The organism is Catenulispora yoronensis (assembly GCF_039531695.1).
Lineage (GTDB): Bacteria > Actinomycetota > Actinomycetes > Streptomycetales > Catenulisporaceae > Catenulispora > Catenulispora yoronensis.
This window is the reverse complement of the sequence record NZ_BAAAQN010000050.1, coordinates 1-97,290: the sequence shown is the minus strand read 5'-3', so window position 1 is coordinate 97,290 and position 97,290 is coordinate 1. Positions and strand designations below refer to the sequence as shown.

The 97,290-nt window shown below is 71.0% G+C and carries 88 protein-coding genes, 1 other RNA gene, 1 pseudogene and 1 riboswitch; of the genes and pseudogenes, 35 read left to right on the top strand and 55 right to left on the bottom strand.

Features of this window, described 5'->3' with window-relative positions:
• The first annotated feature begins 474 nt into the window (after positions 1–474).
• Positions 475–4,113: a PQQ-dependent sugar dehydrogenase gene (locus tag ABD481_RS33020; protein WP_344669746.1), complete on the top strand. Its 3,639-nt coding sequence runs from the start codon at positions 475–477 to the stop codon at positions 4,111–4,113.
• A 58-nt stretch (positions 4,114–4,171) separates the two neighbouring features.
• Here ABD481_RS33020 and ABD481_RS33015 read toward each other — a convergent pair whose 3' ends face one another.
• Positions 4,172–5,161 carry an NADP-dependent oxidoreductase gene (locus ABD481_RS33015; RefSeq protein ID WP_344669745.1) on the bottom strand — a complete coding sequence of 330 codons (990 nt, stop codon included), beginning with the start codon at positions 5,159–5,161 and terminating at the stop codon, positions 4,172–4,174.
• A 93-nt stretch (positions 5,162–5,254) separates the two neighbouring features.
• Between ABD481_RS33015 and ABD481_RS33010 the strand changes: the two genes are divergently transcribed.
• Positions 5,255–5,851, top strand: coding sequence for a TetR/AcrR family transcriptional regulator (locus tag ABD481_RS33010; RefSeq protein WP_344669744.1), 597 nt, complete (start codon positions 5,255–5,257; stop codon positions 5,849–5,851).
• Positions 5,852–5,943: 92 nt separating this feature from the next.
• Complete coding sequence (locus ABD481_RS33005) at positions 5,944–6,204, top strand: hypothetical protein (protein WP_344669743.1); 261 nt, start codon at positions 5,944–5,946, stop codon at positions 6,202–6,204.
• Between the two features lie 1,125 nt (positions 6,205–7,329).
• Here the strand turns inward: ABD481_RS33005 and ABD481_RS33000 are convergent.
• Both ABD481_RS33000 and ABD481_RS32995 read right to left on the bottom strand, forming a co-directional pair.
• Positions 7,330–8,931, bottom strand: coding sequence for a cell wall-binding repeat-containing protein (locus tag ABD481_RS33000; RefSeq protein WP_344669742.1), 1,602 nt, complete (start codon positions 8,929–8,931; stop codon positions 7,330–7,332).
• 98 nt (positions 8,932–9,029) lie between these two features.
• Complete coding sequence (locus ABD481_RS32995) at positions 9,030–9,785, bottom strand: hypothetical protein (RefSeq protein WP_344669741.1); 756 nt, start codon at positions 9,783–9,785, stop codon at positions 9,030–9,032.
• A gap of 127 nt (positions 9,786–9,912) precedes the next feature.
• On the opposite strand from ABD481_RS32995, the gene ABD481_RS32990 reads away from it, so the two are divergent.
• The gene (locus tag ABD481_RS32990; protein ID WP_344669740.1) at positions 9,913–12,339 is read left to right on the top strand and encodes an ATP-binding protein; all 2,427 of its coding nucleotides are present in this window, start codon (positions 9,913–9,915) and stop codon (positions 12,337–12,339) included.
• Positions 12,340–12,502: 163 nt separating this feature from the next.
• On the top strand, positions 12,503–13,840 hold the full coding sequence (locus ABD481_RS32985) for a YncE family protein (protein ID WP_344669739.1): 1,338 nt from the start codon (positions 12,503–12,505) through the stop codon (positions 13,838–13,840).
• Between the two features lie 128 nt (positions 13,841–13,968).
• Here ABD481_RS32985 and ABD481_RS32980 read toward each other — a convergent pair whose 3' ends face one another.
• Entirely contained in the window at positions 13,969–14,538 is a 570-nt protein-coding gene (locus tag ABD481_RS32980) for a beta-class carbonic anhydrase (protein WP_344669738.1), read from the bottom strand.
• A 97-nt stretch (positions 14,539–14,635) separates the two neighbouring features.
• On the opposite strand from ABD481_RS32980, the gene ABD481_RS32975 reads away from it, so the two are divergent.
• The 3 genes from ABD481_RS32975 (at position 14,636) to infA (ending at position 16,489) form a co-directional block, all read left to right on the top strand.
• A complete protein-coding gene (locus ABD481_RS32975; protein ID WP_344669752.1) occupies positions 14,636–15,289 on the top strand; it encodes a TetR/AcrR family transcriptional regulator in 654 nt (217 codons plus the stop codon).
• Positions 15,290–15,473: 184 nt separating this feature from the next.
• A complete protein-coding gene (locus tag ABD481_RS32970) occupies positions 15,474–16,271 on the top strand; it encodes a GNAT family N-acetyltransferase (RefSeq protein ID WP_344669737.1) in 798 nt (265 codons plus the stop codon).
• Positions 16,268–16,489, top strand: a complete 222-nt coding sequence (gene infA, locus ABD481_RS32965; RefSeq protein ID WP_344669736.1) for a translation initiation factor IF-1 — start codon at positions 16,268–16,270, stop codon at positions 16,487–16,489. The genes ABD481_RS32970 and infA overlap by 4 nt, the downstream gene beginning before the upstream one ends.
• Here the strand turns inward: infA and ABD481_RS32960 are convergent.
• From ABD481_RS32960 to ABD481_RS32950, 3 genes are read right to left on the bottom strand one after another with little or no spacing between them, the layout of a single operon-like run.
• Positions 16,455–17,696, bottom strand: coding sequence for a glycosyltransferase (locus tag ABD481_RS32960; protein WP_344669735.1), 1,242 nt, complete (start codon positions 17,694–17,696; stop codon positions 16,455–16,457). The two genes, infA and ABD481_RS32960, sit on opposite strands and share 35 nt — an antisense overlap.
• Complete coding sequence (locus ABD481_RS32955; protein WP_344669734.1) at positions 17,693–18,445, bottom strand: DUF2334 domain-containing protein; 753 nt, start codon at positions 18,443–18,445, stop codon at positions 17,693–17,695. The genes ABD481_RS32960 and ABD481_RS32955 overlap by 4 nt, the downstream gene beginning before the upstream one ends.
• Before the next feature lie 2 nt (positions 18,446–18,447).
• Positions 18,448–20,007 carry a glycosyltransferase family 4 protein gene (locus ABD481_RS32950; RefSeq protein ID WP_344669733.1) on the bottom strand — a complete coding sequence of 520 codons (1,560 nt, stop codon included), beginning with the start codon at positions 20,005–20,007 and terminating at the stop codon, positions 18,448–18,450.
• Between the two features lie 185 nt (positions 20,008–20,192).
• Here ABD481_RS32950 and ABD481_RS32945 point away from each other — a divergent pair, with 185 nt between their 5' ends.
• Positions 20,193–21,365 (top strand): endolytic transglycosylase MltG, encoded by a 1,173-nt coding sequence (locus ABD481_RS32945; protein ID WP_344669732.1) that lies wholly within the window; start codon positions 20,193–20,195, stop codon positions 21,363–21,365.
• Positions 21,366–21,393: 28 nt separating this feature from the next.
• On the opposite strand, the gene ABD481_RS32940 is transcribed toward ABD481_RS32945, so the two are convergent.
• Positions 21,394–21,813 (bottom strand): cupin domain-containing protein, encoded by a 420-nt coding sequence (locus ABD481_RS32940; RefSeq protein ID WP_344669731.1) that lies wholly within the window; start codon positions 21,811–21,813, stop codon positions 21,394–21,396.
• Positions 21,814–21,874: 61 nt separating this feature from the next.
• The gene (locus ABD481_RS32935; RefSeq protein WP_425559343.1) at positions 21,875–22,804 is read right to left on the bottom strand and encodes a class I SAM-dependent methyltransferase; all 930 of its coding nucleotides are present in this window, start codon (positions 22,802–22,804) and stop codon (positions 21,875–21,877) included.
• 47 nt (positions 22,805–22,851) lie between these two features.
• Between ABD481_RS32935 and ABD481_RS32930 the strand changes: the two are divergent.
• Positions 22,852–23,418, top strand: a pseudogene (locus tag ABD481_RS32930) (helix-turn-helix domain-containing protein); the annotation flags it as partial.
• Here ABD481_RS32930 and ABD481_RS32925 read toward each other — a convergent pair.
• From ABD481_RS32925 to ABD481_RS32900, 6 genes are all read right to left on the bottom strand, one after another.
• Positions 23,415–24,293: a MauE/DoxX family redox-associated membrane protein gene (locus ABD481_RS32925; protein WP_344669730.1), complete on the bottom strand. Its 879-nt coding sequence runs from the start codon at positions 24,291–24,293 to the stop codon at positions 23,415–23,417. The pseudogene ABD481_RS32930 and the gene ABD481_RS32925 overlap by 4 nt on opposite strands.
• Before the next feature lie 103 nt (positions 24,294–24,396).
• On the bottom strand, positions 24,397–24,999 hold the full coding sequence (locus tag ABD481_RS32920; protein ID WP_344669729.1) for a cell wall protein: 603 nt from the start codon (positions 24,997–24,999) through the stop codon (positions 24,397–24,399).
• Between the two features lie 13 nt (positions 25,000–25,012).
• Entirely contained in the window at positions 25,013–25,426 is a 414-nt protein-coding gene (locus ABD481_RS32915) for an RlpA-like double-psi beta-barrel domain-containing protein (RefSeq protein ID WP_344669728.1), read from the bottom strand.
• A gap of 292 nt (positions 25,427–25,718) precedes the next feature.
• Entirely contained in the window at positions 25,719–26,549 is an 831-nt protein-coding gene (locus tag ABD481_RS32910; RefSeq protein WP_344669727.1) for an SDR family oxidoreductase, read from the bottom strand.
• Positions 26,550–26,566: 17 nt separating this feature from the next.
• Positions 26,567–27,934, bottom strand: coding sequence for an MFS transporter (locus tag ABD481_RS32905; RefSeq protein WP_425559342.1), 1,368 nt, complete (start codon positions 27,932–27,934; stop codon positions 26,567–26,569).
• 144 nt (positions 27,935–28,078) lie between these two features.
• The gene (locus ABD481_RS32900; protein WP_344669726.1) at positions 28,079–29,116 is read right to left on the bottom strand and encodes a sigma-70 family RNA polymerase sigma factor; all 1,038 of its coding nucleotides are present in this window, start codon (positions 29,114–29,116) and stop codon (positions 28,079–28,081) included.
• Positions 29,117–29,386: 270 nt separating this feature from the next.
• Here ABD481_RS32900 and ABD481_RS32895 point away from each other — a divergent pair, with 270 nt between their 5' ends.
• The 3 genes from ABD481_RS32895 (at position 29,387) to ABD481_RS32885 (ending at position 34,389) form a co-directional block, all read left to right on the top strand.
• Positions 29,387–31,156, top strand: coding sequence for a penicillin-binding transpeptidase domain-containing protein (locus ABD481_RS32895; protein WP_344669725.1), 1,770 nt, complete (start codon positions 29,387–29,389; stop codon positions 31,154–31,156).
• A 173-nt stretch (positions 31,157–31,329) separates the two neighbouring features.
• Positions 31,330–32,649: a radical SAM protein gene (locus ABD481_RS32890; RefSeq protein WP_344669724.1), complete on the top strand. Its 1,320-nt coding sequence runs from the start codon at positions 31,330–31,332 to the stop codon at positions 32,647–32,649.
• A gap of 393 nt (positions 32,650–33,042) precedes the next feature.
• On the top strand, positions 33,043–34,389 hold the full coding sequence (locus ABD481_RS32885; RefSeq protein WP_344669723.1) for a ricin-type beta-trefoil lectin domain protein: 1,347 nt from the start codon (positions 33,043–33,045) through the stop codon (positions 34,387–34,389).
• Positions 34,390–34,522: 133 nt separating this feature from the next.
• On the opposite strand, the gene ABD481_RS32880 is transcribed toward ABD481_RS32885, so the two are convergent.
• Complete coding sequence (locus tag ABD481_RS32880; RefSeq protein WP_344669722.1) at positions 34,523–35,515, bottom strand: acetylxylan esterase; 993 nt, start codon at positions 35,513–35,515, stop codon at positions 34,523–34,525.
• Positions 35,516–35,889: 374 nt separating this feature from the next.
• Between ABD481_RS32880 and ABD481_RS32875 the strand changes: the two genes are divergently transcribed.
• Positions 35,890–37,791 (top strand): cell wall-binding repeat-containing protein, encoded by a 1,902-nt coding sequence (locus tag ABD481_RS32875; protein ID WP_344669721.1) that lies wholly within the window; start codon positions 35,890–35,892, stop codon positions 37,789–37,791.
• 150 nt (positions 37,792–37,941) lie between these two features.
• On the opposite strand, the gene ABD481_RS32870 is transcribed toward ABD481_RS32875, so the two are convergent.
• Positions 37,942–38,376, bottom strand: coding sequence for an RpiB/LacA/LacB family sugar-phosphate isomerase (locus ABD481_RS32870; RefSeq protein WP_344669720.1), 435 nt, complete (start codon positions 38,374–38,376; stop codon positions 37,942–37,944).
• Positions 38,377–38,512: 136 nt separating this feature from the next.
• Between ABD481_RS32870 and ABD481_RS32865 the strand changes: the two genes are divergently transcribed.
• Positions 38,513–38,938: a RidA family protein gene (locus ABD481_RS32865; protein WP_344669719.1), complete on the top strand. Its 426-nt coding sequence runs from the start codon at positions 38,513–38,515 to the stop codon at positions 38,936–38,938.
• Position 38,939: 1 nt separating this feature from the next.
• Here the strand turns inward: ABD481_RS32865 and ABD481_RS32860 are convergent, their stop codons facing one another.
• From ABD481_RS32860 to ABD481_RS32850, 3 genes are read right to left on the bottom strand one after another with little or no spacing between them, the layout of a single operon-like run.
• Entirely contained in the window at positions 38,940–39,680 is a 741-nt protein-coding gene (locus ABD481_RS32860) for a (2Fe-2S)-binding protein (RefSeq protein WP_344669718.1), read from the bottom strand.
• 10 nt (positions 39,681–39,690) lie between these two features.
• Positions 39,691–40,581, bottom strand: a complete 891-nt coding sequence (locus ABD481_RS32855; protein WP_344669717.1) for a CbtA family protein — start codon at positions 40,579–40,581, stop codon at positions 39,691–39,693.
• 21 nt (positions 40,582–40,602) lie between these two features.
• The gene (locus ABD481_RS32850; RefSeq protein WP_344669749.1) at positions 40,603–40,827 is read right to left on the bottom strand and encodes a CbtB domain-containing protein; all 225 of its coding nucleotides are present in this window, start codon (positions 40,825–40,827) and stop codon (positions 40,603–40,605) included.
• Between the two features lie 44 nt (positions 40,828–40,871).
• Positions 40,872–41,032: riboswitch (cobalamin riboswitch) on the bottom strand.
• A gap of 109 nt (positions 41,033–41,141) precedes the next feature.
• On the opposite strand from ABD481_RS32850, the gene ABD481_RS32845 reads away from it, so the two are divergent.
• Together ABD481_RS32845 and ABD481_RS32840 are read left to right on the top strand one after the other, a co-directional pair.
• Positions 41,142–42,680, top strand: coding sequence for an MFS transporter (locus ABD481_RS32845; RefSeq protein WP_344669716.1), 1,539 nt, complete (start codon positions 41,142–41,144; stop codon positions 42,678–42,680).
• Entirely contained in the window at positions 42,677–43,693 is a 1,017-nt protein-coding gene (locus ABD481_RS32840; RefSeq protein WP_344669715.1) for an RNA polymerase subunit sigma-70, read from the top strand. Before ABD481_RS32845 ends, ABD481_RS32840 begins: the two co-directional genes overlap by 4 nt.
• Here ABD481_RS32840 and ABD481_RS32835 read toward each other — a convergent pair whose 3' ends face one another.
• Positions 43,694–44,332, bottom strand: coding sequence for a hemerythrin domain-containing protein (locus tag ABD481_RS32835; RefSeq protein WP_344669714.1), 639 nt, complete (start codon positions 44,330–44,332; stop codon positions 43,694–43,696).
• Positions 44,333–44,507: 175 nt separating this feature from the next.
• Here ABD481_RS32835 and ABD481_RS32830 point away from each other — a divergent pair, with 175 nt between their 5' ends.
• Positions 44,508–45,131, top strand: coding sequence for a hypothetical protein (locus tag ABD481_RS32830; RefSeq protein ID WP_344669713.1), 624 nt, complete (start codon positions 44,508–44,510; stop codon positions 45,129–45,131).
• A gap of 132 nt (positions 45,132–45,263) precedes the next feature.
• Here the strand turns inward: ABD481_RS32830 and ABD481_RS47490 are convergent, their stop codons facing one another.
• Genes ABD481_RS47490 through ABD481_RS32820 form a run of 3 tightly spaced genes read right to left on the bottom strand, consistent with a single transcriptional unit; the run spans position 45,264 to position 48,077 of the window.
• Positions 45,264–45,338, bottom strand: coding sequence for a 50S ribosomal protein bL37 (locus tag ABD481_RS47490; RefSeq protein ID WP_420716411.1), 75 nt, complete (start codon positions 45,336–45,338; stop codon positions 45,264–45,266).
• A 46-nt stretch (positions 45,339–45,384) separates the two neighbouring features.
• A complete protein-coding gene (locus tag ABD481_RS32825) occupies positions 45,385–45,777 on the bottom strand; it encodes a hypothetical protein (protein WP_344669712.1) in 393 nt (130 codons plus the stop codon).
• Complete coding sequence (locus tag ABD481_RS32820; protein ID WP_344669711.1) at positions 45,774–48,077, bottom strand: ATP-binding cassette domain-containing protein; 2,304 nt, start codon at positions 48,075–48,077, stop codon at positions 45,774–45,776. Before ABD481_RS32820 ends, ABD481_RS32825 begins: the two co-directional genes overlap by 4 nt.
• Positions 48,078–48,196: 119 nt before the next feature.
• On the opposite strand from ABD481_RS32820, the gene ABD481_RS32815 reads away from it, so the two are divergent.
• On the top strand, positions 48,197–48,898 hold the full coding sequence (locus ABD481_RS32815; protein WP_344669710.1) for a MerR family transcriptional regulator: 702 nt from the start codon (positions 48,197–48,199) through the stop codon (positions 48,896–48,898).
• Here ABD481_RS32815 and ABD481_RS32810 read toward each other — a convergent pair.
• Positions 48,876–49,463 (bottom strand): TetR/AcrR family transcriptional regulator, encoded by a 588-nt coding sequence (locus ABD481_RS32810; protein WP_344669709.1) that lies wholly within the window; start codon positions 49,461–49,463, stop codon positions 48,876–48,878. The two genes, ABD481_RS32815 and ABD481_RS32810, sit on opposite strands and share 23 nt — an antisense overlap.
• 89 nt (positions 49,464–49,552) lie before the next feature.
• Here ABD481_RS32810 and ABD481_RS32805 point away from each other — a divergent pair, with 89 nt between their 5' ends.
• The 4 genes from ABD481_RS32805 to ABD481_RS32790 all read left to right on the top strand — a co-directional run bounded on the left by ABD481_RS32805 (position 49,553) and on the right by ABD481_RS32790 (position 54,953).
• Positions 49,553–50,131, top strand: a complete 579-nt coding sequence (locus ABD481_RS32805) for a class I SAM-dependent methyltransferase (RefSeq protein ID WP_344669708.1) — start codon at positions 49,553–49,555, stop codon at positions 50,129–50,131.
• A gap of 10 nt (positions 50,132–50,141) precedes the next feature.
• Positions 50,142–50,519, top strand: a complete 378-nt coding sequence (locus tag ABD481_RS32800) for a DUF2218 domain-containing protein (protein ID WP_344669707.1) — start codon at positions 50,142–50,144, stop codon at positions 50,517–50,519.
• Between the two features lie 190 nt (positions 50,520–50,709).
• A complete protein-coding gene (locus ABD481_RS32795) occupies positions 50,710–52,884 on the top strand; it encodes a penicillin acylase family protein (protein ID WP_344669706.1) in 2,175 nt (724 codons plus the stop codon).
• Positions 52,885–53,279: 395 nt separating this feature from the next.
• A complete protein-coding gene (locus ABD481_RS32790; protein WP_344669705.1) occupies positions 53,280–54,953 on the top strand; it encodes a condensation domain-containing protein in 1,674 nt (557 codons plus the stop codon).
• 84 nt (positions 54,954–55,037) lie between these two features.
• On the opposite strand, the gene ABD481_RS32785 is transcribed toward ABD481_RS32790, so the two are convergent.
• On the bottom strand, positions 55,038–56,117 hold the full coding sequence (locus ABD481_RS32785; protein WP_344669704.1) for a sodium:calcium antiporter: 1,080 nt from the start codon (positions 56,115–56,117) through the stop codon (positions 55,038–55,040).
• A 505-nt stretch (positions 56,118–56,622) separates the two neighbouring features.
• Here ABD481_RS32785 and ABD481_RS32780 point away from each other — a divergent pair.
• Positions 56,623–58,419: an alpha/beta hydrolase-fold protein gene (locus ABD481_RS32780; RefSeq protein ID WP_344669703.1), complete on the top strand. Its 1,797-nt coding sequence runs from the start codon at positions 56,623–56,625 to the stop codon at positions 58,417–58,419.
• Positions 58,420–58,512: 93 nt separating this feature from the next.
• On the opposite strand, the gene ABD481_RS32775 is transcribed toward ABD481_RS32780, so the two are convergent.
• Positions 58,513–60,189 carry an alpha/beta hydrolase gene (locus tag ABD481_RS32775; RefSeq protein ID WP_344669702.1) on the bottom strand — a complete coding sequence of 559 codons (1,677 nt, stop codon included), beginning with the start codon at positions 60,187–60,189 and terminating at the stop codon, positions 58,513–58,515.
• A gap of 540 nt (positions 60,190–60,729) precedes the next feature.
• Between ABD481_RS32775 and ABD481_RS32770 the strand changes: the two genes are divergently transcribed.
• Positions 60,730–61,401: a hypothetical protein gene (locus ABD481_RS32770; RefSeq protein WP_344669701.1), complete on the top strand. Its 672-nt coding sequence runs from the start codon at positions 60,730–60,732 to the stop codon at positions 61,399–61,401.
• Positions 61,402–61,531: 130 nt separating this feature from the next.
• Here the strand turns inward: ABD481_RS32770 and ABD481_RS32765 are convergent, their stop codons facing one another.
• The 3 genes from ABD481_RS32765 to ABD481_RS32755 form a co-directional block, all read right to left on the bottom strand.
• The gene (locus tag ABD481_RS32765) at positions 61,532–62,362 is read right to left on the bottom strand and encodes a M55 family metallopeptidase (protein ID WP_344669700.1); all 831 of its coding nucleotides are present in this window, start codon (positions 62,360–62,362) and stop codon (positions 61,532–61,534) included.
• 84 nt (positions 62,363–62,446) lie between these two features.
• Positions 62,447–62,641 (bottom strand): 4-oxalocrotonate tautomerase DmpI, encoded by a 195-nt coding sequence (gene dmpI, locus ABD481_RS32760; RefSeq protein ID WP_344669699.1) that lies wholly within the window; start codon positions 62,639–62,641, stop codon positions 62,447–62,449.
• Positions 62,642–62,790: 149 nt separating this feature from the next.
• A complete protein-coding gene (locus ABD481_RS32755; RefSeq protein ID WP_344669698.1) occupies positions 62,791–63,681 on the bottom strand; it encodes a LysR family transcriptional regulator in 891 nt (296 codons plus the stop codon).
• 123 nt (positions 63,682–63,804) lie between these two features.
• Between ABD481_RS32755 and ABD481_RS32750 the strand changes: the two genes are divergently transcribed.
• The gene (locus ABD481_RS32750) at positions 63,805–64,605 is read left to right on the top strand and encodes an alpha/beta fold hydrolase (protein WP_344669697.1); all 801 of its coding nucleotides are present in this window, start codon (positions 63,805–63,807) and stop codon (positions 64,603–64,605) included.
• A gap of 173 nt (positions 64,606–64,778) precedes the next feature.
• On the opposite strand, the gene ABD481_RS32745 is transcribed toward ABD481_RS32750, so the two are convergent.
• Together ABD481_RS32745 and ligD are read right to left on the bottom strand one after the other, a co-directional pair.
• On the bottom strand, positions 64,779–65,831 hold the full coding sequence (locus tag ABD481_RS32745; RefSeq protein WP_344669696.1) for an ATP-dependent DNA ligase: 1,053 nt from the start codon (positions 65,829–65,831) through the stop codon (positions 64,779–64,781).
• On the bottom strand, positions 65,831–66,916 hold the full coding sequence (ligD, locus tag ABD481_RS32740) for a non-homologous end-joining DNA ligase (RefSeq protein WP_344669695.1): 1,086 nt from the start codon (positions 66,914–66,916) through the stop codon (positions 65,831–65,833). The genes ABD481_RS32745 and ligD overlap by 1 nt, the downstream gene beginning before the upstream one ends.
• A 254-nt stretch (positions 66,917–67,170) precedes the next feature.
• Between ligD and ABD481_RS32735 the strand changes: the two genes are divergently transcribed.
• Positions 67,171–68,016, top strand: a complete 846-nt coding sequence (locus tag ABD481_RS32735; protein WP_344669694.1) for an alpha/beta fold hydrolase — start codon at positions 67,171–67,173, stop codon at positions 68,014–68,016.
• Between the two features lie 191 nt (positions 68,017–68,207).
• On the opposite strand, the gene ABD481_RS32730 is transcribed toward ABD481_RS32735, so the two are convergent.
• The 4 genes from ABD481_RS32730 to ABD481_RS32715 all read right to left on the bottom strand — a co-directional run bounded on the left by ABD481_RS32730 (position 68,208) and on the right by ABD481_RS32715 (position 71,732).
• A complete protein-coding gene (locus tag ABD481_RS32730) occupies positions 68,208–68,795 on the bottom strand; it encodes an O-methyltransferase (RefSeq protein WP_344669693.1) in 588 nt (195 codons plus the stop codon).
• Between the two features lie 42 nt (positions 68,796–68,837).
• Positions 68,838–70,043, bottom strand: coding sequence for a helix-turn-helix domain-containing protein (locus tag ABD481_RS32725; RefSeq protein ID WP_344669692.1), 1,206 nt, complete (start codon positions 70,041–70,043; stop codon positions 68,838–68,840).
• Positions 70,044–70,133: 90 nt separating this feature from the next.
• On the bottom strand, positions 70,134–70,922 hold the full coding sequence (gene trmB / locus ABD481_RS32720; protein WP_344669748.1) for a tRNA (guanosine(46)-N7)-methyltransferase TrmB: 789 nt from the start codon (positions 70,920–70,922) through the stop codon (positions 70,134–70,136).
• Positions 70,923–71,297: 375 nt separating this feature from the next.
• Positions 71,298–71,732, bottom strand: coding sequence for a nitroreductase family deazaflavin-dependent oxidoreductase (locus ABD481_RS32715; RefSeq protein ID WP_344669691.1), 435 nt, complete (start codon positions 71,730–71,732; stop codon positions 71,298–71,300).
• Positions 71,733–71,792: 60 nt separating this feature from the next.
• On the opposite strand from ABD481_RS32715, the gene ybiA reads away from it, so the two are divergent.
• Positions 71,793–72,308 carry a riboflavin biosynthesis intermediates N-glycosidase gene (gene ybiA, locus ABD481_RS32710; protein ID WP_344669690.1) on the top strand — a complete coding sequence of 172 codons (516 nt, stop codon included), beginning with the start codon at positions 71,793–71,795 and terminating at the stop codon, positions 72,306–72,308.
• A 36-nt stretch (positions 72,309–72,344) separates the two neighbouring features.
• On the opposite strand, the gene ABD481_RS32705 is transcribed toward ybiA, so the two are convergent.
• The 3 genes from ABD481_RS32705 to ABD481_RS32695 are packed head-to-tail and all read right to left on the bottom strand — an operon-like array spanning position 72,345 to position 75,723.
• Entirely contained in the window at positions 72,345–73,127 is a 783-nt protein-coding gene (locus ABD481_RS32705) for an ABC transporter permease (RefSeq protein ID WP_344669689.1), read from the bottom strand.
• Positions 73,124–74,770 carry a DUF1349 domain-containing protein gene (locus tag ABD481_RS32700; RefSeq protein WP_344669688.1) on the bottom strand — a complete coding sequence of 549 codons (1,647 nt, stop codon included), beginning with the start codon at positions 74,768–74,770 and terminating at the stop codon, positions 73,124–73,126. The genes ABD481_RS32705 and ABD481_RS32700 overlap by 4 nt, the downstream gene beginning before the upstream one ends.
• On the bottom strand, positions 74,770–75,723 hold the full coding sequence (locus ABD481_RS32695; protein ID WP_344669687.1) for an ABC transporter ATP-binding protein: 954 nt from the start codon (positions 75,721–75,723) through the stop codon (positions 74,770–74,772). The genes ABD481_RS32700 and ABD481_RS32695 overlap by 1 nt, the downstream gene beginning before the upstream one ends.
• Before the next feature lie 134 nt (positions 75,724–75,857).
• Here ABD481_RS32695 and ABD481_RS32690 point away from each other — a divergent pair, with 134 nt between their 5' ends.
• Positions 75,858–77,390, top strand: a complete 1,533-nt coding sequence (locus ABD481_RS32690) for a sensor histidine kinase (RefSeq protein WP_344669686.1) — start codon at positions 75,858–75,860, stop codon at positions 77,388–77,390.
• Positions 77,387–78,217 carry a response regulator gene (locus ABD481_RS32685; protein WP_344669685.1) on the top strand — a complete coding sequence of 277 codons (831 nt, stop codon included), beginning with the start codon at positions 77,387–77,389 and terminating at the stop codon, positions 78,215–78,217. The genes ABD481_RS32690 and ABD481_RS32685 overlap by 4 nt, the downstream gene beginning before the upstream one ends.
• A gap of 95 nt (positions 78,218–78,312) precedes the next feature.
• On the opposite strand, the gene ABD481_RS32680 is transcribed toward ABD481_RS32685, so the two are convergent.
• Positions 78,313–78,585 (bottom strand): hypothetical protein, encoded by a 273-nt coding sequence (locus tag ABD481_RS32680; RefSeq protein WP_344669684.1) that lies wholly within the window; start codon positions 78,583–78,585, stop codon positions 78,313–78,315.
• A gap of 163 nt (positions 78,586–78,748) precedes the next feature.
• Here ABD481_RS32680 and ABD481_RS32675 point away from each other — a divergent pair, with 163 nt between their 5' ends.
• On the top strand, positions 78,749–79,240 hold the full coding sequence (locus ABD481_RS32675; RefSeq protein WP_344669683.1) for a hypothetical protein: 492 nt from the start codon (positions 78,749–78,751) through the stop codon (positions 79,238–79,240).
• Between the two features lie 662 nt (positions 79,241–79,902).
• On the opposite strand, the gene rnpB is transcribed toward ABD481_RS32675, so the two are convergent.
• Positions 79,903–80,304, bottom strand: an RNA gene (rnpB, locus tag ABD481_RS32670) — RNase P RNA component class A.
• A 92-nt stretch (positions 80,305–80,396) separates the two neighbouring features.
• Between rnpB and ABD481_RS32665 the strand changes: the two genes are divergently transcribed.
• Entirely contained in the window at positions 80,397–80,789 is a 393-nt protein-coding gene (locus ABD481_RS32665) for a VOC family protein (RefSeq protein ID WP_344669682.1), read from the top strand.
• An 89-nt stretch (positions 80,790–80,878) separates the two neighbouring features.
• On the opposite strand, the gene ABD481_RS32660 is transcribed toward ABD481_RS32665, so the two are convergent.
• The 3 genes from ABD481_RS32660 to ABD481_RS32650 form a co-directional block, all read right to left on the bottom strand.
• A complete protein-coding gene (locus ABD481_RS32660) occupies positions 80,879–81,583 on the bottom strand; it encodes a VOC family protein (RefSeq protein ID WP_344669681.1) in 705 nt (234 codons plus the stop codon).
• Entirely contained in the window at positions 81,580–83,109 is a 1,530-nt protein-coding gene (locus tag ABD481_RS32655) for an RNB domain-containing ribonuclease (RefSeq protein ID WP_344669680.1), read from the bottom strand. Before ABD481_RS32655 ends, ABD481_RS32660 begins: the two co-directional genes overlap by 4 nt.
• A gap of 158 nt (positions 83,110–83,267) precedes the next feature.
• Positions 83,268–84,380: a PadR family transcriptional regulator gene (locus ABD481_RS32650; RefSeq protein WP_344669679.1), complete on the bottom strand. Its 1,113-nt coding sequence runs from the start codon at positions 84,378–84,380 to the stop codon at positions 83,268–83,270.
• A gap of 228 nt (positions 84,381–84,608) precedes the next feature.
• Here ABD481_RS32650 and yaaA point away from each other — a divergent pair, with 228 nt between their 5' ends.
• On the top strand, positions 84,609–85,418 hold the full coding sequence (gene yaaA / locus ABD481_RS32645) for a peroxide stress protein YaaA (RefSeq protein WP_344669747.1): 810 nt from the start codon (positions 84,609–84,611) through the stop codon (positions 85,416–85,418).
• 64 nt (positions 85,419–85,482) lie between these two features.
• On the opposite strand, the gene ABD481_RS32640 is transcribed toward yaaA, so the two are convergent.
• From ABD481_RS32640 to ABD481_RS32620, 5 genes are all read right to left on the bottom strand, one after another.
• Entirely contained in the window at positions 85,483–86,130 is a 648-nt protein-coding gene (locus tag ABD481_RS32640; RefSeq protein ID WP_344669678.1) for a hypothetical protein, read from the bottom strand.
• 76 nt (positions 86,131–86,206) lie between these two features.
• Complete coding sequence (locus tag ABD481_RS32635; RefSeq protein WP_344669677.1) at positions 86,207–87,316, bottom strand: multicopper oxidase domain-containing protein; 1,110 nt, start codon at positions 87,314–87,316, stop codon at positions 86,207–86,209.
• A gap of 73 nt (positions 87,317–87,389) precedes the next feature.
• On the bottom strand, positions 87,390–88,673 hold the full coding sequence (locus ABD481_RS32630) for a bifunctional RNase H/acid phosphatase (RefSeq protein WP_344669676.1): 1,284 nt from the start codon (positions 88,671–88,673) through the stop codon (positions 87,390–87,392).
• Positions 88,674–88,690: 17 nt separating this feature from the next.
• Positions 88,691–89,383, bottom strand: coding sequence for a zinc ribbon domain-containing protein (locus tag ABD481_RS32625; RefSeq protein ID WP_425559345.1), 693 nt, complete (start codon positions 89,381–89,383; stop codon positions 88,691–88,693).
• 96 nt (positions 89,384–89,479) lie between these two features.
• Positions 89,480–90,364: a Nif3-like dinuclear metal center hexameric protein gene (locus tag ABD481_RS32620; RefSeq protein ID WP_344669674.1), complete on the bottom strand. Its 885-nt coding sequence runs from the start codon at positions 90,362–90,364 to the stop codon at positions 89,480–89,482.
• A 125-nt stretch (positions 90,365–90,489) separates the two neighbouring features.
• On the opposite strand from ABD481_RS32620, the gene ABD481_RS32615 reads away from it, so the two are divergent.
• Positions 90,490–91,413, top strand: coding sequence for an NADP-dependent oxidoreductase (locus ABD481_RS32615; protein ID WP_344669673.1), 924 nt, complete (start codon positions 90,490–90,492; stop codon positions 91,411–91,413).
• Here the strand turns inward: ABD481_RS32615 and ABD481_RS32610 are convergent.
• From ABD481_RS32610 to ABD481_RS32585, 6 genes are all read right to left on the bottom strand, one after another.
• Complete coding sequence (locus ABD481_RS32610) at positions 91,403–91,918, bottom strand: DivIVA domain-containing protein (protein WP_344669672.1); 516 nt, start codon at positions 91,916–91,918, stop codon at positions 91,403–91,405. The two genes, ABD481_RS32615 and ABD481_RS32610, sit on opposite strands and share 11 nt — an antisense overlap.
• 98 nt (positions 91,919–92,016) lie before the next feature.
• Positions 92,017–92,559 (bottom strand): isochorismatase family protein, encoded by a 543-nt coding sequence (locus tag ABD481_RS32605; protein WP_344669671.1) that lies wholly within the window; start codon positions 92,557–92,559, stop codon positions 92,017–92,019.
• A gap of 24 nt (positions 92,560–92,583) precedes the next feature.
• On the bottom strand, positions 92,584–93,273 hold the full coding sequence (locus tag ABD481_RS32600; protein WP_344669670.1) for a double zinc ribbon domain-containing protein: 690 nt from the start codon (positions 93,271–93,273) through the stop codon (positions 92,584–92,586).
• Between the two features lie 18 nt (positions 93,274–93,291).
• On the bottom strand, positions 93,292–94,221 hold the full coding sequence (locus ABD481_RS32595; RefSeq protein WP_344669669.1) for a 3-oxoacyl-ACP reductase: 930 nt from the start codon (positions 94,219–94,221) through the stop codon (positions 93,292–93,294).
• A gap of 6 nt (positions 94,222–94,227) precedes the next feature.
• A complete protein-coding gene (locus ABD481_RS32590; RefSeq protein WP_344669668.1) occupies positions 94,228–95,307 on the bottom strand; it encodes a Zn-dependent alcohol dehydrogenase in 1,080 nt (359 codons plus the stop codon).
• 55 nt (positions 95,308–95,362) lie between these two features.
• Entirely contained in the window at positions 95,363–96,220 is an 858-nt protein-coding gene (locus ABD481_RS32585; RefSeq protein ID WP_344669667.1) for a MaoC/PaaZ C-terminal domain-containing protein, read from the bottom strand.
• A gap of 163 nt (positions 96,221–96,383) precedes the next feature.
• Between ABD481_RS32585 and ABD481_RS32580 the strand changes: the two genes are divergently transcribed.
• A complete protein-coding gene (locus ABD481_RS32580) occupies positions 96,384–97,130 on the top strand; it encodes a hotdog family protein (protein WP_344669666.1) in 747 nt (248 codons plus the stop codon).
• The last annotated feature ends 160 nt before the right edge of the window (positions 97,131–97,290 follow it).

The window sequence follows — 97,290 nt, the reverse complement described above, 5'->3', positions numbered from 1 at the left end:
ACTCGGCCGCTGGATGTACGACCACCAGGTCAGCGTCGACGCCCTCACCGACACCCTCATCGTCATGGCCATCGCCATGCTCCTGGGCCGCACCGGCGCCCTGGCCATCAAGCGCAACAACGCCACCGCCTCCCGGGTGCACGCGCTGGCCGCCTAAGCCCTGATCCACCCAAGCCTGCCAAGCCTGCCAAGCCTGCCAAGCCACCCAAGCCACCCGCCGCACAGCACCACCCAAGACGAGGACCATCGAGTGCCCCCCGCTCGATGGTCCTCGTCGCATTCGCATGTCCGCCTCGTCGCATTCGCATCTCCGCCTCGTGGCATCTCATATACGAGGCCCAACGCCACCTCACCCCCAAAACCTCGGATGAATGATCACCCACAGCCCTTTGTTACATCGATTTTCATGGATTCCCCCAAGAGTAAGGTTCCTTAACATTGCCCAAGGATCCGACCTTCGCTTGACTCAGGCCCGTGAGAAAGTATGCCTTCAGACGCCACGCCCTCCGCCTGGCGGTCGCCGTGGCCGCGCTCGCGCTGACGAGCGCCCAAAGCACAGCGCTCGCCGCGCCATCCCCCACCACCCCTCCAGGAGCCGCGTCCCCAGCGGCCGCCTCCCCAGGAGCCACCACCCCACCCACCTTCAACGTCAAGACCTACGGCGCCACCGGCAACGGCTCCACCAACGACTCCCCCGCCATCAACAAAGCCGTCACCGCCGCCAACGCCGCAGGCGGCGGCACCGTCGAGTTCCCCTCCGGCACCTACAAGTCAGCGAACACCATCCACCTCAAGAGCAACGTCACCATCCAGCTCGACACCGGCTCCAAGATCGTCGGCTCCAGCGCCAAGACCTACGACGCCGCCGAGTCCAACCCCTACTCCCAGTACCAGGACTACGGCCACAGCCACTTCCACGACGCCATGTTCTTCGGCGACAAGGTCTCCAACGTCTCCTTCACCGGCTCCGGCACCATCGACGGCGGCGGGAACCTCATCACCGGCAATCCCGGCGCCGGCCAGGCCGACAAGATCCTCTCGCTCACCCGCTGCACCAACCTCACGCTCAGCGGCATCACCCTGGCGCGCGGCGGGCACTTCGGCGCGCTGATCAACGGCTGCGACGGGGTGACCTCCGACCACCTCACGATCGCCACCTCCAACGACCGCGACGGCTGGAACATCATCTCCACCACCCACGTGGCGATCACCAACATCACCATCTCCTCCAACGACGACGCCCTGGTCTTCAAGAGCGACTACGCCCTCGGCGCCGCGCTGCCCAGCGGCCACGTCACGGTCACCCATGCCACTCTCACCGCCCGCTGCTGCAATGCCCTGATGTTCGGATCAGAGACCTGCGGCTCGTTCACCGACTACCAGTTCCAGGAAGTCGCGATCCTCGGCGCCGGCAAGTCCGGCCTGGGCATGGTGAGCATGGACGGCGCCGACATCTCCGACGTGCACTACAAGGACATCACCATGAGCGGCGTCCACTCGCCGATCATGCAGAAGATCGGCACCCGACTACGCTGCGGCGGCAGCCCGACCGTCGGCCATATCAGCAACGTGACCTACGAGAACATCACCGGCACCGGCGTCGCGAACACCGCCTACAGCCCGACGATCTGGGGCGCCGACAGCTCGCACCAGATCACCGACGAGACGTTCACCAACGTCGACCTCACCGTCCCCGGCGGCAACGGCACCATGTCCACCGGCGTTCCGAGCAACAGCGCCACCGACTACAACCCGAACAGCATCGGCACCCGGCCCGCCTACGGCTGGTATCTGCACAACGTCTCCGGCATCCACTTCACCGGCGCCTCACTCAAATCCGCCGCGACCGACGGCCGACCGGCCGTCATCGCCAACGCCGGCAGCGACATCACGTTCGACGGGCTGACCGCCCAGACCTCCACCACCAGCCCCTACGACATCGGCTTCCAGAACATCAACGGCTACTGCCTCAGCAACAGCCACACCACCTCCGGCGGCTCGCTCCACGTCTCAAAGAGCGGCTCCACTCAAGCCTGCTCCGCCGCCGCGTCCACGACCCCCACGACCACGACCACCACCTCCACAACCGCCACCCCCACCGCCACCGACCCCCTCCTCTCCCTCAACAAACCCGCCACCGCCTCCTCCTCCGGCGGCTGCTGCGCCCCCTCCAACGTCGACGACAACCTCTCCACCACCCGCTGGGCCAGCACCGCCGGCACCGACCCCCAGTGGATCTCCATCGACCTCGGCACCACCGCCCACATCAGCCGTGTCCGCCTGCAGTGGGACGCGTCCTGCGCCACCGCCTACGAAATCGACACCTCCGCCGACCGCACCACCTGGACCAAGATCTACTCCACCACCGCCGGCCAAGGGGGCGTCGAGGACCTGACAGCCCTCAACGGCACCGGCCGCTACGTCCGCATGTACGGCACCCACCGCTGCCGGAACGACTCCACGCACGGCTACTCGCTCCAAGAACTCGGCGTCTACGGCACCACCACCACCGACACCACGCCGCCAACCCCGCCAGGAACACCCACCCTGGTCTCCGACACCGCCAACAGCGTCACCGTCGCCTGGACCGCGTCCACCGACAACGTCGGCGTCACCGGCTACGACATCTACCACGACGGCCAGCTCTGCGCCCAGGTGGACGGCAGCACCCTGACAGCCACCTGCGGCTCGCTCAGCCCGAACGTCGCCTACGGCTTCTACATCAACGCCCGCGACGCCGCCGGCAACGTCAGCCAACCGTCCGGCACCCTGTCCGTCACCACACCCCCGTCCGGCGACACGACGCCGCCCACCGCGCCCACGTCGGTGCACACCACCGCGGTCACCAGCAGCAGCGTCACCCTCGCCTGGACCGCGTCGACCGACAACGTCGGCGTCGCCGGCTACCGCGTCTACAACGTGGTGAACGGCACCCGCACCAAGGTCGGCACGGCCGACGCCACCACCACCAGCACCCAGGTGGACGGCCTGACGCCGAGCACCGCCTACCACTTCCAAGTCACCGCCTACGACGCCAACGCCAACGAGAGCGCCGGCAGCACGCCGATCCTCGACGTCACCACCACCGCGGCCAGCACATGCTCCCCCTCACAGGGCGTGTGCACCGCGAAGCAGGTCGGCACCGACGACGACGTGGTGTGGGGCCTGGTCACGCTGCCCGACGGCACGATCCTGTTCACCGAGCGGGACGCCCACGACATCGTGCACCTGAACCCGAAAACCGGCGCCAAGAAGACCATCGGCACCGTCCCCAATGCGCAGAGCACCGACGGCGAGGGCGGTCTGACCGGGCTGGAGATCAACCCGGTGAGCTTCGGCACCGACCACTGGCTCTACATCATGCACACCTCGCCGACCGACAACCGCATCGTCCGGATCAAGTACGACCCCACCGCCGACACGCTCCAGACCAGCTCCGAGCAGATCCTGCTGACCGGCATCGATCGCAACAAGTACCACAACGGCGGCCGCCTGCGGTTCAGCCCGGACGGCAAGTACCTGTTCGCCGGCACCGGCGACGCCCAGAACGGCGCCAACGCCCAGAACACCAGCAGCCTCAACGGCAAGGTGCTCCGCATCAACCCCGACGGCAGCATCCCGGCCGACAACCCGTTCCACAACGCCGTCTGGAGCTACGGCCACCGCAACGTCCAGGGCCTGGCCTTCGACTCCCAGGGCCGACTGTGGGAGCAGGAGTTCGGCAACAGCATCATGGACGAGACCAACCTCATCGTGAAGGGCGGCAACTACGGCTGGCCCTCCTGCGAAGGCACTTCCGGCACGTGCGGCACCTCGGGATTCATCGCCCCGAAGCACACCTACCCGGTCGCCGAGGGCTCGTGCAGCGGCATCACCATCATCCGCGACTACCTCTACGTGGCCTGCCAGCGCGGCACCCGCCTCTACCGCGAGCAGATCAGCGGCAGCAGCCTGACAAACGTGCAGCAGTTCTTCGTCGGCACCTACGGCCGCCTGCGCACCGTCGAACCGGCCCCGGACGGCGGAATGTGGATGGCGACATCCAACAACGGCGACAAGGACAGCACGCCGCACAACAGCAACAATCAGATCTTCCACGTAACAGTGGCCTGACACCACACCGCGGCCGCCGTTCAGCCCACTGAACGGCGGCCGCGGCGCATTCACCAAGTCACCCCACCTCCACGACCAACTTCCCCGTCGTGTGCTCCCGCGCAAAGTCCACGCAAGCCCGCCCCGCCTCCTCCAACCGATACCGCCGCCCGATCGTCGCGCGCAGCTCGCCCCGCACCGCCGCCTCCGCGACCTCCCGCATCCCGCCCAACTCGGCATCCATGTCGAAGACCAGATGCAAAGCCACGTCATCCCGCCCGACCGTCTCCACCGTCGGCGCCGGGAACGTAATGCCGAGCAGCCGCCCGCCGGGCCGCAGCGTCGCGGCCACCGCCGCCAACTGATCCCCGGGCAGTACGGCGTTCACCGCCACATCCACATCCACCGGGTACCCAGACTCCTCGTACCCGATGACCTCCTGCGCCCCCAACTCCCGCACCACATCGGCGTCGACCGGCTTCACAGTCGCGATCACGTGCGCACCAGCCGCAGCGAGCAACGGCAGGAGCACAGTGCCCACCCCTCCCGTCGCCCCGACCACCAGCACCCGCTCCCCCGCCACGACCTGCGCCATCGCCATGATCGCCCGCGCCGTGAGCCCAGCAGTCGCCAACGCCGCGGCGTCCTGCACCGACAGCTCCTTCGGCCGATGCGCGATCATCGGCGTATCCGCCTCGATCACCGCGTATTCGGCGAACGCCCCGGTACTCAGCGACGGCCGCTTGCCCGCCATCGCCCGCAGCACCGGCGGCACCGCCAGACCGAACACTTCGTCGCCGACCGCATAGCCCTCGACCCCCTCGCCGACCTCGGTAACAGTGCCCGCGAAGTCGTTGCCAGGAATATGCGGAAACGTCAACCGCACCGCGTCGCCGAACTCCCCACTCGGCAGCCGAACATCCGCCGGATTCACCGCCGCGGCCGCGATCCGCACCTGGAGCTGACCGGCCCCGGGCCGAGGAACCGGCACCTCGGCAACAACAAACTCCTCCGGCGGCCCATAGCCGGTCGCCGTCACAGCACGCATCAAGCCCTGCTTGTCGCCCATCACCCCTCCAATAAACGGACCGAGCGGTCACCTTCCGCCCACCAGGAGGCTAGCCATAAGCGGACCGCCCGGTCAACTTGTTAGGCTGCGACCGTGACCCCCGACCGCCCCCTGCGCGCCGACGCCGCCCGGAACCGGGCGCTGCTGCTGGCCGCCGCGGCCGACGAGTTCGCCGAGAAGGGCCTGGAAGCCTCCGTCGCCGACATCGCACGCCGCGCCGGCGTGGGCAAAGGCACCGTCTTCCGCCACTTCCCCACCAAGGACGACCTGATCGCGGCCATCGTCCTGGACCGCGTCGAAGTCCTCGGCGCCCTCGGCACCCACCTCCTCGACGCCCCCGACCCCGGCACCGCCCTCCTGGAGTTCCTCACCGCCGCCGCCCAACAGCGCCAACAACAAGACCTGTCCTTCCTCCAGGAAGCAGGCGACTCCCTACCCGCGATCGTCGAATCGCGCACCAGGATGTACCAGACCATCCACAACCTGGTCGACCGCGCCCGCGACCACGGCGCCATCCGCGACGACATCACCGGCACCGACGTCATCCTCCTGATGTGCGCCCCCAACTACGTCACCGGCTACGTCCCCGACGCACCCCCCGACCTCTGGCGCCGCTACCTCGCCCTCATCTTCGACGGCCTCCGCCCCGAAGGCGCCCACCCCCTACCCCAACCACCCCCCACCCTCTGACAGCCCCACGCAATCAGACCACTGATAACAAAACGGCCTCAACTCCAAACCCCGACATTTATCCCAACTCCCCCCGGGAGATGGTATAGACCATGAGACGCATCGCCACCACCCTCGCCACCGCCGCCCTGGCCGCCACCCCCCTCATCCTCACCGCCACCCCCGCCGAAGCCCACGGCGCCGCCCCCGGCTACATCCTCTACCACAGCTACACCCACGGCGACGCCTGCGCCTCCTCCGGCTACGCCGGCCAACAAGCAGGCCAATGGGACTACTACTACTGCGACGAGGTCTACCCCGCGAGCTGGGACGGCCCAGGCCAGTACGACCTCTACGTGCACCTGACCCACTGAGGCCCAACGAACAAAAGAGGGTTCGCGCCGCAAATAGCGACCCGCAGCTGCACAAGCACCTAAGCACCGCCCGCCGCGATACTGAAAGCGGCAGCCTCAAACCAGGCCAAAAAGCACAGACTCCAGCCCCCAAACCGCCAGCCGCACGCACCACGCACCCACCCCGGCCGCCGTGATTGTCAGTCCCCTGCCTGGGTTTTTGGTTCGTTCCCCTCGGTCACGTCGGCAGGGCTTTGCCTACAGTGCCGCCGACCGGGTGTCCAGTCCATGCAAGCGCAACCGCCAGCCAACAGCGCATCAGCAACGGCATGGACTTGACACCTGGGCGGCGGCGCTGTACCCGTAGGGCTGCCGACGGGACCGAGGGGAACGAACCCCCACCTCACCAACCGCCAGCGCAGGGACTAGATGTACCGACCTATGGAGCCGGCGCCAGTTCCCCGAGGGATCCGAGGCCCCCGCTGGAGGCGCCTGCTTTTAGCTTTTCACCACAGACCAAAACCAGCCTTCACCCAAAAACCCAACCCAACACACCCCACTCCCGCCCTCACTCCAACTCCAACGCCCCACTCCCACCCTCACCCCAACTCCCACTACCGCTCGCACTCACACCCTCACTCCAACTCCCGCTCGTGCTCCCACCCTCACTCCAACTCGCGCTCCAACTCCAACTCGCGCTCCCACCCCACCCCCACCGACCCCCGTGGAATGCCTAAGCGCTACCCAGAACCCACCAACTCAGCCCCTGCCCGGCTCCACGCCACGCCCACCAGAACCACCCAAGCTCCCCCCACGCGACCGACTACCCACCTCAGTCGCATAAGCAATCCAAGCCCGCGCCGCATCCGCATCAGCCCGGATCATGTCATGCACATCACCGATCTTGCGATGCGAATCCTTCTCCATCTTCCCCAGCCACTGCGCGGCCTGCCACATCGCCTGTTCCCATGTAGGCGGAACAGAATCAGGACCAGTCATAGCGGATCATCTCCCCCGTCTTCAGACCACTGCTTCCCCCACGCACGGTACGCCACTACGACAGCCTCCACACCACACAGCAGGCCTCGACCCTCGCGAACCATCGCGCACCGACCCGAGGCCTGCCCTCCCCTCCCCTCCCCCGCCCTACACCCTCGTCCCAGTAATCTGCGCCTTATACTCCACAAACCCACACCCATACCCCACAACATCAATAGCCCCCGTCACCGACCCATCCGCATTAGTCCGCACCGCCATCCCCCCACTCCGCACGTAGTACGGACAAGCCGCCAACCCACCATACTGATTAAAAAGATTGTTGAACGTCGCCGAAATATTCGAATCCGTCTGATAGTAAACAGTAGTCCCCTGCACCGTAACAGTGCCCAGATCCAGCTGCGCAAGCGTCGCAGCCGGATGACACGCAGCGTTGCTCCCATTCCAAATCGCCCCCGGCTCCGGAACAGCGCTCGGATTCCCCGACACCAGGCACACATCAACCGGGTTCACACCATTCTCAGTCCCCGTCGTCGTAATAGTCGGCACGATCGCTAACCGCCCGACCCGCTGAAAACTGTTCGACCCGACCACTCCCGAAATCGTCACATCCCACACCCCAAACGCAGGCCCCCCACCCCCACTCGGCGGCGCCCCACCCCCAGCCGGCGCCCCGCCTGCCAACTGCGCCAACAACCCATCGCTGATCGCCCCTGGCCCGCCCGCCACATCCCCAGCCGTCAACCGCCCACCCGCCCCCGCGAGCCACGCCGCCGTCGACGACCCCGCCTGCGTCGGCGAATCAGTCAACAACAACGGCTCATGATGCACCCCGGCGAGAACCCCCAACGCCAACGCATCAACCCCACCACCAGCGTTGTCCCCCCGGGCGAAAGCCACGCGCGTCGGATCGAACCCGACCGTGTTGACCGCATACGACGCGATCGCCGCCGCCGTCGCCCCACGATCCCCACCAGCCAGCCGCTGGGTACTCACCCCCATCCCATGCAGCGCGTTCTCCACCCCCGGCGACACCGCCGCCGGACCACCCAGCACCAAAACCTGCGTAATCCCCAACCGCCGAATCGCCTCGGCCGCCTGCGGAGACAACGACCCCGGCTCACTCAGCAGAATCGGCAATCCAGCCCCCGACGCGACAGCCGACCCCGCAAGCGCATCCGGAAACGTCGCCCCCGAAGCAAGCAACGCAGTGCGCTGGCCATTGATCTGCCCGACCGCCGACGCCGGCGGAACACTGGCAATCGCCAGCGAAGTGTCATACCGGGAGGCCCCGGACTCACGCGTCACCTGCGCAACTCCCGGCACACCCTGCAACTGACGCAGCACATTGCCATCAGCCGCCGCCTCGCCACCAACCAAGTAGACGTGGCTGGCACCGAGCTTGCGCAGCGCCGTCGCCGTCTCACCGGGCAACGAATGGGCTTCGGTAAGGAGAATCGGAGCCTTGAGATACCCAGCGAGATAGCTCGCCGACAACGCATCCGGGAACGACTCACCACTAGCCACAACAACGTTGGCCGCACCATTCGGATACGCAGCCAAAGCAAGCGCCGCAGCCGTGCCATACCGATCGGCTCCCTGCCACCGGCTCAGCGCGATGCTCGGCGCCGCCGAAGCCGCGTGCGCAGCGGGATCGTCAGCGACGACGGCGACACCCGCAGCCGCCAAGGCCAACGACAGCAGGCGGACCAGACCCCGATGCCGGGATTCTGCTGAATCGAGCGTGTTCATCGTGCCCCCAAGGTGATGGTTTTCTTTGCTTCCAGATCTTCGGCCGTAGCCAGGGTCATGCGGTTAAGGGAAAGACCCGACATGATTTCACTTCAGAACTAGGGTTCGACAAGCCGAGCGGCAACAGTCTCAAAATGCGCCTGCAAGTACCGGGCATCGGTGTCCGCAGGATCAAGCAGGGACAGTTCGCGCCAAAGGGTGGCAGCCTGAGCGACCAAGCCAGCGCCAGCATCAAAATCGGCGCCAACACCGACATCAGCAGCACCAGCAGGACCAGCAGGACCAGCGCCAGCAGCACCAGCACCAGCCAAACCCACCGCCGCCGCCCGCAACCGATGAACATCCGAAGCGCTCAACAGATGCGGAAACAGAAGCATGGCCGCAGCATCAGCCGGAACATGCACCTCAGCCACATCAGCCAGACGCAACGCCAAATCCTGCGCAGTCATCGGCAAATCAGCACCATCCCCGCCAAGGCACTCAATCAGCGCCGCGGCGATCGCACCATGCCAATCCAAAAACACAATGCGACGTGGACAATCCGCCCGAAAAACCACCCGAGCGCCCCCAACCTCTCCAGCCTTCCCAACCTCCCCACCACCCATCCCCGAGCAGTAGAACCACATCCGCCCGGAATGATCCAGCGTCGGAACCGCACACAAGGCATCGAGAATTCCGTGGGTCGCGGCGTATGGGCCGGTCGAAAGAAAGATCCGGTCAGAGGCGAAACCCAGATCGCGGAAAACCTCGCACACCCCCACAGCCGCCGCCTCGAACGCCGGCACAGCGACAGCCAGCAGTACGTCACCGGCCGCCCGGCCGTTAGTATCGGTGGTCTCTTCGAAGCCCGGCACGCTTCGATCATCGGGCCCGCAACGTGGCGATCCCACACGGCACGACCCACGGATGACCCACGGATCCGCCGGGACCGGCTGCGGATCCACGACAGCACACCGACACCACTTGTCCTTGGGGGACTTCGTGGAGCACACCTTCGCCGCGCTGCTGCGCGAGGAACGCCTCGCAGCAGGGCTGACGCAGGAGGAACTGGCCAAGCGCTCGGGCATCGCCGTGCGGACGATCAGCGATCTGGAGCGGGGCAAGTTTCCTTCACCCCGCGCTCAAACCGTGCGGATGCTGGCTGACGGACTCGGCCTGGACGGTCCGCGGAGAGACCAACGGGAGCGGCTCGAGCGGGCGGCACGCGGAGTCCCGGTGGGAACAGCTCCCGCTGTCATGTTCAGCAGAGTTCGAATACCACCGACCCCGCTGATCGGCCGGGAAGACGACACCATCCGTGTCGCCGACCTGCTCAGCGCCAGGCTCAGCACCAGGCTCAGTCGCATCGTCACGCTCACCGGGCCCGGCGGCGTCGGCAAGACTCGGCTCGCCGCGGCCGCCGCCGCCAGAGCCTCGGCCGGATTCGCGGACGGGGTTCGCGACGTGGACCTCGTTCCGTTGCAGGACGGCGACGAGATGCTGCGGGAGATCGCGCACCGCCTCACGGCCACCACCAGCAACGGCACCGGCAACGGCACCGCCAACGCTGCCATCAGCAACGCCACCAGCGACGTCGCGGACGTCACAGATCTGGCCGCCCGAATCGGCCCCAGCCACCTGCTCCTCGTCCTGGACAACATGGAGCACCTGATCGAGCACGCTGATTTGATAGCGACGCTGGTCGCGGCCTGCCCCAACCTGTCAGTCCTGGTGACCAGCCGGATTCCACTGCGGGTGCGCGGCGAGCAGGAGTACCACGTGGCTCCCCTACCGGTCCCGGAGTCCGGCGAAGAATCAGAATCCGCATCAGTAGAACTGTTCACCCTCCACGCCGCCCGCCGCAGATACGGCTGGCGACCCACCGAACCCGACCTACGCCACGTCAGAGCGATCTGCCGCGCCCTCGACGGCCTACCGCTGGCCATCGAACTCGCCGCCGAACGCATCGGCTCACTGGATCCAGGTTCGATCGTGGACGCCCTGGCAACGGCATCCGGCGCACTGCACCTCCTGGCCGACGGCCCGCGCGACCTGCCGCACCGCCAGCGGAGCATGGCTGCGTCAGTGCAATGGAGCTACGAGCAGCTACCCGCCCCCGGCCAAGCACTCCTGCGTGCACTGTCAGTGTTCCCAGCGCGCTGGCGACTGGAAGCCATGGTCGCGGTCGGCGGAACACACGCAGCGCTATCCGTCGCAGAGCTCGTTGACTCGCATCTCGTACAGATCCAAGAAGGACCAAAAGGGCTGACCTACGGCCTTTCGCAACCAGTCCGAGAGTTCGCGGCAGAGGAACTCGAACAACACAGCGAAGCAGGCCCAGCAGCACGACGCATGACCGACTACGCAGTCAAGCTGGCCGATCAGGCCGAACCGCATCTGACAGGACCGGATCAGGCCACGTGGATGGACCGGCTGGAGGACGAGCACGACACCTTGCGCGCCGCTTTGAACCGACTCATCGCGGATGAAGACGGCGAGCAGGCCATTCGGCTCAGCGGAGCACTCTGGCGATTCTGGTACGCCCGGGGCCACATCCGCAGCGGCCGGGCGTGGCTACGTCGTGCGTTGGCAGTACTGGATGCAAGGGACGCAGGTCAGCTCGCAGACCCCAAAGAGCAGCCCGAAGCCGCAAGTCTCGCGCGAGCTCTCAACGGTCTGGCCTCCCTGGAGTCGTGCCTTGAGGAGACCGCGGCTGTCCCTGACTTGTATCGGCGCGCCATCACCCTGTGGGAGCGGATCGGCGATACCGCCGGCTCCTCGGCATCGCGGACAAACCTCGGGATGTACGAGCAGTTCTACGGCTCACCCGCCGCAGCACGGGAGCTCTACCACCGCGCAGCCGAGGACGCCCGAACCGGCGGCCACGACCGGGGCCTAGGCGCGGCGCTGGTGAACCTGGGACAGCTGCTAACCCGCGCCGGAGAGGACGCAGCAGCCGAATCAGCCCTGGATGAAGCATTGGAAGCGTTTCGACGATTCGGCGACGTGCGAGCCCAGGCGGACACCCTGGGCTGCCTCGCGGAGCTGGCGCTCGAACGGTCGCGGCCCCGCCAGGCAAGGAAGCACGCAGCCTCAGCACGGCGGTTGTTCGGGTCGTTGCAGGACGAGCTAGGCGTGAACCAGACGTGGGAAGTCACGGCGCGCTGTGAGGCAGCGGAAGGTGACTACGCCGGGGCGGGCGAGCGGCTGAGCAAGGTGGTCGCCCGCTACGAGGAGTTGGCATACCCGTGGGGCGCCGCGGAAGCGGTGACGGCCCGCGCGAAATTCGCTGCCGCCGGCGGGGATCCGGATCTCGCCTACGTTCTGGCGACGGACGCCGTCCGACGCTGGGACGCGATCGAGGACTCCGGCGACGCCGGGCAGGAAGCCAGGAAACTGTTGCGGGCCTTGGAGGACGACGAGGCGTAAGCAATCGAGCATCCACCGATCCGGCAACGCGACGGATCCGAGGCTACCGGCCGGTAAGAAGTCGGCGAACAGGCATGGACTCCTCAGCCGTTCGACCCTATCTTCTCAAAGCTCGAACACAAAGCCCGGATACACCCGTTTCGACCCGATCTTGGGAGCGCTCATGCCACGAAGACTCCACCGGATCACCTCCACCCGCCTCACCCCCGCCCGCCTCACCTCCACCCGCCTCACCCCCGCCCGCCTCACCTCGGCCCGCCCCACCTCCCCCCGCCCCACCGGCGGCGAACACGCCGACCGCGCGACCCAATCCGGTCGCGCCGCCCGCGTCCTCGCCGCCGGCACTCTGGTCGCTTCCGCGCTGGCCGTCGCGCCCGGCGCCGCCGCCGACTCCGGTATGCGGGACGTCCTCGTCGTCGGCAACAGCCAGGCCGGTACGGTCAGCTTCGTCGATGGGCGCACGTTCGCGAACCTGGGGTCGATCGATGTCGTCCCGGATCTCGCGCAGCGGATGTTCGAGATCGACATCAACCCGGTGTGGCTGGCCGGGTACCAGGCGGTGAAGGCCGTCGAGGGCGGCGATCGGTTTGTCGACGACGCGACCGTCTCCCCCGACGGGCACACGCTGTACGTGTCCCGAGGCAACCTCGACGACGTCGCAGCCTTCGATCTCGCGACGCACACCGAGCTGTGGCACACACGGCTGGCGGGCTTCCATGCCGACCACGCGGCCCTGTCGCCTGACGGCACCCGTTATGTGGTCTCGGCGACCACCGCGCAGGAGGCGCAGGTCGTCGACACCGCCAACGGCGCCGTTGTCGGTTCGTTCGCCACCGGCACGTACCCGCATCAAAACGACTACTCGGCCGACGGCGCCTATATCTACAACTCCAGCATCGGCATCACCTCTTTGCCGCAGTCCCTGGAATGGGCCAAGGGCAGTTTCCAACTCACCAAGGTAGACGCTCGCACGCTCCAGGTCGTTCAAACATGGGAGTTCCCCCATGGAATTCGCCCGAACGAGATCGCAGCTGACGGCCACACCTTCTACGCGGATCTGTCCTATCTGAACGGCTTCGTGAAGTACGACCTCAGCACTTCGAAGATCCTCAACACTGTGCAGATGCCTTATGCCAGTGGAGGTAACACGATGAAGCCGGACAACTACCCCAAGAATTCGGCGCATCACGGACTGGCGCTTTCCGGAGATGGGTCAAAGCTCTGCGATGTCGGCACGATCGACGACTACACCGCCATCGTCGCCACGGCGGGGCTGACGACCAGCGGCATGGTCGCCTACCCCGCCGGCGCCCTGCCGTACTGGGGCCAGACCAGTGTCGACGGCCGCTATTGCTTCGTCTCGCTGAGCAATCGCGGCGAGGTGTCAGTGGTCGACTACACCACCGCGACGGAGGTGGCGCGGGTCCCGGTCGGCGCCTTCCCGCAGCGGGAGCGGATCGCGAAGATCGCGTCGTCGGTCGTGGGCGACCTGAATCCCTAGGCCGGATGACGAGTGGTCCTGGCGCCGGCGAACCGGCGCCAGGACCGCCAGGACTACCAGAACCGTCAGGACTACCAGAACCGTCAGGACTGCCAGAACTGTCAGGCCAACCAGGACCGTCAGGACCGTCAGTCAGCAGTGGTGACCATCGCGACCAGCCCCGTCTCGACGTCATAGACGTGCCCTGACACCCCGACCCCGGACGGCAGGCGCGGCGAGGCCCGCAGCCGGTCGACGTCGGCGCGCACCGTCTCGTACGGATCAGCGACCTGCGACGCCGCGAGGTCCTCGGCCGGCACCCCGGTCGCGGCGGCAGCCTCCCGGCGGAAGTCCTCGTCGGCGAGGAATCCCGTCCCGCACTGCGTGTGGTGGATGATCGCGACCTCGAACAGCGGCCCTTCGAGCTGGAACACCCGCCGGGCCAGGAAGCCCAGGTAGGCGAGGTCGTCGACGACCGCCGGGGTGACCCGCCCGCCCGCGTTGCGGAGCACCGGGGCGTCCCCGAGGCGCAGACCCAGGACGACGGCCGGGTCGACCCGGTGGTCCAGGCAGGTGACCACGACCAGTTCGGCCGCCGGCGGGGCCAAGGGCCGCGGGCCGTGGTCGCGGGCGAAGGCTTGATTGCGGACGAGCAGCGGGGCCATGTGGGATGGCCGGGGGGTCAGAGTGCCAACACTGGCGTCACCGGAAGCGGTCATGGCGGATCTCCCCGTTCGAACCGAGGCGTTTGTGGACGCTGTCCACTCTAGCCGGGTTGGTGGACGGCGTCCACACGGTTATCCTGGGGCGGTGACCATGGCTGAGGCAGCGGAGTCGGAATCCCCGGGGCGGCGCCGACCCCGCGGGGCGGTGCGGGCCGGGCTCATCGCCGCCGGCCTTGAGCTGGCGCGCGCCGGCGGCCCGGACGCGGTGGTGCTGCGCGAGGCGACGCGGTTGGTGGGCGTCGTCCCGAACGCCGCCTACCGGCATTTCGCGGACCGCGACGAGCTGCTGGCCGCCGTGTGCACCGCGTCGATGGCCGAACTGGGCGACCGGATGGCGGCGGCGGTGGCCCAGGTCCCGGGCGACCGGGTCGATCCGGAAGCGGCGTTCACGCGCCTGGGGGCGATCGGCACCACGTATCTGCGGTTCGCGCGCGAGGAGCCGGGGTGGTTCGCGACCGCGTACGCGGTGCCGCAGCAGCATGCTTACATCACCCCGACCGAGGCCGGGCCGGACGCGGAGGAGGATCGCGGTCCTCTGGGTCAGTTGCGGATGGCGTTGGACAACCTGGTCGAGGCCGGGGTGTTGTCGGCCGAGACCCGCCCGGGGGTCGAGTTCCCGATCTGGTCCGGCGTCCACGGGCTGGCGGTGCTCACCGGGCAGGGGCCGTTGCGTGACGTCGGCGACGAGGAGCGGGCCCGGCTGGAGGAACTGCTGCTGCTGTTCATCGCCAAGGGCTTGGGGTAGGTAAATCCGTTGGCCGGCCCGGCGGTGCCTGATACCGTTCGGGCAGCCGTGACCGAACACTGAGGAGGTGGGACCCGTGACCGATATGACGATGCGGGTGCTCCCCCTTCGCATCACGGCGGGCGACTGACCCTGGTCTCGCCGGAGCGCCTGCCCTGCAAGGCACTCCGAGAGGGGACCAGAGATGAACACTCTGCATTCCGCTTCGGGCCCGGTGGACCGTACGGTCGTGGTCACCAGGGTCGCGGAGCATCAGTGGCACGCGCTTGAGGACGACCAGGTGGTCGGCCGGGGCGAAGCCGTCCGGCGGCCCGACGGCCGGCTGTTCGTCGGCGTCGATTCCTGGCACGAGCCCGTGTTCCGGAAGCTGGCGGCGGCGATGCTCGCCGAGCTGCCGCGTCCGTTGTTCACGGTGGTGGACGAGGGCGACGACGATCTGACGGCCGCGTGGCTGGTGGCCGGTTTCTCGATCGGGCGGCGCGAGCGCGGCTACGTGCTGCCGACCGATCCGCGAGTCAGTGGTCTGGCTTCGGTCGGGCCGCCGAGCGGCGTGCGGATCGTCCCGGCCGGGGCGGCCGACACGGACGCATTGCGCGCCCTGGACAGTGTGATCCGCGCGGAGATCGCGGCCACGGTCGGGTGGCAGACGATGCCCGTGGAGGTGCTGCACCGGCCGCACGGCATCCTCGCCGAGGATCTGCCGAAGTTCGTGGTGGCCGCTCAGGGCACTGAGTATGTCGGCCTGGTGCGGCTCGTGACGGCGACGCGCCAGCCGCGCATCGGGCTGCTCGCCGTCCGGGCGGACCATCGGCGCCGTGGCATCGCTCGGGCGCTGCTTGCCCACGTCCTCGGCGATCTGCACGTCCGCGGCACCGCGGCCGCCTGGGCCGAAATCAATGAAGCGAACACGGCGGCCGCCGCCCTTGTCGAAGGGGCCGCGGCGCGCCACACCTCGACCAATCTGGAGCTGGTACACCAATGAGCAAAACCAATGGCGGGATCGAAGTGGAGGGCACCGTGATCGAGTGCCTGCGCAGCGCCAACTTCACCGTGGAGCTGGGCAACGGCCACAAGATCCTCGCGCACATCAGCGGCAAGATCCGTAAGAATCACATCAAGATCCTGCCTTATGACCGCGTACTCGTGGAGATGAGCCCGTACGACCTCAGCCGGGGCCGGATCGTGTTCCGGTACCGGTAGCCAGCGGTCCCCGATCGCCGGGAAGGCGGTCGTGGAGCGCCAGCATCGAGGCGATCGTGCGCGACCAGGGGAACTCCTCGGCCCGGAGCCGGGCGGCCGCCCGCCGCTCGGCTTCGGGCCATTCCATGACCTGCGCGACGGCGCCGGCGAAGGCGGGGCCGTTCGAGGCCGCGGCCAGGCCGGCGTGCGGGGCGAGGAGCTCCCCGGCACCGCCGGTATCGGCGGTGATCACCGGCGTGCCGCAGGCCATCGCCTCCAGCACGCTGAGGCCGAAGGTCTCGGCCGGCCCGGGGGCCAGGACGACGTCGGCCTCGGCGATGCGCGCGGCGAGTTCGGCCCGGTCGGCGAGGTGTCCGTGGAAGGCGATCGGGAGGCCGGCGGCCGCGCGTTCGAGGTGGTGGCGCTGGCTGCCGGTGCCGTAGACGTCGAGGTGGACCGGGAGGCCAGCGGCAATCAGGGCTTTGACGGCGGCGACGGCGGCGATCGGGTTTTTCTCGACAGAGAGCCGACCGCTGTAGACGAGGTGAACACCCGCACGCTCACCGGCACCGGCACCAGTACCGACACTGGCACCGACACCGGCATCCGATCCGACATCCGGTCCAACATCCGACCCCGCGTCCGGCCCGGCCTCGCGCGCCGCCGGCCGGGGCCGGAACAGGTCGAGGTCCACCCCGAGCGGGATCTCGCACAGCGGTGCCGAGGTCCCGTCGAACTCCTGTCCGGCGAACGCCGAGGCGACCACGATCGCGTCGTAGCCCTCGGCCAGGTTCCGGCTGCGCCGGTGCAGGGCCGGGCGCAGGAGGCGGTTGCCGGTCCGCCAGGCGTGCGGGAAGCGGGCCGCGGTCACGGCGTCCAGGCGCTCGTGCGAGATCAGTACCGCGCCGACGCCGTTCTCCCGAGCCCACGGGCCGGCCGCGGCGAGCGTGGCCTTGTCGGAGACCTCGACGGTGTCCGGCTTCAGCTCCTCCAGCAGCTCCCGGACCGGTGCGAACCGCGGGATCACCCGGTATCCGCCGCTGACCGGGACGCCGGGGAACGTGACGACGAGCCCTGACTCCCCCTCCTCGCGGGTGTGGCGTTTGCCGGGGATCACCAGGACCCGATCGTGCCCGGCCGCGACGTAGCCGCGGCCGAGGGCGTCGACGACCGTGCGCAGGCCGCCGGAGGTGGGGCTGTAGGCGTTCGCGAGCTGGACGATCCTCACCGGGCCGCGACCGCCGCGCCGCGCATCACGAGCCCGGAGTAGGTGCCGGCCCGGTAGCCGGCGGCCAGCGTGTCGTCGATGACGGCGAGCGTGGTCTCGCGCAGGCCCGGGTGGTCCAGGTCGTCCGGGTGCAGGGCGACCCGGAACGAGCGGCCGGAGCGCGCCATCGCGGCGGCCGACCGGCGCATGAACGTGGCGCCGAAGGCCTCGCCGCGCCCGCCGGGGCGGTGGGACAGGGCCGGGAGGGTGTGGCGGCGCTCGGTGATCAGGTCGTGGACGAACAGGTGCGAGGACGAGTAGCGCAGGCCGACGCGGCGCAGCGCCTGGTAGGCGCCCGGCGAGGCGAGCCAGCCCGGCGGGTGGAAGCCGACCGGCTCGATGTCCAGGGCCGCCAGTTCGGCCAGGCCGGCGGCCAGCCGGCTGGTGGCCTCGGCGCGGTCCAGCGCCGCGAACTCGGCCGCGCCGCGCGCGATGAGCTGGGCGGCGGCCCGGCGCCAGGGCGCACCGCCGGGTCCGGCGCGGTGCGCCCAGCCGTGCAGCGCCAGCTCGTGGCCCCGGGCCCGGGCGGCGTGCAGCTCCGCGACCAGGTCGGGGCTCTGGCTCAGGCGGGCGCCGCGCCACGGGCCGGGGATGACCAGCAGGGTGGCCGGGACGTCGCGAGCGTCCAAGTCGGCCAGCCAGCGCCGGGTGGCGTCGGCGGAGGCCGGGGCGATGTCGTGGACGGAGACCAGCAGGTTCGGGCGGGGCATGCTCAGGCGGCCGTTTCGAGGTTGTTCGGGGGCGGGGGGACGGCGGCGGACACCGCGGACGGGGAGCCGGCGGCCCCGGAGGGGTTGGAAGTGTGGGAGGTGTGGGAGGCTTTCGCGTTCTTCGAACTCTTCGAGGCCCTGGAGACTCGGGGAACCAAGGAGATCTTGGAGCGGACGCCGGTGTCGCCGCCGGCAATTCGGCGACGGAGCCGGCGGCCGGCGGCTGCTTCGGCGGCTGCTTCGGCGGCTGCTTCGGCAGTCGCACTGGTGGCCGCACCGCTGGTCGCCCCGGCGGCGGCGTTGGCTTCCGCGGTGGTGGTGATCAGCCCGGCTTCCACCGGCTCCGGGGTCGCTTCGGCAGCCATGGCGGCCGTGAAGTGCCCTGCTTCCACCGCTTCGACCGCTTCGACCGCTTCCGCCGCGCTCACCGCACCAGCCGCAGCCGCGGCCACGGCCGCCGACCCGTGGCCCGCGATCACTGCCCGCAGGTGCCCCATGAGCTCCTCGCCGACCGCGCTCCACGTCCGGTTCTCCACCTCGGCGCGGGAGTTGAGCCCGTACAGGCTCCGCAGCTCCCGGTTCGCGCTCAGCCGCATCACGGCGGCCCGCAGCTCGTAGACCGAGTCCGGGTCGTACAGCAGTCCGGTGCGGCCCGGCGTCACCAGGTCCAGCGGGCCCCCGGCGGCCGGCGCCACCACCGGCACGCCGCTGGCCATCGCCTCCTGCACCGACTGGCAGAACGTCTCGTCGGCGCCGGTGTGGACGAACACGTCGAGGCTGGCGTAGGCGCGGGACAGCTCCAGGCCGTCCAGGAAGCCGGTGAACGTCGCCTCCGGCAGGGTGGTGCGCAGCCGGTCCTCGGCCGGACCGTCGCCGACCACCAGCAGCCGGACCCCCGGCAGGCCGCTGAGATGGGCCAGCAGGTCCACGCGCTTCTCCGGGGCGAGCCGGCCGACGTACCCGACGACGGTCTCCCGCCGGGGCGCGACCTCGTGGCGCAGCCGCTCGTCGCGGTAGCGCGGGTGGAAGCGCTCGGCGTCGACGCCGCGGCGCCACAGCGCGAGCCGGGGGATGCCGTGCTCCTCCAGCAGCTTCATGGTGGCCGTGGACGGCACCAGGGTCAGGTCGGCCTGGGCGTGGATGCGCCGCAGCCAGGACCAGATGACCTTGTCGGTGCCGCGCAGCCCGTAGCGCTTGGCGAACCCGGCGACGTCGGTCTGGAACACCGCGACGCAGGGAATGCCCAGCCGGCGCGCGGCGGTCGCCCCGGCCCAGCCGAGGCTGACCGGCGAGGCCAGGTAGACGACGTCGGGCTGGAACTCGCGGAGCCTGCGCACCAGCCGCGCCATCGGCAGCCCGACGACGAAGGACCGGTACCCCGGCAGCGCGAACCCCCCGACCGCGGCCACCTCGTGGCCCGCGTACTCCTCGGGTCCGGGTTTGGCCGCGACGACGAGCGCCTGGTGGCCGTGTGCGGCGAACTGCTCCAGCACGCGGCAGACCGAGTTCGTGACCCCGTTCACCCGGGGGAGGAACGATTCGGTGATGACGGCTATACGCACACTGCACAAGATGGGGGCGTTAGGTGGAACGCGGATATTAATAATGAGATGTCACGCACAACCTGAGGTGAAGGATAGGGGGCATCGCGGGCCCGGCCCCCCATCTGGCCGTATGAACCTGCGTCGCAGCCCTTCGGCACGGGATGATCAACGCCGGGTAAGCGTTCGATCATCAGGAGTACGTGGTGCGCGATACCGAAGGCGGAGGCGCTGGGACCGGGTACGTCGGGACCGAGGACGACGACTACGAGGACCCGCCGCCGACCCGCGCCGAGCGGTGGCGCGCCTGGGGTCCGCTCGGTGCGCTGCTGGTGGTGTTCGGCGGGGTCGGGGCGCTGTTGTTCGCCGGGCTGGTGAGCCTGGCCGGCGGCGGCAAGCACGCGCCGGACTACTCGGCGACCAAGTGCGACGCCGACGATCCGCACAAGGTGCTGGTGGAGGTGCAGCAGGGGGCGACCGGCAAGGCGATCGCGGACGCGCTGTTCAACGCCGGGGTGGTGCGCAGCTCGCAGGCGTTCGTCGACGCCGCCGGGCACGACCAGTCGTCGCGGGACATCAGCACCGGCACCTATCGGGTGTGCCCGAAGCTGAGCGCGAGCGCGGCGATCGCCGAGTTGTTGAAGACGTCGAACCTGTCGCCGGACTCGCTGCTGGAGGTGCGGCCCGGCGACTACAGCTGGGAGACGCTGCGGTCGCTGGCGAAGAAGCGGGAGTGGGACCGCGACGACGTGCAGGCGTTGATCGACACCAACCAGATCGGCCTGCCGGCCTGGTCCAAGAGCGCCGACGGGCGCTGGACCGCCGAGGGCATGCTGGAACCCGGCCGCTACACGCTGACCAGCGCCGACACCGCGCAGGGGGTGCTGACGGCGATGGTCAAGGCGCGCGTCGACGAGCTGGACAAGCTGGGGCTGGAGAGCAAGGCGGCGTCCTTGAAGTGCTCGCCGTCGCGGCGCTGCACGCCCGAGGAGGTGCTGATCCTGGCCTCGCTGGCCGAGGCGGAGGTCACCAAGGCCGATCCGGACGGCCGCGAGGTGTCCGAGGCGGTGCAGAACCGGCTGAGCCGGGGCGACTTCGTCGGCGTGGACGCCACGACGCGCTACTGGCTGAGCCTGCAAGCCGGCAAACGGGTGACGGTGACGCGGCGCGAGGTCACCGATCCGACGGACCCGTACGCGACCGGCGGCCACAAGGGTCTGCCGCCGACGCCGGTCAGCATCCCGTCGAAGCAGATGATCGCGGCCGTGCTGAATCCGACGTCTGATCACTACTACTACTGGTGCGCCGCCGGCGCCGGGACGCGGTTCTTCAAGGAGAGCGAGAAGACGGCGTTCGAGCAGACGTGTCTGAGTGGGTGAGGGTTGAGGATCAGGCTGTCGGCTCGGCCTACGCGGGGCCTGCCTGGTTCGCCGGGTTCGCCGGGTTCGCCGGAATGAACAAGCACTCGAACGGCGGCTCGCCGACCCCGGCGGAGCGGTGGCCGACACCGGTGACGTCGGTGACAAGCAGCAGTTCACCCGGGGAGAAGCGGCGGGACTCGCCGCTGGAGACGGTCGCCTCCACGGTGCCGCGCAGCATGACCACCCACTGCACCGCCGGCGCCGGATGCGGCACGCTGTCGAAGCCTTCGCTGCGGAGGTAGGCGACTCTGCCGCCGTCCGACGGCAGCGCGCCGACGAGCATCGGCGGGACGCCGGTGGCGACAACGCGGGGGTCGAGCGGCAGGTCGCCGTCGACGAAGCGGGTGCCGCCGTCGGCGGTGACTTCGATGCGGGTGTAGGGGACGGTGGTGGGTGCTTCGGTCATGCGGATGAGTCTGGTCGGAGGGTGTGCTGAAGGCGATTCCCTGGAGGGAATCGCCTTCTGACTACCGCCGCGCAACCCAAACAGTCCGGTTCCCCCGCACGACAAGGTCGTCGCGCCGCGAGATCGAGGCGGAGGTGTCCGGGGCCAGCAGCGCGTCGAAGGTGTCGAGGTCGTCCTGGTCCAGACGGTCGGCGAGGTGCTGGCGCAGGCCGCCGAGGACGCGGAGCGCGTAGCGGCGGGCGGTGGGCGGCGCGGGGCTCACGGCGTAGTCGAAGGTGCGTTCCTCGACGTCTGTGAAGCCGGCTCGTTCCAGGTGCTTCGTCCAGTTCGGATAGGAGTTCCAGCCGAGTTCGGCCGCGATTTCGCGGCAGCGGGTCTCCAGGCCAGGGCGTCCGATGCCGAGGTCCTCGGGCAGGAAGCGCGGCAGTCCGTCCATCTCGACGACCGCCAGCAGACCGCCGGGGCTGATCGCCGAGTGGAGGGAGGCGAGCAGCCGGTCGGGGTGCTGGAGGTGGTGCAGGGACGAGGCCGCCCAGGCCAGATCGACGGTGTCGACCTCGGTCGGCCAGGCGGCGTCCAGGTCGGCCTGGACGGCGCGGAGCCGGTCGGCCACGCCGTTCGCCGCCGCGGAGCGGGCGAGGCGTTCGAGCATCACCGGCGACTGGTCGATCGCGATCAGCTCCGCCGCCGGGAAGCGGCGGGCCAGGGCCAGGGTGCCGGTCCCGGTGCCGGCGCCGACGTCGGCGATGGTCGTCGGCGGGGCCGACACGTGGTCGGCGACCCAGCCGATCAGCTCGTCGAGGTGGTCGCGCAGCACCTCGGCGTCGAGGTCGAGGGTGTCGGCGAGCTCCGCGTCCTGGGCGGCATCGGGCTGGTGAGAGCCGGTGCCGTGCTGATGGGACCCGGGTCCGTGCTGGTGGTGCGCGGGTTCGTGCTGCGCATGCTGCCCGTGCTGCCCGTGCTGATTTCCGTGCGTTTCGCCATGTTCCACTCCCCCACCATAGGCGCCGCCTGCTCATCCGGCATACGCTCTTGCCTATGGAGCAAGAATCGGTCGATCTCGACGCCACGGTCCGCCGCCGCATCCGCGGCCTGCGCCTGGCGCGCGGCTGGACGCTGGACGCCCTGGCCGCGCGCTGCGACCTGAGCCCGTCGAACCTCAGCCGCATCGAGACCGGGCAGCGGCGCATCGCGCTGGACCAGCTCGTGCCGATCGCGCGGGCCCTGGGCACCACGCTGGACCAGCTCGTGGAGTCCGCCGACGACGCGGACGTGGTGATCCGCCCGCAGTCCTGCTCCTCCCCCGGCCTGACCACGTGGCTGCTCTCGCGCGAACGCTCGATGCACGGCGTCACCGTCGCGAAGATGCGGATCACCGCGGAGCGTCCCACCGGCCCGGACCACCTCCAGGTGCACCCGGGCCGGGAGTGGTTCACCGTGCTGTCCGGCATCGCGCGCTTGCAGCTGGGCGAGCGCACCGTCCTGGTCCGCGCGGGCGACGCCGCCGAGTTCTCCACCATGACCCCGCACGCCATCGGCGCCGAGGGTCCGGCGGTGGAGATCCTCACCATCTTCGACCAGGACGGTGAACGCACTCACCTTCACGACACTGCCAGTGCTCCGGCCTCCTCCGCCGCGCCACCCAAGTCGGCCGCACGAGGCTCCGCCGCGCCGCCCACGTCGGCCTCGTCGACCAACGTCACCCGAACCGCGGCGACGTCCGGCCCCTCGGCCCCGCCCGCGAGCGGCACCGCGAACACCGCCGTCACCGGCCGATCGGGCAGGCGCGCGCCGTAGACCAGGATCCGCCAGCCGTCGGCGTCCCAGTGTTCGAGCACGTCCGAGGTCAGCCAGATCGCGACTTCGCGGTAGGCCGGACTGCGGACGAGGGTGCTGACGGTCGCCTGCAACGGCACCTCGTCCGGAGCCCCGGCCAGCGGACGCGTCAGCCGCACCCGCAGCCGGCGCAGCGGCGTGAGCCACAGCCGGTCCAGTTCGGCCGACAGCGCGACGAACAGCGCGGCCTCGCCGACCAGCAGCAGCGCTACCGGCACCAGCGGCGGCGAGTCCCACCACTGCGGCGCGGCGTCGGCGGCGGCGACCAGGGCCGCGGCCAGCAGCAGTCCGGCGCGGGCGAAGGTGCGCCACGAGAGCCGCACCTTCTTCTTGCCGAGGCAGCCGCACGATGCCTTCGGCGTCGCGACGGCCGCGTAGCCGAGATAGGCGAGGAACCCGCAGGACAGCGCGGCGGCGGCGAGCGCGGTCGGACGGCCCGGCGCGACCAGCAGCGCCAGGGCCAGCAGCAGCTCGGCGGCGCCGAGCGTCACGTAAGCAGCCGGGGCCACGCGGGCCCCGAGCAGCCGGTGCAGTGCGGTGCCGGCCACGCGCCCGCGGGCGTCGCCGGTGACCGTCTTGGCAGTCCCCGACCAGCCGAGCACCCCGGCCAGGAACAGCGGTTGGGCCTGGGCGGTCCACGTCATGGATCAACCTCCTGTCGGTGCCGGGCCGGCGCCGGGGGTGCGGGCGCGGACCTGCCGCGCCCGCACCGTGCCGCCGTCGGCCCGGAGATGGCTGACTACCGGATCAGACCTTGGCGTAGACCGTCGAGACGTCGATCTCGGCGGTGTCCGGCCGCCAGGCGCCCACCACGTGGACGTGGCCGCCGACCGGTACCAGCGACAGGTCCGCGACCGCCGGCGTGCCGTTGTAGACGGCGGCGCTGACGCCCTTCACGACGTGGCCGGTGATGCGGCTGCCCTGGTGGTCCAGGTGCACCTTGTCCGAGGCCAGGGTCACCACGTGGGCGTCCAGGCTCACGATGTTCAGCCAGAGCGCGTCGGCGGCCAGGGTGCCGTCCGGCATCCGCACGCCGCGCGCGTACAGGCCGTCACCGACCTGCGCCGCGCCGACCGACGTCGGCGTCAGCTTCCACGCGCTGGTCGCGCCGGTGGTCTGGATCCGGTTGAGCGTCCCGTCCGAGCCGGCGGCGATGATCGTCGAGCCGCTGATGGAGGTGATCCGGCCCTCGGCGAACGCCGGGTCCGGGGCCCCGGGCGCGACCGACGGGCCGGTCGCGCCGAACGCGGCCTCCGGGGCCAGCGACCCCAGCGCCGTCGCGCCGACGATCGTGGCCCCGCCCAGCGCGGCGCGGGTGAGGAACTGCCGACGATCCACCTGCGAAGTCATGGCGTCTCCTCCCTTACGCGACCGTGTCGACCTTGATCGGGATCAACCCGCTGGACAAGCTGGCGATGGCGCTGAACGCCGACGCGGTGAGGTCCACGATGCGGTTCGTCCCGCACGAGGATCCGCAGCACGTCCGCTCGCCGCAGAACTGGTGGACATTGGGCCCGCAGTCCGCGATCGAGCTGCCGACCTCCTTGCCGTTGCAGAGATTGGTCACGTAGTGCACGAACCCGCATCCGCGCTGGGTCAGTCCGACCCCGCACGCACCGGGGTCGGTGATGCTCGTGCACGCGGCCGACGCGGTCGGCCACGCGTGCTGGTGCTTTCCAGAGCTGCAATTCCCGCAGGCGCCCCCGCCCGCGGAGGCGCAGGGCCCCCAGGCGGTGCCGCAGCAGAACCACGACGCCTCGCCGATGACAGCGGTCATCCGTTCCTCCGTACGGTTGTGGCTTGACGAGTGACGGTACGAACCGGACCAGCCGGTGTGTTGCCGTGAACAGCCGCGCGCGCAGGCCAGGAGCGGGGAGAAGGAGGCGAGGTGAACGTATTCGAGCTCTCATATACAGCGCCAGACTCAGGACTGACATTCGGAGGCTGGCAGTGCTGGCAGATCACGCCGAGGCGGCAGGGCCCGATCGCGTGTCGCGATCGCGCTCGCGATCAGGACCCTGATCCCCCGCCCCGGGACGCGCCTCAGGCCCGCGAGGACCCGAAGACCATCATCGGAGCACCTCCAGCCCCTGCGCGGTCAGGGTGAAGGCGGTCCCGTTCGCCGCCCGGCCGTCCCGCATCGTCAGCACCGCGTCGGCGACCTGCTCCGGCCGCAGCTCCGGGCCCCGGGCCCGGAGGAACTCCTCGACCGTGACGCCCTGCCGCTCGGCGTAGCCCGCCACGCCGACCCGCCCGACCCCGGTCAACGACGTCAGCATCGGCATCAGCGTCAGGAAGCTGATCCCCAGGCCGGCCCGCTCGGACTCCTGCGCCGCGTACGACGCGACGAACCGCATCGCGCCCTTCGCCCCGGCGTAGCCGCCGCTGAGCGGCGATCCGCCGCCCACCGCCGCCATGCTCGACACCGCCACCACCGTGCTCCCGGCGGGCAGCGGCGAGCGCAGCGCCTCGCCGCACCACTCGAAGGCCTGGCGCACGTCGGTCTCCCACACGGTCGCGAAGCTCTCCCAGGTGCGCTCGTGCAGCGGCCGCATCTCCGGCGTCGCGCCGGCGTTGAGCACCACCAGCGACGGCCGGTGCGCCGTCAGCAGCCGCGCGGGCAGCGCCGGATCGGCCACGTCGGCCGCGACCGGGACGAACGCGGCGCCGAGGTCCTCGGCGACCGCCGCCAGCCGGGCCGCGTCCCGGGCCACGCCGACCACCTCGGCACCGGCCTTCACCAGGGCGGTGGCGATCGCCAGGCCGAAGCCGCGGCTGGCGCCGGTGACGATCGCCGTCGAACCGGCGAGCAATCGGGGCGACCCGGACTCCGAGGACACAGCCTCCGAGAACACAGCCTCCGAGGACTCGGCCTCCCGGGATTCAGAATTCTGCGACATACCGACCTCCATCTCGCTCATGACGCCTGCCCGATCAGTTCCGGAGCAGCGCGGCCGACACCCGCCGAGCCCTTCCCGGCGGCCTTCCCCGGCGCGAACGCCGCCGCCACCGCGCCGCCCATCGGCACCAGCGCGGCGACCCACATCGCGGGCTTGAACCCGTCCACGAACGTGCTCGCCGACCCGTAGCCCCCGTGCGCCGCGAACACCGCGCCCAGGATCGCGACCCCGAACACCCCGCCGAGCTCGCGCAGCGCGACGTTCACGCCCGCGGCGATCCCGGCGTCCTCCGGCGGCACCGAACCGGTGACGGCGTTGGCCACGGCCGGGAAACACATCGAGATCCCCATGCCCGAGACGACCAGGGGCCCGACGAGCGTCCAGTACGACACCGTCGGCGTGGCCACCGACGCCAGCCACGCCGCGCCGCTGCCCTGCATCAGCATCCCGAGCACCATGAACGGCTTGTTCCCGACCTTGTCCGCGAGGGCCCCGGCGATCGGCGAGACCACCATCGGCATGGCCATCCACACCAGGATCCGGGCGCCGGCCTGCATCGGCGAGTACCCGAGCCCGTTCTGGAACAGCTGCGTGATGAAGAACAACGACCCGATCAACGACACGGTGAGGAAGAAGTTGACCACGTTCCCGGTCGTGAAGGCCCGGTTGCGGAAGTACTCCAGCGGCAGCATCGGGTAGCGCGCCCGGCGCTCCCAGACCACGAACCCGACCGCCAGCACCGCCCCGCCCACCAGCGACCCGACCACCTCCGCCGACGCCCAGCCCGCCTCCGGCGCGCGGACCGGGGCCCAGGTCAGAGCGAACATCGCCACGCCGGCCAGGGCCAGCCCCGGGAAGTCCAGCTGCGGCCGCGGCCCGCGGCTCTCGGTCAGCAGCACCGACGACGCGGCGGCCACCGCCAGCGCCACCGGTACGTTGAACCAGAAGATCCACTGCCAGGTCATCTCCTGCACGATCACCCCGCCGAGCACCGGGCCGGCGGCCACGCCCAGGCCGGTCACGCCGCCCCAGACGCCGATCGCCGCGCCCCGCTTCTCCACCGGGAAGGCGTCGCTGATCAGGGTCAGCGTCAACGGCACCAGCACCGCGCCGCCGATGCCCTGGGCCGCGCGCGCCGCGATCAGCTCCCCCGCGGTCGTGGACAGCGCCGCGGCCGCGGAGGTCGCGGCGAACAGCACCAGCCCCACCGTGTACATCCGGCGCCGCCCGAACCGGTCCCCCAGGGCCGCGCCGGTCAGCAGCAGCACGGCGAACACCAGGTTGTAGGCGTTGATCGTCCATTCCATCTGCGACAGCCCGGTGTGCAGCTTGTCCCGCATCGTGGGCATCGCGGTGGCGACGATGACGACGTCCAGCGCCGCCATGAAACTGCCGAGGGACGCCAGCAGCAGCGTCCACCCGGTTCTTGTTTTATTGACAGATCCTTGATTTATCGACCGACTCGTCAACTGATCGGACATCCCCGACGTCTCCCACTCGTTGGCGGTCGCTTCCGGGAGGAAGCACCTTCACAAGTGCTGATCCGCGGCACGGCGCGAATTCATCGCGTCCGGGGGCAGAACCAGGGGCAGGCCGAAGACCGGGAACAGCTCGGCGTCCAGGAAGGCGTCGATCCGCGAGATCCCGCGCCGGGTGACGGTGATGGCGTTGATCGCGTGCGCGTGCAGCATCCCGTCGTCCTCCAGCTGGTAGGCCGCGAACCCGGTCTGGAGGTTCACGCCGATCGGGACGTTGCGGAACTGGCCGGGCTTGGACAGCACGTACGTGCCCAGGAACCGGCCGGCGTCCGCCCGGCCCCGGAACCAGGCCGCCATCGGCGGCATCTCCAGCACCACGTCGTCGCGCAGCAGCCGCAGCAGGGCGTTCACGTCGGCGTCCTCGAACGCCTGGAGGTAGCGGCCGAGCTGCTCGCGCACGGCCGGCTCGGACGGTTCCAGGACCTCGTCCTCCTCCAGTCCGGCCCCGGCGATCTGGGCCCGGGCCCGCTGTAGAGCACTGTTGACGGCCGCCGTGGACGTCTGCAGCACCTCGGCGGTCTCCTGGGCGGAGAACGCCAGCACGTCGCGCAGGATCAGCGCCGCCCGCTGCCGGGCCGGGAGCAGCTGCAACGCGCTGATGAAGGCCAGCCGCACGCCGGCCCGCAGCGCCACCACCGCCGCCGGGTCGACGACCCCGCCGGCCGGCGTCCCGCCGCCGAGCAGCAGCGCGTCCGGCGCCGGCTCCAGCCACCGGACCTCCGGCGGGCTGCGCACCGGCAGCACGTCCGGCTCCCGGCTCGGCGCGCCCAGCGCCGACGGCATCGGGAGCCGCTCGCGGCGCTCCAGCCCGCGCAGGCAGACGTTGGTGGCGATGCGGTACAGCCAGACCCGCAGCGAGGCCCGGCCCTGGAAGCCGGCGCGACCCTGCCAGGCGCGGACCATGGTCTCCTGCACGGCGTCCTCGGCGTCGTGCATCGAGCCGAGCATGCGGTAGCAGTGCGCCAGCAGCTCGCGCCGGTAGGGCGCGGCGTGTTCCGCGATGTCGTCGTGATCTGCCGTCAGGGTCACGGTGCCAACCTTTCAAGACTTGGATCCCCACAGATACTGACCCCGGGGGCGGCGTGAACTCATCGCGGGAGCGCCGGGGATTTCCGTACGCATCCGATCGGCGGGCCGTCGCGTCATACACCAGGGAGGAAAGCATCCAGCCCAGTGCACCAATCCAGGATCAACCGGGATGTAAAGGTCTGACATCCGGAAGACCCGAGAACACGATCGGATAGGTTGACCGCCGACACGTCCGTGCCGCGGTCGCGTGAAGATACGGGGAGGCCCCATATGACGGTTGGGCGAATGGCGAAGGCGGCGCGTCCGGCGCTGTGCGTTCTGACGGTGGCCGCGCTCGTCGGCATCAGCGGTTGCGGCGGGGGTTCCAAGGGCAAGAGCGGCAACGGTTCCGGCGGCGCGGTCGGCGTGGCGCCCACGCCGTCGGAAACGGTCGCCTCGCCGCAGACCGTCGCGCAGGCGTTCCTGGACGCGTGGGCGGCCGGCGACTGGCACAAGGCCGCCTCCTACACCGACAACGCGGCGAACGCCGAGGCCGGGCTGAAGGCCGAGATGACGTCGCTGGCGCCGCAGAAGATCACGCTGACCCTGGGTGAGCAGTCGGACCCGTCGGCTTCCGGTTCCGGCACTCCGTCCGGCGGCTCCGGCGGCGGCTCCGGTTCGAGCTCGACCGCCGGTACGCCGACCGCGGCGGCGCCCCCGACCTCGACCGCCGCGCCGGCGATCGCGCACTTCTCGTTCGCCGTGGCCGACGACTTCGGCACCAACCTGACGTGGCAGTACAAGTCCGGGCTGAACCTGGTCCAGGGCTCCGGCGGGCAGCCGCAGGTGCACTGGAGCTACTCGGTCATCCACCCCGCGCTGCTGTCGACCACGCTGCTCAAGGCGGCGCCGCCGAAGATGACCGTCACCGACGCCACCGGCACCAAGATCGACACCAAGGCGCATCCGACGCTGGCCAACACCGTCAACCTGCTCTCCACCCACGTGCCGACCGGGCAGACGCCGCTGGCGCTGACCATCGAGTTCACCGACGCCAACACCGGCGCGCCGCTCAGCGGCGCACAGCCGGTCTCGATCGGCGCCGCCTCCACCGCGCCGATGACGGTGAAGACGACGCTGCGGCCGGCCGTGCAGAACGCGATGGAGGCGGCGGTGAAGCAGTTCCCGAACTCCGGGATGGTCGCCATCCAGCCCTCGACCGGCGACATCCTGGGCATCGCGACCAACGGCCCGGGCAACATAGCGACCCAGGCCACCCGGGCCCCGGGATCGACGTTCAAGGTGCTCACCACGGCGCTGGCATTGCAGAAGGGCCTGAAGCCCACCGACCCGGTGACCTGCGACCCGAAGGTGAACGTCGAGGGCAAGGACATCACCAACGACAAGGACCTGGCCAACGGCATCCCGGGGGCCACACTCCGGGACGCCTTCCTGCAGTCCTGCAACACCGCGTTCGTCCACCTGGCGCTGGACGGCAAGCTCGGCACCGACTACGGGGCGCTGGCCGAGGAGGGCAAGACCTACTTCGGCCTGAACCAGAAGTGGGACCTGGGCATGGGCGCGGCCACCTACGGCACCGCCAAGGACCAGCAGGTGATCCCGGCCACCGGCAAGGGCACGTTCGCCCGCGACGCCTTCGGCCAGGGCGACATCACGATGTCGCCGCTGGTGATGGCCTCGGTCGCGGCCACCGTCTGCGCCGGCCAGTTCCACCAGCCGGTCCTGGTGCCGGGCGCGCCGACGATCACCGCCACGCCGCTGCCGGCCGGCGTCTCCCAGCAGCTGACGACGCTCATGGAGGGCGTGGCCACCTCCGGCACCGCGGCCAACGTCTTCGGCGGCCTGACCGGCATCGCCGCCAAGACCGGCTCGGCGGAGTCCGCCGACAGCGCCAAGACCCACACCACCGACAGCTGGATGGTCGTCTTCGACAAGGCGCACGACATCGCCTTCGCCGCGCTGGTGCTCAACGGCGGCTTCGGCAAGGCCGCGGCCGGTCCGGAGATCAACGCGGTGCTGCACGCGCCGGGGGTCCGGTAGCCGGTGGGGTCCGCCCGGGGAGACGCGTAAGGGGCCCGAACCGTCCCGGGCCCCGACCGCCGCGACCCGCCATCGGGACCCGCCATAGGGACCCCGCGCACCGTCCAGTAACAGATCCGTGGGATATTTGACAGTCAGAATCTCACCCGAACCAGGCGGAAGCGGGGTCCACGATGGTCGCCGAACAGCAGGGCGGCACCGGAGCCACCACCGGAGCCACCACCCGCGAGCTGGAACGCATGATGGCGGAGTTCCCCGACCTGCCCGCCGAGGCCGTGATCAAACAGGACATCCTGCGCCAGGGTCTGGCCTTCAGCCCGGACGCGCTGCGCGTGGCCAGCGGCTACAAGCCCAAGGACTACTTCATCTTCACGTTCGACCTGGTGCCGGTCGCGGAGATGGCCGAACACGCCGCGTTCCGGGCGCCGGAGGAGATCCGGATGACCGGCGGCCCGTACGACCTGCGGCGCACCGTGGTCTCCACCCGGGTGGCGCCGGACAGCCCGTACGTCGTCGAGCTGCGCGACGGCAAGCTGACGCTGGCGTGCGAGGGCCGGTTCCTGTGCGACCTGGAGTTCCCGCCGATCCCCGGCTACTACAGCCACACTCTGTCCTCGGGCAAGAAGATCAGCGAGATCGCGCCGGCCATCGAGTGGGGCTACCTGGTCTATCTCACCGTCTACCGGCTGTGCCAGTACTGGGGCCGGGACGAGGAGTGCCGCTTCTGCGACCTCAACGAGAACTTCCGCCAGCAGCGGGCCAACGGCCGCGAGTACACGGCGGTCAAGGAGCTCGACGACATCGTCGAGGCGATGAGCCTGATCAACCAGCACGACACCGTCTCCCAGGCCTACACCGTCACCGGCGGCTCGATCACCAAGAAGCTGGACGGGATGCGCGAGGGCGAGTTCTACGCCCGCTTCGCCGAGGCCATCGAGTCCCGCTTCCCGGGCCGCTGGATCCCCAAGGCCGTGGTCCAGGCGCTGCCGCTGGACGAGGTCAAGATGCTCAAGGACGCCGGCTACCGCATCTACCACCCCAACTACGAGGTCTGGGACGCCGAGCTGTTCAACTGGATCTGCCCCGGCAAGGACCGCTACGTCGGCCGCGACGAGTGGGTCAAGCGGATCCTGGACGCCGCCGAGGTGTTCGGCCCGACCCACGTGATCCCGAACTTCGTCGGCGGCGTGGAGATGGCCAAGCCGCACGGCTTCACCGACATCGACCAGGCCATCGCCTCCACCACCGAGGGCCTGGAGTTCTTCATGAGCCACGGCGTGGTGCCGCGGTTCACCACCTGGTGCCCGGAGCCGACCAGCAACCTCGGCCGCCAGGAGGGCCCGCCGCTGGAGTACTTCGTGAAGCTGCTGCGCGCCTGGCGCGACACCTTCGAGAAGCACAAGCTGCCGGTGCCGCCCGGCTACGGCCGCCCGGGCGTCGGCAACGCCGAGTTCTCGGTGAGCGCTTTCATGGATGTCATCCGCACCGCTTGATCCTTTTCGCTTGATCCTTTTCATCCGATCCCCCGAATCGGTCACGGCCCCGGCGAGCCCTCGCCGGGGCCGTGCGCATGCCGAAACGAGGCCGTGACGAGCGGCGGAGCACCGCGCCGCCCGGAATCGTTTCCGTGCAGCCTGGAACTGGTAAGGCCCGGAGCCCCAAGAAAGTCAAAATTCTTGGTCACGGCCGCTGGACAGCCCGACATGAGAGCGCTTTCATGAGCGTTGCGCGCGCAATGGTATAGACCTCGCGAAGCCCGGACGAGCGACCTGACCCACCCTCGGCCGAGGGCCCACAACCCTCGGACCGAGGGGTGCGGCAATGGCCCCGACCCGCGTCCTGGCTTGCGCGGTCTTCATGGTGCGTCAACCTCAGGAGCGACGTAAATGTCCCCATCCCCACCGCAATCGCCACCCCGCACCGCCCGCCGGCCGCACCGGCTCCGCACCCGCCTGGCCGCCCTGGCCGCCCCGCTGGCGCTGGCCGTGACGGCCTGGGCCGTCCTGCCCGACGCCGCGGCCAACGCCTCGGCACCGCCGACTCCCACCGGCTGGAACCAGGTGTTCCTGGACGACTTCAACGGTTCGTCCGGCAGCGGGATCGGCGGCCAGTGGATGTACGACACCGGCCCCGGCTCGAACTTCGGCACCGGCGAGATCGAGACGATGACGAACTCGACCTCCAACGTCCACCTGGACGGCGGCGGCAACCTCGACATCACCGCGCTGGGCAGCGGCAGCAACTGGACCTCCGGGCGGGTGCAGACCACCTCGGCCAACGTCGGCGCCCCGGCCGGCGGCAAGCTGATGGTCACCGCCTCGATCCAGCAGCCCACCGGCGGCCTCGGCTATTGGCCGGCGTTCTGGATGCTGGGCCCGGGCCAGTGGCCCGAGAACGGCGAGATCGACATCATGGAGGACGTCAACGCCCTGTCGGAGGTGGCCGGCACCATCCACTGCGGCACCTACCCCGGCGGCGTGTGCAACGAGGGCAACGGCATCGGCAGCGGCCTGCGCGGCTGCTCCGGGTGCCAGAGCGGCTTCCACACCTACACCATGGTGCTGGACCGCACGAACACCTCGGCGGAGTCGATCGCGTTCTCGCTGGACGGCAGCCAGTACTTCAGCGTCAACGAGTCGCAGGTCGGCACTGCGACCTGGCAGCAGGCCTTCGACCACAACCTGTCGATCATCCTCGACCTGGCGATGGGCGGCGGCTTCCCGAACGGCGTCTGCGGCTGCACCACCCCGACCGGCTCCACCGCCTCCGGCGGCACCATGCGGGTCGACTACGTCGCGGCGTACACCACCAACGGCGGCAGCACTCCGCCGCCGCCCCCGCCGGGCGCCGGGCCGATCCACAGCGGCGTCGGCTCCAACATCTGCCTGGACGACCGCAGCTCCAGCACCGCGAACTACAACCCGGTGCAGATCTACACCTGCAACGGCACCGCGGCGCAGCAGTGGTCCGTGGTCCAGGCCGGCAGCACGCTGCACGTCCTCGGAAAGTGCCTGGACGTCTACGCGGCGGGCACGGCGAACGGCACGAAGGTCGATCTCTACGACTGCAACGGCACCGGATCGCAGGTGTTCGTCCCGCAGTCGAACGGATCGCTGCTCAACCCGCAGTCCGGACGCTGCCTGGACGTCCCCGGCGCCACCACGACGTCGGGCACCCAGGTGCAGATCTGGGACTGCAACGGCACCAATGCTCAGAAATGGACGCTGCCGTAGCAGGTAGCTGAGAAGGGCACTCACGAGCAATACTGATTGGTGTACGGCACAATGCACGGCCCCGGCAGCTCCAGTGCCGGGGCCGTGCGTGGTTTGTCGCCGAAGCGCTGAGCGCTACGCCATGTGCTACGTGCTACTCGGCGAAGAACCGTCGCGTCGCGAGCGCCAGGTTCCCGAGCTCCTCCGCAAACTCGGGGTACTCCATGAAGTGGCCCGCGGTCGCCAACTGCACGTCGACCTCTCCGGCCAGCGCGTTGACGATCGCGAACTGCCCCGGCGGCGGGACCGAGGGGTCGAACAGCGCCGGCACCGCCTGGACCGGAATGCTCAGGTGGCGGGCCGCCGTCGCGGCGTCGAAGTAGGCCAGGACGTCGAGGACCTGCGGGTCCTTCTCATAGCGCTCACGCACCGCCGCGCCGCTGCCGACGCAGTCGAGCGTCACCCGCAACGGATGGTTGCCGAAGGTGGGAACGATCAGCTGGGCGGAGCTGAACCGGTCGTCCCACGGCAGTGCCAGCGCGCCGACGCCGCCGCCGAAGCTGATGCCGCTGTAGTCCAGGCGGCGCGCGGCGGCCGGGACCAGCTCGGTCAGCGCGGTCGCGGCGCACCAGACATCCGCGACGCAGGCCCCGATGAGGTAGTCGTCGACCGACTCAATACCCTGCAATACGTGGCCCTGCGAGTCGGACGGCACCCCGGGCAGCAGACTCTTCGTGGGCAGGCCACGCAGCACCGGGAAGATCGCGGCGGCGCGCGGCGCGGGCAGCAAGGTGTCGGCCTCCTCCCGGCCGCCGTAGCCGTGGCCGATCACGAAGCCGCGGTCCACGACGCCGTCCGCGGGCGCCGCCAGCCAACCGCCGATGTGGACACCGCCGACCGAGGTGTAGGAGACCTCGTACACGTCGACGCCGTTGACGGTCGGGCCGACCTTGGCGCCGAGGCGCGGCTCGACGGAGACCGCCCGCGCGCGGTCATGGGCCCGCTGCCAGTACTCGGCGAAGTCCGCGGGCGCGTTGTCGGGCGCGGGAACCTGGCGCAGCCCTTCGAGGTCCAGCCCGTAGCTGGGGTCAAAGGGGAACTCGTGCTGCTCGATACCCGGACTCTGCGACAGTCTGGAGATTTGCATTGCCGCATCCTACGAGCGAACGCCGACGAGATGATCAGCTGTCCGCATCGGGACCGCGCGCCGGCGCTCCCTCCGGCTCACTGATCGCGGCAGCGGGCGGATGTCCGTCGAACGGGTATTGCCGGACCCATTCCCGTTCCGTCCGGGCCGCGGGTTCGCCAGAATCGGTTTCACCGCCACGGATTGTCCGTGGTCCGGCGGGGAGGGGGCGACGGCCGACGGGCCGACCGTCGCGGGGCCGATCGGCGTGATTCCGCAGGTCCTGACCGGTCGACCGGCCGGCGCGGCGCGGCCCTCCGGACCAGGTTTGTCAGAACTCTTACAGCGTTCGGGCACATAATCGTGCCCTGACATCCACACCGAGGGGGAACCAGATGAAACGGCGAGCGAGAGCCTGGGCGGTCACCGCGACGTCGGCACTGCTGGCGGCGGCGGGCGTGGAGGCCGCGGTCCCGGCGCACGCCTTCGACACCGCGCCCGGCTCGATCGTCTTCACCCGCACCGGACCGGGCAACACCGGCACCCTGGTGATCACCAACCCCGACGGCTCCGGGGCCCGGGCTTTCCACCCGTCCGGCAACGGGCTGTCGGCGACCTCGCAGATCTTCGAGCCCGCGGTGTCGCCGGACGGCAGCCGCGTCGCGTTCGGCGACCACGACACCGGCGCCATCTGGGTGGCCGGCATCGACGGCACGAACCCGGTGCGGGTCAGCAGCCCGGGGGCGGGCGCCACCGACAGCGAGCCGGCCTGGGCGCCGAGCGGCCGGGAAGTCTACTTCACCCGGCGCGCGGCGGCCGCGCAGATCTTCGTGGCCTGGGCCGACGGCCGCGGCGACCGGTCGCTGTTCTCGCCGACCGGGACCAACGACTTCGAACCCAGCCTCGCGCCCAACGGCGACCTGGCCTTCGTGCGCAGCAGCGGCGGCACGAACAACGTCATGATCTGGAAGTTCGCCGGCACGCCGACGCAGTTCGCGGTCGGCACCTGGCCGGCCTGGTCGCCGGACGGCTCGCGGCTGGCCTACGACCGCGACGCCGCGATCTGGGTGAAGGCGCCCGGCGGGCCGGAGAACCTGATCGGCACCAGCGGCCTGCAGGCGTTCCACCCGTCGTGGTCGGCCGAGGGCAACCGCATCGCCTTCGAGGGCGGCGTGGTCGGGAGCACCCGGCGGATCTGGGTCATCGACGTCCACTCGCTGTCGGAGAACCCGGTGGAGGCCGAGCCCGCGGCCGGCGTGATCGACAACGCGCCGGCCTGGCAGCCGCTGCGCAAGGCGGCGCTGGACCGGGTCGGCGGCCCGGACCGCATCGACACCGCCGTCCGCGCCTCCCACCTCGGCTACGACACCGCGCTGCCCGGCGGCACCGGCCGCAACGGCGGACGGGTCGCGCAGGCGGTGGTCCTGTCCCGGTCCGACACCTTCGCCGACGCCCTGGCCGGCTCGGCGCTGGCCGGCCGGCTCGGCGGCCCGCTGCTGCTGACCGGCACCGGCAGCCTCGACGACCGCACCGCCGCCGAGATCCGCCGCGCCCTGCCGCCCGGCGGCGCGGTCTACCTGCTCGGCGACACCGGCGCCCTGTCCGCGAAGGTGGAGGCGCAGGTCGCAGGGCTCGGATACACCATCCACCGGCTGGCCGGCGCCGACCGGTACGCCACCGCCACGGCCATCGCCGGCGCGGTCAACCCCGCTCCGGACCGGATCCTGGTCGCCACCGGCAACAACTTCCCCGACGCGCTGGCCGCCGGGGCCGCGGCCGCGAGCACCGGCGGCGTGGTGCTGCTGTCCGACGACCGGACGCTGCCCGCGTCCACGGCCGCGTACCTGGCCGCCCACGTCGGCCCGAACACCCAGCTGATCGGGGTCGGCGACCAGGGCGTCGCGGCGCTGCGGACCAGGTTCCCGGCCAACCGGGTGCAGACGGCGGCCGGACCGGACCGGTTCGCCACGGCGGCGGCGGTGGCCAGGACGTTCTTCGTCGCCGGAAGCGCGCCGCACACCGTGGGCCTGGCCACCGGCTACAACTGGCCGGACGCGTTGGCCGGCGGGGCCCTGGTCGGCGCGAACGGCGGGCCGCTGCTGCTGGCCGACAACGCGGCGATTCCGGGGCCGGAGGCGGACTACGTGCGGACCGAGGCCGCGGTGATCGACGAAGTGGTGGTGAGCGGGGACACCGGGGTCGTGCCGGCCGCGGCCGCCTCGGCGCTCGCGAACATGGTGGGCGTGTTCGGGCAGTGGAACTACTTCGCCAACCGGAGCGCGCCGGCGTTGCCGTAGCGGAGGGATTCGGGCGCCCGGCCGGGTGGAGGCGTCAGCTTCTGGCCGGCCGGGCCGCGGTGTCGGACAACGGCATCGGCATCGGCATCGGCATTGGTATTGGCATTGGTGGGCGGGTCTTCGCGTCGCCGCGCAGGTCCCGCTCGCTCGTCAGATCTCTGCGACGTGCTGCACATTCGCGCGGTCCACCGGATCCGCGCTCGGCTCGCCGGCGAACCACGCGTCGAGCATCTCGGCCAGCAACGGCGCCGAGGTCAGCCGCAGGCTCAGCGCCAGGACGTTCGCGTCGGCCCACTTGCGGGCGCCGTCGGCCATCACCGCGTCGGTGCACAGCGCCGCCCGGACGCCCGGGACCTTGTTCGCCGCGATCGACGCCCCGGCACCGGTCCAGCAAGCCACGATCGCCTGATCCGCGTGGCCCTCCGCGACAGCCCGCGCCGCCGCTTCCGAACACCAGGCCCAGTCCGCGCGCTGCTCCGGGTCCAGCGCGCCGAACAGCTCCACCGTGTGGCCGCGGGCTTCGAGCTCCGGCCCGATCTGCGCCGCCACCCCGGCCACCTCGTCCGCCGACACCGCGATCCGCATCGTTCCGCTCCTCGCTCCGCGCCTGTTCCGGGTCCATCGCATTCCTGGCTCCATTGCACCACGCGGCGCCGCTCCGGGCCCGAACGCGCGGGCTTCGATCCCGGTTCCTGTCAGTGACCCATGGCAGCATACGATCATGGACCTCACCAAGATCGCGCTTCTGCGCCCCGCCGGGCTGGTCGCCAGCCCCGCCTTCAGCCACGTCGCCGTCGTCCCGCCCGGCGCCGCCACCGTCTACGTCGGCGGCCAGAACGGCGTCGACGCGGACGGCAAGCTGGTCTCCGACGACGTCGCCGACCAGTCGGCCCGGGCCCTGGACAACGCGGCGGCGGCGCTGGCCGCGGTCGGCGCGACGCTCGCCGACGTCGTGCAGTGGACCGTACTCTTCGTCGACGGCGTGGACCTCCAGACCGCCTACGGCGCCATCGGCCCACGCCTCGGCGCGGCGGCGGCGCAGGCCGGGAACCCGCCGCTGGTGACGGGCGCGCGGGTGGCGGCACTCGGGGTGCCCGGCGCCCTGATCGAGGTGAGCGCGGTCGCGGCGCTGCTGCCCGCGGAATAGCTCACCGAAGCGCGCAGTCCCCGCACAGCGCACCGCGCTGATTCGGCGCGGCCCGGTAGATCAGGCAGCAGTTCCGACGTCGGAAGCTCCCGTCCGCCGCGTACCCCACGCTGCCTGCCAGCTCCGCGCGCGCCAGGAGAACCCCCAGCTCGGCCGTCGCCCGATCCCTCAGTGCCGGCCGTGCCGCCGCCAGCGCCTTGCCGGCGCCGACCAGTGCCGACGCGACGTTCCCTCGCAAGATGTGCCGGTTGACGCCGAACGACGCCATCAGCGTCTCCAACTCCGTGACCACGCCGTCGGTGATCCGGCCGTCGGGCCGGCCGTCGGTGATCCGGCCGTCGGGACGGCCCTCGACCACGGCCTCGTTGATCGACAACGGAAAAGTACTCGCCAAGCCGGGCTGCCATCGCAGGTCCCCGGCCCGCACCGATCCCCGCCACCCGTACAGCACACCCAGTCCGAACAGCGGCGACATCACCCGCGCGACCAGCCCCAAATGCGCCACGGAAGCCGCGACTCGCAGCTCGACCTTCTCAATGTCCTGTCCGCTGCCGGCCGCCAGGTATCCGCGCACGCCCGCGACCCGCTCCGCCATCGCCCCCGGCTCCTCGACCAGCTCGGCGAAGGGACGCCACGGCGCCTCGCACGACTCCGAGCCGGCGTGGAACGCGGCGCCGAAGTACGGCCCCAGCGCTGCGAGCTCCTCACTCACCAGCGCCAGGGCCGGAACTCCGTTCGTCACCCGGCAATCCTCACACCGCCGCGGGCATCGCGCCCGCATTCCCGGCGGCCTCGGCGTTGCCCGGCGTCCCGGTCGCGGGCTGCATCGCCGGGCGGAGCACCCGTTCGGCCATCGGCCCGAAGGCCAGGCCGAGGGTGCCCCACAGCAGCGCCTGCGCCAGGATCGAGTAGAGCCGGAACGAGAACAGCACGTCGGCCGGGAAGCCCGGGTAGACGATCGCGCCCTTGCCGTCGGTCAGCGGCAGCGGCGTCTCGCTCGCGTGGTGCCCGAACTCGCGGACGTTCGCCGACAGTTCTCCGAGCGAGGGCAGGACCGCCATCACGATGCCGATCGCCGCCGCGAAGCCGACAGCGGCCAGCACCGTCGCGTTCCAGTTCCCGAACCGGGCCGCGAGTCGGCGACCGGCCCACACCGCCGCGAACAGGAACGCCAGCGAACAGGCCACCATCGCCAAATAGAGCAGCCCCCGGGCGCGGATGGTGTCCGGATGCCCGATCGCCGGCGGGTTGGCCGGGTACTTCAGGAACGGCACGAGGTAGAACCCGGCGAACCCGGCCCCCGCCACCAGCAGCGCCAGCGGTTTGGGCTGGATCCGGCCGACCCGGCCCAGGCACAGCAGATAGGCGACCGCGAACAGTCCGCCCATCGCCGCCCCGAAGCCGATCATCCCGACCCCGATACCGATATCGGCCTGCACGGTACGGCTGAACAGGTCCGGATCGGCAGCGTCCGCCGGCAACCCGGCGGCCTGGTTCAGCGCGGCCTGCGCCGCGTCCCGGCCGCTCTCGTAGGCGATCGCCTTGTCGATGACCGACTCGGCGAACACCCGCGCGAACAGGAACGCGAGCAGACCGGCGAGCGCGCCGGCCAGCAGGCCGCGCGCGATGATGCGCTTTTCCATCAGAGCACTGACCCTCGCGGCTCAGTGGCAGGGGAAGCCGAGCAGGTGGCGGGCATCGTGCACGAACTCGTGCAGATGCATGTCCCCGCCGAAGACGGAGAACGCGCCCTGGTCCACGCCGATGAAGTAGTACGCCAGCAGCGCGAACAGCATCGTGCCGCCGATCCACAGCCGCGCCGTGGCCGCGGAGACCACCAGCGGCGTCGGAACCGAGACCGGGGAGGCCGGGGCAGGGGAAACAGGCATGGTGCTCATAGAGAGCCCTCCTTCGGGATCTTGCGTCCCTGTTCGATGGAGCGGGTCGACCGGGGAGGGTCTGACTCACCCGCCCGCTTCGACTGCCCGACGAAGCAGGGGGCTCACAGTGGCGCGACCGTGCCGGAATTGCACCGGCTTCCTGTCCCAGTACCTTGCTTGGGCAGCGTAGGGCCGCGCACGCACCGCGTCAAAGAGATGTCGATCACCGGGTCGGCCGCGCGCGACGATTTTCGGCTCCGCCGCCGGTACATATCCGCGGGTGCTTCGCCGGGAAGCCCCGAGCGGAGACCGGAGGTCCGGGAGTGAGCAGGGAAAAAACGAGTGCGGCGGAGGCCGCGGGTTCGGCGGACACCGCCACCCCGCGCATGACCGCGCCCCAGCGCTGGACCCTCGCCCTGGCCTCGGTGGCCTCGCTGATGGTGGTCCTGGACATGCTGGTCGTCACCACGGCGCTGAACAAGATCCGCCTCGACCTCGGCGCGTCGATGGCCGAGTTGGAGTGGACGATCACCGCGTTCACACTGAGCTTCGCGGTGCTGCTGATGCCGGCCTCCGCCCTCGGCGACCGCCTGGGCCGCCGCCGGATGTTCCTCACCGGCATCGCGATCTTCACCGTCGCCTCGGCGGCCTGCGCGCTCGCCCCGGACACCGGGCTGCTGATCGGGGCCCGCGCCGTCCAGGGCGTCGGCTCGGCGCTGATCATGCCGCACGCGATGGTGCTGCTCAGCGTGGCCTTCCCGGGCCGCCAGCGGGCCAAGGCGCTGGGGACGTTCAGCAGCGTGACGGGCCTGGGCACGGTCGGCGGACCGGTGGTCGGCGGCGCGATCACCCAGGGGCTCGACTGGCACTGGATCTTCTGGGTGAACGTGCCGATCGGGCTGCTGCTGATGCCGCTGGCGCGCGCCAAAACGGCGGAGAGCACCGGCCCGGCGCGGCGGCTGGACGTCGCAGGCCTCGTCCTCGTCACTGGCGCCGCGTTCGGCCTGGTCTGGGGCCTGGTGCGGGGCAACGCCGTCGGCTGGGCCGGCGCGGAGACGGTCGGCACGCTGGCGGCGGGCGGCGTCCTGGCGGTCGCCTTCGTCGTCTGGGAGCTGCGGGTCGACGCGCCGATGCTGCCGATGCGGTTCTTCCGCGTCCCGGCGTTCTCCGGCGGCAACGCGGCCGGGTTCCTGATGTACGCCACGACGGTCGGCGTCACGTTCCTGCTCACGCAGTATCTCCAGGTCGGCCTCGGCTACGACCCGCTGGCCACCGGTCTGCGCCTGATCCCGTGGACGCTGACGCTGACGCTCATCGCCCCGATCACCGGCGCCCTGGTCCCGCGGGTCGGCGAGCGGCCGCTGCTGGTCGGCGGGCTCACGCTGCTCGCGGTCGCGATGGGCTGGATCGCGCTGATCGCCGGCCCGGACCGGGGCTACGCGGTGCTGGTCGCGCCGCTGGTGCTCGGCGGCTGCGGCTTGTCGTTCGCAATGCCCGCCGCGCAGAACGCGGTGCTCGGCGCGGTGCCGCCGGCGGCGGTCGGGGCGGCGAGCGGCGTGTTCAACACCTTGCGCCAGCTGGGGAGCACGTTCGGCGTCGCGATCCTGGCGGCGGTCTTCGCGGCGAACGGCGGCTACGGCTCGGCGAAGGCGTTCGGCGACGGCTTCGACGCGGCGATGAAGGTCGCGGCGGCGCTGGCGTTGGGGGCGGCGGTCGCGGGATGGTGGACGCCGAGCCGGCGTTCACGGGCGGCGGCGGCGACTTCGGGCTCTGACAATCCGGCCTCTGACAACCCGGCCTCTGACAACCCGGCCGCCGCCACGGCCCCGCCCCGATCGGAGACCCCGGTGGGATCACGATGACCAGCACGGGCAACGCGGCGAGCGCGGTGGTGATGAGCACGATGGCGGCAAACACAGTGGCGACGAGCGAGGAGTTCGCGGTCCGGACCGACCCGCTGCGCGGCGAGCTCCTGGCGCACTGCTACCGGATGCTCGGCTCGGTCCACGACGCCGAGGACCAGTTGCAGGAGACGCTGCTGCGGGCCTGGCGCGCCTACGACCAGTACGACCCGCGGCGCGCGGCCCTGCGGACCTGGCTCTACCGCATCGCCACCAACACCTGCCTGACGGCGCTGGAGCAGCGCAGCCGCCGTCCGCTGCCCTCCGGTCTCGGCGCGCCCGGCGACGACCCCGACGCCCCGATGGTTCGCGGCGAGGAAGTGCCCTGGCTCCAGCCGATCCCGGACGCTCTGCTGGGCGATCCGGCCGGGGTGGCGTCGTCGCGGCACACGCTCCGGCTGGCGTTCCTGGCCGCGTTGCAGCTCCTGCCGGCGCGGCAGCGGGCGGTGCTGATCCTGCGCGACGTGCTGGACTGGCCCGCCGCCGAAGTCGGCAAGGCGCTGGAGATGACCACCACCGCCGTCCACAGTGCCCTGCGACGCGCGCGGGCCCGCCTCGCGACGGCCGGGCTCGGCGAGGACCAGGTCGGCGAACCGCACAGTCCCGACGAGCGCGCGCTGGTCGAGCGGTACGTCGCGGCGTTCGAGAGCGCGGACCTGGTGGCGTTGGAGAAGCTGCTGACCGACGACGTGCTGCTGGAGATGCCGCCGATGCTCGGCTGGTACGTCGGCCGCGAGCACTACGTGCGCTTCATCGCCCGCCTCTTCACGCTCCGGGGGGCGGTGTGGCGGATGGTTCCGGTGGCCGCGAACGGCCATCCGGCGGTGGCCGCGTACGTCCGCGCGCCCGACGGGGACGGCTTCGTGCTGAACACGGTGCAGGTCTTCGAGATCAGCGACGGCCGGATCAGCCGGAACACAGCGTTCCGCGACGCGGAAGTTTTCGCGGTGTTCCGGCTGCCGGAGCGGATCTGATCAGGCCCAGGGGTGCCGGGCCTGGTACCGCCCCTCCCACAGCAGCCGGTTGAGCACCTTCACCGGGGCCGGCAGCGCGTTGAAGAGGGCGGTGCGCTGGTCCGGACGCGCACCGTCGAGCATCCACGGCACGTAGGCGGCGGCGCCGGACAGCTTCTGCTTGCGGGCCATGGCCTTGCTGAAGTCGGCCCAGTCCTTGGGCTCCAGCACCCGCTGGATCAGCGGGAGCGCCGCCTCCTCCTCGTGGCGCATGTGGCCGCGGAGCCCGACGTCCAGGCCGGCGACGATCTCCGGCAGCGCGACGGACCGCTGCGCCATCGCGACGTCGACCGCTTCCAGCAGCCCGTCCAGCCGGCCGTGCTCGGCGGCCATCGCGGCCAGGATCTCCGCGGCGTCGGCCGCGTCGGCGCGGCCGGCCGAGGCGGCGGTGACGCGCGGCCACAGCGTCTCGTCCTCGACGGAGTGGTGGACGTGCAGCTGGCGCTTGAAGTTGGCCCATCCGGCCTGGACGCCGATGCTGTCCGCGCGGTCGGCCTGGGCCGCCTGGCGGAGCCGGTCCAGGTCGCGACGGAACGCGTCGTGGGTCAGGTACATCATGGTGAAGTCGATGCGCCCGGTCGCGGGCTCGGTCGTGGTCATGGCTGGACTCCCCGAGTGGGTGTGGCCCTGGGTGCGGACCTCCATTTTACTACGAGACTCATACTACATGAAGTTCTGATTGTCAGAGAGTCGTAGCAATAGGCGGAGGGGAGCCCGCCCGGGGCGGACACGCTACGGTGCCGGTGTGAAGATCCCAGGGGGCATAACCGGAATAGTGACCTTGACCGTTGCGAGCACCGCTCTGGCGGCCTGCGGGAGTTCGGACTCGAAGATCTCCGTCGACAAGCTGCAGAAAGCCGCCGACAAGGTGATCGCGGCACCGGCGGACCCGTGCCCTTTGGGCTTCGACGTCAACGCCGCGTTGAAGAAGGCCGGAATCGCCGCCACCGCGAAGCCCGGGGAGGAAGGCAGGTCCGACACCGCCGCCGTGGACGCCGACAGCACCACGAACGCCCAGGCCGACTCACCGCTCAAACAACGTGGCGCCAGCATCCTCACCTGCCACTACACCCTCTCCACCGGCGGATACCTCACCGCGGCGGTCGCGGGCGTGCACACCGGCACCGCGATCTCTCTGATGGCACCGCTGTTGCAGCACGACGGGCAGATCTCCCGATCCGACCTGGAGACGTACATCACGCAGAAGTTCACCGCCGGACACGCCCTGACCTCGCCCGGCGGCGGCCTGGTCGCGGTCGCCAAGCTCGACGCCTCCGGCGGCGACGCGCTGGTGGAGGTGACGTCCGAGGCGGTCGACACCAATGCCGACCACGGTCCGCTCGTCGGCGAGCCGCTGCGCGCGCTGACCGACGCGCTGGCGAAGCAGGTGAAGGTCTAGATGATTGATTCCTGGGGGGCGCCACCCCCAGGAATCAATCATCCAGGCCGCCCGACCCGCCCACGACAAGGCCCCGCGCCCGAAGCCGACCGGTGAGTCAGCCAAGGGCGCGGGGCCTACGCGTCACTCCGCTCAGGAGTTGGGGCGCTTGCCGTGGTTGGCCTTCTTCTTACGACGGGCCCGCTTCTTGTTGCCGCGCTTCGCCATGTCTGTCCTCCTTAATCCGCCCGGAGATCCCGGGCTTCGGGCAAGTCTATGATCCGGCCGCCACCTGCTTGCGCGCCCGGTCCCGGACACGCCGGGCGATGACCTGGGTGGCTGACAGGTTCCGACCGGTCGCGACGGTCATCACCGGCGGGATCACCTCCAGCCCGTGGTACAACGCCTCGACCAGCTGCAAGAAGCTCATGAGCCCGGCCACATCGACGCCGAGCGGCTCGGTCTTGGCCTGCCGAGTGGGAACATCCAGAACCAGCGGCCCGCCCAGCGCGGAGACCGCCGTTCGGAGGACTCGCAGCTCAGCGGCGGCCGTCGCCGCGACCGGACGCGGATCGTAGGGACGATCCGCGCGGAACGGCAACGCCTGGAAAGCCTCGGCAACCCGGCCCGCCGACTCCGCGACGGTCTTGAGGAATTCAGGATTCACGAGATCAGCTCGCCTTCGACCGCGCGCCGCAAGAACTCTGCGGTATGCGAACCCTGAGTCGCGAGCAGTCCGGCGGGCGTTCCCTCGTAGACCAGTCGGCCACCGCCGAGGCCCGCTTCCGGTCCCAGGTCGACGATCCAGTCGGCGTGGGCGACCAGGTCCAGGTTGTGCTCGATCACGATCACCGTGGCGCCGTGGCCGTCGATCAGTCGGTCCAGGGCCCCGAGCAGGCGGTGCACGTCGCTCATGTGCAGGCCGGTCGTCGGTTCGTCGAGTACGTAGACGCCGCCGGGCTCGGACAGGTGGCCGGCCAGTTTCAGCCGTTGGCTCTCGCCGCCGGACAGCGTTGTCAGCGGTTGGCCGAGGCGCAGGTAGTCCAGCCCGACTGTGGCCAGTGCGCTGAGGATTCCGGCCAGGCGCCGGTCGGTGGTGAAGAACTCCGCCGCCTCGGCGACGGTCGTCTCCAGGACGTCGCCGATGGACAGCGCGCGCCGGCCGGGGCCGGTCAGCGTGTAGCTCAGCACCTCGTCGGTGAAGCGGCGGCCGTGGCAGGCCGGGCAGGTCATGGTCACGGTGTCCAGGTAGGCCAGGTCCTGCTCGATCACGCCGAGTCCGGCGCACTCCGGGCAGGCGCCGGCGGAGTTGGCGCTGAACAGCGCCGCGGCGACGCCGTTGGCCTTGGCGAAGGCCTTGCGGATCGGGTCCAGCGCGTTGGTGTAGGTGGCGACCGTGGAGCGGCGGTTGGCCCCGGGGGCGGACTGGTCGACGGCGACCACATCAGGGTGCTGTCTGCGCAATACCTGTGCCAGCGACGATTTGCCGGATCCCGCGACGCCGGTCAGCACGGTGAGCACGCCGGTCGGGAAGTCGACGTCGAAGCCGGCGAGGTTGTGGGCCCGGGCCTCGGCGACCCGCAGTTTCCCGGCCGGCCGGCGGACCTGGGCGTCCGGCTTCAGGCGCACCGGGGCGTCGAGGAAGCGGCCGGTGAGGGTGTCGGAGGCGCGCAGGCCCGCGACGTCGCCGACGTACCCGATCAGGCCGCCCGCCGCGCCGGCGCCCGGTCCGAGGTCGATGACGTGGTCGGCGGCGATGATGATGTCCCGGTCGTGTTCGACGACCAGCACGCTGTTCCCCTTGTCCCGCAAGGCGCGCAGCAGGTCGGTCATCCGCGAGACGTCGCGCGGGTGCATGCCGATGCTCGGCTCGTCGAACACGTAAAGCAGATCATTGAGACTGGAGGCCAGCTGCCGGACCAGCTTCACCCGCTGCGCCTCGCCGCCGGACAGGCTCGCGGTCCGGCGGTCCAGGCTCAGGTAGCCCAGCCCGATGTCGACCAGGTCGCCCAGCCGGCCGCGCAGGGCGGTCATCAGCGGCGCGACCGCCGGGTCGGTGAACCGGTCCAGGGCCGTCACCAGTTCGGTGGCGGCGAGCGCCGACAGGTCGGCGATGGTGTGTCCGGCGACCCGGCTGGACAGCGCGAGCGGCGACAGGCGGGTGCCTTCGCAGTCCGGGCACGGCGCGGTGGTGGTGTGGGCGTCGACGAGTTTGCGGGTCCGCGTGCTGCGGGTCTCAGGATCCTGATCGAGGTAGAGGCGCCGGAATTTGGTGACGGCGCCTTCGAAGGAGGCGTTGTAGGCCTGGCCCTGGAACTCCATCGCGACCATGCCGTCGTCGGCGTGGAGCAGGTCGTGGAGTTCGGTGTCGGTGTAGGCGGCGACCGGGCGCTCGGGGTCGAAGCGTCCGGAGTTGACGAGGATCTGCCAGTTCCGGCTGCCGACGGCGAAGACCTCGCTGCGCAGCGCGCCGCCGTTGAGGGAGCGCGAGCGGTCCAGGAACGTGTCCAGGTCGACGACGGTGGTCTCGCCAAGCCCGGAGCACGCGGGGCACATTCCGGCCGGCATGTTGAAGGAGAACGCGTCGGGGTTGGGGACGGACGGCTCCCCGGCGCGGCTGAACAGCAGCCGCAGCAGGGGTGCGATGTCGGTGATGGTGCCCACGGTGCTGCGCGCGCCGCCGCGCAGCCGTCGTTGGTCGACGGTGATGACGGCGGGCAGGTGGTCGACGGCGTCCACGGCGGGGCGGGACAGCGCGGGCAGGAAGCCGCGGACGAAGGCGGGCAGGGTCTCGTTGAGCTGGCGGCGGGCCTCCACCGCGATGGTGTCGAAGACGAGGGAGGACTTGCCGGAGCCGGACACGCCGGTGACGGCGGTCAGGAGGCGTTTGGGGACGGCCGCGTCGACGGCTTGCAGGTTGTGTTCTCGGGCTCCACGGACCTCGATCCATTCCGTCACATTTGGCATGATTGAAGTTTATCTTTGAAGTTCCTGTGTGGACTTTTGAGTGCCGTAGCGCGATCAGTGGCCCAAAAGTTTAAACTCCTGGGTGAAAGCATGAGGTCGAAGAGAAAGGCGGGCCCACGATGCGTCCGGTCGATCTCGCGCGGGCCGCAGGCGTCTCGTCGCAGCAGGTGCGCAATCTTGAGGCCTTGGGCGTACTGCCCGAGGCGGAACGCAGCGACACCGGGTACCGCCGCTACGACGAGCGTCATCTGGCGGCGCTGCTCGCGTACAACGCCCTGACCCCCGGCATGGGCGCGCCCGACGCCCGGGAGTTGATGAGGGCCCTCGGCGCGGGATCGGTCGACGATGCGCTGGCCCGGCTGGACGCGGCGCACGCGAGTCTGCACCAGGGCCGGGCCTCCCTGGTCGAGATCGAGAAGACGCTCGGCGCGGTGAGTCAGGGACCTGCGAACGAGGATTCGGGCGGTCTGCGCGTCGGCGAGGTGGCGCGGCTGCTGGGGGTGCGGCCCTCGGCGTTGCGGGTGTGGGAGTCAGCCGAGCTGCTGACGCCGTCCCGGGAGCCCGGTACCGGATATCGGCTGTACAGCGCCCAGGACGTGCGCGATGCGCGGGTCGTTCACACCCTGCGTCAGAGCCACTACTTGTTCGACCGGATCCGTCCGATCGTCGAAGGACTTCGGCGGTCCGGCGGGACGGAGGAGCTGAAGGTGGCGTTGGCGGAGCGGCGCGCGATGCTGGACCGCCGTGCTCTGGCGTTGCTGGAAGCCTCGGCGCTGGTGTGGCGGTATCTGACCCGGCTCAGCCCGCCAGCCCGGCCATGACGACCATGACCAGCCGATCGGCCGCCGCCTTCGAGGACAGCGCCTTCGAGGACGGCGCCGCCGCGCCGCCGAGCGCGTTCAGGCAGTAGGCGGCCAGTTCGGCGGCCGGGACGTCCGTACGGACCTGGCCCCGGTCGGCGGCCTCGCCGATCAGGACGCTGAGGAAGTCTTCGAGGTGCGCGTGCGCGCGGCGGACGTGGTCGGTGCCGTGCAGCGCCGCCGCCAGGTCGGCCCCGTCGGCGTGGCCGCGGACCCGGCGGTTGCGGTGGGCGTAGGTGCGCAGGACGGTCTCCAGGATGTCGGCCTCGTCCACATCGGAGGCGGCCTCGGCCAGTTCCAGCAGGTGGGTGACGACCTGGCGCTGGTGCCAGGCGGTCAGGATCGAGGCGACGTCCGGGAAGTACTTGTAGAGCGTCGCGCGGCCGATGCCGCCGGCCTGGGCGATGCCGGACATGGTGACGGCCGTCAGACCGCGTTCGGTGGCCAGGGCCGCGGTGGCGTCCAGGATCGCGTCGCGGACGGCGTCGCGATGCTCGGCGACGGTCTCGCTCCAGAGCTTCGGCATGAGCCCATCGTATACGCCACTGCGTACACAGTGCCCACGGTCAAAACAAACTGTATTGACAGAGACACTCTGTATCGCAAAATGGAGCCATGGAAGCTCACGGCACAGCCACGCCGCCTTGGGACCTCGGCCGTCCGCAACCCGCGCTCGCGGCGCTGGCCGAGGCAGGCGGATTCGACGGCCGGGTCCTGGATGTCGGCTGCGGAAGCGGGGAGAACGCGCTGATGATCGCGGCGCTGGGCCTGGAAACCGTGGGGCTCGACATCGACTCCTCCGCGGTGGACGACGCCCGGCGCAAGGCCCACGAACGGAGGCTCGACCACCGAGCCGCCTTTCTCCGCTTCGACATACGCCGACTGGACGAGTTGGGCGAAGTCTTCGACACGGTGCTGGACTCGTTGGTGTTCCACGCCTTCGACGACCGGGCCCGCCAGAACCACGCCGACGGTTTACGAACGGTGCTGCGGCCGGGCGGCCGACTGCATGTCCTCTGCTACAGCGACCGGCATACGGCCCCGCCCAACGTTCCGCACGCCGTCTCGCTCACCGACATCGACACCGTGTTCCGCGACGGCTGGAGCGTCGACGACGTCACGGCCACGACCAGCGCCTCGACTTTGCATCCCGACGGTGTCGCCGCCTGGCTCATCGCCTGTACCCGACGCTAGGAGGACTCCGATGCCTGTTGTCCGCGCCACCGTCCATACGCCCCGCGCCGCCCGCTATCTGGCCCAGTTGCTCTCGCACACCCGGCACCTCGATACCGGAGGCATGCATCGTCGGGGCAACCATGCCGGGCCCGCGACCGCCCACACAGCGTCCATCGTCGAAACCACGGCCGGCGACGCCGAAGCCACCGACGAATCCGCCGCCGAATGCACCACCGGCCGCGTCACCCTCGGCGGCGCCTCCTGCGACCTGACCGCCGGCCCGACCGCCCTCACCCTCGTCGTCACCGCCGACGACCTCGACCAGCTGCGGAGCCTGCAAGCCTCCGTCACCCGCACCCTGGAACGGATCGGCCGACGGGACCGCCTGGAAGTGGCGTGGGAGTGATCTCGGACACCGCGTCCCGTCGCGTCCGGCCGCCCGACCACACCCGATCCATAGCAGAGCCCTGCCGGATTATGCCTGCTCCAGGCGTCGTATGACCGCTCGACCGCCACGCGGCCGCCAGCCGACCACACCCCGCGCCGTGGCATCCCCTCCTGCCGATCGCGAGCAGCGCCATGCAGAATGAACGACCATGGAGGCATATCGCGACCAGCACGGCATCCCCCACGTCCGCGCGGCGTCCCCCGAGGAGGCGTTCCAGGCCCAGGGCCGCGTCGCCGCCTTGGACCGGGGGCTTCAGATGGAGTTCGTCCGTCGCAGAGCCCTGGGCACGTGGGCGGAGGTCGTCGGCGCGCGGGCCGTCCGCGACGACACGTTCGTGCGGCGGGTCGGCCTGACGGCCGCGGCCCGCCGCTCCTACGAGGCGCTGGGCGCCCCGGCCAAGGCGATGCTCGCCGCGTACGCCGCGGGGGTGAACGCGGTGCTCGCCGACCGCCTGCGGGACAGCGATCTGCCGGCCGCGCCGGAGCCCTGGGAGCCGTGGCACTGCGTGGCGGTCTACCTGGGCCGGCACGTCGGCATGGGCAGCATGGCGCACAAGCTGTTCCGCACCGCGCTGCTCCCGATCGCGCCGGCCGACCTGGTCTGGCGGATCCGCTCCAACGCCCGCGAGGAGCTGATGGTGGTGCCGACCGGGGACCGGCGGCGGGTGGACACCGCCGGGCCGCCGGCCGGGCACGGGGACCGGGTCCGCGCCTGGCTGAACGGGCTGTCGGAGGTCGAGACGGTGGCCGCGGCGGCCGACCCGGCGGCCGGCAGCAACAACTGGGTGGTCTCCGGCGCGCACACCGCCTCCGGCCGCCCGCTGCTGGCCGGCGATCCGCACCGGCCGTTCGAGACCCCGGGCCCGTACTGGCAGAACCACGTGTCCTGCGACGCCTTCGACGCGATCGGCCTGGCCTTCCCCGGCGTGCCGGCGTTCCCGCACTTCGGCCACTCCGCCCACGTGGCCTGGGGCATCACCCACGGCATGGCCGACGACCAGGACCTGTACGTGGAGAACCTGGACCGGCTGGCGGCGCACACCGAGCTGATCCGGGTGCGCGGCGGCGAGCCGGTGGAGATCACCGTGCACACCGGTGCGCACGGCGGCGTCGTGGTGCAGGACGCCGCCGCGAACACCGGCCTGGCGCTGCGCTGGACCGGTATCGCCGAGACCGACCGCACCCTGGACTGCCTGCTGCCGATGCTGACCGCGACCTCGGTCGCCGAGTTCGACGAGGTGATGCGCGGCTGGTCGGTGCCGGTGGACCACCTGATGACCGCCGACGTGCACGGCGCCGTCGGCTACCGGCTGCGCGGCCGGGTCCCGCGGCGGCACGAGGCCAACGCCTGGGCGGCGGTGCCGGGCTGGGAGGCCGAGTACGCCTGGACCGGCTGGGTCCCGTTCGACGACATGCCCGCGGCCCGCGATCCGCAGGAGGGGCTGCTGGTCTCGGCGAACAACCGGCCGACCGCCGACAGCACCCCGTACATCGCCCACGACTTCGCCGGCCCGGCCCGCGCCACCCGGATCCTGGAGCTGCTGCGCGAGGCGGTGGCGGCCGGCGGCGGCCTGGACCGCGCCGCGATGCAGCGGATCCACGCCGACGTGACGTCGCTGACGGCGCTGGAGTTCATCGGCGCGCTGGAGCACGTCAAGGCCGCCGAGGGCAGCCGCCGCGCCCGCCTGCTGGAGCTCCTGCGCTCCTGGGACGGCCGCATGGACCTGGGCTCGGTGGCCGCCACCGTCTACACCGAGACCCGCCGCGAACTGCTGGCGACCGCCCCGCTGCCGGACGCCGGGGACTCGCACGCCCAGCTGCTGACCCACCAGCAGCGCACCGGCACGCTGTGGCTGTCGTTCCAGGCCCTGCTGGCCGGCGCCCGCGAGGGCGACACCAGTATCTTCGGCGCCTGGCCGGAGGCGGTCGGCGCGGCGCTGGACCGGGCGGCCGAGCACCTGGAGACCGAACTCGGCGCCGACACCGACGACTGGACCTGGGGCCGGCTGCACCAGTGCCGGTTCACGGCGCTGCTGCCCGGGGTCCCGGCGCTGCCCGGCCGACCGGTCCCCGGCGACAACGAGACGGTGCGCGCCGCGGGCCTGCACGGGATAGAGACCACCGCCGCGAGCTCCGGCTCCGTCGCCCGCTACGTCTTCGACCTCGGCGACTGGAACGCCAGCGCCTGGGTGGTCCCGGAGCAGACCGAGGAGTGGTACGGGGCGCGCCTGGTCCCGATGCTGTTCGACTGGGACGTGATCGAGAGCGTGGGCACGCCGATCGTGCTGGCCGACGCCGCGGACCTGGAGAGCGCCGGGCGCTGAGCCCGACGGCGCCGGGCCGACCCGGGTTCCGGCGAAGGGCCGGTGAACATCTCGTTCACCGACCCTTCGCCGTCAATCTCAGGGAAAGCATCGCTCCGTACACCTCCCGAATATCGCAGAACACTCATATCCTGACCCCAGGCCGGGGTGGATCAAGCGGGCCGGAGCAGCCGCGGGTGCGCACCCCTGCCGCGGACGGCGGGCTGCCGTGCGATGGGGCACGGCGTCGAGCGCGAGGGGTGCCGGTGGGTACGAGCGTCCGTGCGGCGGGAGTCGGGACTGGAAGCGGAGCCGGGAACCATTTCGGAGCCGGAGCCGGGAACGACGCCGGTGGCAAGAGCGGAAGCAGAAGCGGGACCGGGTTCCGTCACCGGCCGGAGACCGGGCTCGATCGCGTGGAACGCGTCGTCCTGGCCCTGTGCCCCGATGTCCAAGCCTGCGTCGCGGTGCCAGGTGCCGGCGCGCACGCGCCCTGGGAACTGCTGATCACCCTGCGCGCCGACGCCGACCCGCACGCGGCGTGGGACGAGACGATCACCGCCGCGCTCCCCTACGCCCTGGCCTCGCGGGTCGGCGCCCTCCACGTGGTCACCGACGAATGGCTGGTCCGGGGACCGGCCTGGAGCATCGACCGCCCGGCCACGCGGCGGCGGCTGCGCGAATTCCAGGCCGGGGCGTGGCTCCCGGGGCTGGGGCCGGGTTCGCGGCCCGAACCCGTGCCCACGGAACGGATGCGGGTGCCGTTCAGCGGCCCCGGCGCCGGCCGGGCGCCGCTGACCTGGGGCCAGCGCGACATCTGGGCGACGATGATCCGGCAGCGCAACTGGCTGCCGCAAGGCGGACGGCGGCCGCTGGCACCCGGCACGCGGCCGGAGGACATGGCCGCCGAACTCGCCTACCTGCACGGCCGCTATCCGACGATGCGCACGCGGCTCGTGTTCGACCTGGCACGCGGCCGAGCCGGCCAATGGCTCGTGAGCGACGGGGAGACCTTCCTCGATCTCTACGACACCGCCCCGGGACAGGACCCTGACACCCTCGCCGCCCGGGTGGAAGCGGCCTATCGGCGCCGCCCCTACGATCTGCGCACCGAATGGCCGATCCGCATGGCCGTCATCCGCGCGGACGGTGCCTGCACCCACCTGGTCGTCCTCATGCACCACCTCGCGCTCGACGCCGGGGGCGCGGCGGTGATGATGCGCGAGGTCGCCGACCGCGTGCAGAACGAGCCGGCCGGCATGCAGCCGCTGGAGCAGGCTGCGTGGCAGGCGTCGGAGGCCGGCCGCCGCCACAACGACAGGACACTCCGGCACTTCGCCCAGGCGTTGCGGCCGCCGACCGAGGCCCCGGGGGCGGAGCTCCCGCCCGCGGAGCTGCCTTCCCTGGCCGCGCCCCATCGCCCCCGGCACTGGTCCGGCCGCCTCACCTCCCCCGACCTCGCAGCCTCCGTCGCGGCGATCAGCGCGCGCACCGGCGTCGACGACGCCGCAGTCCTCACCGCGCTCGTCTCGATCGCCTTCGCGCGCCTCGCCGATCAGCCGCGTGTCGTCGTGCGCCCGCGCGTCGGCAACCGGTTCCGGCCGGCGCTCGCCGACGTGGTGTGCTTCGTGGCCCAGAGCGGCCTGCTGGTCCTGGACCTGGCCGGGACCACCTTCGACGAGGCGTTGGCCCGGGCCCGGCGCGCGTCGATGGCCGCGATGAAGAACGCCTACTTCGATCCCGACGCGCTGGAGGCGGTTCTGGCCCGGTCCGGGCCCGGCATCGCGATGTTCTTCAACGACCGCCGCTCGGCCTCCCCGGGGGTCTCCTACACCACCGAGGCGGCGCCGGACCCGCGCGAGCCGCAGAAGGTCCGCGGCTGCTCGGTCTTCGCCTGGCTGCACCGCGGCCCGGAACCCACCGAGCCGATGTCCGTCACGCTCGACACCGCCGACGACGGCGCGCTGTCGCTGGCCCTGCACTTCGACACCCACATCATCGCGCCCCAGGTCGTCGAGGAACTGGCCTGGGGCGTGGAACGCGCGGCGGCGGAGGCCGAGCGCGACGGGACCGCCGCGACAGGGCTCTGATCCACGCGTCCGGGGCCGACGCGGGGCGCGGGGATCAGGCCAGGACCAGGACCAGGCCAGGTTCAGGCCAGAATCAGACCAGGTTCAGGCCAGGATCGGCACCAACCCGACCGCGAACACCCCGTACAGCCCCGCCGAGGCCGCCAGCCGGCCCGCCGTGAGCTTCCCGGCCCGCAGCGTCGTCAGCAGATACGCGATCGCCGCCATCGTCACGATCCCGGCCCACAGCAGTGCGCCGCTGAAGTGCCACGACGTGAACAGCAGACCCAGCCCCGAGGGCACGGTGGCCTGGATCATCATCGAGCCGGAGATGTTCGCCAGCGCCAGCTCGGTCTTGCCCTGCCGCACCCAGATCACCGCGTTCATGATCTCCGGCAGCTCGGTCGCGATCGGCGAGAGCAGCAGCGCGGTCACCGAGGCGGACAGCCCCAGCATCGGGCCGATGGCGTCGAGCTGGTGCACGAACAACTGCGAGGCGAAGAAGATGACCACCAGCGTGGCCGCGGTCTGGAGCAGCACCGCCCAGGTCGCCGGGGACGCCGCCTTCGGCTGGAGCTTCAGCGGCTCCAGCTCCTCTTCCTCGTCGTCGTCCTCCGCATCGGCGCCGCTGCGGATCTCGCGCCAGAAGTACGCGGCATAGGCGGCGAAGAACAGCAGCCCGAGTGCCGGCTTGAAAGCGAACGCGACCAGGCCCAGCGCCACCTTCACCACGAAGATCGGCAGGAACCAGGTCTGGTCCTTGGCCAGGCGCCGGACCGCTTCCCTGGACTCCAGCACCGGCGCGGTCAGCGCGGCGCGGGCCGTCCCCGGGCCGGAGACGGCCCCGGGCAGCGCCCCGGACAGCGCCCCGGAGACCCCGGTCCGCCGCCGCTTCAGGTACAGCATCACGCCGGTGACGCCGTAGGCGATCGTGGCCAGCGCCAGCGGGCCGCCCATCGCGGCCCCGACGCCGATCTCCTTGCCCTCGGTGTCCCCGCCGGAGGTGACGGCGACCAGCGTCACCACCGATTCCGGCAGCGCGGTCCCGAACGCGGCGAGGATGGTCCCGACCGCCATCTTCCCGACGTCCAGGCGCCGGCCGAGCCACTCCACGGCGTTGACGAACCACTCGCACGACAAATAGATCGCCACCGCGCACACGGCGAGCAACAAGAAATGAACCACAGTGAGAGACCGTCCAGCCTTCCGGCGCCACCGGGGCTGAAGGACGATCGGCGCGGGGCGACGACACGGCTTCGGCCCCGCCGGCGCGCATCCGATACCCGAATACGTCGTCGACAACTAGGGCCGAAGGTCTCGCCCGCCGGCTCCGAGCGGTTCCGGTGATCCGGACCACTCGTGCGCCGGCCCGGCCACCGGGAGCCGGGGCTCCAGTGTGTCGACGACCGGTTCGCGGGGCTACTCCCCTTCGCAACCCGTCCAGCATACCCGAAACCGCACAGGGGCTGATCTCGCCGCCCGGAGCTCGTCGCGGGACAACCACGATGCGTGCGGTCCGACGTCGTCCGACCGGGCATCGGAGTTCCCGGAATGGCCGGCTATCGTATAGCTGATATAAGGATTCTTACGTCTGACCGCCGGGTAGAAGTCGCTGCGTCCCATTCCCCGACCGAGCGCCCCCGGAGGTGCCTCGATGCGTCGTCGGTTCCCTTGGCAAAGACGAACGACCGTGCTGCTCGCGCTGGTGATGGCGCTGATCGGCGCCACCGTGGCCGCCGCGCGGCCCCGGCACGACCTGAGATTCGACATCTCCTTCCCGACCTCGACCCGCGCCGCCGCGGCCGACGGCCGCGCGTTCGTCATCGTGAGCACCGATGCGAGCTCCGATCCGCGCGACCAGATCGACATCGTCAACGGCGTCCCCTACTGGGGCCGGAACGTCGACGGCCTGCGCCCCGGCCACGCCGTGACCCTGGACGAGGGCCCGGAGACCTACGGCTACCCGCGCGAATCGCTGGACCAGCTGCCGCCGGGGCGGTACTACGTCCAGGCGTTCTTCACCGTCTACGACACCTTCCACCGCGGCGACGGCTCAACAGTGAAGCTGCACATGCCCTGCGGCGACGGCCAGGACCTGTTCAGCTCGCCGCAGAACATGTACAGCACGCCGCAGTGGATCACCATCACCGGCGACGAGGACCGGCCGGTCCGGCTGACGCTGGACCACGTCATCACCCCGGCCGATCCGGTGCCCGCCGGCGGCACCTGCCAGCAGGGCAACCCCACCGACAGCCAGCACGTGAAGCACGTCAAGATCCTGAGTCCGCGTCTGAGCGCGTTCTGGGGCCGGCCGATGTACATCGGCGCGAACGTGTTGCTGCCGCAGGGATATGACGATCCGGCGAACGCGGGCGTGCGCTACCCCGTCGAATACCACTTCGCGCATTTCACGGAGAACGCACCGCACGGCTTCAAGGAGGACGGCAGTAACGACTTCTCCAAGTTCTGGCTCGCGCCGTCCTCACCGAAGTTCATCAGCATCGAGGTCCGTGAGGAGAATCCCTTCTACGACTCCTCGTACATCGTCGACTCGCCGAACACCGGCCCCTACGGCAGCGCCACCACGCAGGAGCTGATCCCGGAGCTGGACCGGCAGTTCCGGACCGTCGCCGCGCCCTGGGGCCGGGTCACTTCCGGCGGCTCGACAGGCGGCTGGGAGGCGCTGGCCTCGCTGGTGTTCAACCCGGACGTGTTCGGCGGCACCTTCGCCGGCTACCCGGACCCGGTGGACTTCCACCGGCACCAGATCGTCGATGTCTACGACGACGCCAACGCCTACAACACCTACCGCCAGTGGGACACGCCGACGCAGCGGCCCGACGATCGCAACACCGCCGGCGACACCATCTACAACATGGCGCAGGAGAACCTGTGGGAGCTGGCCTTGGGCGACCACGACCGCTCCGGCGGCGCGTGGGCGATCTGGGAGGCGGTGTACGGGCCGCAGGGCAAGGACGGGTATCCGGCGCTGGTTTGGAACAAGCGGACCGGAGCGATCGACCATGCCGTCGCCGCGCAGTGGAAGCCGAAGGACATCGACGCCAAGCTGGCGACGGAATGGCCGACGCTGGGGCCGAAGCTCCAGGGCGAGATCCATATGTACGTGGGCGACATGGACACGTACTTCCTGAACGACGCCGTGGAGCTGTTGCAGAAGAACCTGACTTCGCAGACCAGTCCGCCGGCGGACGCGACGTTCACGTTCGGACGTGAGAAGCCGCACGGGTGGTCGCCGTACACGGACGCGCAGTGGTTCGCGGTGTATGCGGACTACGTGCTGTCGAAGGCGCCGGCCGGGACGGATGTGTCGGGATGGCGGGGTGCGTCGGCTGCGTCGGCTGCGCCAGTCGCCCCGAACGCGGCGGCCAAGATCGGAACGGCCGACGAGCTGAGCAAGCTGCTGCCGCCCAGCATGGACGGCGGAGTCGTCCAGAACACCGATGGGAAGCTCGGCGCCTCGCGCTGACCCCGCGGTGTGGCGCGCTCCCGGTGCGGGAGCGCGCCACACCCTTCCATCAGGGCCCTGTCGCACCAGGACCCGGGAACGGCGGCCCGGGTGTCAGGACCGGGCGCCGTCAGCCCCACGCACGAACTCGGGGTCGGCGGGCGACAACGCGCCGGACGGGGCCGTGGTGCCGGTGGCCGCCCTCGCCGCGACCGCGGGGGTCGGCGTGACGTACACCGGCGCCGGATCGGCCTCCGGCGCACAGGTCTTCGCGATCAAGCCCTTCCCGGTGGGAAGCGAGCCGTCCCGCAGGTAGGCGACGAATGTGTCGTCCAGACAAGCGTCGCCGTGGAACAGGATCTCGTGGAAACTACCGCCGTTCTGCACCACCAGTTTCGAGCCCGGCAGTGCCTTGTGCATCGCGAGACCGCCCTCGTAGGGCGTCGCGGCGTCCTCGGTGGCCTGGAACAGCAGAACCGGGGGCAGCCCCTTTCCGGTGATCGGAAGCCGTCCGGCGGTACTGCCCTGGTAGGGCCAGAACATGCAGGCGGCGTTGTACCACATGTTGTTGTAGGTGTAGAACGGCGCGACAGCGTTCACCGCCGCCTGATCCTGTTTCCAGTATTCCCAGTCACGGGGCCAAGCATTCTCGCTGCACTGGACCGCGTTGTAATTCGGGAATGCGCCGTCGTCCGGACCCGGTGCGGCGTAACGGTTATAGGCGATGTTCAGCGGCCTGGTGTCGTGGTTCACGAGGTACGCCGAGAGCACGGTGGCCATGCGGGGCCAGCGGAGGAAGTTGTAGCCGCCGCCGTAGAAGGTGTCCTCGAACTCGGCCGGGCCGATGTCTCCGGGCGCCGGGGCGGCGGAGACCGGAGCGGTGCGAAGGGCGGCGTCGACCGTGTTGTAGTCCTTGACGACCGCGGCCGCGTCGGTGCCGAGGTGGTAGACGCCGTCGGCCTTGGCGGTCCATTCGGCGAAGGCCTGGAAACGCCGCTGGTGCTCCTTGTCCTGGAGGATGTTGTGGTCGTACCAGGAGATCGTGGGGCCAACGATGCTGTCCAGGACCATGCGCCGCACGTGGGAGGGGAACAGCTGGCCGTAGGTCGAGCCGAGGGACGTGCCCCATGAACCGCCGTAGAAGCTGATCTTCTTGGTGCCCAGCGCCCGGCGGATGCTGTCCAGGTCGCGCGCACTGTCGACGGTCGTCATGTGGGGCAGGATCCAGCTCCAGCCGGCGGCGCAGTCCGCCGAGTACTTGGCGGCCTTGTCCAGCCACGCCTGCGCGGTGCCCTGCCCCAGCTGGTAGTCGGGACGCTCGGCGTCGAAGTAGTGCGCGTCGCAGACGACGTGCGGGTCGCTGCCGTTGGTACCGCGCGGATCGAAGCCGATCCAGTCGTACTCGGCGGCGACGTCGGGCGGGATCTGGCCGGCGATGGAGGCCGGCATCCACAGGCCGCTGTCACCGGGGCCACCGGGGTTCAGCAGGATCGGACCCTGCTGCTTCTCTTTGGGAGCGGTGGCCGGGAGCCGGTCCACCTTGATCTTGATCTTCCGGCCCTGCGGGTGCGCGTAGTCCAGCGGCACTTCCAGCATCGCGCATTGCAGGGCAAGCGTCGTGGTGTCGCCGCAGGACGCCCAGTCCAACACCCCCTGGCCGCTGTCGTGGTACACGTCGGCCGCGGCGCCGTCCCCCTCCCCCCGCGCCGCGGCCGCCGGCAGCACGCCGATCAGCGACGCGCCCACGGCCAGGGCCGCGAGCGCGGCCAGCCGTCTCCTCAGGTCCCGCATATCAGACTCCTGTCTTCGCCCACCGGGTCATCGTCGACACGATGCTACGCCAGACATCATGTGTGACATAGCACATGCGCTTAACCAGGGCCTGCGAGGTGTTATCGAACCGTGATCCGCTCCCGTCGGCGCGGCGATCGCAGTACCCTTCCACAGCCCGATCACGACAGCCGGGACGGACCTACGGGGGAGCTATGGGCGTCAAAGTCTTCTTGGCCGTTTGGGGAATCCTGGCGGTCCTGATCGGCTGCGTTTTTGTCGTCAAGTTCGGACGGAGCAGGGGCCGAGGCAGAGGCGGCCTCCTGATCAGCGGGGTGTTCGTGCTTGTCGGCGTGGTGATCGTCGGACTGGGGCTCGGGGTTCTGCTGTAAGAAAGCCACTTTTGCCAGAAATCCTAGGCAATGACCTACCGGCCAGGTCTACTTCACCGAATACTCGACGGGCAGCGGCCATACCTGGTATCTATCATCAACACGGTTCAGGTCTGCACGATGAGCCCGACACTTCTGCGTTCACTTGCCATGCCCCAGGGAAACCATAATGCGCCTTGAAGTCAAGTACGTGTCCTTAATAGCGGTCGCCACAGTCGTGCTGGCCGGTACTGCGGCCTGCGGCAGTAGCTCGAAAAAACCCGCCTTGACCGCCGATCAAGTCAACGCCCAGCTGCTGACCGCCAAGGACGAGCCGGAATGGAGTTTCAACGCCGAGTCGGACCAGACGGGTACTCCCTACACGACGACCTCGTTGAAATCCGGCGGCAGTGCCTGCCAGCAGTTCCTCGACGCAGACTCCACGATGTTCGGGAAGTACGGCACAACCGACCGTGTTACCCGAACGTTCCTACAACCCAGCGGCAGCAACATGCTTCTGGACGAGGTGGCCGTGATGCCGTCCAAGGCCAAAGCCGCAGCAATGGTGGCCGACCTGACTTCAGGTCTCAAAGACTGTAAGTCCTTCGTCGTCACCGACAACGACAGCGCGACCATGGTGACCGCCAACACTGGTGCCCCTGCCGGCCACGTCGTCTACACCTCATCGTCGGCCGACAGCACCTACTCCACGATGATCATCACCGATGCGGTCCAGGTCGGTGCGGACGTAGTGATGATCACCTACACCGGAAGCACCACGGACGACCCCGCAAAGGCCCAGCAGGTGGTCACCCACGCCGCCGAGGTCCAGGCCGCACACCTGAAGGCCGCTCAAGGCTGAGCCCGCCACCGGTGCGGTCTTGCCAGGCACGAAGGCATCAGAACCGCGTCGGCGGCTTGCCCGAACCGGGCCGGCATGCCAGTTATGGTGGGAGTCCCAAGCCCCGCCCGCACGACCGGACCGGCGCCGGTCAGCAATAAGGAGCCTGGTTCGTCAACGCGGTCGCGACCCGCATCCACACCCCGAACTGCCGGAACAGGTCCGGCGGGGTGGCCGTGGCGCGGACCGTCCGGGGATCGACCGCCGTGACGCCCGGGATGCCCAGCAACGTCTCGGCGACGGCCGAGGACTGCCAGCGCACAGTCAGCGTCGCGGTCGCGGCGGAGGGCTCGGGCCCAGTGCGCGGGGTCGCGAGCGCCGTCGCCACCGTCTCCTCGATCGCGGCGCGCGCCTCCGTGTCCGGCCGGAGGTCGGCGGCGAAGCGGCTGCGGACGTATTTCACCGGGGTGGTGGCGATGTCCGGGTCCCAGGCGGTGGCCTCGGCGCAGGCGGCGTCGTCGCCGGTGAGCACGGCGAGCGGAACGCCGAGGGCGGCGGCGGAGGCGTGGACCAGGCCGATCTCGCCGGCGGGGCGGTCGTCGAGCCACATGTCCTCGATCTCGTGGCCCATGAAGCTGTGGCTCAGGACGCCGTGGACTCCGGCGCGGGAGTGGTAGCCGACGCAGAGCAGGGCGTCGAAGTCTTGGGTGAGGCCCTCGACCATGCCCATGGTCTTGGGCTTGCCGCGGATCAGGCGGACGTCCGGGGCGAGGGTGTCGGCGGTGAGGTTGCGCATCGGGCCGTGGGCGTCGTTCACCACGATCTCGGTGGCGCCGGCGCGGCGGGCGCCGCGGACGGCGGCGTTGACGTCCTCGGTCATCGCGCGCCGTCCGCGCTCGTAGTCGCGGCCGCCGGGCTGGACGTCGTCGGCGTCCACGAGCCCGGTGATCCCCTCCATGTCCGCACTGATGTAGATCCGCATACGGCCGTTTCTAGCACGGCCGGCGCGGCGCGTCCGGCGAGCGTCGATGGGGCGGCTGCCGAGCGGCGATCTCGCGGAGGGTGGCTATTTCTGGGCGAGCTTGTCGGCGACGAGCTGGCCGGCGACGGCGTAGTCCTCGGTGGTCGCTTCCTGGAACCACACGTGGACGGTCTCGGCCGGGGCCTTGTAGACGTCGACCATGGCGTCGGTGATGCGGGCGACGAGCTCGCGCTTCTGCTCGACGGTCTTAGGCATCTGCTGGATGGTGATGTTCGGCATCTCGGCCTCCTGGTGTGCGGCTGCGGCTGCGGCTGCGACGGACCGGCCGGGTGGACCGGCCGGCGGGGCCCGGTTCTCCGTTCCCCTTGCGAGATCGATTCCATCGCGGACGGCGGCGCCGAACCAGACGGGCTCCGGACTGGTTGCGATCACGAATCGTGATCGCAGGCCTGCATCAGGAGGCTGAAGTACGGGGTGGGGGCGGAGCGGCGCACCACGAGCTGGGTCAGCAGGCTCAGGCCCGGCGGTTCGAAGGGCAGGAAGGCGACGCGGCGGTTGTTGATCTGCGCGGCGTGCGCGGCGTACATGACGGTGTAGCTGGCGCCGTCGGTGCCGATCGCGGCCAGGGTGTCGCCGAGGTTGGTGTAGGGGCTGGAGGATCTCGGTTCGTGGCCGGCCGCGTGGAAGGCGCCGACGACCAGGTCGACCAGGGGCGGGTTGTTGCGGCGGGTGGTCAGGCGCAGTCCGAGCGGGGCCAGGGCAGCGAAGGTGGCGTAGCGGTTCTGGACGATCGGGTGCCGGGCCGGGACCGCGGCGACCAGCTCGTCCGGCCACAGCGGCACGACGCGCAGCCCGCGGCCCTCGTCGGGCACGGCGCCGCGGACGAAGGCGGCGTCCAGGGAGCCGTCGGCGACCCGGTCCAGGCGTTCGGAGGTGGGGCCGGAGGTGACCAGTTCGACGGCGAGGTCGGGGGCCAGCCGCAGCAGTTCGTCCAGGACCAGTTCCAGCCGCTCCCCCAGGCCGGAGCTGGTGCCGATGCGCAGCGGCAGGTTCTTGGCGCCGGCCGCGGTGCTCACCGCGGTGCGGGCCCGGGCCACGGCGGTCAGTACGTCGCGGGCCTGCGGCAGCAGCGCCTGCCCGGCCGGGGTCAGGCGCACGTGGCGGGGCGAGCGGTCGAACAGCTCGGCGCCGAGTTCGCGCTCCAGCCGGCGCAGTTGCTGGCTGACGGCGGGCTGGCCGATGTGCAGCCGTTCGGCGGCGCGGCCGAAGTGCAGTTCCTCGGCGACCGCGACGAAGTACTCCAGCTGGCGCAGTTCCATGCCGATCAAGGTATCGCCGGTGCCGCGCGGGCTGAGAAGTTTTCTCGCGGGGCGGCGATGAGTTCAGCCCGGCCGGATCGTCTGACTGGTTGACAGACCGCCCCCGTTGAAAGGATGAGGACTATGAGCTACGCCGAGGTCAACGGCCTGAACCTGTACTTCGAGGAGCACGGTGACGCCCCGGTCACGGCCGAGCGGCCGGCGCTGGTGCTGCTGCACGGCGGACTGGGCGGCGGCGACATGTTCGCGCCGATCCTGCCGGCGCTGTCGGCGGGCCGCCGGGTGATCGTGGTCGACCTCCAGGGCCACTCGCACACCGCGGACGTCGACCGGCCGATCCGCCTGGAGACCTGTGCCGACGACGTGGCGGCGCTGGTCCGGCACCTGGGCGTGGGCCCGGTGGACGTGGCGGGCTACTCCTTCGGCGGCGGCGTGGCGCTGCGGTTGGCGATCCAGCACCCGGACCTGGTGCGCAAGCTGGTGGTGGCGTCGATCCCGTTCCGCCGGGAGGGTTTCTACGACGGGATCCTGAAGCAGCAGGAGCAGATGTCGCCGGAGGCGGCGCAGTTCATGAAGCAGACGCCGATGTGGGAGCTGTACGAGCGGACGGCGCCGCGTCCGGAGGACTTCGGGACGCTGATCGGCAAGATGGGCGAGCTGATGAAGGTCCCCTACGACTACTCGGAGGAGATCCGCGACCTCAAGGTGCCCGTCCAGCTGGTGTTCGCCGACGCCGACACCTACAGCATGCAGCACATCAGCGACTTCTGGGCGCTGCTCGGCGGCGGTCAACAGGACGGCGGCTGGGACGGGAGCGGCCGGCCAGGCGCGCACCGGCTGGCGGTGCTGCCGAACACGACGCACTACACCATCTTCGTGTCGCCGGCGTTGGTGACGGTGATCGACGACTTCCTCGACGCGTGAGGGCGGGGCAGGACAAGGCGTCGGCGTAGGGACGGCCTCCGAGTGGGGGAGTCCCCGGGCAGGGGCGTCGAACCGGACAGCGGCGACAGCGGCAACAGCGGCAACAGCGAGCATCCGCGCGGCCTGAGGGGGTCCGCGCGGCTGCTCATCACCGCCCGCGCCGCGCCGGCGGCCTACCCGAAGACGTCCTTCAGGTCGTAGTCCGCCGGAACGTCCAACTGGTCGTACCGGCACGACTCCGGCTCCCGGTCCGGGCGCCACCGCACGAACCGCCCGTTGTGCCGGAACCGGTCGCCCTGGAGCTGGTCGTAGCGGACCTCGCAGACCAGCTCGGGCCGCAGCGGCACGAACGAGACGTCCTTGCCGGCGTTCCAGCGGTGCAGCGTGCCGGGCCGCCGGTGCGCGTCGTCGCCCTCGGCGGCGTCGACCCACGGATGCGCCTCGCCCTCGGGAAGCAGGTGGGGCTGGAGCTCGTCGATCAGCTCCTTGCGGCGGGCCGTGGTGAAGGCGCTGGAGCCGCCGACGTAGTTCAGGACGCCGTCGTCGCCGTAGAGGCCGAGCATCAGGGAGCCGACGATCGGCCCGGTCTTGTGCAGGCGGTAGCCGGCCACGACCACGTCGGCCGTGCGCTCGTGCTTGACCTTGACCATCGTGCGCTCGCCGGGGGTGTACGGGCCCTGCGCCGGCTTGGCGACGACGCCGTCGAGGCCCGCGCCCTCGAAGCGCTCGAACCAGGTGCCGGCCTGCATGTCGTCGTCGGTGGCGCGGGTGACGTGCACGTGGTCGTGCTCGCGCACCGCCTCCAGCAGCGCCGCGCGGCGTGCGGTGAACGGCTCCCCGGTCAGGTCCCGGTCGCCGAGCGCGAGCAGGTCGAAGCCGATGAAGGAGGCGGGGGTCTGCCCGGACAGCAGCTGGACCCGGGAGGCGGCCGGGTGGATACGGTCGCTGAGGCGGTCGAAGTCCAGGCGACCGTCCAGCACCACGACGATCTCGCCGTCGACGACGCAGCGTTCGGGCAGCGCCTGCTTGAGCGACTCGACCAGCTCCGGGAAGTAGCGGTCCAGGTCCTTGCCGCCGCGGCTGCCCAGGACGACCTCGTCGCCGTCGCGGAAGACCACGCAGCGGTAGCCGTCCCACTTGGGTTCGTACAGGAAGTCCCCGACCGGGACCTTCGCGGCGGACTTGGCCAGCATCGGCTCCACCGGCGGCATGACCGGGAGGTCCATCAGCTCTTGCTCCCCTGGTGGGTGGAATCGGCGGCTTCGGCGGACCCGGCGGACCCGGCGGAGTCGCCGTCGTCGTCGTGGCGGGCCTTGGAGGGCTGGACCCGCTTGGGCTCGCCGGGCATCTTCGGGAAGTCCGGCGGATAGGGCAGGTCGCCGAGGCCGTGGTCCTTCTCGTCGCGGTCGGCCATCTCCAGCAGCGCGTCGAGGCTGTGGGCGACGTCGTCGATCTCCGCGTTGGCGTCCCCGTTCTTGGCCACGAGCGCGGGCACGGTCTTCACGGTGAAGTCGCCGGGCTCGACGTCGCCGAGGTCGGACCACAGGACCGGCATCGACACGATCGCCTCGGGGCGGGCCCGCGTGGAGTAGGCGGCGACGGTCATCCGGTCCCGGGCCATCTGGTTGAAGTCGATGAAGATCCGCTCGCCGCGCTCCTCCTTCCACCAGGAAGTGGTGATCTGCTCCGGGCGACGGCGCTCCAGCTCCCGGGCGAACGCGATGACGGCGCGGCGGGCCTCGACGAACGTCCAGCGCGGCTCGATGCGCACCAGCAGGTGCAGGCCGCGGCCGCCGGAGGTCTTCACGAAGGGCCGGATGCCCAGCTCCTCGAACAGCGCGTGGGCTTCGCGGGCGACGGCGACCGCCTCGGCGAAGTCGGTGCCGGGCTGCGGGTCCAGGTCGATGCGCAGCTCGTCGGGGTGGTCGGTGTCGGCGGCGCGCACCGGCCAGGGGTGCAGCTCCAGCGCGCCCATCTGCACCGTCCAGACCACGGTGGCCGCCTCGGTGACGCAGACCTCGTCGCCGGTGCGGCCGCTGGGGAAGGTGACGCGGGCCGTGGACGCCCAGTCCGGCAGGCCCTTCGGCGCGGCCTTGGTGTAGAACGACTTGCCGCCGCCGAGCCCGTCCGGGAACCGGTTCAGCGCCACCGGCCGGTCGCGCAGGCCGCGCAGGACCGCGTCGGCGACATCGGCGTAGTAGGTGGCGAGATCAAGTTTGGAGACCCCGGCCTCGGGGAACAGCAGCTTGTCCGGCGAGGAGATCCGCACGCTCCGGCCGGCGGCCTCGACGTGCGCTTCAGCAGAACCCATAGACGCAGGCTACGGCCCGGCGCCGACAGTCGCACCCCCGGGCGTGCCGGGTCGCGCGGGGGTCGCGGCCGAGTCACGCGCCGGTCCGCGCGCCGGGTCGCACGCCGCCGCACGCCCCGGCTCGTTATCCCGGGCCACAACGGCGAGGCGCCAGCCGTGTGCATCAGAACAGTGACCCAGGCGCCACTTTCCGCGACCATTTTCAAGTGTGGGCGGGAAGTACCCGCCCCGGCGGTCCTGGAAAAGGTGCGGACATGGCGCGGGTGACGGTCGACAAGGAGAACCACCTTCCCGTGGACATCCACTACGAGGACCGGGGCTCCGGACGGCCGGTGGTGCTGGTCCACGGCTGGCCGCTGTCGCTGGGTCAGTGGGAGTTCCAGGTGCCGGAGCTGCTGGCGGCCGGCCACCGCGTGGTGACCTTCGACCAACGCGGCTTCGGAGCCTCGGCGAAACCGCGCGGCGGCTACGACGCCGACACGCTGGCCGCCGACCTGCATATGCTGCTGGAGCACCTGGATCTGCGCGAGGCCACCCTGGTCGGCTTCTCCACCGGGGCCTGCGAGGCGGTGCGCTATCTGAGCCGGTTCGGCAACCAGCGGGTGTCGCAGCTGGTCCTGGTCTCCGCCGCCGGGCCCTACCTGCGCCGCACCGACGCCCACCCCGAGGGGTTCCTGGAGGACGGCCGGCTGCGCGAGTACCAGCGCTGCCTGACCGACGACCGGGTCAGCTTTCTGCACCGGTTCACCACCAGGTTCTTCCAGATCGCCGGCGCGCCGGCGGCCCGCCCGGTCACGCCGCAGCCCCTGCACACCCGGATGATCATGCTGGCCGCCTCGGCCAGCCACCGCGGCGTGATGCAGACCCTGGGCCAGGCCGCGACCACCGACTTTCGCAACGACCTGCGGGCCATCACGGTGCCGACGCTGGTCGTGCACGGCGAGGCCGACGCCGTGCTGCCGGTGGAGGCCACCGGCGCCCGGATCGCCGAGGCGGTCTCGGACTGCCGGCTGGTGCGGCTGCCAGGTGCGCCGCACGGATTGATCGTCACCCGCGCCGCCGAGTTCAATCGTGAACTTATGGCGTTCCTGGAGGGGTGACGGGAGCGGGCGGCCCGGTAGTGCCCTCACCGGCCGCCCGCAGCCTCCCGTCACGCGGGGTTCGGGGGTTCTGAAGTTCAGGTTCTGGAGTTCGGGGGTTCTGAAGTTCAGGTTCTGGAGTTCGGGGGTTCTGGAGTTCAGGGTTCGGGGGTTCTGGAGTTCAGGGTTCGGGGGTTCTGGAGTTCAGGGGCTCAGGGGAGCCGGGTGGCGATGATCGCGGAGCTGCCCGGCGTGGTCATGACCTCGGTCGCCGACAGCTGGGGATGGCCGAGGTAGAACAGCCGCAGCTCGTCGACGCCGCCCTCGTGCAGCGGCGGCCAGTGCAGCGACGGCGTGAAGTCGTCCATGATCAGCAGGCCGCCCGGGGCGAGCAGCTCGACCACCCGCTGCGGGTCCTCGCGCTTGCCGCCGCCGTCGCAGAAGAAGACGTCGAAGGGCGCGTGCTCCTCCAGCAGCCGCCAGTCGCCGACCAGGAACTCGACGCGGGAGTCGTCGGCGAACAGGGCGGCGGCGCGGGCGGCGACCTCCGGGTCGTGGTCCACGGTGAGCAGGCGGGCCTCCGCGCCGAGACCGGCCTGCAACCACGCGGTGCCGACCCCGACGCCGGTCCCGGACTCGGCGATGATCCCCGCCGGCTTGGCGGCTGTGGCCAAGGTCAGCAGGCGGCCGACCTCGGGAATGCAGCTCCAGGTGAAACCGGATTCCTCGGCTTGGCGATGGGCGGCCGCGACGCGCTCGGGCAGCGGCCGCTCGGACCGCGCGGGTTCTGTCGTCTCCATGCGGTGACAGTAGCCAGATTTGCTGAGCGCGCCACGGGCTTTTCAGCTGCTTGACGACACCCCGGCGGCGAGTGCGCAGTCGATCTCGTAGGCCAGGCTGAGCTCCGCCACCGAGCGCGGGTTCGCCAGCAGGCGGCCGGTGCGCTCCTCCAGGCGGCGCAGGCGATACCGCACCGTGTTCGGATGCACGAACAGCAGCTTCGCGGCCTCGGCGGCGGAGCCGTCGGAGTCCAGCCAGGCGCCGAAGGTGGTGAGCAGCAGCGTGCGATCGTCCCCGGGGAGGCCGTCGAGTCCGCCCAGGACGCTGTAGGCGACCTGCGGCATGATGTCCGGCGCGCTCGCCGCGGCCGCCGAGAGCGGATCGCGGCCGAACACCACGACGGTGCGGCGTTCCTGCGCGCCGCGCATCGCGATCCGGGCCAGGCGCATGGCCTGCGAGGTGGACAAGAGGTGGTCGTAGGGCGGGCTGACGCCGACCCGGCCGGTGCCCTCGACCGCGAGCGCGGCGACCATCTTCTCGAACTGGTCGCCGGGGCGCGGCAGCGAGGCCACACCGATCTCGACGTCGTGCATCAGCCGCCACGCCGAGTCGATGCCCATGCCGCCGAGCTCGCGCTCGATGTGCGGCAGGCCGTACTCGCCGGCCGTCGGGACACGCGCGGCGATGACCACGTAGGGGCCCATGGTGGGCAGGCGTAACAGCTCGGCGGCTTCCCAGACGTTCGTGTCGTCCAGGCGGCCCTCGATCAGCGCCTGCACGAGCGCGGCACGCTGCTGCTCCTCACGCCGGGCCTGATAGCGCAGCTCCTCCTTGTAGGCGGCGGCACTCTCCCGGGTGAACGCGTCGAGTGTCTCCATCACTTCCGAGGCGGCGCGCAAGGCCGCTTTGCTGGACAGGCCCATGACGTCGGCAGCCTCCGCCAACTGCTTCCACAGCACGCCGAACGCGATCCGGTAGCCGTCCATGATGACGGTCAGCGGGATGCCCTCCATCGCGCGCTCGCGGCCCGAGGTCGCCGCCGGACGGGAGTCGGGGGGCATGTAGCGGGTGATCGGTTCGAAGGCGAAGTGGATGTGGTCCTTGATGGTGGCGTGGAGCGCGTTCGGGTCGATCATCCCGATGTAGAGCGGGAACTCCTCGGCGACCCGCGTCAGCACCAGGTCGGTGAGCTCGTCGGTGCGGGCCAGCATCAGGCCGGCCAGGCGGGCTATCTCAGCGTCTACCGGAGTCCTGGAAGCGATCTGCACACACTCAATGTAGCGGCGGGGACACAGACCGGAAGGGGTATTCGGGTCCTGATCCGCTCGCTGGTCGATCTTCTCCCCGCGGGGCGGGAATTAGTCGCCGATTCTCTCGAACACCAGGTCGGCGATGGGGCGGCCGTCACGGATCCCGCGGCGCTCGTAGCCGGTGACGGGGCGGCCGACGGCATCGCGGGGGGCGTAGGCGGGGAGGGCGGGGGGTGTGGTGGCTGTGGTGGCGGGCTCGGGGGTGTTGGTCGCGGCGGGCGCGGTGCCGGGCGCGGTGCTGGGCTCAAAGCGGTTGCGAAGTCCCGGATCGGCGCTGAGGACTTCGAGCATCTGCTCCGCGTACTCGGCCCAGTCGGTGGCACAGTGCAGGACCCCGCCGGGCGCCAGCCGGTCGCGGATCAGGGCGACGGTGTCCGGCTGGATGATGCGGCGCTTGTGGTGCTTGGCCTTGGGCCACGGATCCGGGAAGAAGACATGCACAGCGGCCAGCGAACCGGGCGCGATGCCGTCCCGCAGCAGGAACAGCACGTCGCCGCGCGCCACCCGGACATTGCTCAGACCTCGGGCCTCGGCCAGCGCGATCAGGTTGCCCAGGCCCGGGGTGTGGACGTCGACACCGAGGTAGTTCCGCCCCGGATCGGCGGCCGCCATCGCGGCGGTGGCCTCCCCCATGCCGCAGCCGATCTCCAGGACCAGCGGCGCCGGGCGGCCGAAGAGGCGCTCGGGGTCGAAGGGACCGTCGGGGGCGACCTCGGGGGTGTGGTACGTGTGGTGGGGGTCGGCGATGGTGTAACCGTAGACCGGCCAGAGCCTGGTCAGCGCGTCGGCCTGGGTGGTACTGGCGCGGCCGCGGCGGGGGTGGAAGGTGCGTATCAAGCCGTGGCGGGCGTGGCGGGATTCGGGGTCGGACTCGGGATCGCTGTCGCTGTCGTTGTCGTTGTCGTTGTCGCCAACAGGTTCGGCGTCGGCGTCGGCGTCGGCGTCCTCGAATGCTTCAGCGCCAAGAACTGTCTCCGTGGCCAACGCCACGTCCGCCTCCGCACCGAGCGCCTCCGCCACGGCCGGATCGATCGGCCGAGCCGACCGAGCCGCCCGGACTGACCGGTCAAACGGTCCGTCCGCACCGACCGCTATCGCGCCGGCATCGGCACCTGTGTCCACCGCGTTGTCGTGCACCATCTCCACCACCCCAGCCTACCTGCCGAGATCCCCGCCCCGATCCGCCCGCCGACCGCCGCCGGCCGCGACGCCTCAGCGCGGCGTCAGCACGAACAGCGGAATGATCCGGTCGGTCTTGGTCTGGTAGTTGTCATAGTCCGGCCACACCTCCACGGCCCGCGCCCACCACTGCTCCTTCTCCTCCCCAGTGGCCTCATGCGCGACATAAGCCCGCTTCTCGGCGCCGTCCTGCAACTCGACATCGGCGTTGGCGACGATGTTGTAGTACCAGACGGGGTTCTTCGGCGCGCCGCCCATGGACGCGACGACGGCGTACGAACCGTCGTGCTCGACCCGCATCAGCGGCGTCTTACGGACCTTGCCCGACTTGTTGCCGACCGTCGACAGAATGATGATCGGCTTACCCATCATGGTGTTGCCCTGGGCACCGTCCGAGCTCTCGTACAACTCGACGGTCTCCCGCACATAGTCACGCGGGCTGGGTGCGTATTCGTGGTCTGCGGTCATAGAGCCCAGTCAATATCAAATCCCGTGGCTCGTGTCGGAGACTTGCGGAAGACTTCCGCCATGGCGACCAAGTACTTGTTCTTCTGGGGTCACACTCCGACGCAGCCGGAAACCATCGGCCACGAGTGCCTGAGCCAGTGGTACCCGTCGCCGTTCGAAGCCGACGGCGTGCGGTTCCAGAGCGCCGAGCACTACATGATGTGGGGCAAGGCGCGGCTGTTCACCGACCCCGAAGCCGCCGCCCAGATCATCGAGGCGACCAGCCCGGCACAGGCGAAGGCCCTGGGCTCCGCGGTACGTGGCTTCGACGAGGCGACCTGGGTCGCGAACCGCCTGGACATCGTCACCGCCGGGAACGTGCTGAAGTTCCGCCAGAACCCGGACCTGCTCGCGTTCCTCCTCGGCACCAAGGACCGCATCCTGGTGGAGGCCAGCCCCCGCGACCGGATCTGGGGCATCGGCCTGGCCGCGAACGATGAACGCTGCCAGGACCCCTCCCAATGGCGGGGGCTGAACCTGCTGGGCGAGGCCTTGATGCGGGCGCGAGCGACGCTGCGCGACGAGGGCCGGTCCTGAGGGCTGAGCGCACCGTCCGCCCGCTGCCCGACCCCCTCACACATCCCGGAGCCGCATCACCACCCCTCCGACTCCCAGCGCCCCGAAGGCCCACAGCGCCAGCACCCCCACGCCCTGCCAGGGCGACAACGGCTGCCCCGCGACGTCGACCGTCGCCTGCACCGTCAGCCCGGCCTGCATCGGGGACATCTGCTGCGCGTGCCGGTGCCAGTCCGGGTCGGAGATCACCGCCGCGACGATCGGGAACAGGTACAGCAGTCCGAGCACCGCTCCGACGGCGATCGCCGAGTCGCGGACCAGGGCCGTCACCCCCATCGCGAGCAGCGCCACCAGCACCAGGTAGAGCACGGAGCCGAAGGCGGCGCGCGCGGTCGCCGCGGTGATCAGATGCGGACCGTATCCGTTCGCGGCCGTGAATCCGTTCCCCGGCAGCAGCACCAGGGCGCACACGACCGACCCGAGCACCGCCAGCACCCCCGCGGCGGCGGTCAGCCCGGCGACGACCACGGCCTTGGCGCCCAGCACCAGTTCCCGGCGCGGCATCGCGGCGAAGGTCACCCGGATCATTCCGGTGCCGTACTCCTCCCCCACCGCGAGCACCGCCAGGACGGCCACCAGCGCCTGCCCGACGGTGACCCCGAGCAGGCCGACCTTCGCCGGGTCCTCCCCGCACTGCGGACCGTCGCAGCTCACCGCGGCGGCCGAGACCGCGCTCAGCCCGGCCGTCAGCACCACGGCGGCGAGCAGCAGCCACGCGGTGCCGGCGACCGTGCGGAGCTTGGTCCACTCGGCGTGCAGTGCGTCACGGAAGGCGGTCACGCGTCCCTCCGCGCGAGCAGTCGGTGGGCCAGGGCGTAGGCGACGGCGGCGTAGAGCGCCAGGACCGCGAGGCCCAGCCAGGGCGAGAGCGGGTAGTAGCCGCTGGCGGGCGTGTGGACGGCCTTCACCTGCGGCCAGGCGGTGATGGTCTGCTGCACCGCGAACGCGGCGGCCGGGGTGAGGCGGGTGAGCCAGTCGGCGGCGGTGCCGGGCAGGACCGAGGCGACGGCGAGGATGTAGGGCAGGACGATGATCACGATCACCGCCGCCACCGCGGCGGCGCCGCGCCGGAGGATGGTCCCCACCGCCAGCGCCAGCACGGCGGCCACCGCCATCAGGGCCGCGGTGCCGACCACGAGCCGGATCACGGCCTCGGTCGAGGCGTGGAAGACGTAGAGCCCCTTGCTGTGTTCGAGGGCGGTGACCACCGGGATCGCCGCCGCGGCCGCGACCAGGCCGGCGACGAACGCGGCGGAGCCCAGGACCACGGCCTTGGCGGCGAGCAGCCGGCCCCGGCGCGGGCTGGCGGCCAGCGAGGTGCGGATCAGGCCCCGCCGGTACTCCGAGGTCATGGTCAGCGCCGCCACCACGATCACCGCGATCAGGCCCGCGAAGGTCCCGGCCAGGGCGCTCTCCAGGGACTTCCCGGCGCCCTCGTCGGGATTGGCCGGGGCGATGTCGCCGCTGCCGGTGACGGTGAACGCGTCGGCGCCGGTGGCCGACGCGCCGACCTGGCCCAGCGGGCCGTTGGCGCCGCCCGGGCCGGAGTCGGCGGTGCCGGTCCGCGGGACGGTCCAGCCGTCGGCCCCCGACCCGGCGGCAGTGCTCTGCCCGGCGACGGCGATGTGGTCGAAGGCGCCGGTGGCCACGGTCGGGCCGGTGTTGGTGGCGCTGCCGCCGAAGCTGTTCCGGATCACCGAGAACTCCGGCGAGGTGGCGAACACCCCGACCTCGACGTCGTGCGGCAGGTGCCGCAGGGTGGCGCTGCCGATCCGGGTCCAGGTGGTCCCGTCGGCGGACTCGTAGCCGGTGAGGGTGTCGCCGGCCCGGGTCAGGCGCAGCCAGCGCGGGGCGGCCGCGGAGACCGGGCCGAGCCGGCCGGCGAGGTCGCCGGTGTAGTCGTACTGCATCCGCACTCCGTGGTCGCCGGTGGCCAGCACCGCGGCGTAGGTGGAGCCGGCGGCGGTGCCGTCCTTGACCAGCACCCCGGCCTTGGACCACGGTTGCAGGCCGTCGGCCAGGCCGGTGGTCCCGCCGCCGGTGGCCGGGCCGCCGCCGGTCGGGTCGTAGCGGCCGGTGAAGGCGGTCAGCCGCGCGGTGATGCTGCCGTCGCCGGACAGGGTGCGGTGCACGAAGGCCTCCTCGTCGACCACCTCCCGGCCGTCGGCGCGCTTCGGCGGCGTCGAGGCGGCGCAGGTGCCGGTGGCGTGGGCGGCGCCGCCGCGCGCGCCGTCGACGTTGTCGCACCGGCTCTGGCTGCCGGCCGGGCCGAGCATGCCGATGCCGACGGTCAGGAAGACGGCCGCAAGCAGCCCGATCATCCAGCCGCGAACGGTGCGCAGCTTGGTCCACTCGGCGTGCACCAGGTGGCCGAAGCCGTCGCGGGACGGGGCGGCCGCCGGGCGGGTCAGGACGTCGGCCATCACACCGCCTCCGGGGCCGGGGCGGCGCGGAACTCGACCGCGTCGCGGGTCAGGTCCATGTAGGCCTCCTCCAGGGAGGCGCGGTGCGCCGAGATCTCGGAGAACGGCACGCCGCCGGTGTTCAGCGCGCGGACCACCTCCTCGGTGCCGAGCCCGTCGACGGTGAGGGTGTCGGGGCCGGTGACCCCGACGGTGCCGCCCAGGCCGGCCAGCGCGGTGGCGGCCTCGGCCCGGGCCGTGGTGCGCAGCACCACCCGGCCGCCGGAGGAGCGGGCGATCAGCTCGGCCACCGGGGTGTCGGCGATCACCGTGCCGCGGCCGACCACCACCAGGTGGTCGGCGCAGCCCTCCAGCTCGCCCATCAGATGGCTGGAGACCAGCACCGCGCGGCCCTCGGCGGCCAGCGTCCGCAGGTAGCCGCGGATCCAGACGATGCCCTCCGGGTCCAGGCCGTTGAACGGCTCGTCGAGCAGCAGCGCCGGCGGGTCGCCGAGCATCGCCGCGGCGATGCCGAGCCGCTGCCGCATGCCGAGCGAGTAGCCGCCGGCCTTGCGGCCGATCACCGCGCCCAGCCCGGACTGCTCGACCACCTCGTCCACCCGCTTGGCGCCCAGCCCCTGGGAGTGCGCCAGCCACAGCAAGTGGTTGCGGGCGCTGCGGCCGGGCTGGAGCGCGGCGGCGTCCAGCAGCGCGCCGACGTGGCCGAGCGGACGGCGCAGCCGGGCGTAGGGCACGCCGCCGATCAGCGCCCGGCCCTCGTCCGGGGTGTCCAGGCCGAGGATGACGCGCATGGTCGTGGACTTGCCGGCGCCGTTCGGGCCGACGAACCCGGTCACCGTGCCGGCGGCGACGTCGAAGGTCATGCCGTCGAGGGCCGCGGTGGCGCCGTAGCGTTTGCGCAGCCCCTGGACCGCGATCGCGGTCGGCGGGGGTGGTGCGGTCATGGAGGTCATGGTCCTGAAGGCTAGGTTCGGGTGGGCACTCGTATCGTCCCGCCAGGGAGCAATCTCGCACGTCCCCCGCTCGGGGGAGACCGATCCCCAATATGGGGGAGGTGCCAGGACGCGGCGCCGACCAGAATGAAGGAGTGCTCCAGGACCGCGGCGCCAGCCGGTACCGATCCGCGACGCCGACCGGTACCGACCGGAGCGGCGCCGCCCGCAGCAGCGCCGACCAGAGCAGCGCCAACCAGAGCAGCGCCGCCGACCGGGCCCTCGGCGAACCCGGCACCGCTTCGACCGCGTCCGTCGGCTCCGAACCGCCGCGCACCCAAGGCCCGCTCGCGGATCGGCCCCCCATGGACCATCAGCCCACGGACCATCAGCCCATGGACGATCCCCCCACGGACCGGACCTCCACCGACGCGTCGCGCGAACACCTGTGGTCCGAACGCCTGGACCGGTTCGCCTCGGCCCCGCACCTCCCGGCCTGGCCGGTGGCCGTGCTCACCGCCGCGTCCGCGGTCGAGGCGCTGATCCGGACAGCGGTGCAGGTCAGCAATGGCGCCAGCACCTCCGGCACGGTGGCCATCGCCCTGTTCCTGGCGCTGTGCTCGACCGTGCCGCCGGGCTTCCTCGGCCCGTGGGGCGCCGCGGCCGCGACGGGCACGGCCGCCGTGCTGTCCCTGACCACGAGCGACTGGGTGACCGGGGCCGGGGTGCTGGCCCTGCTGACGGCGCTGTACCGGCTGGGCTGGGCCGCCGACCCGGCCGGGGCCGGCCGGCTCGCCCGGCTCTCCCGGCTCGCCCTGATCGGGCCGATGATCCCGTTCCCGATCATCGCCCTGACCTCGACCCGGGGCTCCTATTCCGGATTCCTCGCCATCGCTCTGGGCGCGCTGGTCCCGGCGGCGTTGTTCGGCGGGGCCGCGGCCCGGGCCCGCACGCAGGCCCGGGTCCACCACGCGGCCCGCGAGGCGGTGGCGCGCTCGCTGGTCGAGCACACGGCGCGCGGCGAGCGGGCCCGGATCGCCCGAGAGCTGCACGACGTGGTGGCGCACCACATCTCGATGATCGCGGTGCAGGCCGAGACCGCGCGGCTGGCCACCCCGGGGCTGCCGCCGCTGGGCGCCGAGCGGCTGCTGGCCATCGGCGACACCGCGCGCGCCGGGCTGACCGAGATGCGGCGTCTGCTCGGTGTGCTGAAGGAGGACGTGGGTCCGGCCGACCAGGGCGCCGAGCGGCGTCCGCAGCCCGGGCTCCAGCAGCTGCTGACCTTGGTGGACGACGCGCGCCGCACCGCCGGGACCGCGACCCGGCTGATCGTCTCCGGCACCCCGACGGCGCTGGACCCGGGGGTGGAGCTGGCGGCGTACCGGATCGCGCAGGAGGCGCTGACCAACGCCCGGCGGCATGCCCGGGGCGCGCCGGTCGACGTGGAGCTGCGGTTCTCGGCGGAGTCGCTGCGGCTGCGGATCATCGACTCCGGCACCGGGTTCGACGTCCGGGACGCCGGGTCCGAGGCCGCGGCGAGCGGGCACGGGGTGTCCGGGATGCGGGAGCGGGCCGCCTCGGTCGGCGGGCGGCTCCAGGCCGGGCCGTGCTCCACCGGCGGATTCCTGGTCCAGGCCTGGCTCCCGGTCGATCCGGAGACGCCGTTCGCGGAGCGGAGTCCGGCATGAGCACCGAATCCGCGGCTCCGGAGGCCGGGGCGGCGGCGCCGATCCGGGTGGTGATCGCCGACGACCACCTCGTGGTGCGCACCGGTTTCGCCGCGCTGCTGGCCACGCAGCCGGACTTCGTCGTCGTGGGCACGGCGGCGGACGGCGAGGAGACGGTGCGGCTGTGCCGGGAGGTGGCGCCGGACGTGGTGCTGATGGACGTCCGGATGCCGGTCACCGACGGGATCGAGGCCACCCGCCGGGTGGTCGCCGAGGCGGCGCCGCGTCCCGGCGGCGGGCCCCGGATCCTCATCCTCACCACGTTCGACCTGGACCAGTATGTCTACGACGCGCTGTCGGCGGGGGCCAGCGGGTTCCTGCTCAAGGACGCCACCGCCGAGCGCCTGTTCGAGGCGGTGCGGGTGGTGGCGGCCGGCGAGGCGCTGCTGGCCCCGGGCGTCACCCGGCGGCTGATCAGCGAGTTCACCCGGCTGCGGCCGGGATCGGGAACGCCGGGAACACCGGGAACGCCGCGCGGGGCGGCCGGGCCCGGCGGCGGCGCCGGAGCCGGCCCCGGCCCCGGCTCCCACGCCACCACCGGGCCCGGCGGCCCGCGCCCGGCACCGAACCCCCGGCTGGCCACGCTCACCCCGCGCGAGACCGAGGTCCTGCTCCTGGTCGCCCGCGGCCTGTCGAACCCGGAGATCGCGGCCACGCTGGTGGTCACCGACGAGACCGTCAAGACGCACGTCAGCAGGATCCTGACCAAGCTGGGCCTGCGCGATCGCACCCAGGCCGTGGTGGCCGCCTACGAATCAGGCCTGGTGGTGCCGGGGGCCGAGGCGTGACCGGCCGGGCCGGGAAGGGGCTTCCCGTGGCGTGTTCACGTCGATGGACCAGGGGGGTGGCCCACCGCACGCCACGGGAAGGTCTTGGGGGCGGATCAGACGGGCGGCTCGGCCCACGGCCGGGTCGAGACAGACTTCGCATACGGGACGCGATAGCTGTAGGCGTTGATCGCGATCCTGGTGACGGCGGCGTCGTCGGCCCAGAGGTACTCCGACGGACCCTCGGCCGCCGTCGGGTAGTTGAACACGACGTCGTCGGCGAGCCACTTCACGGCCTCGGCCACCCGGGTCCGCATCGTCGCCGCGACGGCTCCGCCGCCGGTCATCACATCCGTCGTCGCCGGCGGAGCTTTCACGGTCTTGTTCATCACTGGATCCCCGTCCGTATCAGATCTTCCACATTCATGGTCACGGCCGAGCCGGTGTGACTTCCAGAAGTCCGAACAACCCCGTACAGCCCGTACGGCTCCGTAACCCGTGCGCGTATCTCTCTGCGACAGAGCTTTTCTGTCGCTCAAAGAGGAGATTCAGATGCGTGTTCGCAAACTGGGAATCGGAGCAGTCGTGGGTACGGCCACCATCGCTGCCGCCATACTCGCCGGCCCGAGCGCCTACGCCAGCGGCGGAGGCGGCGGTGGCGGCGGCGGCGGCCGTCCCTGCGGCCCGACCCACAACGCCTCGGGCTCCGGCTCGCACGGCACCGGCTGGACCCTGAAGTCCAAGTACGACGACGACGGCGCCAAGCCCGGCGTCGTGGTCGGCGAGGAGTTCCAGATCAACACCCAGGCCGCCGGCCAGGTGTGGCACGTCCAGCTGGCCGACAACGGCCTGGTGTTCTTCGACAAGGTGCTGACGTCCACCACGGCCGGCATCACCGCCATGAGCAACACGCCCGACCAGGGCGGGACCGACCAGGTCATGACCGCGACCGCGACCAACCAGGGCAGCGGCGAGACCATCACCAACGCCACCCTGACCGTCCCCGGCCCGCCGCCGGCGGCCTGCGGCCAGGGCGCCGGCTGACCCCGCGCACCACGGCACAGCACAGCACAGCACAAGCCCGCAGGCCGCCTAGCCGACCGGCCGGCCGGCTGATCGACAGAGAACGAACCACCCCGTGAACAACCTTGGCCCGGCCGTCGCACAGGCCGGGCCAAGGCCACGTTCAGCGGCCCGAGCCGCTCCGGCCGGCGCCTACCTGCTTCTCGGGTCCTGTGTGAAGACAAGCAACCGGCCGCCAACCGAGGTCAGATACGCAACGATCCCGCTGCCCACCACACTGCACAGCACACCCGCCACGCCAGACGACCTCAGCCCTGAGGCGCAGAAAGCCAGCCAAGCTGCCACGAACGACGCTGGAACGGCCAACGCCAACATGCCGAGCAGTATGCGGGTGCGCATGGTGGGCGTCCCTCGCTGGGCGCCGAAAAAGCCGGAACTCGACAGCGTGTACGCCAGCCAAAAGATGGGCAAGCCAACAGACAACCGCAGTACCGTGCGAAGCTTATGCACATCTCCACGATGCGCTGCCTCGGCGTATTTGGGAACGCGCCGGGGAAGCTTGCCGCGAACTGGCGCTGGGAACTGGCAACGAAAGCCGGGAGTCACACCCCGCCAGCCAGCATCCGCCTCCCGCGGCTGCTTCAAAGCCGCCGAGCCAGGATCTGGCCGTTTACACAGGTTATGCGGCGAGTCGGCCATAAGCCGGATTCTGTCCTGCGCCGAAGCGCAGTGGCGACCATCCATCTAGGACGCGCGTCGCCGCGCGTCTCGTGCGGTCTACCCGCAGGCTCGGACGGACCGTCCTCAGACACCTGCGCAGAGCGCGGTTTCCCGCGTTCCTCTTGACCTTGCTCCGGGTGGGGTTTACCAAGCCGCCCGGGTCACCCCGGGCGCTGGTGAGCTCTTACCTCACCGTTTCACCCTTACCTGCCTGCCCGACTGACGCCGGGCGGACGGGCGGTCTGTTCTCTGTGGCACTGTCCCGCGGGTCACCCCGGGTTGGTGTTGCCAACCACCCTGTCCTATGGAGTCCGGACTTTCCTCGACGCCGGGAATCCCGCCGCCGCGATCGCCTCACCGACTCGCCGCCGGTCCAGTATACGGCGGTGGCCGGCGGCACCGGACCGCGACTCAACTGATTTGCGCCCGAGGCGCCGGTGCCGCAAAAGTGGCGCCCATGACCGTGATACGCAACATCACCTTGGACGCGAACGACCCTTACACTCTCGGCAAGTTCTGGGAGGCGGTGCTCGGCTGGCCGATGGATCCCGAATGCGCCCCCGGCGACGGCGAGGTACTCCTGGAGGGCCCCGAGGGCCTGCCGAACCTGCTGCTGATCGAGGTCCCGGAGCGCAAGTCGGCAAAGAGCCGCATGCACTTCGACCTGATGCCGCAGACCACGCGGGACGAGGAACTGGCGCGCGTGCTCGCCCTCGGGGCGAAGGTCGTCGAGGACCACCGCAAGGCCGACGGCGCGGGCTGGGTGTGGTGCGAGGACCCCGAGGGGAACGCGTTCTGCGTGGAGCGCAGCGAGGCTGAGCGGGAGCAGCAGGCGGCCGCAGCGAGCTGAGCCAGCGAACCAACCGCAAGCCCAGCCCAGAACCCGGCCCCGAACCCGGCCCCGACCCCCGACCTTGTCCACTGCCCGACCCCGACGAATCAGTCCGGCTGCCGTCCCTGCCACGTCGTGATGCAGACCTCGTTGCCCTCGGGATCGGCGAGTACCCAGAACGCGGGCGCCTCCGCGTCGTAGGTCACCCGGCCGCCGGCTTCGATGCCGGCGGCGATGCGGCGCCGGGCCTCGTCGTGGGGGACGCAGAGGTCGAAGTGGATGCGGTTGCGCTGGGGGCGGGGGGCGTCCATCTGCTGGAACCAGATCGCCGGGCCTTGGCGGAGCGGGTCGACGAGGGCGTCGGTCGGGCCGTCGCGTTCGGGCTCGTCGATGTAGGCGAACAGCGCTTTCCAGAAGGGTCGCACCGCCGGGATGTCCAGGGCGTCGACGGCGATCTCCACAAGTTGCAGGGAGCGTGCCGACGGGGTGCCGACCTCGGGGTCGGTGGTGAAGCCGGACGCGGCCAGGGCCTGCGTGACGCGGGCGGCGAGCGCCGTGTCGACGTCGGTGACCTGGGCGGACTCGGTGTTCTGGAGCACCAGGACGACCCGCTCGGCCCGCAGGTCGAGGCGCAGGTGGCGGTCGGCGTCGGGGCCGCAGGCGGTGACGGCGGCCAGCGCGGCCTCGGTCCCCCGAGCGAGGGACTCGACGACCACCGTGGTCCGCAGCTCCCCCAGCAGGTAGCGCCAGCCGATGTCCTCGACCGCGTCGGACGCCTCTCGCATCCGTAGTAGGTGTTCGTTTCCTGTCATGGGGTGCTCACCGAGTCGTTGGAGCCGTTGTTGTTCTTCACCGGCCGGTCCCGCACCGTGTAGGCGGGGTCCGTCGCCTCGAACAGTATCCGCCGCGTCTTCAGGTCCGCGTCGACCAGCCGGACCTGGATCTCCCGGCCCAGCGGCAGGTCGTGGCCGTCGCACCGGGCCCGCACCGCCGGCTGCGTCAGCTGCACGACGCCGACGTCCGGCTTTCCGTTGTGGTCCCAGTCGATGCGCTCGTTCAGGTCGATGACGACCGCGTCGAACTCCTCGCCGACGCGGTCCTTGAGCAGCATCGTCTCGACCAGGTCCACGCATTCGCGGTCGACCGAGTTGCCGCGGCGGTCCGCGCCCTCCATCACCGTCGGCAGCTTCGCCAGCTCCGAGCGGGCCCACTCCGGAACCTCGGTCCCGGCGCTCAGCGCGACGCACACCTCGCCGGCGTAGCGGTCGGCCAGGCGCCGCAGCGGGGCGGTGACGTGGGCGTACGTGCTGGCCACCGCCGAGTGCCCGGCCTTCTCCGGCACCTCGCCGTCGAAGGCCGTGTAGCCGGCGCCGCGCATCAGGGTCGTGGTCTCCTGTAAGAACGCCGCGTGCGCCGGGATCGCCGGGTCCAGGGTGCGGATCAGCTCGCTGTAGCTGACGCCGTCGGGCCAGCGGATCTTCAGCGCGCGGGCCACGCGGCGCAGCCGGTGGTAGGCCAGGGCCGGCGGATCGGGCATGGTGCGCAGCAGACCGACCTTGCCGGCGACCATCAGGCCGGCGGCGGCCATGCCGGTCAGCAGCGAGATCTGGGCGTTCCAGTTCTCCACCGGCAGCGGCGTCTGGTACTCCAGCGCCCAGCTGTCGCCGTGCTGGACCACGGCCTGCGCCGGCACGTTCAGGCTTATCCCGCCGCGGTCGGCCTCGCGCTGCTGCCGCAGCATGCCGATCTCGCGCAGCAGCTGGATCACCGGCTCGGCCGTCCCGGCGTCCAGGGCCGCCTGGGTCCCGGCGTAGTCGAGCTTGGCCCGGCTGCGGACCCGGGCGCGCCGCACGTCGACATCGGTGATCTCCCCGGAGGAGTCCAGGTCGACGCGCCACAGCAGCGCCGGGCGCAGCCGGCCCGGTAACAGCGAGGCCGCGCCCTCGGAAAGGACCTCCGGGTGCAGCGGGATGCGCATGTCGGGCATGTAGTAGGTCTCGCCGCGCCGGTGCGTCTCCAGGTCGAGCGCGCCGCCGGGCGTCACGAACGCCGCCACGTCGGCGATGGCGTAGTACACCCGGTAGCCGCCGCCCTCGCGCTTCTCCAGATGCATCGCCTGGTCCAGGTCCTTCGACGTGGCCGGGTCCAGGGTGACCATCGGGAGGTCGGTGGCGTCGGTCTCCGGCAGGCGCGGCGCCTTCGCGGCGGCCTCCGCCTCGGCGAGTGCTTCCGGCGGGTACGCGCCGGGAAGCTGCAGCTCGACGCGGACGGCGTCGAACCCGGCGGCCAGGTCGGAGGCCGGAACGGCGGACCCGACCGTGAGGACTCTTTGCGGCATGCCAGCACCCTACGGGGCGCGGGCCGCGATTAGCACGTGTGCTGCGATCATCATCATGCGCGCCGGGGTGGCGCGGGCCGGGGATATCGCGCGGTTTCCCCCGCCACCCCGATCTCCCGCACCACCCCTGGGTGATCAGCGGCGGGCACCGCGGCGCTTCAGTCCTCCGACGAGTCCCCCGCCAGAATCCGGTACAGCGCCTGCCTCGCCCCGACCAGGACCCGCGAGGCCTCGCTGCGCTGGCTCTCGGTCCCGACCTGGATCACCTGCATGTAGGCCATCGCCAGCTGGGCGATGACGTCGCGGAGCTTGGTGGCTTCCTCGGTGGCGCCCTCGTCCTCCTCGACGCCCTCCCACGGCGCCGTCCACTCGGCGCGGTGCTCGTGCACGAACGACTGTCCCTCTTCGGTGAGCGCGAACATCTTGCGCCCCTCCCCCTCCGTGGTCCGGACGATTCCCTCGTCCTCCAACTGCTGCAGAGCCGGGTAGATCGACCCGGAACTGGGCTTCCACGCCCCGTTGGTGCGCTTCTCGATCTCCTGCATCAGCTGGTAGCCGTTGGCCGGCCCCTCGTCGAGCAGGATCAGCACCGTTATGCGCACGTCCCCGCGGCCGGCGCGGCTGCGGCCGCCGTGGCGGCGCCGTCCGCCGGGGCCGGGGCCGCCGCCGAACATCGCGCCGAGGCCGCCGAGGATGTCGAACGGCGTGAAGGTCCCGCCGGCGCCGGAGATCGGCGGCAGCGGCGCCCCCGGGGGCATCGGCGGCATGGGCGGCATCGGGGGCATCGGGCCCGGACCCATCCGCGGGCCGCCGGACCAGCCGTAGCCGCCCCGGCCGCGGCCTCGGCCGTCGCCGCGCTCGCCCCGGTCACCGCGGTCGCGCCGCTCGCCGCGCTCGCCCCGGCGGTCCTCGTGCCGCTGCCGGTAGTAGTCCTTGAGTTCCTGTTCGCGTTCGCGCGCCTCCTGCTGAAGCCGCTGCTTCAGCTCCCGCTCCCGCTCGGCCGCCTCCTTCTGCGCCCGGCGGGACTCCTCGCGCAACGCCTGCATCTCCGCGCGCAGCTCCTGCTCGGTCGCGCGGGAAGCCCGCTGCGCCTCATGCACGTTCTGTGCCAACGGCTCGTCCCGCTGGCCCGGCTCGTCCGGCTGGTCCGGCGCGTCGTGCTGGTCCGGCTGGCCCTGCGTGTTCTCGTCGCTCTGCTCGGTCGATGCGCTCTGCTCGTTCAGTTCGTTCTGCTCGTTCAGTTCGTTCTGGTCGTCCCGCTCGTCAGCCATCTCGCCGCCTCCACTTCCGCTCACCGGCGACTGTCGTCGCTTTTCAACGCTATGACGGATTGCGTCGCGCTGCCGTGGACAGCGCCCCTGCTGCACCCACCCGCCGTGTCGAACAGTCCATCGAAGCTGTTCTTCGATACTTCAACGATATGTCGTTAACTATCGCCAGGCAAGCCCGGTCGGCCGGATGAAGCGGATCCGGGCCCGAGGTGCGCCAGAATGATCGGCGTGCTCATCCTGCTCCCGCCCTCCGAAGGCAAAGCCGCACACGGCGCCGGCCCGGCCGTGGACCCGGCCGCGCTGGCCTTCCCGCAGCTGGCCAAGACCCGGAAAGCCCTGCTGACGGAGCTGGCCCGGGTGTCCAAGGGCCGCGCCGCCACCGCGCTCACCGTGCTCGGCCTGTCCCCGAACCAGGCCGGGGAGCTGGAGGCGAACCGCGACCTGACGACCGCCCCGACGCTGGCCGCCGCCGACCGGTACACCGGGGTCCTCTACGACAACCTCGACCTGCCGGGACTGCGCGCCGACGACCCCGAGGCCTACGCCCGCGCCGAGGCGCGGATCCTGACCTTCTCCGGGCTGTGGGGCGTCGTGCGGCCGGGCGACGCGATCCCGGCCTACCGGCTCTCCGGCGGCGTGACACTGCCCAAGGCCGGTCCGGTGGCGAAGGTGTGGCGGCAGGCCCTGACCCCGGCGCTGGCCCCGGCGGTGGCGAGCGGGCTGGTGGTGGACCTGCGCTCGTCCACCTACGCGGCGATGTGGCGGGTCCCCGCGGACGCCGCCGACCGCGCGGTCACGGTCCGGGTGCTGCACGAACGTCTGGTGGACGGCGTGCCGAAGCGGAGTGTCGTCAGCCACTTCAACAAGGCGGCCAAGGGCCGCCTGGCACGCGCCCTGCTGGTCGGGGACGTGGCCGCGACGACGCCGAAGGAACTCGCCGAAGCGTTGCAGGACTTGGGGTTCCGGACCGAGACCACGGCGCCCGCCAAGCCCGGAACGGCGTGGACGATCGACGTGGTCGTCGACTCAGTGGTCTGAGAGCGGTCCTAGCTACCTAGCCCCCGCCCTAGCCCTAGCCCTAGCCCTAACCCCTAGCAGCCCCTCAGCTCTTGGCCCCGCACAACGTGTCCAACGGCTTGGCAGCCTCGGCGACCTTCTTCTGATCGGCCTCGGTCGAGGCGTGCGCCGTCGTGTCGGACCCGAGTCCGGAGTAGGCGTTGGCCAGCGCCTGCAACGTCGTCTTCAACTCGGTGTTCTTCGTCTTCGTCGCCTGGGTCCGCAGCGCGGTGGCGGCGGTCTTGTAGTCCGCGCCCATGTGCTTGGGCGAGTCCTTGTCCGACTCCACCTTCTGCTGCGCGGTCAGCAGCGCCTGCCGCACGGCCGTGCAGGCGGTGTGGTCGACGTCCTTGCCGACCGACGGCGTGCTCGACGGCTTGTCCGGCGTCGGTGTGGGCTGCGGGCTGGGGGTGGTGGCCGGCGCGGTGGACGCGGACGGCGTGCTGGTGGTCAGCGCGTGGGTCGAGGCCGCGTTCTTCGGCTGCACCGTGACCGAGCAGCCGGCCAGCAGAGCGGTCGTGGCGACGGCCGCCGCCACGGCTTTGGCGGCGGCGGCCGGCCACGTCCCTCCGGCCCGGGCGGTGGCTCCGGCCCCGATCCCGATTCCGGTTCGGGCCTCGACCCGGGCCTCGCTCTCGATCCCGATCCCGTTCCCGTCGTCGTGGTTCGCGCGCCCCGGCCCCATCCGTTCCATGGGCCCGGAGTCTATCGACGATCACCGAGGCGCGAGGGTATCCCCGGAAGATCGCTAAAGCTTGGCGGTCTCGCGGTCAGTTCTCGGCGATGTAGCGCCCGACCATGCCGCCCATCATGTGGTCGGTGACGTGGCAGTGGTACAGCCAGTCCCCTGGATTGTCCTCGGTGTACTCGACGGTGATCGCCGTCGACGGGCCCAGGATCTGCGAGTCGGTCCACTTCACACCGTCCCACCAGCGGTGGCCGTGTAAGTGGAAGACGTGGAACTCCTTGCCCAGGGCGGCGATCCGCCAGCGGACCTTCTCGCCGGCCTTGGCCGTGAAGGTCGGGGTGTTGTCGAGGAAGGCGTAGCCGTTGAAGCAGTCCATGTCCTGTGTCAGGGATGGAACATCGCTCTGGTAAAGGTCGTGGAAGAACAGGAAGAACTCCCGGTCGACCTTCGGAGTCGTGTGGTCGGTGATGGCTATCAGGCCGAGCAGCCCAAGTTCGGCGCCGACTTCCGTCACCAGGTTGCCGCCCATGTCCATGCCGGTGGCGCTGGGACCGCCGCCGGGATAGAAGGGCGTGAGGTCCTGGGGCATCGAGTGGTCGTGATACGGCCAGGAGCCGACCGAGTTCGGCTTCGCCCGCCACGTGTACGTGTAGGTCTCGCCGTACTTCACGGCGCCGCCGGGGTGGTCGGGTGCGATTGCGAGCCAGGTGCCGTCGGAAAGGTTGTCGTACTCCACGCCGTGCGGGTGCATCGAATGCGGGAACTTGTAGAAGGAGTCGTTGTTCTTGAAGTGGATGACGATGGTGTCCCCGACCTCACCGCGGATGACCGGCCCGGGGATCCCGGCGTTCGGGCCGATGTCGTCGCCGGCGGGCAGCGGTCGGCCCCAATGTTCGGTGTAGGCGCGGTAGCCCACGGCGTGGAACGTGGTCTGGTCGGCGGTGAAGGTGCTGCCCATCATCCCGTCGCGACCGTTCGGGACGAGATTCCTTTCGAAGGCGTCGGCTTGGATCCAGTACTCGCGCACGCGGCCGTGTCTGGCCGCGGGCGCGGCAGTGCCGGCCGGCTGCTGTTCGCTGGCCGAAGCATCCCCGGTGAAGGTGACACCGACGGCGACCCCTCCGACCGCCGCGGTGCCGACAGCCGCGCCGAGCAGGCCGCGACGACTCACAGTGCTTGCGCTGGGTGACATAAGCGCAGGGTAAAACCGCCTCGGCCGCGTCTACTATGGGGTTCGTAGAGGTCAGACGAGCGAACAACCTGCCCTACATGGCCAGATGCGCGGTGTCGTTGAACAGCCGCAACGAACTACGGCCGTCGCCGTAGTAGGTCACGACCGACAGCGACGCGGGCGACAGCTCCATCGCGTAAAGCGCTTCGGGCGGGGCGGCCAGGGCGTCTCGAATAAGGGTTTTGATGGGCGTGACGTGCGAAACCACCAGCACGGTCCGGCGCGTGTGGCGCTTCAGCACCCCGTCGCGGGCAGCGAGGACGCGTTCGGCGACGGCGTCGAAGGACTCGCCCTTAGGTGGTTTCGCCGACGGGGACGCGAGCCACGCCTGAAGCTCCTCGGGCCATCTCTCACGCACCTCGGCGAAGGTGTAGCCATCCCAGATCCCGAAATCGGTCTCGCGGAACCCTTCGTCGGTCTCCACCGACAGCCCGAGCGCGTCGGCGGCAGCCTGCGCGGTCTGCCGGGTACGGGCCAGCGGCGAGGAGACGACGGCGTCGATGCCACCACGTGCGGCCAGGCGCCGGGCCACGGCGGCGGCCTGCGCACGGCCGGTGTCGGCGAGGTCCGGGTCGCCCGAGCCGGAGAAACGCTTCTCGGCGGTGAGCGGAGTGGCGCCGTGGCGCAGGAGGATCAGCGTGGTCGGGGGACCGAGGTCCGGGGCCGCGGACCAGGTGGGCTGAGTGGGCTGGGCAGTGGCCGCCAGACCTGGAGCAGCAGAAGACGCGGAAGAAGACGCGGAAGCCGAAGAAGAACCGAAAGCCACCGCCACGCCCACGCCCGCGCCCGCGCCCGACGCCATCGGCTCGGTACCGGACGCCGTCGGCTCGGCATCCGCCAACGCCTCCCGCGCCGCCCGGAAAGCCGCGATCATCGCCTCGGCCTCGGCCATCTTCTCCGCCGCGGCCTCCGGCTTGTCCAACGCCAGGTTCCCGAGCGCGTCAGCCCTCTTGTTCTCGGCCCGCGGCACCCACGTGTACCGGACCGCGCCCGCTCGCGGGAACGCGGCACGGGCCTCCGCCGCCAGCGGGCGGATGGCCGGATGCTTGACCTGCCACTGGCCGCTCATCTGCTGGACCGCGAGCTTGGAGTCCATGCGCACCTCGACCTCGGCGTCCGGGTCCAGGGCATACGCGGCGCGCAGGCCGGCGATCAGGCCGCGGTACTCCGCGACGTTGTTGGTCACCACGCCGAGGCCCTCGGCCAGTTCGACCAGGACCTCGCCGGAGGCGGCGTCGGCGACGAGCGCGCCGTAGGACGCCGGGCCGGGGTTGCCGCGGGAGGCCCCGTCGGCCTCGACGACGAACGTGCGCGCCATGCGCCCTGCCCCTGCCCCTACAGGCCGGAGTCGGGGACGCGCACCAGGATGCGGCCGCATTCCTCGTGGCGGACGACCTGGTCGGGCGCGGCCGCCTTGATCGCGTTCACCTCGCTGATGTCCAGCTCCAGGCGGCAGCCCTCGCAGCGGCGCTGGCGGATGGCCGCCGCGCCGATGCCGCCGCTGGACTCGCGGACCCGCTCGTAGAGCGCCAGCAGGTCCTCCGGGATGGTGCCGGACGTGGTGGCGCGCTCGCCGGTGAGCTTGGCGGCCTCGGCGTCGATGCCGCCCTGGGCGGCGGCGACCGCGGCGCCGATCTCGTCGCGGCGGGACTGGGCCTCGTCGCGCTGCGCGCTCATCTCGGCGACCCGGGCCTGGGCCGTCTCCATCCGCTCCATGACCTCCAGGACCACGTCCTCCAGGTCGGACTGGCGGCGGGCCAGGGTGTCGAGTTCGTGCTGCAGGTTCTCCAGGTCCTTGGCCGAGCCGCGGCCGGAGGCCAGCAGCTGCCGGTCCCGGTTGGCGCGGTTCACGACCTGTTCGACGTCGGCCTCGGCCTTCTTCTGCTCGCGCGCCACGTCGCCCTCGGCGGTCTCGGCGGCGATCAGGACGTCGCGCAGGTCGGCGAGGCGCTGGTCCACCTTCTCGGCCTCGGCCAGCTCCGGCAGGGTGCGCCGCTTGTGCGCCAGCTGGGCCAGCCGGACGTCCAGGCCTTGCAGGTCCAGCAGCCGGAGCTGGTCGGCGGGGTTCGCGTTCAGGGCAGTGCCTCTCTCTTGACTTGTCGAGCGTGCGGACGCCGCCGGCGCTCAGCCGGCCGCCACGTGGGCGGTCCACGGATCAGTGACCAGCGTGGAGACGTACGTCTCCACGTTAGTACCGGCGGCGGCGAGCGTGGTACGCAGAGTGCGGGCGGCCCCCTCCAGCCACGGCCACTCGCTGGCCCAGTGCGCGACGTCGACCAGGGCCAGGCCGCCGGCCTCCAGGGCCTCGGAGGCCGGGTGGTGCCGCAGGTCGGCGGTGACGTAGACGTCCGCGCCGGCCCGCCGCGCGGCCCCGAAGAAGGTGTCGCCGGCGCCGCCGCACACCGCCACCCGGCGCACCGGCCGCTCCGGGTCCCCGGCCACGCGCACGCCGCCGGAGGTGGCCGGCAGGGCCGCGGCGACCCGGGCCGCGAAGGCCGCCAGCGGCTCGGCGTCGGCCAGTTCCCCGACCCGGCCGATGCCGAGCTCGGGGTTCCCGGCCCGGGCGTCCAGCGGCCGCAGGTCCCCGACGCCGAGCGCGTGGGCCAGCGCGTCGGACACCCCGGGGTCGGCGGAGTCGGCGTTGGTGTGCGCGGTGAACAGCGCCACGCCGTTGCGGATCAGCTTGTGCACCAGCCGGCCTTTGAAGTCGGTGGCCGGCACGCCGTGCACGCCGCGCAGGAACAGCGGGTGGTGGGTGACCAGCAGGTCGGCGCCGCGCTCGATCGCCTCGTCGATCACGGCGGCCACCGGGTCGACCGCGAAGGCCACGGTGCGCACCGGCTCGTCCGGGTCCCCGCACACCAGTCCGACGGCGTCCCACGGCTCGGCCCACGACGGGTCGTAGAGCCGCTCCAGGACTGCGACGACGGCGCGCAGCGAGGCCGCGGCAGGCTCGGAGGAGGCGGCTGGGGCGGCGGCCTCGGCGGCGGCGTTCGGGGACTGCGGCATGGCCGATAGGTTACCGGGCCGCCCGGCCGCTTCCCCGATTGATCGATCCGGCGTGCGGGACCGCGGCTCAGGCCGCAGATTCGTCTCACAAGATCGCGTCACGAACGCCACGAGGGAGGCACCAGATGCGCGCAGTCGGTGTGAAGGGGTACGGGGCCACGCCCGAACTGCTCGACGTGCCGAAGCCGGCCGCCGGGCCCGGCCAGCTCCTGGTGCGGGTGGAGGCGGCCGGGATCAACCCGGTGGACTCCGCCATCGCCGCCGGCCGGTTCGGGAAGCCGCCGCTGCCGCTGGTGCTCGGCGTGGACTTCGCCGGCCGGGTCGAGGCGCTGGGCGACGGCGTCTCCCGGTTCGGCCTCGGCGACGCGGTGTTCGGCCGCGCCGCCGGCACCTACGCCGAATACGTGGTCGTCGACGAGACCGGGCCGGTGGCGCTGGCCCCGGACGCCGTCGAGCTCAAGACCTCCGCGGCGCTGCCCACCGCCGGCGCCACCGCGCTGGGGATCCTGGACCGGGCCGACGTCCAGGGCGGCGAGAGCCTGCTGCTGATCGGCGCGGCGGGCGGCGTCGGGACCTTCCTCACGCAGCTGGCCTCGGCGCGCGACGCCCGCGTGGTGGCGGTGACGCGCGGCGACGAGAGCGTGCGCATGGGCCTGTTCGGCGCGGCGGTGACGGTCGACGCGACGGCGGAGAGCCTGGCCGACCGCATCGAGCGCGACGAGTACCCCGAGGGCGTGGACGTGCTCGTGGACCTGGTGTCGGCGGACCCGGACGCGTTCGCGGCGAACAAGCAGCTGGTCCACGACGGCGGGGTCGCGGTGAGCACCCGGGGCGCGGTGAGCGAGCACGGGGTCGTGCAGTCCGGCGTGGAGGAGGTCGCGTTCGTCGTGGAGCCGACCGGCGATCTGCTGGCCTCGCTGGCCAAGGAGGTCGACGCCGGGACGTTGAAGGTGTTCGTGGAGGCCGAGGTGCCGCTGGACCAGGCGCCGCAGGCGGTGGCGCGGATCCAGGGCGGAGGGGCCCGGGGGAAGACGATCGTCAAGCCGTGAAGCGCTGCCCCTGGAGGAAGGCGTCGACGTCCCGCCGGTCGTAGCCCCGGCGGGTCACGGTGAACGTCGGCGCGGGACCGGGGCGGTGGCCCCGCGCCAGGGCCCCGGCGACCTCCGCGAGGTAGACGTCCACTTCCTTGTAGTCGTAGCCGACGCGGCTGCGCCGGAACCGGGCGCCCTCGACGAGCGAGATCATCTCGGCCGCCCGGGGATCCAGATCCGGGCCGCCGCCGGTCGCGACCAGACGCGCGGCCAGCTCGTCGAGCAGCGCGTCGACGGCGCGCACGTCGTAGCCGACCCGCAGGTCCGTCACAGTGCGGAACAGGACCGCCCGGACCCAGGAGGGTTCGGGCGGTTCGGCCAGACCGAGCCGGGCCACGGCGTCGGCGACGAACGCGTCGACGTCCTGCGCGACGTAGCGGCGCAGGCCGAACCTGGCCTTGACGAGGCGGGCGTGCTCGTCGGTCAACCAGCCGGCCAGACTCTTGACGCTGTCATCCACCATTGCGGCAGCATGCCTTACCCGGGGCCGGGCCGCCAGGGGATCATTGAATCAGGATGCTGGTTCCGGTCGGGTTCGCGCGTCGGCTCTGGAGGCCGGCGTCACAGGTAGTCGGCGACGGCCGTGACCGTCCCGAACCGCGGGAACGTCACCCGCACCGCAAACTCGTGCTCCTCGGCCGTCAGCGCGGACATCGCGTCGGCGGCGAATTCGAGCTCGTAGCCCAGGTCCGCGGCGACCCGCGCCGTCGATTCGACGCCCATGTTGGTCATCAGGCCGCCGAACACCAGGGTGTCCACGCCCAAGTCCTTCAGGCGGGCGTCCAGCTCGGTGGTGGCGAACGCGCCGACGCTGCCCTTGACCAAGGTCACGTCGCCGGGTCGCACCAGGTCCTCGGCGAAGCCGCTGCCGGGCGGCTGCTCGGCGACGTTCGGCCGGTCGACGCGGATCAGCACGACCGGACGGCCGGCGGCGCGGAAGGCGGTCGCCAGGTTTCGGGACCGGTCCAGGACCTCCTCGCCGGTGTTCGGAGCCACCGGCAAGGAGATCAGGCGTGGCATCAGATCGATGAGAACCAGTGCGGTCGTCGGGGTCGTCGAGGTCGTCGGGGTTGTCGAGGTCGTCGGGGTTGTCGCAGTTGTCACGCGCCGACTTTAGGGGCTGAGGCCTTACTGCGGCGCCCCGCACTCCGGGCAGAACTTCGACCCGCTGGGCACGTCCACGCCGCAGCCGCCGCACGTCCCCGGCGCGTTCTGCTTCGCGCCGCACTCGGGGCAGAACTTCGCGCCGTGCGTCTCGTGGCCGCAGGACAGGCACACCAGCTGCTTCTGCGTCGTGACGTCGATCTCGGCGGCCATCGCCTCCCCGACCTCGCGGGCCCGGGAGGTGGCGGCGTTGACCTGCCCCTGGTGCCGGGCGGTCTCGACCTCGGCGGCCAGGTCCGGCGCGCAGCTGACGCACAGGCCGCGGTCGGCGCTGAAGCACCGCGCGCAGACGTAGGAAGTGCAGCGCGCACAGCGGTGGAAGTGCTGCGCGGCGGCCTCGATCGCCTGCTTGAACGAGTTGTCGCGGGCCTTGTGCCAGCCGCTCTGCACCAGGCCGTCCACGCCCTCGGCGACGTCCCAGCCGACCGAGGACGCCGCGCCGTTGGCCATGTTGGCGGCGCGGCGGATCCAGCCGGCGGCGCGCGCGGTCCTGTAGGGCTCGAAGCCGCTGCGCCAGGTGTCGCGGCAGTGCTGGCAATAGAACTCGAACTCGAAGCCGGCGTCGTTGCCGTACTGGACCGAGTGGTCGGAGTGATTGTTGCTGAACCACAGTGTGTCGGCCATGTGCCCGAAACCCCCCAAGCGAACGGTCATTGAGGGAAAGAATAGGGCTCAGCGGCGTCTCATCGACAACACCTCGTGGGCGGAGAATCCCTCGCCGGGCGGCTTGCCGTCGAAGTGGGAACCGAGGCCCGTCTCCAGTTCAGCGACGGTGAACGTCTCCTGTGCCGAGTCCCAGCGCTCCTCGACGACGGGGCGCCGCATCAGCAGCACCATGCCGCCGTGGACGACGAACAGCTGGCCGTTGACCTTGTCGGCGGCCGGGGAGGCGAGATAGGCGACCAGCGGGGCGACGTGCTCGACGGCCAGCGGGTCCATGCCCTCGGCGGGGACCTCGAAGCCGGCGAAGACGTCCTCGGTCATCTTGGTGCGGGCGCGCGGGCAGATCGCGTTGGCGCGGACGCCATAGCGCGCGCAGCCGTTGGCGGTGGCGGTGGTCAGGCCGACGATGGCGGCCTTCGCGGCGGCGTAGTTGGCCTGACCGGCGGCACCGGCGAGGAAGGCCTCGGAGGAGGTGTTGACGATGCGGCCGTAGACGGGTCCGTTGCTTGCCTTGGACTGCTCGCGCCAGTGGGCGGTGGCGTGGCGGGTCATGGCGAAGTGGCCCTTCGCGTGGACGCGCAGGACGTCGTCCCATTCCTGCTCGGACATGGAGAAGACCATGCGGTCGCGCAGGATTCCGGCGTTGTTGACGAGGATGTCGAGGGATCCGAAGGAGTCGACGGCCAGGCAAGTGAGGGACTCGGCGTAGGCGAAGTCGGAGACGTCGCCGGCCGAGGCGACGGCCTGGCCGCCGGCCTTCACGATGTCGGCGGCGGTGCGGTCGGCGATCGCCGGGTCGTGGTCGTTGACCACGACGGCGGCGCCCTGCCGGGCCAGCTCCAGGGCCTCGGCGCGGCCCAGGCCGCGGCCGGCGCCGGTGACGATGGCGGCGCGGCCGGTGAGGGAGCCGGTGAGGGAGCCGGTGAGGGATGTCGTCATAGCGAGTCAGACCTCGATGATCGTCCGGATCGCCTCGCCGGAGCGGAGCAGGTCCAGGGCTTGGTTGATGTCGTCGAGCTTGAGCCGGGCGGTGATCATGCCCTCCAGGTCCAGCCGGCCGGCGCGCCACAGCGCGATCAGGCGGCGGTACTCCCGACGGGGGTCGGCGCCGCCGTAGTAGGAGCCGAGGATGCGCTTGTTGTCGAAGAACAGCTGGAACATGTCGAAGGTGACCAGGTCGTCGTTCTTGCCGGCGCCGACCACGGTGACGGTGCCGCCGCGCCGGGTCAGCGCGTAGGCCTGCCGGACGAGCGCGGAGCGGCCGACGACCTCGAACACGTAGTCAAAGCCCGCCTTCCCGGTGACCTCGGCCTTGGCGGCGTCGGCGTCCTCGGGCTTGACCGCGCGGGTGGCGCCGAAGCGGAGGGCGGCGGCGTGCTTGGACTCCACCGGGTCGATGGCGACGATCTCGGCGGCGCCGGCGATCCCGGCGCCCTGGATCACCGAGATGCCGACGCCGCCGGCACCGATCACCGCGACCGAGGAGCCGGGCTCCACGCGGGCGGTGTTCAGCACCGCGCCGACGCCGGTGGTGACGCCGCAGCCGATGAGGGCGGCGACGTCGAAGGGGACGTCGTCGGGAATCTTCACGGCGCACTGCCAGGGGACGACCATCTCCTCGGCGAAGGTGCCGCTGCCGGCGAAGCCGTAGATGTCGGTGCCGTCGAGCCGGAAGTGGGGCTGGAAGGTCATGCCGAAGAAGATGTTGACGCACAGGTTGCCCTCGCCGCGCCGGCACGACTCGCAGCTGTCGCAGGGCGGGTTCCAGCAGACGACGACGTGGTCGCCGACCGCCACCTGGGTGACGCCGTCGCCGACCGCGACGATCTCCCCGGCGCCTTCGTGCCCGGGGACGAAGGGGGCGGGCTGGGGGATGACGCCGGTCATCGCGGAGAGGTCGGAGTGGCAGACGCCGGTGGCGCGGATGCGGATGCGGACCTGGCCGGGGGCGGGGGCGGCGAGGGTGATGTCGTCGCGGAGGGTGAGGGTTTCGCCGCCGGTTTCGAAGAGGACTGCTGCGCGCATGGGGGACCTGTTTCTGGGGGGGTGTTCGTTGTTCTTGGTTCTTGGTTCGTGGTTCTTAGGGCTGGTAGTTGAGGACGGTGTTGGCGAGGACTAGCGCGTCGTCGCGGTCGGCGGAGGTGGAGACGAGGTCGACGCGGCCGGCGCCGTCGTCCCACATCTTGACGCGCATGGTCTCGCCCGGGAAAAAGACCCCGGCGAAGCGGGTGGAGTACTCGGTCACGCGGGCCACGTCGCCGGCGAGGACGGTGTCGACGGCGGCCTTGCAGGTGATGCCGTAGGAGCACAGGCCGTGCAGGATCGGGCGGTCGAAGCCGGCCATGGCGGCGAAGTCGGGGTCGGCGTGCAACGGGTTCCAGTCGCCGGAGAGGCGGTAGAGGAGAGCCAGTTGGTCGAGGGTTTTGATCTCGACGACGTGGTCGGGAGCGCGGTCGGGGGTGGTGTCGACGGTGGAGGGACCGCGTTCGCCGCCGAAACCGCCCTCGCCACGGACGAAGATCTGGGAGTGGCTGGTCCACAGCGGACCGTCCGCGTCGGTGATAACGCTCTCAGTGCGGATGACGGCGGCTTTGCCCTTGTCCCAGATGTCGGTGACACGGCTGGTGGCGGTGGCCTGACCGGTGGTGGGGATGGGGCGGTAGAGGGTGATGGACTGGCCGCCGTGGAGGACGTTGACGAGTTGGATGTCGAGGCCGGGGTTGGAGAAGAGGGAGAAGCTGAGGGCGCCGCCGGCTACGACGGGGAAGGTGGGGAGGACTTTGAGGGTCTTTTCGTAGACGTAGGAGAGTTGGTGGGGGTCGGTCGGGGGGACGCCCGCGCCAAGGCCTAGGTGGTAGAGCTGGATGTCTTTGGGGGTCCAGGCCAGCTCGGCGGTGGCCGGGGGGGCGGCCAGGGCTTTGGTGGGGTTGATGGGCATGGGGCGGGGGTCCCTTCGGGGTGCGGGTGCGTCCTGGGGGGTGGTGGCGCTGTTTTCGGCAAACTAGAACACGTTACTGTCGGATGCAATGGTCGTTGGGGTCTGGGTGACTGGGAGTTGGATCGGTATGACGGAAGTGGGAGCTGAGGCTGGAGCTGAGGCTGTGGCTGAGGCTGTGGCTGAAGTTAATGAGCAGGTTGATATACGCCGGGCTTGGCTGGATGAGGATGAGGTGGGGTTGTCTGCGGCGCGGGTTGCGAAGAGGCGGTTGGTGGAGGAGGTGCGGCGGTTGGTGGATGTGGTTTTTCAGATGGATTGTGGGGATGTGGGGTATGGGGAGGGGGGTGATGGTGATGGTGATGGTGATGGCGAGCGTGCGGCGCGGTTCATGGCGATGGCTGCGGAAGTTGGAGCTCTTGCGGATCGTGTTGGGGAGCTGCCGCGTATCCCGCGTGCGGAGGTCGATGGCGCGAACGTCAGCCAGGCGCGGCGGCAGGATGCTTTGCTCGTTGAGCGGTCCACGATCAATGGGCGTGGCAATCCGCTGGCCCCACCGGTGCGGATGTGGGCTGATGGTGATCTGATTCGCGCCGAGGCGTACTTCAACGCACCGTATGAGGGACCGCCAGGGCGAGTGCATGGTGCGTGGGTGGCGGCGTGCTTTGATGAGGTGCTTGGGTGCGCGCAGGGGGCGTCGGGGGCGTTTGGCTTTACAGGGACGCTCACTATTACGTTGCGGCGCGCGACTCCGCTATACACGAAGATCAGTTATGAGGCTGGGTTCTCGCATCGCGAGGGGCGCAAGATCCATGCGTGGGGTCGGTGCTATGCCAATGGGCAGTTGACGGCTGAGGCGAGTGGGGTGTTTGTCGTGCCGGTGTTTGGTGGGGTTGGGCATGGGGCGGTGTAAGGGATGTTGTCGTGTTCGTGTTCGGTAGGAAGATCAAAGACATCCCTGGAGTTAGGGCTGTCAAGTGGTGATGGGTTCGTGCTGGTTTGTCCAGGCGGTGGCTTCGTCGTAGAGGGTGCCGGTTTTCAGGCAGCCGTGCAGGATCCCGACGAGGCGGTTG

Bases quoted from the DNA above. Each gene is read 5' to 3' on its own strand.
- ABD481_RS32810 (WP_344669709.1), bottom strand. From the start codon at position 49,463: ATGCCGAAGCTCTGGAGCGAGACCGTCGCCGAGCATCGCGACGCCGTC.
- ABD481_RS32750 (WP_344669697.1), top strand. From the start codon at position 63,805: ATGAGCTACGCCGAGGTCAACGGCCTGAACCTGTACTTCGAGGAGCAC.
- ABD481_RS32955 (WP_344669734.1), bottom strand. From the start codon at position 18,445: ATGCCCCGCCCGAACCTGCTGGTCTCCGTCCACGACATCGCCCCGGCC.
- ABD481_RS32880 (WP_344669722.1), bottom strand. From the start codon at position 35,515: ATGCAAATCTCCAGACTGTCGCAGAGTCCGGGTATCGAGCAGCACGAG.
- ABD481_RS32795 (WP_344669706.1), top strand. From the start codon at position 50,710: ATGGAGGCATATCGCGACCAGCACGGCATCCCCCACGTCCGCGCGGCG.
- ABD481_RS33005 (WP_344669743.1), top strand. From the start codon at position 5,944: ATGAGACGCATCGCCACCACCCTCGCCACCGCCGCCCTGGCCGCCACC.
- ABD481_RS32775 (WP_344669702.1), bottom strand. From the start codon at position 60,189: ATGCGGGACCTGAGGAGACGGCTGGCCGCGCTCGCGGCCCTGGCCGTG.
- ABD481_RS32765 (WP_344669700.1), bottom strand. From the start codon at position 62,362: ATGCGGATCTACATCAGTGCGGACATGGAGGGGATCACCGGGCTCGTG.
- ABD481_RS32665 (WP_344669682.1), top strand. From the start codon at position 80,397: ATGACCGTGATACGCAACATCACCTTGGACGCGAACGACCCTTACACT.
- ABD481_RS32695 (WP_344669687.1), bottom strand. From the start codon at position 75,723: ATGACCTCCATGACCGCACCACCCCCGCCGACCGCGATCGCGGTCCAG.
- ABD481_RS32700 (WP_344669688.1), bottom strand. From the start codon at position 74,770: ATGGCCGACGTCCTGACCCGCCCGGCGGCCGCCCCGTCCCGCGACGGC.
- ABD481_RS32840 (WP_344669715.1), top strand. From the start codon at position 42,677: ATGACCAGCACGGGCAACGCGGCGAGCGCGGTGGTGATGAGCACGATG.
- ABD481_RS32915 (WP_344669728.1), bottom strand. From the start codon at position 25,426: ATGACCGCTGTCATCGGCGAGGCGTCGTGGTTCTGCTGCGGCACCGCC.
- ABD481_RS32680 (WP_344669684.1), bottom strand. From the start codon at position 78,585: ATGAACAAGACCGTGAAAGCTCCGCCGGCGACGACGGATGTGATGACC.
- ABD481_RS32595 (WP_344669669.1), bottom strand. From the start codon at position 94,221: ATGACGACATCCCTCACCGGCTCCCTCACCGGCTCCCTCACCGGCCGC.
- ABD481_RS32895 (WP_344669725.1), top strand. From the start codon at position 29,387: ATGACGGTTGGGCGAATGGCGAAGGCGGCGCGTCCGGCGCTGTGCGTT.
- ABD481_RS32715 (WP_344669691.1), bottom strand. From the start codon at position 71,732: ATGACCGCAGACCACGAATACGCACCCAGCCCGCGTGACTATGTGCGG.
- ABD481_RS32620 (WP_344669674.1), bottom strand. From the start codon at position 90,364: ATGCCGCAGTCCCCGAACGCCGCCGCCGAGGCCGCCGCCCCAGCCGCC.
- ABD481_RS32815 (WP_344669710.1), top strand. From the start codon at position 48,197: ATGCGTCCGGTCGATCTCGCGCGGGCCGCAGGCGTCTCGTCGCAGCAG.
- ABD481_RS32770 (WP_344669701.1), top strand. From the start codon at position 60,730: ATGCGCCTTGAAGTCAAGTACGTGTCCTTAATAGCGGTCGCCACAGTC.
- ABD481_RS32590 (WP_344669668.1), bottom strand. From the start codon at position 95,307: ATGCGCGCAGCAGTCCTCTTCGAAACCGGCGGCGAAACCCTCACCCTC.
- ABD481_RS32600 (WP_344669670.1), bottom strand. From the start codon at position 93,273: ATGACCGTTCGCTTGGGGGGTTTCGGGCACATGGCCGACACACTGTGG.
- ABD481_RS32985 (WP_344669739.1), top strand. From the start codon at position 12,503: ATGCCACGAAGACTCCACCGGATCACCTCCACCCGCCTCACCCCCGCC.
- ABD481_RS32655 (WP_344669680.1), bottom strand. From the start codon at position 83,109: ATGCCGCAAAGAGTCCTCACGGTCGGGTCCGCCGTTCCGGCCTCCGAC.
- ABD481_RS32675 (WP_344669683.1), top strand. From the start codon at position 78,749: ATGCGTGTTCGCAAACTGGGAATCGGAGCAGTCGTGGGTACGGCCACC.
- ABD481_RS32910 (WP_344669727.1), bottom strand. From the start codon at position 26,549: ATGTCGCAGAATTCTGAATCCCGGGAGGCCGAGTCCTCGGAGGCTGTG.
- ABD481_RS32905 (WP_425559342.1), bottom strand. From the start codon at position 27,934: ATGGCGGCGCTGGACGTCGTCATCGTCGCCACCGCGATGCCCACGATG.
- ABD481_RS32940 (WP_344669731.1), bottom strand. From the start codon at position 21,813: ATGACCGAAGCACCCACCACCGTCCCCTACACCCGCATCGAAGTCACC.
- ABD481_RS32735 (WP_344669694.1), top strand. From the start codon at position 67,171: ATGGCGCGGGTGACGGTCGACAAGGAGAACCACCTTCCCGTGGACATC.
- ABD481_RS33000 (WP_344669742.1), bottom strand. From the start codon at position 8,931: ATGAACACGCTCGATTCAGCAGAATCCCGGCATCGGGGTCTGGTCCGC.
- ABD481_RS32805 (WP_344669708.1), top strand. From the start codon at position 49,553: ATGGAAGCTCACGGCACAGCCACGCCGCCTTGGGACCTCGGCCGTCCG.
- ABD481_RS32970 (WP_344669737.1), top strand. From the start codon at position 15,474: ATGAACACTCTGCATTCCGCTTCGGGCCCGGTGGACCGTACGGTCGTG.
- ABD481_RS32650 (WP_344669679.1), bottom strand. From the start codon at position 84,380: ATGGCTGACGAGCGGGACGACCAGAACGAACTGAACGAGCAGAACGAA.
- dmpI (WP_344669699.1), bottom strand. From the start codon at position 62,641: ATGCCGAACATCACCATCCAGCAGATGCCTAAGACCGTCGAGCAGAAG.
- ABD481_RS32865 (WP_344669719.1), top strand. From the start codon at position 38,513: ATGGACCTCACCAAGATCGCGCTTCTGCGCCCCGCCGGGCTGGTCGCC.
- ABD481_RS32850 (WP_344669749.1), bottom strand. From the start codon at position 40,827: ATGCCTGTTTCCCCTGCCCCGGCCTCCCCGGTCTCGGTTCCGACGCCG.
- ABD481_RS32875 (WP_344669721.1), top strand. From the start codon at position 35,890: ATGAAACGGCGAGCGAGAGCCTGGGCGGTCACCGCGACGTCGGCACTG.
- ABD481_RS32630 (WP_344669676.1), bottom strand. From the start codon at position 88,673: ATGGCGCGCACGTTCGTCGTCGAGGCCGACGGGGCCTCCCGCGGCAAC.
- ABD481_RS32610 (WP_344669672.1), bottom strand. From the start codon at position 91,918: ATGGTGGATGACAGCGTCAAGAGTCTGGCCGGCTGGTTGACCGACGAG.
- ABD481_RS32685 (WP_344669685.1), top strand. From the start codon at position 77,387: ATGAGCACCGAATCCGCGGCTCCGGAGGCCGGGGCGGCGGCGCCGATC.
- ABD481_RS32660 (WP_344669681.1), bottom strand. From the start codon at position 81,583: ATGACAGGAAACGAACACCTACTACGGATGCGAGAGGCGTCCGACGCG.
- ABD481_RS32855 (WP_344669717.1), bottom strand. From the start codon at position 40,581: ATGGAAAAGCGCATCATCGCGCGCGGCCTGCTGGCCGGCGCGCTCGCC.
- ABD481_RS32820 (WP_344669711.1), bottom strand. From the start codon at position 48,077: ATGCCAAATGTGACGGAATGGATCGAGGTCCGTGGAGCCCGAGAACAC.
- ybiA (WP_344669690.1), top strand. From the start codon at position 71,793: ATGGCGACCAAGTACTTGTTCTTCTGGGGTCACACTCCGACGCAGCCG.
- ABD481_RS32890 (WP_344669724.1), top strand. From the start codon at position 31,330: ATGGTCGCCGAACAGCAGGGCGGCACCGGAGCCACCACCGGAGCCACC.
- ABD481_RS32925 (WP_344669730.1), bottom strand. From the start codon at position 24,293: ATGACGTGGACCGCCCAGGCCCAACCGCTGTTCCTGGCCGGGGTGCTC.
- ABD481_RS32800 (WP_344669707.1), top strand. From the start codon at position 50,142: ATGCCTGTTGTCCGCGCCACCGTCCATACGCCCCGCGCCGCCCGCTAT.
- ABD481_RS33015 (WP_344669745.1), bottom strand. From the start codon at position 5,161: ATGGGCGACAAGCAGGGCTTGATGCGTGCTGTGACGGCGACCGGCTAT.
- ABD481_RS32885 (WP_344669723.1), top strand. From the start codon at position 33,043: ATGTCCCCATCCCCACCGCAATCGCCACCCCGCACCGCCCGCCGGCCG.
- ABD481_RS32640 (WP_344669678.1), bottom strand. From the start codon at position 86,130: ATGGAACGGATGGGGCCGGGGCGCGCGAACCACGACGACGGGAACGGG.
- ABD481_RS32635 (WP_344669677.1), bottom strand. From the start codon at position 87,316: ATGTCACCCAGCGCAAGCACTGTGAGTCGTCGCGGCCTGCTCGGCGCG.
- ABD481_RS32975 (WP_344669752.1), top strand. From the start codon at position 14,636: ATGGCTGAGGCAGCGGAGTCGGAATCCCCGGGGCGGCGCCGACCCCGC.
- ligD (WP_344669695.1), bottom strand. From the start codon at position 66,916: ATGGGTTCTGCTGAAGCGCACGTCGAGGCCGCCGGCCGGAGCGTGCGG.
- ABD481_RS32920 (WP_344669729.1), bottom strand. From the start codon at position 24,999: ATGACTTCGCAGGTGGATCGTCGGCAGTTCCTCACCCGCGCCGCGCTG.
- ABD481_RS32755 (WP_344669698.1), bottom strand. From the start codon at position 63,681: ATGGAACTGCGCCAGCTGGAGTACTTCGTCGCGGTCGCCGAGGAACTG.
- ABD481_RS32745 (WP_344669696.1), bottom strand. From the start codon at position 65,831: ATGGACCTCCCGGTCATGCCGCCGGTGGAGCCGATGCTGGCCAAGTCC.
- ABD481_RS32585 (WP_344669667.1), bottom strand. From the start codon at position 96,220: ATGCCCATCAACCCCACCAAAGCCCTGGCCGCCCCCCCGGCCACCGCC.
- ABD481_RS32835 (WP_344669714.1), bottom strand. From the start codon at position 44,332: ATGACCACGACCGAGCCCGCGACCGGGCGCATCGACTTCACCATGATG.
- ABD481_RS32870 (WP_344669720.1), bottom strand. From the start codon at position 38,376: ATGCGGATCGCGGTGTCGGCGGACGAGGTGGCCGGGGTGGCGGCGCAG.
- ABD481_RS32980 (WP_344669738.1), bottom strand. From the start codon at position 14,538: ATGACCGCTTCCGGTGACGCCAGTGTTGGCACTCTGACCCCCCGGCCA.
- infA (WP_344669736.1), top strand. From the start codon at position 16,268: ATGAGCAAAACCAATGGCGGGATCGAAGTGGAGGGCACCGTGATCGAG.
- ABD481_RS32730 (WP_344669693.1), bottom strand. From the start codon at position 68,795: ATGGAGACGACAGAACCCGCGCGGTCCGAGCGGCCGCTGCCCGAGCGC.
- ABD481_RS32615 (WP_344669673.1), top strand. From the start codon at position 90,490: ATGCGCGCAGTCGGTGTGAAGGGGTACGGGGCCACGCCCGAACTGCTC.